This window comes from Sporosarcina sp. ACRSL (genome assembly GCF_022346605.1).
GTDB lineage: Bacteria > Bacillota > Bacilli > Bacillales_A > Planococcaceae > Sporosarcina.
The window spans coordinates 229,144-344,486 of the sequence record NZ_JAKRNT010000001.1; the positions used below are offsets into that span (position 1 = coordinate 229,144).

Annotated in this window: 117 protein-coding genes and 1 other annotated feature (2 of these 118 only partly in view); of the genes, 106 read left to right on the forward strand and 11 right to left on the reverse strand. The window is 43.7% G+C overall.

Annotated features, from left to right (window positions below; genetic code table 11):
- The 5 genes from MHZ92_RS01315 to MHZ92_RS01335 all read left to right on the forward strand — a co-directional run.
- Nucleotides 1–948 carry the 3' portion of a cbb3-type cytochrome c oxidase subunit I gene (locus tag MHZ92_RS01315; protein WP_239429686.1) on the forward strand. It extends 927 nt beyond the left edge of the window, so the window shows 948 of its 1,875 coding nt (coding positions 928–1,875); the start codon falls outside the window, past its left edge; the stop codon is at nucleotides 946–948.
- The gene (locus MHZ92_RS01320) at nucleotides 948–1,574 is read left to right on the forward strand and encodes a cytochrome (ubi)quinol oxidase subunit III (RefSeq protein ID WP_239429687.1); all 627 of its coding nucleotides are present in this window, start codon (nucleotides 948–950) and stop codon (nucleotides 1,572–1,574) included. The genes MHZ92_RS01315 and MHZ92_RS01320 overlap by 1 nt, the downstream gene beginning before the upstream one ends.
- A 1-nt stretch (nucleotide 1,575) precedes the next feature.
- Nucleotides 1,576–1,923, forward strand: coding sequence for a cytochrome C oxidase subunit IV family protein (locus tag MHZ92_RS01325; RefSeq protein ID WP_239429688.1), 348 nt, complete (start codon nucleotides 1,576–1,578; stop codon nucleotides 1,921–1,923).
- Nucleotides 1,924–2,056: 133 nt separating this feature from the next.
- Nucleotides 2,057–2,974, forward strand: coding sequence for a cytochrome c oxidase assembly factor CtaG (gene ctaG / locus MHZ92_RS01330; RefSeq protein WP_370644549.1), 918 nt, complete (start codon nucleotides 2,057–2,059; stop codon nucleotides 2,972–2,974).
- Between the two features lie 31 nt (nucleotides 2,975–3,005).
- Entirely contained in the window at nucleotides 3,006–3,467 is a 462-nt protein-coding gene (locus MHZ92_RS01335) for a DUF420 domain-containing protein (RefSeq protein ID WP_239429689.1), read from the forward strand.
- A gap of 448 nt (nucleotides 3,468–3,915) precedes the next feature.
- Here the strand turns inward: MHZ92_RS01335 and ytvI are convergent, their stop codons facing one another.
- Both ytvI and MHZ92_RS01345 read right to left on the reverse strand, forming a co-directional pair.
- The gene (ytvI, locus tag MHZ92_RS01340) at nucleotides 3,916–4,974 is read right to left on the reverse strand and encodes a sporulation integral membrane protein YtvI (RefSeq protein ID WP_239429690.1); all 1,059 of its coding nucleotides are present in this window, start codon (nucleotides 4,972–4,974) and stop codon (nucleotides 3,916–3,918) included.
- Between the two features lie 109 nt (nucleotides 4,975–5,083).
- A complete protein-coding gene (locus MHZ92_RS01345; protein ID WP_239429691.1) occupies nucleotides 5,084–5,449 on the reverse strand; it encodes a YugN family protein in 366 nt (121 codons plus the stop codon).
- Nucleotides 5,450–5,721: 272 nt separating this feature from the next.
- Here MHZ92_RS01345 and MHZ92_RS01350 point away from each other — a divergent pair, with 272 nt between their 5' ends.
- Nucleotides 5,722–6,807 (forward strand): CAP domain-containing protein, encoded by a 1,086-nt coding sequence (locus MHZ92_RS01350; RefSeq protein ID WP_239429692.1) that lies wholly within the window; start codon nucleotides 5,722–5,724, stop codon nucleotides 6,805–6,807.
- Here the strand turns inward: MHZ92_RS01350 and MHZ92_RS01355 are convergent, their stop codons facing one another.
- Entirely contained in the window at nucleotides 6,808–7,539 is a 732-nt protein-coding gene (locus MHZ92_RS01355; protein ID WP_239429693.1) for an amino acid kinase family protein, read from the reverse strand.
- 208 nt (nucleotides 7,540–7,747) lie between these two features.
- Here MHZ92_RS01355 and MHZ92_RS01360 point away from each other — a divergent pair, with 208 nt between their 5' ends.
- Complete coding sequence (locus MHZ92_RS01360) at nucleotides 7,748–9,073, forward strand: Mur ligase family protein (protein WP_239429694.1); 1,326 nt, start codon at nucleotides 7,748–7,750, stop codon at nucleotides 9,071–9,073.
- A gap of 64 nt (nucleotides 9,074–9,137) precedes the next feature.
- Entirely contained in the window at nucleotides 9,138–9,581 is a 444-nt protein-coding gene (locus tag MHZ92_RS01365) for a YlbF family regulator (RefSeq protein ID WP_239429695.1), read from the forward strand.
- A gap of 79 nt (nucleotides 9,582–9,660) precedes the next feature.
- Here MHZ92_RS01365 and MHZ92_RS01370 read toward each other — a convergent pair whose 3' ends face one another.
- Nucleotides 9,661–10,566: a glycerophosphodiester phosphodiesterase gene (locus MHZ92_RS01370; RefSeq protein ID WP_239429696.1), complete on the reverse strand. Its 906-nt coding sequence runs from the start codon at nucleotides 10,564–10,566 to the stop codon at nucleotides 9,661–9,663.
- Nucleotides 10,567–10,716: 150 nt separating this feature from the next.
- On the opposite strand from MHZ92_RS01370, the gene MHZ92_RS01375 reads away from it, so the two are divergent.
- Nucleotides 10,717–10,989, forward strand: coding sequence for a YlbG family protein (locus MHZ92_RS01375; RefSeq protein WP_239429697.1), 273 nt, complete (start codon nucleotides 10,717–10,719; stop codon nucleotides 10,987–10,989).
- Between the two features lie 11 nt (nucleotides 10,990–11,000).
- On the opposite strand, the gene MHZ92_RS01380 is transcribed toward MHZ92_RS01375, so the two are convergent.
- Nucleotides 11,001–11,393 (reverse strand): DUF7147 family protein, encoded by a 393-nt coding sequence (locus tag MHZ92_RS01380; RefSeq protein ID WP_239429698.1) that lies wholly within the window; start codon nucleotides 11,391–11,393, stop codon nucleotides 11,001–11,003.
- Between the two features lie 72 nt (nucleotides 11,394–11,465).
- On the opposite strand from MHZ92_RS01380, the gene MHZ92_RS01385 reads away from it, so the two are divergent.
- Genes MHZ92_RS01385 through coaD form a run of 3 tightly spaced genes read left to right on the forward strand, consistent with a single transcriptional unit; the run spans nucleotide 11,466 to nucleotide 13,922 of the window.
- Nucleotides 11,466–12,884: a hypothetical protein gene (locus tag MHZ92_RS01385; protein WP_239429699.1), complete on the forward strand. Its 1,419-nt coding sequence runs from the start codon at nucleotides 11,466–11,468 to the stop codon at nucleotides 12,882–12,884.
- Nucleotides 12,881–13,426 carry a 16S rRNA (guanine(966)-N(2))-methyltransferase RsmD gene (gene rsmD, locus MHZ92_RS01390; protein WP_239429700.1) on the forward strand — a complete coding sequence of 182 codons (546 nt, stop codon included), beginning with the start codon at nucleotides 12,881–12,883 and terminating at the stop codon, nucleotides 13,424–13,426. The genes MHZ92_RS01385 and rsmD overlap by 4 nt, the downstream gene beginning before the upstream one ends.
- Nucleotides 13,427–13,436: 10 nt before the next feature.
- Complete coding sequence (gene coaD / locus MHZ92_RS01395) at nucleotides 13,437–13,922, forward strand: pantetheine-phosphate adenylyltransferase (RefSeq protein ID WP_239429701.1); 486 nt, start codon at nucleotides 13,437–13,439, stop codon at nucleotides 13,920–13,922.
- Between the two features lie 246 nt (nucleotides 13,923–14,168).
- Here coaD and MHZ92_RS01400 read toward each other — a convergent pair whose 3' ends face one another.
- Nucleotides 14,169–15,059, reverse strand: coding sequence for a hypothetical protein (locus MHZ92_RS01400; RefSeq protein WP_239429702.1), 891 nt, complete (start codon nucleotides 15,057–15,059; stop codon nucleotides 14,169–14,171).
- Nucleotides 15,060–15,261: 202 nt separating this feature from the next.
- On the opposite strand from MHZ92_RS01400, the gene MHZ92_RS01405 reads away from it, so the two are divergent.
- The gene (locus tag MHZ92_RS01405; protein ID WP_239429703.1) at nucleotides 15,262–16,308 is read left to right on the forward strand and encodes a SepM family pheromone-processing serine protease; all 1,047 of its coding nucleotides are present in this window, start codon (nucleotides 15,262–15,264) and stop codon (nucleotides 16,306–16,308) included.
- On the opposite strand, the gene MHZ92_RS01410 is transcribed toward MHZ92_RS01405, so the two are convergent.
- Nucleotides 16,281–17,522 (reverse strand): nucleotidyltransferase, encoded by a 1,242-nt coding sequence (locus tag MHZ92_RS01410; RefSeq protein WP_239429704.1) that lies wholly within the window; start codon nucleotides 17,520–17,522, stop codon nucleotides 16,281–16,283. The two genes, MHZ92_RS01405 and MHZ92_RS01410, sit on opposite strands and share 28 nt — an antisense overlap.
- Before the next feature lie 128 nt (nucleotides 17,523–17,650).
- On the opposite strand from MHZ92_RS01410, the gene MHZ92_RS01415 reads away from it, so the two are divergent.
- The 45 genes from MHZ92_RS01415 to MHZ92_RS01635 all read left to right on the forward strand — a co-directional run bounded on the left by MHZ92_RS01415 (nucleotide 17,651) and on the right by MHZ92_RS01635 (nucleotide 64,013).
- Entirely contained in the window at nucleotides 17,651–18,184 is a 534-nt protein-coding gene (locus tag MHZ92_RS01415) for a YceD family protein (RefSeq protein ID WP_239429705.1), read from the forward strand.
- A 23-nt stretch (nucleotides 18,185–18,207) separates the two neighbouring features.
- Nucleotides 18,208–18,381, forward strand: a complete 174-nt coding sequence (gene rpmF, locus MHZ92_RS01420; RefSeq protein WP_239429706.1) for a 50S ribosomal protein L32 — start codon at nucleotides 18,208–18,210, stop codon at nucleotides 18,379–18,381.
- Nucleotides 18,382–18,826: 445 nt separating this feature from the next.
- Complete coding sequence (locus MHZ92_RS01425) at nucleotides 18,827–19,588, forward strand: enoyl-CoA hydratase/isomerase family protein (RefSeq protein ID WP_239429707.1); 762 nt, start codon at nucleotides 18,827–18,829, stop codon at nucleotides 19,586–19,588.
- Between the two features lie 107 nt (nucleotides 19,589–19,695).
- On the forward strand, nucleotides 19,696–21,057 hold the full coding sequence (locus MHZ92_RS01430) for an acetyl-CoA carboxylase biotin carboxylase subunit (RefSeq protein WP_239429708.1): 1,362 nt from the start codon (nucleotides 19,696–19,698) through the stop codon (nucleotides 21,055–21,057).
- On the forward strand, nucleotides 21,054–21,269 hold the full coding sequence (locus MHZ92_RS01435) for a biotin/lipoyl-binding carrier protein (protein WP_239429709.1): 216 nt from the start codon (nucleotides 21,054–21,056) through the stop codon (nucleotides 21,267–21,269). Before MHZ92_RS01430 ends, MHZ92_RS01435 begins: the two co-directional genes overlap by 4 nt.
- Before the next feature lie 69 nt (nucleotides 21,270–21,338).
- A complete protein-coding gene (locus MHZ92_RS01440) occupies nucleotides 21,339–22,880 on the forward strand; it encodes an acyl-CoA carboxylase subunit beta (protein WP_239430061.1) in 1,542 nt (513 codons plus the stop codon).
- 68 nt (nucleotides 22,881–22,948) lie between these two features.
- Complete coding sequence (locus MHZ92_RS01445; protein ID WP_239429710.1) at nucleotides 22,949–23,839, forward strand: ketopantoate reductase family protein; 891 nt, start codon at nucleotides 22,949–22,951, stop codon at nucleotides 23,837–23,839.
- Between the two features lie 7 nt (nucleotides 23,840–23,846).
- Complete coding sequence (locus MHZ92_RS01450) at nucleotides 23,847–24,239, forward strand: DUF3397 family protein (RefSeq protein ID WP_239429711.1); 393 nt, start codon at nucleotides 23,847–23,849, stop codon at nucleotides 24,237–24,239.
- 95 nt (nucleotides 24,240–24,334) lie between these two features.
- Complete coding sequence (gene bshC / locus MHZ92_RS01455) at nucleotides 24,335–25,942, forward strand: bacillithiol biosynthesis cysteine-adding enzyme BshC (RefSeq protein WP_239429712.1); 1,608 nt, start codon at nucleotides 24,335–24,337, stop codon at nucleotides 25,940–25,942.
- A gap of 209 nt (nucleotides 25,943–26,151) precedes the next feature.
- Complete coding sequence (mraZ, locus tag MHZ92_RS01460) at nucleotides 26,152–26,583, forward strand: division/cell wall cluster transcriptional repressor MraZ (RefSeq protein ID WP_239429713.1); 432 nt, start codon at nucleotides 26,152–26,154, stop codon at nucleotides 26,581–26,583.
- A gap of 291 nt (nucleotides 26,584–26,874) precedes the next feature.
- A complete protein-coding gene (gene rsmH / locus MHZ92_RS01465; protein WP_239429714.1) occupies nucleotides 26,875–27,807 on the forward strand; it encodes a 16S rRNA (cytosine(1402)-N(4))-methyltransferase RsmH in 933 nt (310 codons plus the stop codon).
- Nucleotides 27,808–27,822: 15 nt separating this feature from the next.
- On the forward strand, nucleotides 27,823–28,203 hold the full coding sequence (gene ftsL / locus MHZ92_RS01470; protein WP_239429715.1) for a cell division protein FtsL: 381 nt from the start codon (nucleotides 27,823–27,825) through the stop codon (nucleotides 28,201–28,203).
- Nucleotides 28,204–28,238: 35 nt separating this feature from the next.
- Nucleotides 28,239–30,431 (forward strand): penicillin-binding protein, encoded by a 2,193-nt coding sequence (locus tag MHZ92_RS01475; protein ID WP_239429716.1) that lies wholly within the window; start codon nucleotides 28,239–28,241, stop codon nucleotides 30,429–30,431.
- 74 nt (nucleotides 30,432–30,505) lie between these two features.
- Nucleotides 30,506–32,407, forward strand: a complete 1,902-nt coding sequence (locus tag MHZ92_RS01480) for a penicillin-binding transpeptidase domain-containing protein (protein ID WP_370644554.1) — start codon at nucleotides 30,506–30,508, stop codon at nucleotides 32,405–32,407.
- An 81-nt stretch (nucleotides 32,408–32,488) separates the two neighbouring features.
- Nucleotides 32,489–33,463: a phospho-N-acetylmuramoyl-pentapeptide-transferase gene (gene mraY, locus MHZ92_RS01485; RefSeq protein ID WP_239429717.1), complete on the forward strand. Its 975-nt coding sequence runs from the start codon at nucleotides 32,489–32,491 to the stop codon at nucleotides 33,461–33,463.
- Nucleotides 33,464–34,813: a UDP-N-acetylmuramoyl-L-alanine--D-glutamate ligase gene (murD, locus tag MHZ92_RS01490; RefSeq protein WP_239429718.1), complete on the forward strand. Its 1,350-nt coding sequence runs from the start codon at nucleotides 33,464–33,466 to the stop codon at nucleotides 34,811–34,813.
- 36 nt (nucleotides 34,814–34,849) lie between these two features.
- Nucleotides 34,850–35,941 carry a putative lipid II flippase FtsW gene (gene ftsW, locus MHZ92_RS01495; protein ID WP_239429719.1) on the forward strand — a complete coding sequence of 364 codons (1,092 nt, stop codon included), beginning with the start codon at nucleotides 34,850–34,852 and terminating at the stop codon, nucleotides 35,939–35,941.
- 14 nt (nucleotides 35,942–35,955) lie between these two features.
- Nucleotides 35,956–36,750 carry a cell division protein FtsQ/DivIB gene (locus tag MHZ92_RS01500; protein ID WP_239429720.1) on the forward strand — a complete coding sequence of 265 codons (795 nt, stop codon included), beginning with the start codon at nucleotides 35,956–35,958 and terminating at the stop codon, nucleotides 36,748–36,750.
- Nucleotides 36,731–37,450, forward strand: coding sequence for a DUF881 domain-containing protein (locus tag MHZ92_RS01505; RefSeq protein WP_239429721.1), 720 nt, complete (start codon nucleotides 36,731–36,733; stop codon nucleotides 37,448–37,450). The genes MHZ92_RS01500 and MHZ92_RS01505 overlap by 20 nt, the downstream gene beginning before the upstream one ends.
- A gap of 26 nt (nucleotides 37,451–37,476) precedes the next feature.
- Nucleotides 37,477–38,196 carry a DUF881 domain-containing protein gene (locus tag MHZ92_RS01510; protein WP_239429722.1) on the forward strand — a complete coding sequence of 240 codons (720 nt, stop codon included), beginning with the start codon at nucleotides 37,477–37,479 and terminating at the stop codon, nucleotides 38,194–38,196.
- Between the two features lie 2 nt (nucleotides 38,197–38,198).
- A complete protein-coding gene (locus tag MHZ92_RS01515) occupies nucleotides 38,199–38,570 on the forward strand; it encodes a small basic family protein (RefSeq protein WP_239429723.1) in 372 nt (123 codons plus the stop codon).
- A 97-nt stretch (nucleotides 38,571–38,667) separates the two neighbouring features.
- Nucleotides 38,668–39,951: a cell division protein FtsA gene (gene ftsA, locus MHZ92_RS01520; RefSeq protein ID WP_239429724.1), complete on the forward strand. Its 1,284-nt coding sequence runs from the start codon at nucleotides 38,668–38,670 to the stop codon at nucleotides 39,949–39,951.
- A 40-nt stretch (nucleotides 39,952–39,991) separates the two neighbouring features.
- On the forward strand, nucleotides 39,992–41,152 hold the full coding sequence (gene ftsZ / locus MHZ92_RS01525; protein WP_239429725.1) for a cell division protein FtsZ: 1,161 nt from the start codon (nucleotides 39,992–39,994) through the stop codon (nucleotides 41,150–41,152).
- A gap of 165 nt (nucleotides 41,153–41,317) precedes the next feature.
- Nucleotides 41,318–42,178, forward strand: a complete 861-nt coding sequence (locus tag MHZ92_RS01530; RefSeq protein ID WP_239429726.1) for a sigma-E processing peptidase SpoIIGA — start codon at nucleotides 41,318–41,320, stop codon at nucleotides 42,176–42,178.
- Complete coding sequence (sigE, locus tag MHZ92_RS01535; protein WP_239429727.1) at nucleotides 42,162–42,875, forward strand: RNA polymerase sporulation sigma factor SigE; 714 nt, start codon at nucleotides 42,162–42,164, stop codon at nucleotides 42,873–42,875. Before MHZ92_RS01530 ends, sigE begins: the two co-directional genes overlap by 17 nt.
- Before the next feature lie 93 nt (nucleotides 42,876–42,968).
- Nucleotides 42,969–43,751, forward strand: a complete 783-nt coding sequence (gene sigG / locus MHZ92_RS01540; RefSeq protein ID WP_239429728.1) for an RNA polymerase sporulation sigma factor SigG — start codon at nucleotides 42,969–42,971, stop codon at nucleotides 43,749–43,751.
- A 908-nt stretch (nucleotides 43,752–44,659) separates the two neighbouring features.
- Nucleotides 44,660–44,902 (forward strand): PRC-barrel domain-containing protein, encoded by a 243-nt coding sequence (locus MHZ92_RS01545; RefSeq protein ID WP_239429729.1) that lies wholly within the window; start codon nucleotides 44,660–44,662, stop codon nucleotides 44,900–44,902.
- 71 nt (nucleotides 44,903–44,973) lie between these two features.
- On the forward strand, nucleotides 44,974–45,669 hold the full coding sequence (locus tag MHZ92_RS01550) for a YggS family pyridoxal phosphate-dependent enzyme (protein WP_239430063.1): 696 nt from the start codon (nucleotides 44,974–44,976) through the stop codon (nucleotides 45,667–45,669).
- Entirely contained in the window at nucleotides 45,666–46,112 is a 447-nt protein-coding gene (locus tag MHZ92_RS01555) for a cell division protein SepF (protein WP_239429730.1), read from the forward strand. The genes MHZ92_RS01550 and MHZ92_RS01555 overlap by 4 nt, the downstream gene beginning before the upstream one ends.
- 19 nt (nucleotides 46,113–46,131) lie before the next feature.
- Nucleotides 46,132–46,428 (forward strand): YggT family protein, encoded by a 297-nt coding sequence (locus MHZ92_RS01560; protein ID WP_239429731.1) that lies wholly within the window; start codon nucleotides 46,132–46,134, stop codon nucleotides 46,426–46,428.
- Between the two features lie 54 nt (nucleotides 46,429–46,482).
- Entirely contained in the window at nucleotides 46,483–47,259 is a 777-nt protein-coding gene (locus tag MHZ92_RS01565; protein WP_239429732.1) for a YlmH family RNA-binding protein, read from the forward strand.
- A gap of 94 nt (nucleotides 47,260–47,353) precedes the next feature.
- Nucleotides 47,354–47,860 (forward strand): DivIVA domain-containing protein, encoded by a 507-nt coding sequence (locus MHZ92_RS01570; protein WP_239429733.1) that lies wholly within the window; start codon nucleotides 47,354–47,356, stop codon nucleotides 47,858–47,860.
- Between the two features lie 55 nt (nucleotides 47,861–47,915).
- Nucleotides 47,916–48,129, forward strand: a binding site (T-box leader).
- A 40-nt stretch (nucleotides 48,130–48,169) separates the two neighbouring features.
- Nucleotides 48,170–50,932, forward strand: coding sequence for an isoleucine--tRNA ligase (ileS, locus tag MHZ92_RS01575; RefSeq protein WP_239429734.1), 2,763 nt, complete (start codon nucleotides 48,170–48,172; stop codon nucleotides 50,930–50,932).
- 144 nt (nucleotides 50,933–51,076) lie between these two features.
- Nucleotides 51,077–51,553 (forward strand): signal peptidase II, encoded by a 477-nt coding sequence (gene lspA, locus MHZ92_RS01580; RefSeq protein WP_304649546.1) that lies wholly within the window; start codon nucleotides 51,077–51,079, stop codon nucleotides 51,551–51,553.
- Entirely contained in the window at nucleotides 51,553–52,467 is a 915-nt protein-coding gene (locus tag MHZ92_RS01585) for an RluA family pseudouridine synthase (RefSeq protein ID WP_239429736.1), read from the forward strand. The genes lspA and MHZ92_RS01585 overlap by 1 nt, the downstream gene beginning before the upstream one ends.
- Before the next feature lie 199 nt (nucleotides 52,468–52,666).
- Complete coding sequence (gene pyrR, locus MHZ92_RS01590; RefSeq protein WP_239429737.1) at nucleotides 52,667–53,209, forward strand: bifunctional pyr operon transcriptional regulator/uracil phosphoribosyltransferase PyrR; 543 nt, start codon at nucleotides 52,667–52,669, stop codon at nucleotides 53,207–53,209.
- A gap of 26 nt (nucleotides 53,210–53,235) precedes the next feature.
- Nucleotides 53,236–54,531 carry a uracil-xanthine permease family protein gene (locus tag MHZ92_RS01595; RefSeq protein WP_239429738.1) on the forward strand — a complete coding sequence of 432 codons (1,296 nt, stop codon included), beginning with the start codon at nucleotides 53,236–53,238 and terminating at the stop codon, nucleotides 54,529–54,531.
- 150 nt (nucleotides 54,532–54,681) lie between these two features.
- Nucleotides 54,682–55,596, forward strand: coding sequence for an aspartate carbamoyltransferase catalytic subunit (locus tag MHZ92_RS01600; RefSeq protein ID WP_239430064.1), 915 nt, complete (start codon nucleotides 54,682–54,684; stop codon nucleotides 55,594–55,596).
- Nucleotides 55,563–56,858, forward strand: coding sequence for a dihydroorotase (locus tag MHZ92_RS01605; protein ID WP_239429739.1), 1,296 nt, complete (start codon nucleotides 55,563–55,565; stop codon nucleotides 56,856–56,858). The genes MHZ92_RS01600 and MHZ92_RS01605 overlap by 34 nt, the downstream gene beginning before the upstream one ends.
- Before the next feature lie 43 nt (nucleotides 56,859–56,901).
- Nucleotides 56,902–60,099, forward strand: a complete 3,198-nt coding sequence (carB, locus tag MHZ92_RS01610) for a carbamoyl-phosphate synthase large subunit (RefSeq protein WP_239429740.1) — start codon at nucleotides 56,902–56,904, stop codon at nucleotides 60,097–60,099.
- Entirely contained in the window at nucleotides 60,096–60,872 is a 777-nt protein-coding gene (locus MHZ92_RS01615; protein WP_239429741.1) for a dihydroorotate dehydrogenase electron transfer subunit, read from the forward strand. The genes carB and MHZ92_RS01615 overlap by 4 nt, the downstream gene beginning before the upstream one ends.
- A complete protein-coding gene (locus MHZ92_RS01620) occupies nucleotides 60,869–61,783 on the forward strand; it encodes a dihydroorotate dehydrogenase (RefSeq protein ID WP_239429742.1) in 915 nt (304 codons plus the stop codon). The genes MHZ92_RS01615 and MHZ92_RS01620 overlap by 4 nt, the downstream gene beginning before the upstream one ends.
- Complete coding sequence (gene pyrF, locus MHZ92_RS01625; protein WP_239429743.1) at nucleotides 61,780–62,499, forward strand: orotidine-5'-phosphate decarboxylase; 720 nt, start codon at nucleotides 61,780–61,782, stop codon at nucleotides 62,497–62,499. Before MHZ92_RS01620 ends, pyrF begins: the two co-directional genes overlap by 4 nt.
- The gene (pyrE, locus tag MHZ92_RS01630) at nucleotides 62,492–63,124 is read left to right on the forward strand and encodes an orotate phosphoribosyltransferase (protein WP_239429744.1); all 633 of its coding nucleotides are present in this window, start codon (nucleotides 62,492–62,494) and stop codon (nucleotides 63,122–63,124) included. The genes pyrF and pyrE overlap by 8 nt, the downstream gene beginning before the upstream one ends.
- A 502-nt stretch (nucleotides 63,125–63,626) precedes the next feature.
- On the forward strand, nucleotides 63,627–64,013 hold the full coding sequence (locus tag MHZ92_RS01635; RefSeq protein WP_239429745.1) for a DUF192 domain-containing protein: 387 nt from the start codon (nucleotides 63,627–63,629) through the stop codon (nucleotides 64,011–64,013).
- A 123-nt stretch (nucleotides 64,014–64,136) separates the two neighbouring features.
- Here MHZ92_RS01635 and MHZ92_RS01640 read toward each other — a convergent pair whose 3' ends face one another.
- Nucleotides 64,137–65,828: an Rqc2 family fibronectin-binding protein gene (locus MHZ92_RS01640; RefSeq protein ID WP_239429746.1), complete on the reverse strand. Its 1,692-nt coding sequence runs from the start codon at nucleotides 65,826–65,828 to the stop codon at nucleotides 64,137–64,139.
- A 131-nt stretch (nucleotides 65,829–65,959) separates the two neighbouring features.
- On the opposite strand from MHZ92_RS01640, the gene gmk reads away from it, so the two are divergent.
- From gmk to spoVM, 13 genes are all read left to right on the forward strand, one after another.
- Nucleotides 65,960–66,577, forward strand: coding sequence for a guanylate kinase (gmk, locus tag MHZ92_RS01645; RefSeq protein WP_239429747.1), 618 nt, complete (start codon nucleotides 65,960–65,962; stop codon nucleotides 66,575–66,577).
- 3 nt (nucleotides 66,578–66,580) lie between these two features.
- Nucleotides 66,581–66,805: a DNA-directed RNA polymerase subunit omega gene (gene rpoZ, locus MHZ92_RS01650; protein WP_239429748.1), complete on the forward strand. Its 225-nt coding sequence runs from the start codon at nucleotides 66,581–66,583 to the stop codon at nucleotides 66,803–66,805.
- Nucleotides 66,806–66,961: 156 nt separating this feature from the next.
- A complete protein-coding gene (gene coaBC, locus MHZ92_RS01655) occupies nucleotides 66,962–68,182 on the forward strand; it encodes a bifunctional phosphopantothenoylcysteine decarboxylase/phosphopantothenate--cysteine ligase CoaBC (RefSeq protein WP_239430065.1) in 1,221 nt (406 codons plus the stop codon).
- Nucleotides 68,172–70,583: a primosomal protein N' gene (gene priA, locus MHZ92_RS01660; protein WP_239430066.1), complete on the forward strand. Its 2,412-nt coding sequence runs from the start codon at nucleotides 68,172–68,174 to the stop codon at nucleotides 70,581–70,583. The genes coaBC and priA overlap by 11 nt, the downstream gene beginning before the upstream one ends.
- 33 nt (nucleotides 70,584–70,616) lie before the next feature.
- Nucleotides 70,617–71,114 (forward strand): peptide deformylase, encoded by a 498-nt coding sequence (gene def / locus MHZ92_RS01665; RefSeq protein ID WP_239429749.1) that lies wholly within the window; start codon nucleotides 70,617–70,619, stop codon nucleotides 71,112–71,114.
- The gene (fmt, locus tag MHZ92_RS01670) at nucleotides 71,111–72,052 is read left to right on the forward strand and encodes a methionyl-tRNA formyltransferase (RefSeq protein WP_239429750.1); all 942 of its coding nucleotides are present in this window, start codon (nucleotides 71,111–71,113) and stop codon (nucleotides 72,050–72,052) included. The genes def and fmt overlap by 4 nt, the downstream gene beginning before the upstream one ends.
- Complete coding sequence (rsmB, locus tag MHZ92_RS01675; protein ID WP_239429751.1) at nucleotides 72,049–73,404, forward strand: 16S rRNA (cytosine(967)-C(5))-methyltransferase RsmB; 1,356 nt, start codon at nucleotides 72,049–72,051, stop codon at nucleotides 73,402–73,404. The genes fmt and rsmB overlap by 4 nt, the downstream gene beginning before the upstream one ends.
- A gap of 71 nt (nucleotides 73,405–73,475) precedes the next feature.
- Entirely contained in the window at nucleotides 73,476–74,237 is a 762-nt protein-coding gene (locus MHZ92_RS01680; protein ID WP_239429752.1) for a Stp1/IreP family PP2C-type Ser/Thr phosphatase, read from the forward strand.
- Nucleotides 74,234–76,207 carry a Stk1 family PASTA domain-containing Ser/Thr kinase gene (gene pknB, locus MHZ92_RS01685; protein ID WP_370644563.1) on the forward strand — a complete coding sequence of 658 codons (1,974 nt, stop codon included), beginning with the start codon at nucleotides 74,234–74,236 and terminating at the stop codon, nucleotides 76,205–76,207. The genes MHZ92_RS01680 and pknB overlap by 4 nt, the downstream gene beginning before the upstream one ends.
- 14 nt (nucleotides 76,208–76,221) lie before the next feature.
- A complete protein-coding gene (gene rsgA, locus MHZ92_RS01690) occupies nucleotides 76,222–77,106 on the forward strand; it encodes a ribosome small subunit-dependent GTPase A (protein WP_239429753.1) in 885 nt (294 codons plus the stop codon).
- Between the two features lie 2 nt (nucleotides 77,107–77,108).
- Nucleotides 77,109–77,774 (forward strand): ribulose-phosphate 3-epimerase, encoded by a 666-nt coding sequence (rpe, locus tag MHZ92_RS01695; protein ID WP_239429754.1) that lies wholly within the window; start codon nucleotides 77,109–77,111, stop codon nucleotides 77,772–77,774.
- Nucleotides 77,774–78,427 (forward strand): thiamine diphosphokinase, encoded by a 654-nt coding sequence (locus MHZ92_RS01700; protein WP_239429755.1) that lies wholly within the window; start codon nucleotides 77,774–77,776, stop codon nucleotides 78,425–78,427. Before rpe ends, MHZ92_RS01700 begins: the two co-directional genes overlap by 1 nt.
- 13 nt (nucleotides 78,428–78,440) lie before the next feature.
- A complete protein-coding gene (gene spoVM, locus MHZ92_RS01705) occupies nucleotides 78,441–78,590 on the forward strand; it encodes a stage V sporulation protein SpoVM (protein ID WP_255723311.1) in 150 nt (49 codons plus the stop codon).
- 36 nt (nucleotides 78,591–78,626) lie between these two features.
- Here the strand turns inward: spoVM and rpmB are convergent, their stop codons facing one another.
- Nucleotides 78,627–78,815, reverse strand: a complete 189-nt coding sequence (gene rpmB, locus MHZ92_RS01710) for a 50S ribosomal protein L28 (protein WP_239429756.1) — start codon at nucleotides 78,813–78,815, stop codon at nucleotides 78,627–78,629.
- Nucleotides 78,816–79,021: 206 nt separating this feature from the next.
- On the opposite strand from rpmB, the gene MHZ92_RS01715 reads away from it, so the two are divergent.
- From MHZ92_RS01715 to recG, 5 genes are all read left to right on the forward strand, one after another.
- The gene (locus tag MHZ92_RS01715; RefSeq protein ID WP_239429757.1) at nucleotides 79,022–79,381 is read left to right on the forward strand and encodes an Asp23/Gls24 family envelope stress response protein; all 360 of its coding nucleotides are present in this window, start codon (nucleotides 79,022–79,024) and stop codon (nucleotides 79,379–79,381) included.
- A 20-nt stretch (nucleotides 79,382–79,401) separates the two neighbouring features.
- Entirely contained in the window at nucleotides 79,402–81,060 is a 1,659-nt protein-coding gene (locus tag MHZ92_RS01720; protein ID WP_239429758.1) for a DAK2 domain-containing protein, read from the forward strand.
- 125 nt (nucleotides 81,061–81,185) lie between these two features.
- Nucleotides 81,186–81,848, forward strand: a complete 663-nt coding sequence (gene sdaAB / locus MHZ92_RS01725) for an L-serine ammonia-lyase, iron-sulfur-dependent subunit beta (protein ID WP_239429759.1) — start codon at nucleotides 81,186–81,188, stop codon at nucleotides 81,846–81,848.
- Nucleotides 81,849–81,861: 13 nt separating this feature from the next.
- Nucleotides 81,862–82,770 (forward strand): L-serine ammonia-lyase, iron-sulfur-dependent, subunit alpha, encoded by a 909-nt coding sequence (gene sdaAA / locus MHZ92_RS01730; RefSeq protein ID WP_239429760.1) that lies wholly within the window; start codon nucleotides 81,862–81,864, stop codon nucleotides 82,768–82,770.
- Nucleotides 82,751–84,799: an ATP-dependent DNA helicase RecG gene (gene recG, locus MHZ92_RS01735; protein ID WP_239429761.1), complete on the forward strand. Its 2,049-nt coding sequence runs from the start codon at nucleotides 82,751–82,753 to the stop codon at nucleotides 84,797–84,799. Before sdaAA ends, recG begins: the two co-directional genes overlap by 20 nt.
- A 4-nt stretch (nucleotides 84,800–84,803) precedes the next feature.
- Here the strand turns inward: recG and MHZ92_RS01740 are convergent, their stop codons facing one another.
- Nucleotides 84,804–85,082 carry a hypothetical protein gene (locus MHZ92_RS01740; protein ID WP_239429762.1) on the reverse strand — a complete coding sequence of 93 codons (279 nt, stop codon included), beginning with the start codon at nucleotides 85,080–85,082 and terminating at the stop codon, nucleotides 84,804–84,806.
- Between the two features lie 376 nt (nucleotides 85,083–85,458).
- Entirely contained in the window at nucleotides 85,459–85,875 is a 417-nt protein-coding gene (gene arr, locus MHZ92_RS01745; RefSeq protein WP_239429763.1) for an NAD(+)--rifampin ADP-ribosyltransferase, read from the reverse strand.
- A 456-nt stretch (nucleotides 85,876–86,331) separates the two neighbouring features.
- Here arr and fapR point away from each other — a divergent pair, with 456 nt between their 5' ends.
- The 30 genes from fapR to flgC form a co-directional block, all read left to right on the forward strand.
- Nucleotides 86,332–86,913, forward strand: coding sequence for a transcription factor FapR (gene fapR / locus MHZ92_RS01750; RefSeq protein ID WP_239429764.1), 582 nt, complete (start codon nucleotides 86,332–86,334; stop codon nucleotides 86,911–86,913).
- Nucleotides 86,913–87,905 carry a phosphate acyltransferase PlsX gene (plsX, locus tag MHZ92_RS01755; RefSeq protein WP_239429765.1) on the forward strand — a complete coding sequence of 331 codons (993 nt, stop codon included), beginning with the start codon at nucleotides 86,913–86,915 and terminating at the stop codon, nucleotides 87,903–87,905. Before fapR ends, plsX begins: the two co-directional genes overlap by 1 nt.
- Nucleotides 87,902–88,837, forward strand: coding sequence for an ACP S-malonyltransferase (fabD, locus tag MHZ92_RS01760; protein WP_239429766.1), 936 nt, complete (start codon nucleotides 87,902–87,904; stop codon nucleotides 88,835–88,837). The genes plsX and fabD overlap by 4 nt, the downstream gene beginning before the upstream one ends.
- Nucleotides 88,837–89,583, forward strand: a complete 747-nt coding sequence (gene fabG / locus MHZ92_RS01765; RefSeq protein WP_239429767.1) for a 3-oxoacyl-[acyl-carrier-protein] reductase — start codon at nucleotides 88,837–88,839, stop codon at nucleotides 89,581–89,583. The genes fabD and fabG overlap by 1 nt, the downstream gene beginning before the upstream one ends.
- 195 nt (nucleotides 89,584–89,778) lie before the next feature.
- A complete protein-coding gene (locus tag MHZ92_RS01770; protein ID WP_239429768.1) occupies nucleotides 89,779–90,015 on the forward strand; it encodes an acyl carrier protein in 237 nt (78 codons plus the stop codon).
- Nucleotides 90,016–90,185: 170 nt separating this feature from the next.
- Nucleotides 90,186–90,953, forward strand: a complete 768-nt coding sequence (gene rnc / locus MHZ92_RS01775) for a ribonuclease III (RefSeq protein WP_239430069.1) — start codon at nucleotides 90,186–90,188, stop codon at nucleotides 90,951–90,953.
- A 2-nt stretch (nucleotides 90,954–90,955) separates the two neighbouring features.
- A complete protein-coding gene (smc, locus tag MHZ92_RS01780) occupies nucleotides 90,956–94,513 on the forward strand; it encodes a chromosome segregation protein SMC (protein ID WP_239429769.1) in 3,558 nt (1,185 codons plus the stop codon).
- Between the two features lie 34 nt (nucleotides 94,514–94,547).
- The gene (gene ftsY, locus MHZ92_RS01785; protein WP_239429770.1) at nucleotides 94,548–95,537 is read left to right on the forward strand and encodes a signal recognition particle-docking protein FtsY; all 990 of its coding nucleotides are present in this window, start codon (nucleotides 94,548–94,550) and stop codon (nucleotides 95,535–95,537) included.
- Nucleotides 95,538–95,628: 91 nt separating this feature from the next.
- The gene (locus MHZ92_RS01790) at nucleotides 95,629–95,961 is read left to right on the forward strand and encodes a putative DNA-binding protein (protein WP_239429771.1); all 333 of its coding nucleotides are present in this window, start codon (nucleotides 95,629–95,631) and stop codon (nucleotides 95,959–95,961) included.
- Between the two features lie 12 nt (nucleotides 95,962–95,973).
- Nucleotides 95,974–97,329: a signal recognition particle protein gene (ffh, locus tag MHZ92_RS01795; RefSeq protein ID WP_239429772.1), complete on the forward strand. Its 1,356-nt coding sequence runs from the start codon at nucleotides 95,974–95,976 to the stop codon at nucleotides 97,327–97,329.
- Nucleotides 97,330–97,621: 292 nt separating this feature from the next.
- Nucleotides 97,622–97,894, forward strand: coding sequence for a 30S ribosomal protein S16 (gene rpsP, locus MHZ92_RS01800; RefSeq protein WP_239429773.1), 273 nt, complete (start codon nucleotides 97,622–97,624; stop codon nucleotides 97,892–97,894).
- Between the two features lie 15 nt (nucleotides 97,895–97,909).
- Entirely contained in the window at nucleotides 97,910–98,143 is a 234-nt protein-coding gene (locus MHZ92_RS01805; RefSeq protein WP_239429774.1) for a KH domain-containing protein, read from the forward strand.
- Between the two features lie 154 nt (nucleotides 98,144–98,297).
- Nucleotides 98,298–98,813: a ribosome maturation factor RimM gene (rimM, locus tag MHZ92_RS01810; protein WP_239430070.1), complete on the forward strand. Its 516-nt coding sequence runs from the start codon at nucleotides 98,298–98,300 to the stop codon at nucleotides 98,811–98,813.
- Entirely contained in the window at nucleotides 98,813–99,553 is a 741-nt protein-coding gene (trmD, locus tag MHZ92_RS01815; RefSeq protein WP_239430071.1) for a tRNA (guanosine(37)-N1)-methyltransferase TrmD, read from the forward strand. The genes rimM and trmD overlap by 1 nt, the downstream gene beginning before the upstream one ends.
- Nucleotides 99,554–99,862: 309 nt before the next feature.
- The gene (rplS, locus tag MHZ92_RS01820) at nucleotides 99,863–100,207 is read left to right on the forward strand and encodes a 50S ribosomal protein L19 (RefSeq protein WP_239429775.1); all 345 of its coding nucleotides are present in this window, start codon (nucleotides 99,863–99,865) and stop codon (nucleotides 100,205–100,207) included.
- Nucleotides 100,208–100,349: 142 nt separating this feature from the next.
- Nucleotides 100,350–100,907: a signal peptidase I gene (gene lepB / locus MHZ92_RS01825; protein WP_239429776.1), complete on the forward strand. Its 558-nt coding sequence runs from the start codon at nucleotides 100,350–100,352 to the stop codon at nucleotides 100,905–100,907.
- Nucleotides 100,908–100,925: 18 nt separating this feature from the next.
- Nucleotides 100,926–101,804, forward strand: a complete 879-nt coding sequence (gene ylqF, locus MHZ92_RS01830; RefSeq protein ID WP_239429777.1) for a ribosome biogenesis GTPase YlqF — start codon at nucleotides 100,926–100,928, stop codon at nucleotides 101,802–101,804.
- A 111-nt stretch (nucleotides 101,805–101,915) separates the two neighbouring features.
- Nucleotides 101,916–102,686, forward strand: coding sequence for a ribonuclease HII (locus MHZ92_RS01835; RefSeq protein WP_239429778.1), 771 nt, complete (start codon nucleotides 101,916–101,918; stop codon nucleotides 102,684–102,686).
- A 30-nt stretch (nucleotides 102,687–102,716) separates the two neighbouring features.
- A complete protein-coding gene (locus MHZ92_RS01840; protein ID WP_239429779.1) occupies nucleotides 102,717–104,483 on the forward strand; it encodes a hypothetical protein in 1,767 nt (588 codons plus the stop codon).
- Nucleotides 104,480–104,779 carry an EscU/YscU/HrcU family type III secretion system export apparatus switch protein gene (locus MHZ92_RS01845; protein WP_239429780.1) on the forward strand — a complete coding sequence of 100 codons (300 nt, stop codon included), beginning with the start codon at nucleotides 104,480–104,482 and terminating at the stop codon, nucleotides 104,777–104,779. Before MHZ92_RS01840 ends, MHZ92_RS01845 begins: the two co-directional genes overlap by 4 nt.
- Before the next feature lie 116 nt (nucleotides 104,780–104,895).
- Nucleotides 104,896–106,056 carry an ADP-forming succinate--CoA ligase subunit beta gene (gene sucC / locus MHZ92_RS01850; RefSeq protein ID WP_239429781.1) on the forward strand — a complete coding sequence of 387 codons (1,161 nt, stop codon included), beginning with the start codon at nucleotides 104,896–104,898 and terminating at the stop codon, nucleotides 106,054–106,056.
- Nucleotides 106,057–106,074: 18 nt separating this feature from the next.
- A complete protein-coding gene (gene sucD / locus MHZ92_RS01855; protein ID WP_239429782.1) occupies nucleotides 106,075–106,977 on the forward strand; it encodes a succinate--CoA ligase subunit alpha in 903 nt (300 codons plus the stop codon).
- Between the two features lie 71 nt (nucleotides 106,978–107,048).
- A complete protein-coding gene (dprA, locus tag MHZ92_RS01860) occupies nucleotides 107,049–107,924 on the forward strand; it encodes a DNA-processing protein DprA (protein WP_239429783.1) in 876 nt (291 codons plus the stop codon).
- Between the two features lie 180 nt (nucleotides 107,925–108,104).
- Nucleotides 108,105–110,180 (forward strand): type I DNA topoisomerase, encoded by a 2,076-nt coding sequence (gene topA / locus MHZ92_RS01865; protein ID WP_239429784.1) that lies wholly within the window; start codon nucleotides 108,105–108,107, stop codon nucleotides 110,178–110,180.
- Between the two features lie 367 nt (nucleotides 110,181–110,547).
- Nucleotides 110,548–111,465 (forward strand): tyrosine recombinase XerC, encoded by a 918-nt coding sequence (gene xerC, locus MHZ92_RS01870; protein WP_370644570.1) that lies wholly within the window; start codon nucleotides 110,548–110,550, stop codon nucleotides 111,463–111,465.
- A gap of 9 nt (nucleotides 111,466–111,474) precedes the next feature.
- Nucleotides 111,475–112,020, forward strand: a complete 546-nt coding sequence (gene hslV, locus MHZ92_RS01875; protein ID WP_304649548.1) for an ATP-dependent protease subunit HslV — start codon at nucleotides 111,475–111,477, stop codon at nucleotides 112,018–112,020.
- Complete coding sequence (gene hslU / locus MHZ92_RS01880) at nucleotides 112,017–113,417, forward strand: ATP-dependent protease ATPase subunit HslU (protein WP_239429786.1); 1,401 nt, start codon at nucleotides 112,017–112,019, stop codon at nucleotides 113,415–113,417. Before hslV ends, hslU begins: the two co-directional genes overlap by 4 nt.
- A gap of 83 nt (nucleotides 113,418–113,500) precedes the next feature.
- Entirely contained in the window at nucleotides 113,501–114,277 is a 777-nt protein-coding gene (gene codY / locus MHZ92_RS01885) for a GTP-sensing pleiotropic transcriptional regulator CodY (RefSeq protein WP_239429787.1), read from the forward strand.
- A gap of 297 nt (nucleotides 114,278–114,574) precedes the next feature.
- The gene (gene flgB / locus MHZ92_RS01890) at nucleotides 114,575–114,967 is read left to right on the forward strand and encodes a flagellar basal body rod protein FlgB (RefSeq protein WP_239429788.1); all 393 of its coding nucleotides are present in this window, start codon (nucleotides 114,575–114,577) and stop codon (nucleotides 114,965–114,967) included.
- A 2-nt stretch (nucleotides 114,968–114,969) separates the two neighbouring features.
- Nucleotides 114,970–115,343 carry the 5' portion of a flagellar basal body rod protein FlgC gene (gene flgC, locus MHZ92_RS01895; RefSeq protein ID WP_239429789.1) on the forward strand. It continues 88 nt past the right edge of the window, so the window shows 374 of its 462 coding nt (coding positions 1–374); its start codon is at nucleotides 114,970–114,972; the stop codon falls past the right edge of the window.

A 115,343-nucleotide genomic window follows, 5' to 3' on the forward strand; every position in this document is an offset into this window, starting at 1 on the left:
GCAATCTTTGCCGTTGCTACAATGGCGATTGCCGTTCCGACAGGAGTTAAGATCTTCAACTGGCTATTGACCATGTGGGGCGGAAGCATCAAAGTCACGACTCCGATGCTTTATGCACTTGGTTTCATTCCATCCTTTACAATGGGTGGGGTAACGGGTGTCATGCAAGGTGCGGCTCCGCTTGACTATCAATTGCACGACTCTTATTTCATCGTAGCTCACTTCCACTACGTTATTGTCGGTGGTGTTGTATTCGCAATCTTGGCCGCAACTCATTACTGGTGGCCAAAAATGTTCGGTACAATGTTAAATGAAACACTTGGTAAAGTAACGTTTTGGTTCTTCTTCCTAGGTTTCCATATGACATTCCTTATTCAGCACTGGCTTGGATTCTGGGGAATGCCACGCCGTGTTTGGACGTTCATGGACGGTCAAGGATGGAACTTGGCAAACTTAATTAGTACAATCGGTGCGTTTATGATGGCGATCGGTGTTATTGTACTCGTGATCAACGTCATTATTACTTCCGTCAAGAATGTTAGAGTTGGAAACGACCCATGGGGTGATGGACGTACGCTTGAATGGGCCATCGAGTCTCCGCCGGTTTACTACAACTTTGCTGCAACTCCACTCGTACGTGGACTAGATACAGTCTACATCGAGAAGATGGAAGGCAATGAATCAGGGATTACACCAGCTGAACCGATCAAAGATATTCATATGCCGAACGGATCTTTCATTCCGTTCCTTATGACACTTGGACTTTTCATTGCAGGGTTTGGTGCGATGTATCGTACTGAAACTGAATGGGGTCTACCTGTTCTGATCTTCGGTCTATTCTTTACATTTGTTTGCATGGCAGCACGTTCATTGAAAGATGACACTGGATACTATGTTAAAAAAGAAGAGATTCTCCGTGATATGAAACGTAAAGGGGGTCAAAACTAATGGATTTGAACAAAAAATTCACCCCTGAAACTTGGCCCGACCATCCGGAAAGGGCGACGCTTGAAGCGAAAAACAAGTTTGTTGGTTTCTGGTTGTTCCTTGGTGGAGAGACAATTCTTTTCGCTACGTTGTTCGCAACATATGTTGCGTTGAAAAACTCAGGTCCTAGCGGTTTTGGATTCTCGACACAAGAACTTTATGAATTGCCGCTCGTATTTGTTATGACGATGTTGCTTTTGACATCCTCGTTAACGAGTGTGTTCGCTATGTATCATCTGCGTAACTATAACTTTAAGAAAATGCAGTTATGGCTTGCCGTTACAGCATTTTTAGGACTTGGCTTCCTGATCCTTGAAGTGTATGAGTTCTCGCATTATGCACAACTTGGCTTCACATTTAACAACAGTGCCTTCAGTTCCGCGTTCTATACGCTTGTCGGAACACATGGTTTCCACGTTGCTGTAGGTCTAGTGTGGATTACATTGTTGATTTTCCGTAATGCAAAACGCGGTCTGAACCTTTACAATGCAACGAAGTACTATACATTCTCATTGTACTGGCACTTTATCGACGTTGTTTGGGTATTCATCTTCACTGTAGTCTACTTGATGGGAGTGATAGGTTAAGATGGCAGACATCCAAGTTTACAAACGGACACCGGCCGAGCAAAAACTCGCACAAAGACGTGCGAAGCAATCGATGCGAAGTCAGGTCATGATGTTTTCGCTAATGATCTTCCTGACACTTGTTTCATTTTCGATGGTTGTCGCTTATCAAGCCGGAGTTGCAGGGTTCTCCAAGTATTTCATCATTCCGATGGTAATGCTTTTCGCGGCTGTTCAAGTCGCTTTGCAACTGTATTATTTCATGCATATGAATGAAAAAGGACATGGCGTTCCTCAAATGTTCATGTTCACAGGAGCTCTTTTAGGCTTCCTGATCCCGTTAACATTCGTTACCATCGTTTGGTGGTAATCAATTACGAAAAGCCTGTGGATTTTTCCACAGGCTTTTTCTTCTAAATTTGAGGAATGTCATTGTTCGTTCATTGTGTTCGCGCTATGTTCGTTTTATAATAGGTGAAGATACACATAAAGGAGCGATGGCAATGATGCCTTTCAGCATATTTGGGTTTCGAGCATTATGGAGTCCCTACTTTTTCATAACGGTCGTACTGCTCGTCGTATTATATTTTCTGTTGACCAAAAAATGGCGACACTGGTTTGAAGGGACGGAGCCTGTAACCAAAAGAGAAATAAGTTATTTCATAGCTTCTATGGTGCTTCTTTACATCGTCAAAGGTTCTCCGATGGACTTGATTGGACATATACTATTTTCCGTACATATGTCGCAAATGGCGCTTCTGCTATTAGCGGTTGCCCCGTTAATGATTATCGGGATTCCAAATTTTATCTGGAAAAAGGTATTCAGTGTAAAAATCATTGATAAAACTGTTAGACTTCTAACTAAGCCGATTATTAGCTTGCTGATTTTCACACTTGCATTTTCCATGTACCACTATCCAACGATTTTGGATACTATTAAATTGAGCGTATTTTTACATTCAATCTTTACTATTACTGTGTTTTTAGCTGCCTTAGTGTTATGGTGGCCGATTGTGAATACATTGGAAAGTCATCCTCAATTACATGGATTGAAGAAAATCGGATACGTCATTTTAAGTGCACTTCTCGTGACGCCTGCCTGTGCCTTAATCATTTTTGTTGATGTACCGGTATATGAAACATATAGCAGTGGGGAAGCATGGCTAAAGGCAATGGCGCTCTGTGTGCCTGCGGGAACTTTGGCTGGCTTATCGATTTCTGGACCTGAATTGTTTACGAATATGCCGACTGTATACGATCAGCAATTAGGCGGTATCGTGATGAAAATCATACAGGAATTGATTTACGTTGTAGTCCTCGGGAAACTTTTTATTAATTGGTATCGTGAGGAACAATCGAATGCTGATGAAATTACAGAAAGAGCTCTTCTGGAAAGACAAAAATTTGAAATGAATAGATGATGTCATTCATTGATTGAGGGAGTATCATTTTATGAACGTTCCTTTTTTACCAACCTTGAGTACTTTTTTCATCGTCTTATCGGCTGTCCTTGTAGCAGTCGGTTGGAGTCTGATTAAAAAGAAGAACATTGCGGCGCATAAGAAGACGATGATTGCTGCCGCTGTCTCAGCAGTCCTGTTCTTTATCATCTATGTGTCCCGTACAATTTTTATTGGCAATACGGCGTTTGGCGGACCTGAACATTTGAAGGTGTATTACACAGTCTTCCTGATTTTTCATATAATCCTTTCAACGACAGGCGCTGTCTTAGGGATTATGACAATCAATTGGGGATTGAAAAATAAGCTTGAAAAACACCGCGAAATTGGACCTGTCACAAGCATCGTATGGTTTTTCACTGCCATTACGGGTGTTGCAGTCTACTTACTGCTCTATGTCTTTTACAAAGGCGGCGAAACAACCTCCGTGTTCAAAGCCATTTTGGGCTATTAATTCGTGATAGAATAACTGAAGCTCTAGGTAGTGGACTTGTATATTATCTGAAGCACCGTTGATTGAAGTGGAAGGCGGCGACTCCTGCGAAAGCCGTCACGAAGAACGGCTTTTGCGAGCAAAAGCGAAGCGTTGCGAGCACATCTTGGCCCTACCGTCACGAAGAACGGCTTTTGCGAGCAAAAGCGAAGCGTTGCGAGCACATCTTGGCCCTACTGTCACGAAGAACGGCTTTTGCGAGCACATTTTGGCCCTAGCGTCGCTAAGAACGGCTTTTGCGAGCAATAGTTTTCTGCGACTCTAAGAGAGCAGAATATGGCTGCCTTAATTTCTGCAAAAGGCGCAGAAATACGGCAAATCGAACCCTTCGCTGTTCGATTGGAAAGCGTCCGCCTGAAACGGAAATCAACAGTATTAGAGAACGCGTTCCCTATATGGGAGCGCGTTTTCAAATTTTAAAATTGAGTTTGATGATGCCTGCTTCGCGGGCTGTAATAAACAGTATGACAATCATCGGACCGATGAATAACCCTAAAACGCCGAACAATTTTAACCCTACGAACATCGCGATCAGTGTTGGAAGAGGGGCTAAGCCGATCTGATTGCCCATCATTTTCGGTTCGATTGTCCTTCGGATAATCATTAGAACTGCTGCCAACACAGCCAATTTTGTCCCCATGCCGAAATCTCCACTGACATAATGGTATAACGACCAAGGCACAAGAATGATGATACCTCCTAAAATTGGGAGGATATCAATCACCCATATAATTATCGACATAACAAGAGCATACTTAGGAGCGATGGTGAGTAAACCTACGAAGGTCACTGCGAGAATAATTAAACTGACAAGCAATTGAGCTTTTATGAAACCGATAACGACAGAGTTCAACTTCACTGTCATATACCGTACTTTTTTCGCAGTCTCATCCGTGAAATGTCTGAACACCATCTTCTTCAATTCAGGCAATTCAAGCATGAAAAGGAAAAGGGCAATCATGTAAAAGATTAAGCTAACGAGGAAATTCGGAATTTCAGAAGCAAGTGCAACAATTTTGTCCGAATTGAATACTTCTAGAAGCGAGTTTTTGAATGACTCTAAAATATCATTAAAGCTGCCTTGTGCCGATTTCACAACATCGTTAGGCAATGCGGACGTATAGACGAGCAGTTTATTTTGAAAATCGATCCAGACACCTGAGAGCTTGTTTACATAGTCGGGAGCTGCTTTCGTAAATTTAATAAGTCTACCTATTAATGAAGTGACGGTATAATAGATGGCTGCCGCCAGAATAGCCATAATGAAAATATATACGGAAATAACCGCCACATTGCGTTTCCATTTAAACTTCACTTGGGTCAACTTAACAAGCGGCTCGAATAGAAGAGCGGTGAAGAGGGCTAATATGATTGGAACAGAGACCGGTAGTATAAATATAAAAATTAAAATGACTATTATAAGCAAAGTGAAAAGCACTATATTCCTTTTTGTAAGCCATCGAGCCAATGTCATTCCTCCAGATTGATAATTACTCACAGTATAACCAAAAATCTGAAGAATAAATGGAAAAAAAAGCCGAAGAACAAAAAGTTCCTCGGCTTTCATGATCTACTGCTTATTTTGTTAAAACGAACGGTTTCAAATCTTCCATGACAGCTTTAAGTGTAGCTTCACAATCTTTCACAAGACCTGCAGGGAAGTGCTCGTCCTCTCCATATTCAACGCCGTGCGGATAATAGTGCTTACCGATGACCGGTTTTTTAAGGTGCATAGTTGCTTCTCCAGAACCAACGTCTCCGTCGGGAGTGAAACCGAATACGCGCAAGTAGTAAGTTCCTTCTTTAATTACGTATTTCTTATCATATGACACACGTTCGTAGTCCCATTGTTCAGCACGTACGAGATCGTGTTTCAGCATGATTTCGTCAAGTACTGTCAAATCGGCAACAATGCCTTCAATACCTGTATTTTCGATATACATAGTTCAAAGTCCTCCTTCATATTCATCCAGTCAAATGCCTATACTTAATTATCATAGAACAAATTAGAGTTAGTTGCAATGACAACATTGTGTCATGAGAACTCCTACATAGTAGATTGAGAGTCTTTCAGAGTAAGGCACGTAAATATTGTGTGAAGAACGTCTTTTCTTACTTGAAATTCACACTCGTTGACTTATACTCAAATTAATACGATTTAATACGTTTGGCGACTTCATAGTTTTACAACATATTTAGAAGGTAGGCGAGAAGTGTGAAAGTATTATGGAAAATAGCATTATTGCTCATTGTCCTTCTCGCATTGATTTATTTCATGGGAAGCCGGATTACGGAAAATGAACCGCTCCAATCTCCAGTTAAGCATGGAACAGCAATACCTGCTGCGGATAAGGAAATTGTTGAATTGACGACGGGGCCTAAAAGGCCTGAAAAGGGGCTGTCCACTTTTGTCGGGGAATCATCCGAAAAACTGATCGAAGCTATGGGTGAGCCTGACAGGATTGAACCATCCGCTTATGGTTATGAATGGTGGGTGTATACGAAAGATATACAAATGATGGCAGGGGTAGAAGAGGGCATTGTCAATCAAGTTTTCAGTGCTGATGAAAATTCTGACTTGTCGCCAATATCGATCGGTCAAAATATTAATGAGGTATTCCGTTTTTCCATTATCGAATCCGAAGTGAATGTGATATTGGATAAAAATATTTATACATTTACGTTGAACAGTCAAGATTTGAAAGATCGAATCCTGCTTAAATATGAAAATCTGTTTGCGCAAGTGTATGTTGATTCCGTAGATGAAATGATTGAAGGCGTTCGATTCATCGATCCGAAAACGCTCGTCATCCATCAACCGTACGACATGGAATTTATGGGGGAATTAGTACCAGTCCGTCAACCTTCGTCAACCGCGCAAAAGGAAGTCGACCGTTCAATGGAAAGGCAAATTATTGAGTTGACGAATATGTATCGGCAGCATCACGGCGTACATCAGCTTGAAAATGATTATTGGTTATCATTGCTCGCTCAAAATCATAGTAAGGACATGGCAATTGAAAATTATTTTTCTCATGAGTCCCCCTCAGCCGGGAACTTGTCGGAGCGCTTGAAAAGCTTAGGAATCGAACATAAAAAAGCGGGAGAGAATATCGCCGCCAATTATGTGGATGCAATTGAAGCAGTCCATGGCTGGCTGAATTCTCCCGCGCACCGTAGTGTTTTGCTGGATTCGGATGTGACCGAAATTGGTACAGGGGCATACGGAAAGTATTATACACAAGTACTAATCAAATCTGACAAGAAAGACAAAACGAACTCGAATTTTTTACAAAAATGATCATGGAAGTATCCAAGTCCCTTTTTCATCAGAAGTGATGCCTCTCACATAGAGAGGTATCGCTTTTTTCATTGCGTAAATTGCTGCGCGCCGTTGAATGACAGGGCGCTCTGTTTCCAGGAGGGGCAACAGCTGTTGAATGTTCATTACATCCATTTTCTTGGCATCTCCACCATTGCGGGGGTCGCTAGTCATAACACCTGGAACGTCTTTGAAAAACTCTACATGTGAGGCACGTAGAGCCCCGCCGAGTGCGATAGCTGTCAAATCACTGCCACCTCTACCGATTGTCATCACTTGGCCCATTTCATTAATTCCTTGGAACCCAGGAACAATCACACAACCGGTCTCACGCAGACTGTCAACAATCATTGTCGGATCGATATCACTAATCGTTCCATCCCCGAAATCACCTGATGTCCAAATGCCTGCTTGTATGCCGTGCAGTATTCTGTTCGGGACGCCTGCCTCTTCCAGCTCGGCTGATAGGATGGCTGATGCAATAAGTTCTCCACAAGATGCGGCAAGATCACTGGCAGCTTTAGAGTGGATGAATGCATCCGTGAGTCGAAGCAATGAATCAGTGGAGTATGGTTCATCTCCTCTTCCAATTGCCGAAACGACTACGACGACATTTTGATGCACTTCCAATCCTGACTTAATGTGATCGATGCATACTTTTCGTGTTTGTTTGTCTTTCATTGCCACTCCGCCAAATTTTTGAACTATCATACAAGCTCCCAACTTTCTTCGTGTCGTTCGTTCACTTTCCTTCATACGATAAAGTATGGTTCGCTCTCAATATATTCGCTATTCATGAAATTTGTTCGGGAAGGGGTGGGGGCAACTGATACTATCTGAGATTTTAAAAGATTGGCCCTGCACGGTTTTGGGAAGTGTTGGTGTTCCAATTTACGGCATTACGGAGAGGTCTGGAAATGTGAAGGAGGGATATATTTTCGTCGCGAGGAAAGGAGCGCGCGATGATGGTATTTTGCATGTCCAAGAAGCAATTGAACGAGGAGCAATTGCAATTGTCATCGATCGTAATATGGATGTGAATTTCGATTCGACAAATGAAATAACGCTAATCATTGTTCCGGATGGAAGAAGATTCATTTCACATGCGAGTGCGAAGTTAGCAGGGAATCCATCTGAATCAGTGACGATTATTGCAGTGACGGGCACGAACGGAAAAACGACTGTTACTCATTTCATCGGTCAATTATTAGGGATGCTCGGTAAACAGGCAGCTGTCATCGGAACGACTGGTCTGTTCATGAATGGCGAGAAAATCTATCTCGATCTTCCGGATATGACGACACTGCCAGCAGAGTATCTTCATCCACTCCTAAAGAAATGTGTAGATGATGGCATGGAGTATGTTGTCATGGAGGCCTCCTCTCTAGGGCTCTCCACTTCTAGATTGGACCATTGTAAAATCGATATCGGTGTATTCTTGAATATTGGAGTCGATCATTATGAAGAGCATGGCAGCAAGGAAGCTTATGTTGCTGCTAAAAAGAGACTGACGACGATGGCGAGAAACCTAATTGTCAATGCGGATGATCGACAATGTGTAGAGCTTGTGAATGGAACGGATAGACCGGTCCACTTTTTTAATGAGTGGATGGTGGCGGGAGAGCCGGTGCCTTACAGTTTATACCGAATCCCATTACCGGGGAGACACAATCGGTTAAACGCACTTGCAGCTGTCACTGTCTTGCATTTACTCGGTTATGACCAGTTTGATATTTTGCCGCTTTGCAGTTTGCTTACCTTGCCGGAAGGCAGGTTACAACGGATCGATGGTGGTGATGTGACGGTCTTTATCGACTATGCCCATACTCCCGATGCACTTCAAACGGTTTTGGCTTCTCTGACAGAAGAATCTACCGGGGAGCTGATTACTGTATTTGGTTGCGGGGGTAATCGAGACCGTGGAAAACGGCCTCAAATGGGAAAGATAGCCTCGACGTATTCAACAAAAGTATTTATCACCTCGGATAACCCAAGGGATGAAGAGCCAGCTTCTATTATTGAAGAAATTTTGGCCGGAATTTGCTCTGAAGATGATAAGGTCATTGTGGAGCTGGATCGAAGAAGGGCAATCGAACATGCAGTCCGTTATGCAAAAGAAGGGGATATCGTTTTAATTGCAGGGAAGGGGCATGAGAAAACACAGCAGATCGGTCATGAACTTTTTACATTTTCGGATTATGATGTGGCGGAAATTGCATTGCGCAATAAGCATAAAATAAAATAGGGCGAAATAAATGCACATCGCGCACTTTTTTTGGTATGATTAGTTGGAATGGAGGGAAAGCACTATGATGATGACAGATGAATGGATGTCAATCATTGAGCAATCAGAAATACTCTCCGACATGTTGCTCTCTTCCGAAATCATACAAGAGTATAGAAGAGCGAATCATGCCGTTTATTCCGACAAATCGTTGGCTAAAGCGATCTATGATTTTACCAATATGAAGGAGCGTTACGAAGAAGTGCAACGTTTCGGCAGATACCATCCTGACTATAAGACAGTCATGAAAGATATACGTATACAAAAAAGGGAATTGGATATGAATGAGCAGGTCGCCGCTTTGCGTATTGCGGAGAACGATGTGCAAAACCTTTTGAATGAAATTAGCACAATCATTGCAAGGGCGGTGTCCGATTCAGTCAAAGTCCCGACAGGTGATGGATTCTTTTCGGATTCATCTTGTGGGGGAAGTTGCGGTACGGGTGGAGGCTGCTCTTGTTCCGCGTAATGAAGCTAATCATATGGGAAATAATAAACGGTTGCTCGTTTTCAAAGAGCAACCGTTTTCTTATAATCGAAGCCTCGTCTTATGAATGTTGTTGGATGACTTCCATTGCATGTCCCGGCTCGTCAGTGATAAATCCAGCAGCCCCGGCATTCAAAAGCTTTTCAAACGTATCCCTATCATTGACTTGAGTGTAGTAAACAGGGACGTTTAAATTAGAAAGGAAAGTAATAAAACTTTCTGTGTTCATTGGAAACAGACCCAACTTTTCAGGTATGCAAAACAAATCGGCACGTGGATTGTATAAATGTCCGAATTTGCTTGAATAAGCCGCATACGCTTTTTTCACTTCATCGTTCCCTGCTGCCGTAGCTACTTTATGTTGAGCGTAAAGATTAAAACGGTCTGTCTGCTCATCAAATGCGCTCGTGACGATTACACGTTCCTCCGCTCCGGTTTCTTCCAAGAGGCGCCATAGCTTCGAAGGCATAAGACTGCCTTCATATGTATCCGGCGAGTCCTTCAGATTGATAACAATCAACATATGCGGATAAGCGACCAATAGTTCGCGTAAACTGATGATGGTCTCTCCTTTATTACGAAAAGGGAAGTTCCCTTCCTCATCCTCGAACATATATCCTGCATCTGCTCTTTTTAATTCATGTAACGTATAATCCGAAATCCTACCGGAAAAATCGGTCGTCCGATCTGCAGTTTCGTCGTGGAAGAGGACGATTTCTTCATCTTTCGTCAGACGGATGTCAACTGCAAATCCATGGACTCCTAGCTCCGCAGATTTTGAAAAAGCTGCCATCGTATGTTCAGGAGCGTTTTTCATTCCACCGCGATGCGAAAGAACGACCGGGTCTTTGAATTCAAGTGCTTCTTTCTGAGGGCGAGGTTGTGGTTTTGCCACTACTTTCGTTGCTGCCCAGGCGGCTACACCGGCTGCTCCGACAGTAAGAGCCACTTTCGTTTTTCTTCCCATTTTCGTATCCTCCTTTTCGATAATTGATTTACAAAAGTTACTATGTTCTTTCCCCATTATAGGGGAAAGAACGGAAGATGTCAGCAATGTTCGGTTGCAGCTCAATTCCCGATTATGGTATTGTATGGGATAGGAAAAGAGGGGAAAATCATGATTGATCGACAAGGGATAATTGTATATCTCCATCATTTGAAACAGGCCAAATCATTAAGAAAGTATGGCCATGTTCACTATATCTCTAGAAAAATGAAATATGTCGTCCTTTATTGTGATCAAGTGGACGTTGACGATACCATCCGGAAACTTGAACGTCTTCCATCCGTTAAAAAGGTATTGCCATCCTATCGGCCGTTCGTTAAGACGGAATATGAAAACGCTAAACCTGACAAAGCGAAGGAATACGATTATAAAATCGGTCTTTAATAATCATAACTTCATTTCAATGGCGGAACGAGATGATTAAGTCGTAGGATTCCCGTTATATACTGGTAGAACAGTTTGGTGTCGGCAAATTCGGAAGAATGCTTAAGGTTAATGTAAACCGGTTCCTGGCCATTTTGAATGGAAGCTTCTTCGAAAAGGAGTCTTCTCTTCGATTTGGATTCACCGGTTTGTTTAATGCCTTCCCTGCATATGTAAATCGGCATGAAATTGCTCTCTCCAGCAGGATGGAAGGCAGCTGCCAAGGAGATCGCTTGTCCGCCCTGAGTGTTTGAAGAAAAGATGAAGGTTCTATGCAGACGATGCTCGTTTGTTCCCAATAGCTCTATGAGCTCATAGACGTCGCCATATCCTTCACCTAATTCAATGAAATACTGTTGTAACATTCATGACACTACCTTTCTCCATCGGAATATAGTTCATCATATCATAATAACGCTTGCAATGAGGTGCAGCAATTGAAGATCATACTCCGCATTGTCGGACTATTAATCATTTTAAATTCCGTTTTGCTCTATATGCATTATAGTCAAATGGCAGATGCAAGCGGAACGTCTCATAAGGAATCCCGATATGTCCAAGAGATTGAGGTCATCAATCGAGAAGACGCTCTATTTGTTAAACATCATTTTCGTAATTTGGATCATGGCCGCCATGAACTCGTTTTTCCTATAGAAAGCCGTAATCGTGCCTGCTTACTGGAAACTGAATCTTCCTGCTCGCGGTTCAATGAAAATGTTACAGCAATCTTGGAAGGAGAGGAGAACGAGCAATCCATCTCCTATGAAATTCCGAAATCCGGACATTTCGAAAGCAGAAAGCTTTTTAAGGAACCGTTTGCTGTATTACGAAATGCAAAACCTGATTCTACTATTTTACATATGACGGATGAAAGTGGAATTGGTGGAATGTGGGTAAGTGGACTCGAGATGGTCGGATTTAAAAAGATGGACATGGTTGACTATACAATGTTCAAAGGGAATGGCAAAGTTACGGATCTTTACTGGCAACGAAATTCCTTGCCCCAGGTCTATAAAGGAGATCGACTGTCGATATTCGGGAATTCAATCGACAACGAAGTTGCGGAAGAATTGCACGATCGTTTAGTGGAACTGGGCGCTCAACATATTGCCATCGTTCTAGATCCACAAGGAAAACCGCTACAATCCAGCCGATTCTTAATTAGCGAAAGGCCCGTGACAGAACTAACCGATGCAGTGTTGGAAAGTGGTGTCCGCTCACTATACGCAATTCCAGGAAATGAACAGCTCGTAGCCGGTCTCATAGCCTCAATTTACATTGATGCACCGATTGGTACAGAGCGCGCAAAAGCCGTATTTGAATCGTTAAAACATTCTTTGACTACAACTCAATACGAAATGGTGAGATCCCGATTGGCCGAGCAGAAAGGTGAACGCCTCAATGCAGCTGCTTTGGATGAAGTAATTGGAGAGGTTTCCGGATGGAAGACTTCCTTCGTTCAAAAGAACGTCGAAGGGAACTATCCTTTCTTATTGGAGGACAGTAGAACAGTCCATATGAACGGGGAAGCCCAAGAAGACATTCAAGTTGTGATTAAGGACAAGCAAACACTGTATCCTGCCAATAAATTGTTAACAAGAAATGGTTATTCAATGTCGTCAAATGAAAGTTCAATCTATATTGAAAACGAAAACGAGAAATTCAGATTTTCGTTGCGCGATCCTTTCTATGTATTGAATGAAAAGCGTTATGAATTGCGTGAAAGACCTTATGTACTCATTGGCAATGAATACTATTTTGAGGAGGACGCATTAAGACGTCTTTTCCAATTATCCATTCAAAAAAATGAAGAGACGATTGTCGTAACATCTTTAGCGGGAGGGGAATCATCATGAGGGTCGTATCCGGATCTAGAAAAGGAACTCCATTAAAATCTTTACCAGGAAATTTGACGAGACCTACTTCCGATAAGGTGAAGGAATCGATTTTCAATATGATCGGTCCTTATTTTGACGGTGGCGTTGCCGTGGAGCTGTTCGGTGGCAGCGGCTCACTGTCTATCGAATCATTGTCAAGAGGGACGGATGAGGCGTACATTTTCGAAAAAAATCCGAAAGCATGCTCAATCATTCGTGAAAATGTGGAGAAATGCCGTTTTACTGATAACGTACATATTATTAGAAATGACGCAAGAAACGCTGTCCGAGCATTGCCATCCGGCATTAAGATAGATCTTCTTTTCATTGATCCGCCGTATGCCGAAACGAAATTCTATGATTTAGCGGAGACGATCGCGCAAGCGGGACTGTTGTCTGAGGAAGCAATCATCATATGTGAACATGACAAGCATTTGACGTTGCCGGATGCCTATGGTGATTATGAAAAGACGAAAAACCCGATCTACGGAAACAGTGCAATCTCCATTTATATGAAATGAGGTATCATCTATGACGAAAATAGCAGTTGTACCTGGAAGCTTTGATCCGATTACGAATGGTCATCTTGATATAATTGAACGGGCTGCCAAAGTGTTTCCGGAAGTACGGGTGGCTGTCATGAATAATTCATCCAAAAATCCGTTATTTACAGTGGAAGAACGAATGGCACTGATCAGCGCCGTTACATCTAAATTTCCGAATGTCATTATCGATTCTTCATCCGGCCTTTTAATTGATTACGCGCGCAGCGTAAAAGCTTCTGTCATCGTTCGCGGATTGCGTGCAATTTCCGATTTTGAATATGAAATGCAGATCACGTCCATGAACCGGATGCTTGACGAAAGTATTGAAACCTTTTTCGTCATGACGAAAAATCAGTATTCATTTCTAAGTTCAAGTATTGTGAAAGAAGTTGCACGGTACGGAGGCGATATATCCCTCCTCGTCCCTCCCGAAGTAGAAAAAGCTTTGCAAGAAAAATATGAAGGAAAATAAAATAATATAAACAGGGATATTTTTTCAGCCTGATTGAAAACGCTTGTCAAGGAAGGCAACCTAAGAGCGCCACGTCCTGTGGCGACGGTTGCATGACTCGCCTCCTGCGAGCCCGCGCGAAGTGGAGCGAAGACGCGAATAGAACTAAAGTTCATGAGCGAACGAGCGACACGAGCAACAACGGATGCGAGCGTTTGTCAACAGGCTGAAATGGTTATGACAAACTGCTTGTCATAACCATTTTTTTTATAATAAAAAATATAAAATGATCGGCACCGTGATGACGCTCCATAGCCTGCTTAAAAAGTATGGGAATAATGGTATATTTACCGTTTTCGCAATAACGAATACTTGCATATGAATGCTTAAGCCATTCAATGAAATGATTGCCGCAATTAAAAAAGGGAATACTGGACTCGAGAAAAAGTGGTCAGTTGCCGATTGGACGCCAGACGTCATTTCAAATAATGCGAGCAAGACTGTTTTCGTAATTCCTAAATCAATCGTAAATGCTTTGGATATTGCGGTCGTCAGTACATTTCCGAGTGAGGAAAAGAAAATAACGGTAGTTGCGACGAGAATGATCACTGTAGAACTTTCTTTAATTGACTCCAAAAAGGGAGAACTTGATTGTTTTTTATTTATTTGCAGGGGAGTAGTTTCAATCCCTGATAGGTTCCTTTTTAAAGCGAACATCGAACATAGCAAGAAGAGGATATTGGCCATATGGATGGCCCCTAACAGCTTCCACCCAGACATGCTGTCGCCGAAAAGCTCTGTGCCGACAAATCCTAATATAAACATAGGACCCGGAGCATGACAGGCTGCAAGCAAAAAGCCGCTTTCTCGCTTGGACAACTCCCCGTTTTTGACCATTTCCGTGACTGTCACCGCTCCGACCGGAAATCCACCGAATGAACCGAGAACGTAAGCTTTCATATAACGTTTGAAGGCGCTCTTTGACTGTTGTTCGACTGGCACTTTCAAAAGCCATTGCGTCAAAATAATATAAGGGAGCAAATAAGGGAGTAAGGCGTGTACAAATAACTTCGCCCCGGCTTCAGCTCCGTCGTGAGCAATCCCTGGCTGTAAGATGAAAAGGGCGATCAGTCCCCAAATGACGGCAATGCTTATCATAATTTAGTCTGTTGCATAGATTCTAAGAGGTCGTTCATTCACGTGCCTCCTTTCTGGGAATGTTGTTGCAAATCATTGTTGATATTGCTTTATTATGGATATTTTCGGTGGTACACTATTTAACAGTTGTTCACTTTGGAATAATGCACCATTGTATTATATATGTTTCGTCTGTACAGGCTATTAATGGAGGTGTCTGGCTATGAATATGAAAAAAATTGGTCTGTATGCTGTTATTTTAATTGTTGCAGTGTTTTTATTCGTATATCCTCTTGATGCATACATATCAAAACCGGGTGGGGCTTATGATTTGGCTCCAATCGTGGAAGTTGAAAATGGCGATAGAGATGATGTCGGGACCTTCAATCTAATGACAATTGCCATAGGAAAAGCCACTCCGTATTCCTATGCCGTCTCAAAATTTTCCGACCGAATGAAACTGCTCCCAATCAACAAAGTAAGAAGGGAAGGAGAAAATGATAAGGAATATAATATCCGTCAAAAAAAGCTTATGTCGGATTCCCAGTTCAATGCGATTACCGTCGCATTCAGCAAAGTCGGCATTCCAGTCGACATTACGTATGACGGGGTCTTTATCGTTTCAGTCTTAAAAGGCGGCGCGTCCGATGGAAAGCTTGAAGTAGGAGATAAAATCCGTTCCGTCAATGGGGTTCCCTTGGAAGAGATCGGGCAGTTCGCGACAATGATCTCCGGGAAGACGGAAGGCGAAAAAGTGACGGTTACCGTTGAAAGGGATGCGAAGTTTCAAGAAGTAGACATCACGTTAACTGAAATTCCGAATTCCGGCGGGCGAGTGGGCTTGGGCGTTCAATTCCAAGAAGATCGGGAACTTAGAACTAACCCGAAAGTCGATATTCATACCGCTGAAATTGGAGGACCTTCCGCGGGGCTTATGTTCACATTAGAAATAATGAATCAATTGATGGAAGAAGATTTGACGAAAGGATATAACATTGCCGGAACCGGGGAAATGCTTGCTGATGGAACGGTCGGCCGGATAGGTGGAGCTGACTTCAAAATAATGGCGGCAGATCGAGAAGGAGTTGAAATCTTTTTCGCGCCTGACGATTACTTGTCTGAAGAAATGAGGAAAAAGAATCCGGGGATCATGACGAACTATGAAGAAGCAGTCCGGACGGCAAAAAAAATAGGCACGAAAATGAAAATCGTACCTGTAAGGACAATCGATGATGCGTTAGATTATTTAAGGGACTTGGAGGAAAAATGACCTTCCATGATCGGTGAAATTTGAAAATCCAAGCCGATCTTTGTATCGCTTGTTCCGTTACCGAGGGCAAGCGCATAAATATCAGATGCTGCAATATCCATTCGTAGCGAAGGATCTTGAAATGTTGCGACTTTACTGACGAGCGGCAAGGGTAAAACCTTTTTCTGGCCATTCAAATATTGCCGACCAACGTTCGTCATTCCGAGCAGACGCAAATAAGTCGGCTTCTCCATTTCTTCACGGGCTTCTTTCGTGAAACCAGTCAATAAATGTGTAAGCATTCGTTGAAGCCGTGTCCACGTATAACGCTTGGATTTTACTGCATCCATGAATGCTTGGAATGAGCTTTGTGATTGAGCCGCACGGAAAAACAAATTTTCAAGTCCTTCCGAAACATCAGCGATGGAGCGGAGACGAGCAGGACCATCACGTAAAATGATGTAGCGCAAGAATGGATAGAAGCTGTCCCAATTGCCGAATCTTTTTCTGTCCAATTGCCATTCTAAAAGTAAATTTGTTGTCGTTTGTGGAAGAAATTCGAAAACATCGTCAAGCGTTTCTGAGCTGAAAAATGATTTTCGGATACCTGTTGCACTAGCAATTTTGGGGTGTTCCAATGTTTCATCGTGGTAGCCTGCACCCATTCGTTTGATCGTCACGGCTTCCATTGAAGACCCAATCGAACGAGCAGCTTCCATATAATGAAACCCTAAAATATTATTTGGCAATGACAAGTCGGCTACAGGAACGTCTGTCTGTACGTCTTGAATCGTTTTGTATGCTTCATTCAATGCCATCGGATAACTCATTCCTTTTGAAACGGCATCCTTGACGGCGGTCTGGTATTTCTCGGTATGTCGATCGATGAGATGTAAGCTATTTTGAAATGGTGCTATATTCCCATCTTCGCTTCCGAAGCAGAAAGCGCTGCATCCCGCCGAATGGAGCAACTCGATTGCCCCATGTGCAAAATCAGGAGCATTTGCCGTCGCGAAGCGATAAGGCAGCTCGAAGACAATATCGACGCCAGAAGCGAGCGCCATCTTGGTCCTCGTCCATTTATCGACAAATGCGGGTTCTCCCCTTTGAAGGAAATTGCCACTCATGACTGCGATAATAACATCCGCATTCGTAGCCAATCTTGCCTGGTGTGCATGGTAGACATGACCATTATGTAACGGATTATATTCAACGACGATTCCTGTTGCTTTCATTGTGTCCACCCCTTCGGTATAATCTAATTGATATTATACGTTGCTGCGATTTAGGTGACAAGAAAATATCTTGACATCCCTTTTTATCCATTATATAATCAACAGTGTTGTCTTGAGGTGATATAGACATGAAATGGTCCATTCATCAACTACAGAAATACAGGCAAGGAGCATTGCCGCTTGACGAAGCGGTCAACCTTGACTCCGTCAAAAAACGGAATCCGGAAATCCGGGATATTAAGCCTGTCCACGTAACGGGAAGCTGTATTATCGGTTCGAAAAAACTGACATGCCATTTTCACCTTGAAGGCGTAATGACATTACCTTGTTCAAGAACTTGGGAAGACGTCGAATACCCATTTTCGGTGGAAACGGACGAGCAGTTCAGTTGGGATGAAGCCACGCTTGCTACGGATGATATGATTCACCCGGTTGTCGGGGAAATCATCGATCCGACCTCTATTTTTGAAGAGTTGGTTCTTCTAGAAGTGCCTTTGCAGGTTTTTAGCGAAAAAGCTGAAAAGATGAAAAGTGCCGAGGGGAAAGGCTGGTCTTATACAACCGACGAAGAATACGAAGAGCAGCTACGTAAAGAAAAGGAAAACAAGGTAGATCCACGATTAGCGGGATTGGCTGACTTTTTCAAAACAGACAAGGAATAGGCGATTATAAGGAGGTGCCTCAAATGGCAGTACCAAAAAGAAGAACTTCAAAAACAGCTAAAAGACTTCGTCGTACGCATTTCAAATTACAAGTTCCAGGTATGACAACTTGTGACAATTGCGGCGAAGTGAAACTTGCGCACCGCGTTTGCAAATCTTGCGGTCATTACAAAGGAAAAGACGTAGTAGGGGAATAATTCCTTTACTTAAAGACCACCGTGAGGCCATGGCTCCGGTGGTCTTTTTATATACAAAAGCGGAGGCGGCCTGCCTAGATGCGACAGGCATAAGGCGTCCATGCGAAACGGCGCTTTTTGCCGTACAGCATGGACGACTTATGACCCCGAGCATCTGGCCGCCGGAGCTAGATGAAACAAAAGCGGAGGGCGGCGTATTGCTGCGACAGGTAATGCAAAGATGTGCTCGTAACGCTTCGCTTTTACTCGCAAACGCCGTTCTTCGTAACGGCGTTCGCTGGAGGTTTTGAACATAAAGGCGCTTTTTGCCTTTATTTCAAAACCGAAGCGTCCCGAGCAGCTGCCACCCGGAGCTGGATTGTACAAAAGCGGAGGCGACCTCCAAAAATGACGAAATATCTCGGGATCGATATCTTTTATTCAACTACCAAAAGGAGGGATTTGCTTGTCTTATAAAATTGAAATCAATGATGGAATCGCTACATTCATGATCAACAGGCCTGAAATGAGAAATGCGATCAACTTCGCAGTAATGGATGGCCTTGAACAATTTTTGTCGAAAGTCGAGTCAGACGCCAACATATCATATGCAGTTGTAACAGGTTCAGGGGACCGTGCTTTTTGTTCCGGGGGCGACCTTTCTGAATTTCATGGATACCGCACAGCCGACGAAGCCTATCCCATGCTTAGCAAAATGGCTGGCTTACTGTATAGACTATCAACTTTGCCGGTGCCAGTCATTGGCCACGTAAATGGAGCAGCAGTTGGCGGAGGATGTGAAATTGCTAGTGCATGTGATTACAGGCTTATGTCTGCAAAAGCTAAAGCAGGATTCATCCAAGGCACGCTCGCTATTACGAGTGGTTGGGGTGGAGCTTCACAACTGTTTCTCAAGATGAAGAAACACGATGAAGTATTAAAACTATTATCGGAAGCAAAAGTACATACAGCGCATCAATTGCAAACAATTGGCTGGGCGACGGAGGTTTATGAAGGAACCCCACAAGATGGTTTTGTGAACTTCATTTCCGAACTGAAAAAAATTCATCCATCCGTACACCGGGCTTATAAAAAGCTAGCAATCATGAGCTGGAAGCAATCAGGCCTCAAGGAACGGATGCTCGAAGAAGCCGCACAATGCGCAAAACTATGGGAAAGCGAAGCCCACCACGAAGCTGTGGAAAAATTCTTGACAAAAAAGCGATAAGGTCAGATTATGATAGGAATTCAGACAAATAGTTGAAAACGGTTTCATTCATCGTATAAACTATAAATGGGGAGACGTTCAAATAATGCAGTTTAGGGGGGTTCTATATGAACAAGATCCTTATTGCGAATCGTGGGGAAATCGCATTGAGAATCATGAAGACTTGCAAACGGCTCGGGATTCAGACTGTCGCCGTATACTCGGAAGCCGATGCGCATATGCCGTTTGTAAAATACGCGGATGAAGCGTATGAAATCGGACCGGGTCCTGTTGTGCAGTCCTATTTGAAAGCGGATACCATTATTGAGCTAGCTTTAAAAGTGGGTGCCGACGCAATTCACCCCGGTTATGGTCTATTATCTGAGAACGCAGCGTTTGCCCGCAAAGTGCGGGATGCCGGTATCACTTTTATCGGTCCCGACGCGGAAACAATCGAATTGATGGGCGATAAGATCGCTTCTAGAATGAAAATGAAAGAGGCTGGAGTACCAGTTGTTCCTGGTACTGACGAAGGGATCTCCTCAATAGAAGAAGCGATAGAGGCAGCCGGAACGATCGGATATCCAGTCATGCTGAAAGCAAGTGCTGGGGGCGGCGGCATTGGAATGGTACGGTGTGAGGGTGAGCAAGCGCTCAGTCAACACTTTCAGTCTGTCAAAAGCCGTGCAAAAGCATATTTTGGAGATGACGTTGTATTTCTTGAGAAATTCATTGAAAATGCCCGTCATATTGAAGTACAAATTTTCGGAGACAAGAAGGGGAATATCGTCCATCTGTTTGAGCGGAACTGTTCCGTACAAAGGCGTAATCAGAAAGTGATTGAAGAATCACCATCTCCTTCCTTGAAGAAAGAAGTAGCCGAGCGTTTATACGGGGCGGCGGTTGCTGCGGGGAAGGCCGTCAATTACCGAAATGCGGGGACTGTAGAATTCATCTTATCCGACAACGATGACTTTTATTTCCTTGAAATGAATACCCGTCTTCAAGTGGAACATCCCGTAACCGAGGAAGTGACCGGCTTTGATCTCGTAGAATGGCAGATTGAAGTTGCACGAGGCAATGAACTACCATTCAAAGATCAACAACTTATTAAAAGCATGGGGCATGCAATCGAATTCAGAATTTATGCAGAAGATCCTGTCACTTTCATGCCTTCGCCAGGTTTAATCCGTAAAATGGAGTGGGAAGATTTGCATGATGCTCGCATTGACTCGGGTTATAAAGAAGGCGGGAATGTCACGCCATTCTATGATCCGATGATAGCGAAAGTGATCATTCACACAAATGATCGTCAAGAAGCAATAAGCAAAGCGGTACAGTTTTTTAAGTCCTTTACAATAGAAGGAGTTAAATCGAATATTCCACTCTTTGAAAAGTTCATAGAATCGCAGGTATTTACTGATGGAAATTATAATACGAATGTATTGGCTGAATGGCTGAAAGTAGAAAAGGAGGAAATGAAAAAATGACACAAGTTAAAGCTGCCATGGCAGGAACGGTTTTTACAGTAAATGTAGCTGTAGGTGATGAAGTGCGAGTGGGTCAAACGATTATCGTCTTGGAATCTATGAAAATGGAAATTCCAGTTGAGACGGAAGTATCCGGTAATGTGGCATCCATCAATGTGCAAGTCGGCGATTTTGTGAATGAAGAAGATGTACTCGCGGTAATCGAGGGATAAGGGGGACTGCTTTAGTATCCGGCAGTTTGATGGGCGAATGGATTCGGAAGGGGTAGAACGATGACAAATATGACAGAACAGACGACTTACAATGAAAAACTGCAAGAAAGAATTGACAAGGTGTTCGCCGGAGGCCATCCGAAGTATCACGAAAAATTGAAGGAACAAAATAAACTGTTTGTACGCGATCGCCTGAAGCTTCTATTTGACGATGGAAAATATATGGAGGATGGGCGCTTTGCGAATTGTGAAGCTGATGATTTGCCTGCGGACGGTGTCGTAACCGCTATCGGGGAAGTGAATGGGCAAACCGTTTGTGTAATGGCAAATGATTCAACAGTGAAGGCCGGTTCATGGGGATCAAGAACAGTAGAGAAGATTATTCGCATCCAGGAAATTGCCGAGAAGAACAGAGTGCCGATGTTATACCTCGTCGATTCTGCCGGTGCGCGCATTACTGATCAACTTGATATGTTTCCGAACCGTCGGGGGGCTGGAAGAATTTTTCATAATCAAGTAAGGTTGTCCGGCTTTATTCCACAAATATGTATTCTATTCGGACCTTCTGCTGCGGGAGGGGCTTACATCCCTGCATTTTGCGATATTGTCATTATGGTAGAGGGTAATGCTTCCATGTATTTAGGATCCCCGCGGATGGCGGAAAAAGTAATCGGTGAAAAAGTGACATTGGAAGAGATGGGCGGCGCTAGAATGCACTGTACGGTGAGCGGGTGCGGGGATGTACTCGTCGACAGTGAGGAGAAAGCGATTAGTGAAGCTCGTCGCTATCTCACCTATTTCCCGGCAAATTTCACTGAAAAGCCTTCTATGAAGGAAGCAGTAGCAGCTAAGGCAGGAAGGACTTTGGAAGAAATCATTCCGGAAAATCAGAATGCGCCCTTTGATATGTGTGAAGCGATTGATGCGCTCATCGATGAAGGTAGTTTCTTTGATATAAAGAAATTATTCGCGCCTGAACTCATTACCGGACTCGCTCGCATCGAAGGGCAGCCTGTAGGAATCATCGCCAACCAGCCGAAAGTGAAAGGTGGCGTTCTGTTCGTCGATTCTGCTGATAAGGCTGCAAAATTCATTAACTTATGCGATGCATTTTCGATTCCACTGCTATTTTTGGCAGATGTTCCAGGCTTCATGATTGGAACAAAAGTTGAACGTGACGGTATTATCCGACATGGTGCAAAATTGATCATGGCAATGAGTTCCGCCACGGTTCCTAAAATTTCTGTTGTCGTCCGGAAAGCTTATGGAGCAGGCCTATATGCGATGGCAGGCCCGGCGTTCGAGCCGGATGTATGCATCGCATTGCCAACAGCGCAAATTGCAGTGATGGGACCAGAGGCTGCGGTCAACGCTGTCTATTCGAATAAAATCGAAGCGATTGAGGATCCGAAAGAGAAAATCGCTTTTGTACAGGCGAAACATAAGGAATATAAAGAGGAAATCGATATTTACAAAATGGCTTCAGAGCTGATTATCGATGAAATCATTGCGCCTTCGAGCTTACGGGAAGTACTAGCGGCTCGTTTCCGATTCTATTCGACAAAAGAAGTTCCGTTACCACCTAAAAAACATCCCGTATATCCTGTATAATTGAATAATAGGAAGAAGATAGGGCGCCTTTTCGGAAGGCGCCCTTTTAAAAAAAGGGAGGGGATTCCATGGAGGTTGTCGTTGCCGGAGCAGGTTCTATCGGCTTGCTCATTGGCTCCTATTTGGCAGAAGCAGGGATGCGGGTCGTGTTTCTCGTAAGAAGGGAAGAGCAAGCGTCTATAATCCGGAAAGACGGAATCCGACGCGTCAATGGCGACGGTTCGGAAACGGTTGTCGAAGCAGGCGCACAAACGAATATCGACAAACTGCCGGAGAATGCACCTTGGATCGTCGCGACAAAGTATGGAGGCGTAGCGCCAATTGTGGAAGACATTGTTGGTAGAAATTTGAAAAATCCGGTCATGTTCATTCAAAATGGTTATGGGCATTTCGAATTTGTAAGCAAAACGGCAATTCCGAATGTCTTCTTTGCAACAGTCGAGCACGGTGCGGGCAGATTGGACGATCGGTCTATTTCCCATAATGGTATCGGTACGATTAAAATCGCTCCTTACCGAGGGGATACGACAAGTTTTGATTTCATGAAGAATGTCGATTCATCTTCGTTTCCAGTAACGTATGCAAATGACGCCCACAAAACTGTCTTACGGAAAGTGTTGATCAATTGCATGATTAATCCGTTGACAGCGATTCTGCAAGTGAGAAATGGAGAATTAGTCGAAAATAGATACGCCAAATCACTTTTTGATCAGTTGTTTAATGAGATCATGGAAGCTTTTCCCGAAATGCAAAATGATCTGTCGAAAACTGCAGTTGAAGAGATTTGTATGAGAACCGCTAAAAACAGATCTTCCATGTTAACGGATCGGTTAAACGGGAATCCAATGGAAATTGATACGGTCGTGTCGTCAGTCATTCGAATGGGAGAAAGACGGGGTTCACAATTAGCGTTCTTACAAACACTCGAAAAAATGTTGCTTGCGATAGATAGGGGTTGATGAGTAAATGGTGAATGGACTCCTGTCAATACTTTTAGGAATCATTGTATTATTTCCATTTATCATTACGATTGCGTTCCTCGTAGGGATGAGAAAACTGGGGAAAGCGCCGGCTGCAGTCGTTGGGAAAGCTGCGGATTTTACAACTCCATTTTTATTTTTTTCCGTTTACATCACTTCAATGACGATTTTTGGCAAAGGAACCGGATTTTATATTACTGCAATCGCCTTATTACTAGCAATCTTCATTGCGGTTATCGAAAGGATAAAACAGAAGGAATTTAAAATCACGCGTGTCGTCCAAAAAACATGGAGATTGTATTTTCTATTACTGTCTCTATCCTACATCGTTCTACTTATTATAGGCGTTAGTTTTAAAATAACTGAATATGTAAAATGACGACGAAAGAAATCAATTTAGTAAGCGTATATTTTTCATTCTGTCGAAGTGGAATGCTATACTCTTTTCATAATTAGTAAAAAGGGGCATCAATGATGGAAATCGAATCAAAGGCATTGCACAATAGAAATAAAGTGCTAGAAGCCTATAATAATGATGAACAATTTATACATACTTTTTTTGATTATCGAAATGAACAACGCGCGTACCCGGAAAGATTGGCGGAATTATCGGGACGTCCGTTTCAAAGGAAAGAACTTGCTTCTGTCATCCGATCCTTCATGGAACCATTTGGCATTTCTCAAAAAGCATCAGAGCATCTTGAAGAACTTTCGGAAGATGGGGTTGTTGTCATTGGCGGACAACAAGCCGGCATTATGACTGGACCTCTATATTCGGTCCATAAGGCGATTACGGTCATTCTACTAGCGGAAGAAAAACGAAAAGAGCTCGGCGTTCCTGTGATTCCAGTATTTTGGGTTGCGGGTGAAGATCATGATCTGAATGAAATTAATCATGTTTATACGGAATCTTCAGCTGGAACGACGAAACATAAATATCCGGAGAAATTTGTCCTGAAATTGATGGCTTCTGATGCAACGTATTCCCATAAGGAAATGACAGCATTTGTAGAAGACGTTTTCCGCCAGTTCGGTGAAACGGAACATACGAAATTGTTATTGGAAGATGTGGTTGCTGCTGTTGAAGCGGAAGCGACATTCACCGGATTTTTCGTTCGACTTATGAATGGACTTTTTCAAGAGCAAGGTCTTCTTTTCATCGATTCGGCGTACAAGCCATTGCGTGAAATCGAAAAGAGCCATTTCGTTGAATTCATTACGGAATCAGAAAAGCTCGCAACATTAGTTTTCGAGAAAGAAACGCATTATTCGAGTTTAGGATTCGGACGTCCGATTGAAGTGGAACAGGAAGCAGCCCATTTGTTTTACATACATGAAACGGGAAGAGTCCTTCTATCAAGAAAGGACGGAGTTTTTGTAAATGAAAGTACAGGGATCCGGTTTACTTCTGAAGAAATGTTGGAAATTGCGAATGAAAGGCCTTGGTTGTTAAGCAACAATGTTGCAACACGTCCGATTATGCAAGATTTAGTGTTCCCGGTGCTCGCATTCGTTGGGGGACCTGGTGAAATTGCATACTGGGCTTTATTGAAAGAAGCTTTCCACCTTTTCGGAATCCGTATGCCGATTCTCGTTCCACGGGTATCGATGACGTTTATTTCCAAGCGGGCGAAACAAGCAATGGAGCAAACTTCATTAACACTTGACGATGTACTTTCGGGGAAAGTCGAAGAAGTTAGGGAAGAATTTATCGCTATGTTGCAAAATAAACGATTTGAAAATGTACTCGCGGAAACGGAAATGCAATTAAAACGGCAATATGAAGAGCTTGCCGAAGGGGCAAGTACTGCAATGCGCCAGTTACTCGAGAAAAACTTGAAGTTCCATGAAAAACAATTGGATTATTTAAGGAAGAAGGCAGAAGAGGAGTTGTTGATTCGGCATGAGACAGCTCTGCGGAAATATAGCATCCTTCAAAATGAGATACTGCCGGAAGGATCGTTGCAGGAGCGGATTTTCACTCCTTATCATTTCATGAATGAGTATGGACCAAGCTTAGTGCAAGATCTATTACGTCAGGCGATTAAAATGGATGGGACTCATCAAATTGTATATTTGTAAATAGGAAAACTACGTCGATGCAGAGATTGGATGACTGCATCGACTTTTTTTGTGCAAATTTACGCTTAAACGTTTGGAATCTATGTTTCTTTTCTAGATATATCTCAATGAAACAAGTACTATATACACATTTTCCTAAGAAAATAGAATTTAAGTGGAGGAATGTGGGGGGATGTGGTACATTAAAAACATATAGTGGGGTGAAGAGTATGTTCATGGGCGAATATCAGCACACTGTAGATACAAAAGGCCGTTTGATAGTCCCTTCAAAGTTCAGGGAATATCTAATGGATGGTTTTGTGCTGACTCGTGGATTGGATAATTGCCTCTTCGGTTACCCTATGGAGGAATGGAAACGACTTGAGGAAAAATTGAAGGCGCTGCCGGTTACGAAAAAAGATGCCCGTGCATTTGCCCGATTCTTCTTTTCAGGTGCGACTGAAGTTGAAATTGACAAGCAAGGTCGTGTCAATATTCCATCCTCATTACTGGATTACGCAAAAGTTGAAAAAGATTGTATCGTCATCGGCGTTTCGAGCCGTATAGAAATTTGGTCGAAAGAGTTGTGGGAACCTTATTATGACGAGTCAGAGCAATCCTTCAACGAAATCGCGGAAAACATTATCGACTTTGATTTTTAAATGCAAAAGCGGAAGCGCCTTGGTCAGGGGCGACAGGCAAAGCCGTCACGCAGAACGGCTTTTGCGAGCATTTTTTTCTGCGACCTTAAGGGAGCAAAAGCGAAGCGTTGGGAGCAATGGTCTTTGCCACACAGCAGCTTTGCCACACAGCCGAGCCGGCTTATGACCCCGAGCCAATCGAACTGCGAAGGGTTCGATTTGCCGTATTTCTGCGTTTTTTGCAGAAATTAAGGCAGCTGTCCAACGCTGAAGCTGGGTAATATTCACAAAAAAAGAAAGTAGGCGGTTTCAATGTTCGATCACACAACTGTATTACTTCACGAAGCCGTCGATGGGCTCAACATTAAACCTGAAGGCGTTTATGTCGATTGTACGCTTGGTGGGGCAGGACATAGTTTGGAAATTGTAAAAAGACTTACTGCGGGCGGCAGATTGATTTGCTTCGATCAGGATACGACTGCGATTGAAGCAGCCAAAGTGAAATTGAACGATTATTTAGAGCAAGTTACATTCATCCATTCGAACTTTAGGAACTTAAAAAACGAACTCGCGAAAATTGACGTGCATACAGTGGATGGCATCCTTTATGACCTTGGCGTATCCTCGCCGCAACTTGATACACCGGAACGTGGATTTAGTTATAACCATGACGCCTTACTCGATATGCGAATGAACACGGAAGAAGCGTTAACTGCATACGAAGTAGTCAATGACTGGTCATATGAAGACTTAGTACGTATCTTTTTCAGATATGGCGAAGAGAAATTTTCCAAAAGCATCGCCCGGAAAATTGAAGAAGCGCGAAAACATGCTCCAATTAAAACGACAGGCGAACTTGTCGAATTGATCAAAGAAGGTATCCCTGCAGCAGCACGCAGAACAGGTGGACATCCAGCTAAGCGAGTGTTTCAGGCGATACGAATAGCCGTAAATGATGAACTTGGAGCAGCGGAAGATTCATTGGTCGATGCTTTGACAATCATGAATGCGGGTGGCCGCATTTGTGTCATAACGTTCCATTCCTTGGAGGATAGGCTATGTAAGACGATCTTCAAAGAAGCGTCTTCTATGCCAGAGCTGCCGCCGAATTTGCCGGTCGTTCCTGAAGGTATGGAACCGGAGTTCAAATTGATAACTCGAAAACCGATACTTCCAAGCACGGAAGAAATCGAAGTGAATAAACGATCCAGATCAGCAAAACTGAGGATTGTAGAGAAAAAATAAAGGGGGACTTGTTAGATGGCATTGGAACAGAGAAGCTTTCATATGAATACGCTACATGAAGTGCATGCACCACAGACACCGAAAACAAATGAAACAAATCGGCCGGCGCCGCGTCCGAAAAAACTTTTCTCCGCAGGGGAAAAGTTCCTGTTCGTGCTGTTCGGAGCAGTTCTCGTCGTTTTTTGTACAATGATTTTGCATACACAAGCCCAAATCAATGATACGAACAAGGAAGTGCAAAAAATCAACAATGAAATAGTAGAGATTTCAAAACAGAATACAGAATTGTCCATACAAGTGAGCGAAAAATCTACATATGAAGTAATTTGGAATAAAGCGAAGGAGCTCGGCTTGAATCTTAACGAGAAAAACGTAAAGGTCGTGCCTGGACGATGAAAAAGAAGTTTCGATTTCAATGGGGAGCCTTTCTGATGTTCGTAGTTTTCGGAGGGCTCTTTTTTCTGTTGTTTGGGCGGTTGCTGAGCATTCAAATAACAGGGCAGGCGGAAGGACGACAAATGGCTGCCATGGCAGAGGCGAAATATGCAAGGGAAGCCGTTCTCCAAGCGGAGAGAGGTAAAATTGTCGACCGTAACGGAGAAGTGATTGCTTCTGATACGTTGAGTTATCGATTAATCGCGGTGTTAAATGAAAAAGCGACTGAAAAAGGTGCGAAAAAGCCGAGGCATGTCACCGATTTTGATAAAGCTGCAGATGTACTGAGCAGGTTTATCCCGATGGAGAAAGAGCAAATTATTCAAATTAGGGATTCAGCTATAAGAAACAACCCGAATGTGTACCAAATTGAGTTTGGAAAAGCCGGACGTGATATAAGCCATGAGACGATGCTAGCGATTAAAGAAGCTGCGGAAAAAGAAGGCGTCACAGGCTTACAATTCATTGAAGATAAGAAACGGTTTTATCCAAATGGGAAATTCGCCTCCTACTTGATCGGATTTGCGATGCGCGAAGAGGACGAAAATAAAAAAGTTTCGACCGTCGGCAAAATGGGTCTTGAAAAAACATATAATGAGGCACTAACCGGCAAGAATGGAAAAGTAGATTATCAGACTGATATTTGGGGATATTTATTACCGAAATCTGAGAAGCAAGTCGTTGCAGCGCAAGATGGCATGACGATTCAATTGACAATTGATAAAACAATCCAGAATTTTGTCGAAGATGCGTTGAATCAAGTCGAGGAGAAATATTCACCGAAAAAAGCGCTTGTCATTGTAACGAATCCGAAAACTGGTGAAATTTACGCAATGAGTCAGCGCCCTGCTTTTCATCCTTCCACACGTGAAGGCCTGACGGAAAACTGGTTGAATGACGCGATCCAGAACACAATTGAGCCCGGTTCAACAATGAAGATGTTTACATTGGCGGCGGCAATCGAGGAGAATCAATGGGATCCAACAGCGGAGTTCCAGTCAGGACGATATACAATTTACGATAGAACTATCCATGACGTCAATCGGACTGGTTGGGGAAAAATCTCCTTCTTAGAAGGTTTCCAACGATCATCGAACGTATCGATGGCGTATTTGTTAGAAAGGATGGGCGACCGGACGTTCATCGAATATTTACGTGGATTCGGCTTTGGTGAGAAGGTCGGAATCGACTTGCCTGGTGAAGTTCCGGGTGTTATTTTGGACATCAATCCGAGTGAGAGGCTAACGACCTCATACGGACAAGGATCGACTGTCACACCGATCCAAATGATCCAGGCTGCCACTGCGATTGCCAATGATGGCAAATTGATGAAACCGTATGTTATTGACAAGATTATTAATCCGAATAACGGGGAAATCGTTGAGGATCATAAACCGGAAGAACGGAAATCCCCTATATCAGCGGAAACGGCGAAGGAAGCCCGAAAGGTATTGGCTTCGACAGTCACTTCCGATAAAGGGACAGCCCGTAAATTCGCATTGTCAGGATATTCTGTCGGCGGGAAGACAGGAACCGCCGAAATTCCGAATCCAGACGGAAAAGGTTATTTGTACGGGGACGGAAATTATCTTTATTCCTTCCTTGGAATGGCTCCGATCGACGACCCGCAATTACTGACGTATGTGATCGTACAACAGCCAAACCTTGAAATCGGGCAATACGGATCCGACCCGGTTGCTGAGTTGTTTACTTCCATTATGGAAAGTAGCTTGAAATATATGAATATAGTTCCAGAGGATAGTGAAACATCGTCGACGAAGTCTTTATCGAACCATATTGGAGAAAACGCTGAAACGTCGATTGCTGCACTTGAACAACAAGGTTTTTCCCCGATACTGATCGGGGAAGGGGGTAAGGTGAAAAACCAATATCCTGAAGAAGGCACAAAATTGAGTGAAGGCTCTCTCGTTCTCCTTGAAACTGACGGAGACACGACTCTTCCAAATTTCTCCGGGTGGTCGAAAAAAATGGCGTTATCATTTAAAATGTTATCTGGGCTAGATATTCGGTTGAATGGTGATGGATATGTAACCGAGCAAAGTTTGTCCACGGGAGCTGTCATTAGTAAAGACGATCCTGTTGTGCTTCAGCTAAAGTCGCCGGAAGATCAGCATACACAGGTTGAGCAAAATGATGAGGAAGAAGTGGAAGAGATAATTGGTGGATGATGTATAGCATCTCCAGTCCATTCATAGGTTGATAGAAAAACGAAAGGTGTGGAGCTCTGCGTAAATATGCCGATTTGCAATCAAAGAAACGGTTGCGGGCAGTATTCATCATATTTCTCATTTCCATATCCATGGTTATCGGAAAACTTTTCCACGTGCAAATTATTAAGCATGAATGGTTGAAAGCGCGGGCGGAGGAGAACTGGGATCGGGAAATTCCTTTCGGAGCGATCCGAGGGGAAATCCAAGATCGTAATGGGGAGTTGATCGTTGGAAATCGACTTGCTCCGACGCTTTACTTCATGCCATCCCAAAACAAGGAACCCGAAAAGGCTGCTGCGTTATTGGCAGATATTTTGAAAGCTGATCAAGAAAAACTACTTGAAAAAATGACGAAAAAGGCATATATGGTCAAGCTGGCACCTGAAGGGAAGAATATCACCCAAGAGCAGGCAGCAGAAATTTCAAAACTGCAAATCGATGGATTGTATACAGGTGTTGACTTTGTCAGAAATTATCCATATGGCGAACTGCTTTCAAGGTTGATCGGCTTCACGGGTTATGACAGCCAAGGCCTTGCAGGCATTGAATATGCATATGATGAAATTTTACAAGGAACTGGAGACAAAATACGACTTTATACAGATGCGAAAGCGATACCGCTGCCGCATGTCGATGATGGGTTTCAAACCGGGGAAAATGGGGCTACAATTGAACTGACGATTGATATCGAAATGCAAAAGATCATGGAGCGGGAACTGAGCCAAGCGATGGAAAAACTCGATGCAGCCCAAGCAATTGGAATTGCTATGAATCCGAAGACCGGTGAGATTCTATCTTTGGTTTCAATGCCGACCTTCCATCCGGCCCAATACCAGGACACGGATCAGACAATCTATAATCGGAATTTGCCAGTATGGATGACATTTGAGCCTGGGTCGACATTCAAGATCGTCACCCTCGCAGCAGGGCTTGAGGAAAAGGTAATCGACCTTCATCATGATCATTTTTATGATCCAGGATACACGAAGGTTGCAAATGCGACGCTTCGATGCTGGAAACGGTCAGGGCACGGCCAACAGTCCTTTTTGGAAGTCGTTGAGAATTCTTGTAACCCAGGCTTCATTGAAATCGGCCAACGTTTGGGAGCAGAGAAACTTGACAGCTATATTAGGGCTTTCGGATTCGGCGAAACGACAGGCTCGGGCATTGCAGGCGAAGCAAAGGGAATCCTTTTCTCAAAAGAGGCATTCGGTCCAGTTGAACAAGCTACGACCGCTTTCGGTCAAGGAATTTCAGTGACACCGATCCAGCAAGCCCAAGCGGTGGCAGCTGCTATCAATGGCGGTTATCTATATCGTCCGTATATTGTAAAGGAAATAAAGAATGATAAGGGAGAGACGTTGCAGACGTTTGAACCCGAAATGAAGCGACGTGTTATCAGTGAAGAAACTTCCGCCCAAGTGAGGGAGGCGCTGGAATCAGTTGTTGCGAATGGCTCGGGTCGCAATGCATACGTTGATGGTCTACGGGTTGGTGGAAAGACAGGCACAGCGCAAAAGGTTGTTAACGGCGCTTATAGCGATGGTGATTATATCGTTTCGTTCATTGGTTTTGCACCAGCAGATGATCCTGAATTACTTGTCTATGTAGCTGTAGATAGTCCGAAAAACTCGATACAATTTGGCGGTGTCATTGCGGCTCCGATCGTCGGTAGGATCATTGAAGAAATCGCACCGCTTGCGGGTATTGAAAAAAGGGAAGGGCAGCTTGAAAAAGAATATCGGTGGGGGGATCCGATTACGCACCGTGTTCCGGATTTAACGGGTATGACAAAAGGAATGGTCGCCCGCCAACTTCACACGTATCGTATAGTGTGGCATGGTGAAGGCGACGTCATCAAATACCAGCTGCCGGTCCCGGATTCGTTAATGACAGTGGACGATATCATCCACGTATATACCGAAGAGGAATAAAAAAGCTACAGGTGCTAAGCGCCTGTAGCTAGACAATAAAGATTACAATTACAGTTTCAATACAAGTAAGGAGAACTTATTATGACACTCGTCACGACAGTAACGGTTATTACCGTAGCATTTATACTAACAGCAATTATCGGGGCCGCTATCTTACCTCTTCTCAGAAGGCTGAAATTCGGTCAAAGTATCAGGGAGGAGGGTCCAGCATCCCATAAAAAGAAAGAGGGCACGCCTACAATGGGCGGCCTTATTTTCCTGAGCTCCATTATCATTACGATGATTGTCCTATCATACATATATGAAGACGTACTGACTACACAGTCTATTGTACTGATGATTGTGCTTGCCGGTTTCGGTCTAATCGGATTTTTTGATGATTTCATTATCGTCGTCATGAAGCGGAACTTAGGGTTGACTTCTATCCAGAAGCTTATCGGTCAGATTATTATTGCAATCATTGCATATTTCCTATTAAAAATGGGACCATTTGAGACGACGGTACTCATACCTTTTACGAACTTCACTGTGGATCTCGGTATTTTCTATGTTGCCTTTCTGATTTTTTGGCTCGTCGGATTTTCGAACGCAGTCAACTTAACGGATGGGCTTGATGGTCTCGTTGCAGGTACTTCAACAATTGCATTCGCTGCATTCGGCGTACTTGGACTTGTGTATGAACAATATGATATCGCCACGTTCGCATTCGTCGTTGCTGGTGCAATGCTCGGCTTTTTATTGTTCAACATGAAACCTGCCAAAGTGTTTATGGGAGATACGGGATCATTGGCGCTAGGTGGAACAATTGCGATGCTTTCGATTTTAGTTAAACAGGAACTTCTGCTCCTCGTCATAGGGATTGTATATGTAATCGAAACATTATCAGTAATGATTCAAGTGACAAGCTTTAAGCTAACTGGTAAACGGGTATTTAAAATGAGTCCGATTCATCATCATTTTGAAGAGTCCGGATGGTCCGAATGGAAGATTGTTATCGTATTTTGGGGAGTAGCATTATTGGCTGCGGTGATACCTGTACTATGGGAGGTGATGTAAATGGGAGAGCGAAATGAGTTCAAGGGCAAGAAGTTTCTTGTACTCGGTCTTGCTAAAAGCGGCTATGCCGCAGCAGATCTTTTACATTCACTCGGGGCATTCGTAGTTGTCAACGATTCTTCTCCAGAGACTGGTAACGAAGAAGTGAAAGCGTTGCGGTCAAAAGGGATTGTAGTTATCTGTGGTGGTCATCCGGAAGATATATTGGATCATGACTTTGATACGATTGTCAAAAATCCTGGTATCCCATATCACAACCCGGTTCTTCAACAAGCAAAACAAAAAGGGATCCCCATTTGGACTGAAATCGAGCTCGCCTATATGGTCAGTGAAGCACCGATCATCGCCATAACAGGTTCCAATGGGAAAACAACGACGACCACGCTTCTTTACCATATTTTAAACATTGGCGGTAAAAAGCCGTTAATTGCAGGGAATATAGGCACGGTGGCGTGCACGGTTGCACAAAATGCAAATCCAGATGAAGTGATCGTCATGGAAGTTTCCTCTTTCCAATTGGCGGGAACAGCTCAGTTCCAACCGAAAATTGCGGTATGGACAAATCTATATGATGCACATCTCGATTACCACGGAACTAGAGAGGAATATGCGCTAGCAAAGTCGAAAGTGACAGAAAATCAGACCGAAGAGGATTTCTTTATCTATAATGCTGATCAACCCGAGATGCGTCCCTATGTCGAGCGGTCAACTGCTAGTAAAATTCCGTTTTCATTACAAGGGAAACAAGCGGAAGGGATTTCTGCAGATGATGAGTTCATTTACTGGCAAGGTGAACCGTTTGTAAAAAGATCGATCATTAAATTGCTCGGTCAACATAATCTAGAAAATATTTTAGCTGCAACCGCTTCTGCTATACTTATGAATTGCGATAAAGTAACGATAGAAGATGTATTAAGTTCCTTTACGGGCGTCCGTCATCGTATGCAGTTCGTTAAGGAGTTGAAGGGCAGGACATTCTACAATGATTCAAAAGCCACAAATACATTGGCGACGAAAAGTGCTCTCTCCTCTTTCCAATCACCGGTTGTCTTACTCGCCGGCGGGTTGGATCGAGGGCATTCTTTCGAGGAGCTAAGACCGTATATGAGTAGGGTGAAGGCTGTTCTTGCCCTTGGAGAGACAGCTGACAGGCTCGTCGATTTTGCAACATCATGTGGAGTACCCAAAGCTGTAAAAGTAGGGTCGATGGAGGAAGCGGTACAAGTTGCCTTTTCAATTTCTCAGGAAGGTGATCAAATCCTATTGTCGCCAGCAAGCGCAAGTTGGGATCAATACCCGAATTTTGAAGCTCGTGGAGATGCATTTATCGAAGCTGTCATGAAACTTTGAATCATCTGTACAGTACTTGACCAATAAGACGGAAGGATGCGTTCACTGGATCAGAAATTAAAAGCTGCCTTTGTCATTTCGGCAGTGTCATTGTCATTAATCGGATTAGTATTTGTCCATTCGGCAGGCTCGTATTGGGGGCAAATCCATTACGCGGATTCACCCCCATTTATCATCAAGCAAGGGATTTACATGGCTGTTTCAATATTTGTCGCATTTCTGTTGATGAAAGGGCCATTGACATCCAACCAATCATTTTGGACCGCTTTTTATTACATAACGATCCTTTTGTTGGTTGCTGTCATGATTCCTGGCATCGGTGCGGTACGAAACGGATCTCAAAGCTGGATTGCACTTGGCCCGTTCAGCATCCAGCCTGCTGAGTTCGTCAAAGTGGCACTGATCGGAAAGCTGGCATGTAATATAAAGCATTCGGCTGGGAAAAGCCCATTCAGATTGAGTCATTTTGTGCTTATTTTATTACCAGGGGCTTTAATCATGCTCCAACCGGATTTAGGCTCTGCCGTCATCATGATTGTTTCTGCATTTGTTATTCTGTTTTTAGCGGGCTATCCGCTATCATTCTTTGGTATACTCGGTTTCGTTGGGATCGGGGCGTTCGTTGCACTTATCGCTGCCGCGCCTTATCGTCTTGACCGAATCAAGTCATATATCGATCCGTGGAATGATCCGCTCGGAGCGGGGTTTCAAGGGATTCAGTCATTGTTTGCGATTGCTCCTGGCGGATTGTTCGGCCATGGCTACGGAAACAGTAGACAAAAGTACTTGTATTTACCGGAACCGCAAAATGACTTCATCTTTTCAATTATTGCCGAAGAGACAGGTTTTATCGGAGCGACGTTCATTCTAATTCTCTTTTCTGTTCTGCTCTTGTCTGCATTCGGAATTGCTATTCGTACACATGATTACAAATCATTTTTAATGACTGCCGGAATGGCGTCGATGATTATTTTTCAAACGTTCCTGAATGTCGGAGTCGTCTCGGGCTTATTGCCTGTTACTGGGGTGACATTGCCATTTATAAGCTATGGAGGATCATCATTGCTCACGACGTGGATGGCGGCGGGCACTATATTGCATTTCGCATTTCATAGACAACGAAGTTGAAGGGAGGGCCGCACATGGATAAAGTAATAGACATCGAAGAACGGATACCATCCATGAGGGAAAAACGGAGAAGAAAAACGAATAAGAAATTCTTATTCATCATCGCCGTATTTTGCATAGCCCTCCTCGTACTTTTATACTTCCAATCTCCTCTTAGTAAGATAGGTGAAGTAAAAGTTGTCGGGGCAATGCTTAACGATGACCGATACTATTATGAGAAAAGTGGTATTTTAGAAGGCTCCTCTTTTTGGGGATTTGAAACGAAAGAAGTAGAAAAAGAACTTTCAAAGCTTGAGGGCGTCAATACTGTTGCCGTTACGAGAAAATGGATGAGAGATATCGAAATTTCGATTGATGAATGGAACACCGTCGCCTACATGGAGAGCGGGGGAGAGTACGAGTTATTGCTCGAAAACGGTGATCTTTTTCCAAGTGGTGGCAATTATCCGAACGTCCCGATTTTGAATCATGTGGACAACCCTAAACTAAGGAGTAAGCTTACATCCCAATTGTTGAAAATGGATAAAAATGTTCTCCAATTGATTTCCGAAATCATCTATACTGGGACAGAGGAGAATCCGGATACCATTGTCGCCTATATGGATGATGGATATGAAGTTCACGCGATCCTCCAGACTTTCGCGGAAAAGATGGATTATTATCCGGATATCATTTCCCAATTAGGCGGCCTTGAAAAAGGGGTTGTCAACATGGAAGTGGGCATTTTTTTCACTCCTTATAGCGAAGTTTACGGAAAAGGTGATGTAGAGGAAGGGGAAGTTGATGAAGATGGCGAAGAAAATGAGTAATGACAACAAAACTAGAGGGAGATATATATTATATTCGTTTGTCTTTCTCATACTCGGTTTTATCTTCGCTTTCTCTTATCGTACTTTAGGAAAGGACAGTATCGAATCCGGCCAATCCCCTACATTCCAACAGGAAGAACAATATCGGGAAGAACTGATCCTTCAAAAGGAAAGGAATAAGGAACTTGCCGATGAACTGCATGCAAAGCAAGTTGAAATTCGGGAATTTGAAAAATCCTTTTCGGAAAATGAAGAAAATCATACTGCGCTCGTCGAAGAGGCAAAAGATCTAAGGCTGCTATTAGGCATTGTTCCATCTTCCGGTCCAGGAGTACGTGTCACATTGAAGGACGGAGATTATGACCCCATCGAACAGAATCCGAACGAATATATCGTTCATGAAAGCCATGTGCTTCGAGTTGTCAATGAATTGAAGATTTCAGGAGCACAGGGAATAGCCATTAACGGACAACGCATTTCATCCAATTCATATATAAAATGTACAGGCCCTGTTATAACGATTGACGGCAGAACACTGCCTGCTCCATTCGTTATCGAGGCAGTCGGCGATTCTGATGTACTGTCAACTTCATTAAATTTAGGCGGAGGCGTCATTGATGAGTTGGTGCATGACAATATCGTCGTCACATTGGAGGAGATGAAAGAAATTAAACTTCCTGCATTAAGGGACGAGGCATGAATAATGACTAAGAAGGAGGGTGTTCGTTGAAGAAATCAATCAACTGGAAATTTACAATTGTCCTCCTGTTAATTGGATTTATGATTGCTGTCCAATACAATACATTGGAAAATCCTAAGGAACGTGATACGAGGGATATATGGGCAATACGCCAAGAGTTGGCAGAAGAGAAAAAACTCCATTCAGAGCTTCTCACTGAAATCCGTGACTTGGATAACACGATCGCATCTTATAAAACATTGAGCGAATCGAGCACGGGACAAGCACTGAAGGAAACTGTGGACAAACTACATAAAAGAGCGGGAACGACAAATATTACAGGACCCGGCGTTACGATCGAAATTCGTCCTTCCATTGAAAGCGTAGCGTATGGAATACCAATCACGAGTATTTCATCCGATTTATTAACTCGTTTCGTCAACGAAGTGAATCGATTTAAAGGAATTCAAATGGAGATTGACGGAAAACGGTATACGATGATGAGCTCGATCCGGGTTATCAATGGCACGACAGCGGTAAATGGACTTAATGTCTCGACTCCCCCTTTTACGATTAAAATCGTTTCTCCTACAATGGCTGATAGCGAGAAGCTATATAATTATCTGTTGGCATCGTCCATTCATGATGATTTTTATCTTGATAATCTCGTGCTTGACATCCAACAGCCGGAAAAGGAAGTAACGATTCGGGGATATCCCGACAAATTTGAAAATCTGTATTTAAATGAACTTCCGAAAGGGGAATGACAATGTGGTTGCCACTGCTCGGTTTAATACTTGGCGTTTCACTTGGGCTGTTGTCGGACATACAAATCCCGCATATTTACAGCAACTATTTATCTATCGCCGTGCTAGCTGCATTGGATACGCTTTTCGGAGGAATACGGGCACATCTTCAGCAAATATATGATGATAAGGTGTTCATTTCCGGCTTCTTTTTCAATATTGCACTAGCAGCAGGGTTGGCGTTCCTCGGAGTGCATCTTGGAGTAGATTTATATTTAGCTGCCGTATTCGCATTCGGTGTAAGGCTATTCCAGAATATCGCCGTCATAAGAAGGATTTTGTTGACGAAATGGTCAGAACGAAGTAGGGTTTCTGAAACGAATGTTCAGGAATGAAAGGAATTGATCGACGGATGGAGAAAATATTTAGACAATATGACCGTAATACAATAGAATGTAAGATAAGGACTGTAGTTATGGGAGGTGCCGGAATTTGAGTCAATCTACAATATATGTATCACTTGATATAGGATCTTCGTCAGTCAAAGTGCTGATCGGCGAAGTGGACGGCGGATCCCTCCACGTAATCGGAGTCGGTAACGTCCAATCTGCAGGCATTCGTAAAGGGACGATTATCGACATCGATGCGACTGTCCAATCCATCCGGAAAGCGGTGGAACAAGCTGAACGGATGACAGGCATGCAAATCAGAGAAGTCATTTTAGGCATCCCTGCAAATGGGGTTCTCCTACAAGATGTTAAAGGTGTTGTAGCTGTTAATTCGGAGAACCGTGAAATTACCGATGATGACTTAGATCGAGTTATGAAATCGGCACAAGTCATGTCGGTTCCACCTGAACGAGAAATCGTCAACATCATACCGAAACAATTCATCGTGGACGACTATGATGAAATTAAAGACCCACGCGGAATGATCGGCGTCCGTCTGGAAATGGACGGTACACTCATTACGACTTCTAAAACATTAGTTCATAATATTTTACGCTGTGTCGAACGGGCGGGCTTGGTCATCCGTGAAATATATTTACAACCTTTGGCAGCTGGGACATTTGCATTGACAGATGATGAAATGAACCATGGAACTGCATTCATCGATATAGGTGGAGGCTCAACGACGATTGCCATTTTTGGGGATAATCGGTTCGTCTCAACTGCCGTCATACCGGTTGGCGGTGATCATATTACAAAGGACTTGTCTATCATTCTGAAGACACCTACAGAGCACGCTAGAAAGATCAAACACCAATATGGACATGCTTTTTACGATGACGCATCGGATGATGAACTGTTTGAAGTCCCGGTCATCGGTGCCGATTCGAAAGATCAATATAGTCAAAGATACATATCGGAAATTATTGGTGTCCGATTGGAAGAACTGTTCGACTTGGTTTTAGAAGAGCTGTATCGTATGGGAATCCATGACTTACCAGGAGGCGTCGTATTGACAGGCGGCACGACGAAACTCGATGGAATCTTGCAACTTGCAAGACATGTTTTGAAAACGAGAGTACGCATCCATACGCCGGAATATATCGGAGTTCGTGAACCGATGTATTCGACTGCAGTCGGTCTAATCCGTTATGCTAGTATGGAAGATAGCTATTTTGGTATAACTGCAGAATCTCAAACTGCTGTTGCACACAGTGAGATGGACTATCCATCTCCTGCTAAAAAGAAGGTCGCCGCAAAACCAAAAGAAAAAAAGACAAGCTTCATGAGCAAAACAAAGAAATTTTTCGACGGATTTTTTGAGTGACTGTCTAAAGATGGTCATATAGGGATTAGGAGGAGAGAGCATGCTAGATTTTGATACGAATATTGATGCACTCGCGGTCATTAAAGTGATCGGAGTTGGTGGTGGAGGAAACAACGCGGTTAACCGCATGATCGAACATGGAGTACAAGGCGTAGAATTCATCGCTGTGAATACAGACGCGCAAGCGCTTAATTTATCTCAAGCTGAAGTGAAATTGCAGATTGGAGCCAAATTGACTCGTGGCCTTGGGGCAGGAGCAAACCCTGACGTTGGGAAAAAAGCAGCGGAGGAAAGCCGGGAGCAAATCGAAGAGGCGCTTCGCGGTGCTGATATGGTGTTCGTAACCGCAGGTATGGGCGGAGGAACTGGAACAGGTGCAGCGCCTGTCATCGCACAAGTCGCAAAAGATCTCGGTGCATTGACTGTTGGCGTCGTTACACGTCCATTCACTTTTGAAGGCCGGAAACGTCAAACGCAAGCGATAGGCGGAATTGCAGCAATGAAAGAATCGGTCGACACGCTTATCGTCATTCCGAACGATAAATTATTAGAAATTGTCGATAAGAACACACCGATGCTCGAAGCTTTCCGGGAAGCTGACAATGTACTGCGCCAAGGGGTTCAAGGCATTTCAGATTTGATTGCTGTCCCTGGGCTTATCAACTTGGACTTTGCAGACGTGAAAACCATTATGTCCAATAAAGGTTCAGCACTCATGGGTATCGGTATGTCGACAGGTGAAAACCGCGCTGCCGAAGCCGCGAAAAAAGCTATTTCAAGCCCACTTCTAGAAACGTCAATTGACGGAGCCAAAGGGGTTTTAATGAATATTACGGGCGGTTCCAATTTGAGCTTATTCGAGGTTCAAGAAGCTGCAGATATCGTAGCTTCCGCATCTGATGAAGATGTCAATATGATCTTCGGTTCAGTCATCAATGATAATTTGAAAGATGAAATTGTCGTCACGGTCATCGCAACTGGTTTCAACGAAGAGCAGTTGAATCAACCGAAGCCATCAAGAAATCCAGGGTTCGGTGCTACGCGTCAACGTGAACCTCAGACTGTGCAACAACCGTCGCATACTCGACGGGAAGAAACGCAGCAACAGTTCCAGCAGCCTGAGCCGACGAGACACCAGCAAAGTCATCAGCAAGAAGATGCATTGGATATTCCGACATTCTTGCGCAATCGTAGAAGATAAAAACAAAACTAAATAGAGAAGCTCTCCGGTAGTCCGATCTGGACAAGCCGGAGAGTTTTTTTATTTTTGCGCTATTCATGTCGAATATTTACTATAATTTTTCCTTTGTTCCGACAAACATTGCAGTCACATAATGATATCCTTACGTACAAGGAGGGCGGGCTGATGTATGGGGAGCTCATTGTTGGGATTAACATGGTTTTTAATTATGTCATTTTGTCTTTTGCTAACCGAATGGTCAAGGCACAAGCTACAAGGCTTCGTCTCCTACTAGCTTCGCTTGCTGGGGCATTGCCTGTTGCGATTTTTCCCGATTCCCGTATAGCCATTTTCATCGCCTTCGGTTTAATGATCATCTGTGCATTTGGAATGTCCATGAGTTCTATCGGCAACCCTGCGGTTATTGTATTGATCGGCGCACTATTTGCAGGTGGAGCGTTAACTGTCTTCACGGAAAAGTTCATGTCCTCGGATTCCAAAGCTACCGTCTTCATCAGTGCACTTTTAGCTTATCTTTTTCTTTATTTATTCAAAACGAAGTGGATGGATGTTAGAGTGGCCCGCAGACTGTCTTCCTTTTCGGTGGCGTCAGAATTGTCCATTTGGAATGAAACGATTTCCATACCGTGCTTCATCGATACAGGAAATCGTTGTATCGAGCCAATGTCCGGCGACCCTGTACATTTCGTCTCCTTAAAATTTGTGGAACGCTCAATTCCCGAAGACTTGAAGGGACCGTTGCTTTCATGCAATACGAAAGAAATGCCCCAACTTTCAGTTTTCCCTACCCGTTTTCAAAAAAGTTTACGGCTGATCAGGCTGCAGACCGTCCAAGGTGCTTCTTGGGCAGTCGGTTTCAAATTCGACCGATGGATCATCGCGGAAGGGAGTGAATTGCCACCGGGCTATATCGTCTTGACGAAGCAGGATAACCGTTATCCGGAAGGAGCGGGTGCCATTATGCACGCCTCTGCATTGGAATCCATTTCGAACGAAAGGGGAACTAGTCATGTTGCAGGAATTTAAAAAATGGATATCGATCATCAAGAGCTTCCTAACTAGAAAAAAGAGCGGCACTTTTTACATCGGCGGACACGAATCGTTACCAAAGCCTTTGTCGAGGGAAGATGAGGCAAAAACAATCAGAGCCTTCATGGAAGGTGATATGGATGCCAGGGATACACTTATTGAAAAGAATCTCCGGCTCGTCGTTTATATAGCCCGCCGTTTCGACAATACAAATACGCATATTGAAGATTTAATCAGCATCGGGACAATCGGACTTATAAAGGCGATCGAAACGTTTAAAAGCGATCGCAATATTAAATTGGCGACATATGCTTCAAGATGTATAGAAAATGAAATTCTTATGCATTTAAGAAAAACGAATCGAATCCGTTCGGAAATTTCCTTCGACGAACCTTTAAATTCTGATGCGGATGGAAATGAGCTATTATTGTCCGATATTTTAGGAACGGACGAACATATTATCATTGACGACGTTGAAAGAAAACTGGAACGACAACATATGATTGAAGCAATCAGCACGTTGGACGAACGGGAGAAATATATAATGGAATGCAGATTCGGGCTCACAGGACATCTCGAAATGACACAAAAGGAAGTTGCAGAACTACTGGGTATTTCGCAATCTTATATTTCAAGACTTGAAAAGAAAATCATCTCCGAACTGCGTGACAGATTGAATCACCCAATTGCTTGATGGTTGAAATTGGTGAATTGGATTTCGCATATTCCGTAAGTGTGAGGACAGACTATTTTGTACAGTCATCTACAGAATGCGGAGGAAAAGCGAATGATGCGTACAAGAGTTGAAATCTGTGGTATCGATACGTCCAATTTGCCATTACTGACGAATGAAGTGATGAAAGAAACGTTTATCCGGCTTCAAAATGGTGACGAATCGGCAAGGGAAGAACTCGTAATTGGAAACTTGCGGTTAGTTTTAAGTCTAGTTCAAAGGTTTGCTTATAGGGGGGAGCAAGCAGACGATCTTTTTCAAGTTGGCTGCATAGGATTATTAAAGTCCATTGACAATTTTGATTTGAAACATAATGTTCGATTTTCAACATATGCCGTGCCGATGATCATTGGGGAGATCAAAAGACATTTGAGAGACCATCATGCCATTAGAGTATCCCGATCTCTCAGGGATATAGCTTATAAGGCAATTAGGGCAAAAGAACAGTTTGTGAATGAACATCAGAAGGAGCCTCGGATTTCCGATTTGGCAGAAGTTACGGGCATTCCGGAAGAAGATATCTTATTTGCACTCGATGCAATTCAAGACCCGATGTCCCTTCATGAACCGATGAACGGCGACGGCGGCGATCCTGTATTTATTATGGATCAGTTACAGGATAAAAAAGTATCAGAAGAGCGTTGGCTCACTTATGTATCTGTAAAAGAAACGGTTGCTGGCATGACGGAAAGACAGCAACTCATCCTTTCTAAACGTTTTTATTTAGGACAGACACAAACCGAAATCGCAAAAGAACTCGGTATCTCCCAAGCCCAAATATCAAGACTCGAAAAAAATGCGATTCAAATTATTCGAGAAGGAATGGAAAATAAATAGTCAATTAAAACAAGGGGCTGTCTAGAAATCAGTGAAAACTGACTACTATGGCAGCTCCTTTTACTGTTGATTTCCGCTTCAGGCGGACGCTTTCCAATCGAACAGCGAAGGGTTCGATTTGCCTTAATTTCTGCGCCTTTTGCAGAAATTAAGGCAGCCTATGTGCTCGTAACGCTGAGCTTTTACTCGCAAACGCTGTTCTTCGTAACAGCGTTCGCTGGAGTCGCCACCTTACTCTCCAATCAACGGAGCTACTTGAAAATAAAAAAACTGACTTTACCCAATAATAAATCTCAAAATACAAAATGCCCTTACAATTAATATTAAAGCAGCAATACCCAGTAAAAAGGAAGTCTAAAAACCTGAGCCTTGCGTTTTTTGAAGTTGTCGCGCATAAGCTATATATACATCAAATTAATTACCGACATCCATTGTCCAAGGACTTTTAATAACTCTGCAGCTGGTGCTTGGAGTGCAGGCGCGAGACTCCTGCACTAGCCGTAACGAAGAACGGCTTTTGCGAGTAAAAGCGCAGCGTTACGAGCATATCTTTGCACTAGCCGTAACGAAGAACGGCTTTTGCGAGTAAAAGCGCAACGTTACGAGCATATCTTTGCACTAGCCGTAACGAAGAACGGCTTTTGCGAGTAAAAGCGCAACGTTACGAGCATATCTTTGCACTAGCCGTAACGAAGAACGGCTTTTGCGAGTGAAAGCGCAGTGTTACGAGCACATCTTTACTCACAGCGGAGGATGCCTTAATTTCTGCAAAAAACACGCAGAAATACGGCAAATCGAACCCTTCGCTGTTCGATTGGCTGAGGCAACGCCCGCGGAAAGCGAGTGCTGGAACGGAAAGCAACAGCCCGGTTATAGGCAATATTTTATTATTCACGGGAGGGATAGGAATGCGATTTTCAGACTTGCAGAAAAAAGAAGTGATTGAAGTGAAAAAGGGTTCTTTCTTAGGATTTGTTCAGGATGCGACCATTGACATGAAAAACGGCAAAATTGACGTTCTTCAAATTGGGGGAGCAGAAAGATCATTATTCTTGGACTCGAAAATGAAGGACTTGAAGCAAATCAAATACGATGACGTCCTGACAATCGGAAAAGATATCGTATTAGTAGGCAAAAAGACTGATAAATGAACAGTTATCATTGATATGTGTCCGTCCAATTGGTACAATAAAGCAAAGTAAGCAGAAAAGTAGTGATTTCATTGGACGCACTTCAACAACGTATTCAAAAAATAGAAGAAGAAATTCAAACAGTTTGCAATCGTTCTGGAAGGAATCGTCAAGACGTAACGATTGTGGCGGTGACAAAGCAAGTCTCCGCTAAGAGGACAAAGGAAGTCATTGAACTTGGCATTACAGACCTTGGGGAAAATCGACCCGAAGGACTTCTTGGAAAAAAAGAAAGCATTCTATCTGAAGGGCTCACTTGGCATTTCATCGGAAATGTACAGAGCCGCAAAGTGAAGGACATCATCAACCAAGTTGATTTTCTCCACTCATTGGACCGTATGAGCTTAGCAAAAGAGATTCAAAAACGTGCAACGTCTCCAGTGGATTGCTTCGTGCAAGTGAATGTATCCGGGGAAGAGTCCAAATCAGGGTTACAACCTGAAGAGGTGGAGGAATTCATTATTCGATTAGCCGAATACGATAAAATTCGTGTGGTCGGTTTAATGACGATGGCTCCCTTCACACAGGACGAGGAATGGATTCGAACCATTTTTCGTTCATTGCGTGAACTTCGCGACCGAATGGCATCTAAAAAATTGGAACATGCGCCTTGCACACTACTATCCATGGGAATGTCAAACGATTATGTTATCGCAATCGAAGAAGGTGCAACTCACGTTAGAATTGGAACCGCATTAGTCGGGACCGAAAGCGAGGGAGACGAATGAGCATAAAAAGACGATTTGAAAAATGGTTCTACCTTGATGAAGAAGAGGAATTTCAGCAAGAACAGCCTGTCCGGGAACAACAACCCGTTCAAGAGCAGCAACCGAGAAGAGCGGTTTCACGTAAGCCGCAAATTGCCGAAACTCAACAATCCGGCAACGTAGTCAGCTTGCAGAGCATCCAGAAATCTTCAAAAGTCGTTCTGTTTGAACCGCGTGTCTATGCAGAAGCGCAGGATATTTCGGAGCATTTAAAGAATAAAAGAGCCGTTGTCGTCAATTTACAAAGGATTGAGCGCGATCAAGGTATCCGTATCGTCGATTTCCTTAGCGGAACCGTCTACGCTCTTGGAGGTGACATTCAGCGGATTGGCACTGACATTTTCCTTTGTGTGCCGGAGAATGTCGAAGTGGCTGGAAGCATTTCCGATTTTTTTGAACGATAGAAATGATTGAGGTGTACAAATGGGATTAATAGAAATAATAACAATGCTTTTTTCGCTCATATTAAGGGCGATCGATATTTACTTGATACTCCTCATTATATATATATTAATGTCGTGGGTACCTGCATCAAGGGAAACAAAGTTCGGCATTTTCTTAGGGAAAATTACTGAACCTTATTTAGGTTTTTTCCGTAAGTTTATTCCACCACTTGGAATGATCGATATTTCTCCGATCGTAGCTATCTTTGTATTGAATTATTTAATTTCTCGCGGTGTATTCGAAGTTTATCGATTGATCGTTACCTCACTCATGTGAGGTTTTTTCTATAAGGAACCTGCATAGGATAGGGTTCTTAAGGAGTCGTTAACAATGAATTCGATCATACAACATTTTAGAAAAGACGAGCAGCCTTTCATTGAAACAGTAATTGGGTGGACGCGTGAAGTGGAGGATACCTATTCTCCAAAGCTCACCGGCTTTCTTGACCCGAGGCAGATTTTCATTTTAGGATCCATCGTTAGAAGTTCAGGTTTGCAATTTGGAGTGAATGGCGCTTTCCTTGAGCCGGAACGTCAACGAGCATTAATTTACCCGGATTATTATGAACCTGAAGATGAGGATTACCAAGTGTCTGTTTTTACGGTAAGATATCCCGCGAAATTCATGACACTCGAGCATCGGGATATTTTAGGTTCCCTCATGGCGCTCGGCATCGACCGTTCGAAATTCGGTGATATCCGCTTGGAGGAAGATGTCGTTCAATTTGCTGCCGTAGAGGAAATGAAAGATTATCTCATCGCCAATTTGACGTCAATCGGCAAATCCAAAGTCCGGGTTGAAGAGCTCGGTTCCCAAGATGAACTGATTGTAAACAAGGAATCATGGAAGGAAGAGCTTCACACGATCAGCTCATTACGTCTGGACTCGCTAGTCGCTTCGTTATTGAATTGTCCACGTCAAAAAGCTGTTGCGCTTATTCAGAATGATAAAGTGAAAGTCAACCATGTGATCCGTGATCAGCAAGCGTTCGAAGTGAATGAATCTGATATCCTTTCGATTAGAGGTTCGGGCCGCTTCAAAATCATCTCGATTGAAGGACGGACCCGAAAAGACAAAATTCGATTGCTCGTTGGTAGGTTAGAATGATTTTTCAGACAATCGGTCGAAAAACTGCTTTCTTATATGTGTAAGGCATGTATAATAGGGAGTAGAAGATTTATTCGAAAGGGAGGAACAGTAGATGGCATTGTCACCACTCGATATACATAACAAAGAGTTCAGCCGCGGCTTCCGTGGTTACGATGAAGATGAAGTGAACGAATTTCTAGAACAGATCATGAAAGATTACGAAAACGTGCTCGAAGAAAATAAAGAGTTGAAAAACAGTTTAAAGGAAACAAAAGAAAAGGTTTCCCATTTCAATTCAATTGAAGAGACATTGCAGAAATCGATTTTAATTGCCCAGGAAGCTGCTGAAGATGTAAGACGCAACTCGATTCAGGAATCAAAGCTCATCGTTAAGGAAGCCGAGAAAAATGCAGATCGTATTGTAAATGAGGCACTGTCCCGTGCCCGCAAGATCGCTATGGAGATCGAGGATTTGAAAAAACAATCGAAAGTGTTTAGAAATCGTTTCCGTATGTTGATCGAAGCCCAGCTTGAAATGATCAAGACAGACGATTGGGAGAAACTGCTTGAATATGAGCCGGATACAGAGCATCTTGAATCAGCCGCAGATGTAGAATGAAGGGATGCTTGACATTCCATCTCGTTCTTACATATAATAATGACCATATAAGCAGGAACAGGCGTTGAAAGAGAGAGTACTTTCCGAAATTCATGCAAAGCGAACCGGGGATGGTGTGAGCCCGGTCTGAAACGGAAACGAAAATCACTCCAGAGCCGGATTGACGAAAAGCAATCCCGGATACACCCCGTTATGGTGTTCTGAGAGGCAGTATGATGATTCATGCTGCAACTAGGGTGGTAACGCGAGAACAATTCCTCGTCCCTTTATTAGGGACGGGGATTTTTTATTTCCAAAGGAGGAAACAGTATGGATTACAAAGACACATTGCTTATGCCGAAAACCGAATTTCCAATGCGCGGCAACTTGCCAAACAAAGAACCCGAAATGCAAGCAAAATGGGATGAAATGAACATTTACGAAAAAGTACTAGATCGTACGGAAGGAAGACCTTTCTTCGTCCTTCATGACGGACCACCTTATGCGAACGGTGACCTTCATATGGGTCACGCCCTTAACAAAGTTCTAAAAGATATGATCGTTCGACATAAATCGATGACCGGGTTCCACGCTCCGTACGTACCGGGCTGGGATACACACGGACTTCCAATCGAGCAAGCTCTCGTCAACAAAGGCGTTGACCGTAAAAAGCACTCCGTCGCAGAATTCAGAAAGATGTGTGAGGAATACGCATACAGCCAGATCGACAGCCAACGATCACAATTCAAACGAATCGGTGTACGAGGCAACTGGGAAAACCCATATATCACTTTGAAGCCAGAATTTGAAGCAAGACAAATTCAAGTATTCGGCGAAATGGCCAAAAAAGGCTATATTTACAAAGGACTGAAGCCAGTATACTGGTCTCCGTCAAGTGAATCGGCACTAGCTGAAGCGGAAATCGAATACAAGGATAAAAAATCTCCTTCCATCTACGTTGCATTTCCAATTAAAGATGGCCTAGGTGCAGTCGATGAGGATGTCCGCATCGTCATCTGGACGACGACTCCTTGGACAATTCCTGCAAACCTAGGAATTTCAGTTCATCCTGAATTCACATATGCGATTGTGAATGTAGAAGGTAGCAAGTTCTTGTTGGCAAAAGATCTCGTCGAGTTTGTTGCGAAAGAGATCGGTTGGGAATCATATGAAATTGTAAATGAACTAAAAGGATCCGAGTTGGATAAGGTCGTTGCCAAACATCCATTTTATGATCGCGACTCCCTCGTCATGTTGGGCGAGCACGTCACTGCAGAAGCAGGTACTGGCTGTGTCCATACTGCTCCAGGACACGGTGAAGACGACTTTTACGTATCGAAACAATACGGAATCGATGCGTTGTCACCAATCAATGACCGAGGCGTCATGACAGAAGAGGCTCCAGGTTTTGAAGGACTATTTTATGAAGATGCAAATAAAGAAGTGACGAAAAAGTTGGATGAAGTAGGGGCTCTATTGAAACTTTCCTTCATCACACACTCGTATCCACATGATTGGCGTACAAAAAAACCTGTCATTTTCCGTGCGACAGCTCAATGGTTCGCGTCCATCGAATCATTCCGTAATGAATTGCTGGAAGCTATCCGCAATACGAAATTCACACCTACTTGGGGTGAAACCCGTTTGTACAATATGGTGCGCGACCGTGGTGACTGGTGTATTTCACGTCAACGTGTATGGGGAGTTCCGATTCCGGTGTTTTATGCGGAAAATGGTGACGCGATCCTTACTGATGAAACGATTGCACATGTAGCAAGTCTGTTCAGAGAACACGGTTCGAATGTCTGGTTTGAATGGGAAGCGAAAGATCTGCTTCCAAAAGGTTTCAAGCATGAAGGCAGCCCGAATGGCCAATTTACAAAAGAGACGGATATTATGGACGTCTGGTTTGATTCCGGTTCAACGCACCAAGGTGTGTTAGAGGAAAGAGACGATCTCGTCTATCCGGCTGATTTGTATTTGGAAGGCTCCGACCAATACCGTGGTTGGTTCAACTCTTCCTTGACGACAAGTGTCGCCATCAATGGAATCGCTCCTTACAAAGGGCTATTAAGCCACGGATTCACGTTGGACGCCGAAGGACGTAAAATGAGTAAGTCGCTCGGCAACGTCATCGTGCCTGCAAAAGTGATGAACCAGCTTGGTGCGGATATCCTTCGTCTCTGGGTATCATCTGTTGACTACACAGCGGATGTCAGGGTATCCGATTCCAACTTTAAGCAAGTGTCGGAAGTATACCGGAAAATCCGGAACACACTCCGTTTCTTGCATGGTAACGTGGCAGATTTCAATCCGGCAACAGACCGTGTCGCATTCGAAAATATGCGTCCAATTGACCAATATGTCTATGTGAAGTTGCAAGATTTAATTAAAGAAGTCCTCGAAGCCTATGAGAAATATGAATTCGCAGGTGTTTACCATGCAGTTAATAATTTCTGTACAGGTGAACTAAGCTCATTCTATCTTGACATTGCAAAAGACGTCGTTTATATCGAAGGAGTCGATCATTCACACCGTCGTGCAATGCAAACAGTCATGTACGATTCGCTTCTCGCATTGTTGAAACTATTGACGCCAATCATTCCGCATACGACGGATGAACTATGGGCGTACCTTGAGCATGTCGAAGAGGAAAGCGTTCAACTTACCGACATGCCGCAAGCAGAAGACCTTGGAGAACGTGCGGACACTCTACGCAAGCGTTTCGGCCAATTAATGCTTGTGCGTGACGATGTATTGAAGGCTCTTGAAGAAGCACGGAATGCAAAAGTGATCGGTAAATCGCTTGAAGCGAAAGTGACAGTCGCATTGCCTGATAAGATGGCTGGCATTTTTGAAGCGAATGATATCGATTTTGCCCAATTCTTCATCGTCTCCAAATTCCAAGAAGGTGAAGAAGGACAATTGGCAACGGATGCACTTCAGCTTGATTACGCAACTGTTCTTGTGGAGAAAGCGGACGGCGAAAAATGTGACCGTTGCTGGACAATTTCTGAATCTGTCGGCACAGACGCAGATCACCCATCCCTCTGCTCACGTTGCGCTGATGTCGTGAAAAAATACTATCAATAATCGATTTGGTGAAGGCTGTTTGTAACTGTGGCTGCGTCCCGGTTGCAACAGCCTTTTTCTTTTACTATAAATGCACACCAATTTCATGATTGCGATTGTTTTATGGTAAAATGGAGCAGAAACTGTCGGACGGGGGTTTTTGGATTGGTATTATATTATGGATTGGCGTTATTCTTAATTTTGCTCGATCAACTGACAAAATGGCTCGTTGTGCAAAACATGAACCTCGGGGAGAGAATTCCGATAGCGGACCCTTATTTGGCATTACTGTCACATCGTAATAAAGGAGCCGCATGGGGAATGCTAGAAGGACAAATGTGGTTATTTTATATTGTCACAATATTAGTCGTCGTCGGCATCATTTATTTTTTCCACAAGGAAGCGAAAGGCAGCAAATTGCTAAGTGTCAGCCTCATGTTTTTATTGGGCGGAGCGATTGGAAATTTCATTGATCGATTAATACGTAAGGAAGTAGTTGACTTCGTCGATGTTCTCATCCCAGTTATCAATTACGACTTTCCAATCTTCAACGTAGCGGACGCTGCATTGACGGTAGGTGTCGTCCTTCTGATCCTTCACGTTTTTATCGATGAAAAAAAGAACAAGAAAAAGGTGGCATAATGGAACCGTTCGAAATTGAAATAACAGATGAGCATGCAAATGACAGGATCGACAAAGTGCTTTCAACTATCAATCCTGATTGGTCCCGCACTCAAATCCAGCAATGGGTGAAAGATGGGGCGGTTCTCGTGAACGATGGAACTGTCAAACAGAATTATAAAGTGAAAAGCGGAGATGTTATCCAAGTGACAGAGCCTGAACTTGAGGAGCTCGATATCGTTGCTGAAGATCTCGACTTGGAGATCGTCTATGAGGACCCGGACGTACTTGTAGTGAACAAGCCGCGAGGAATGGTTGTCCATCCTGCACCAGGACATACTACAGGCACGCTTGTCAATGGGTTGATGCATCAAGTAAAGGACCTTTCGGGAATAAACGGCGTCATGCGTCCTGGAATCGTCCATCGGATTGACAAAGACACATCCGGTTTGCTCATGGTCGCTAAAAATGACCAAGCACACGTATCACTTGTTGATCAACTTGTCGAGAAATCTGTGACGCGCATTTATACGGCGCTTGTTCATGGTCATATCCCTCATGATCAAGGGACGATTGACGCACCGATCGGAAGGGATCCGAAAGATCGGCAAAGTATGACCGTTATCGATAAAGGCAAACATGCTGTTACACATTTTAAAGTGTTGGATCGTTTTGGTGATTTTACGTTAGTGGAATGCCGTCTGGAAACCGGAAGAACACACCAAATACGTGTGCATATGAAATATATCGGTTATCCGCTAGCTGGGGATCCGAAATATGGACCAAGGAAAACAATCGATTTCAACGGACAAGCGTTGCATGCCGGTACAATCGGCTTTAAGCACCCGCGTTCCGGTGAATATCTTGAGTTCACACAACCATTGCCGGAAGACTTTAAAGCATTGCTTGAAAAATTACGTACCGATAATCGTTGACAAAGTGAAATTGGCCAACTATACTAAACAATGAAATGAATAGCGATACCTTTAAAGTCAGTCCAGAGAGGCTGGGAAGGTTGCACGGAAGTACAGTTGGATAGCTGCGGCTATTCTTCGGTACGCTTCTTTCTGCACACCTGTACCCTCCCGCCATCTTGGCGGGAGGGTTATTTATTTTCCAAGAGGAGGAGTTTGTATGACGGAAAAAGCAATCATTCTTGACGAACAGGCAATATCGCGGGCGGTGACAAGAATCGCCTACGAGATCATCGAGAAGAATAAAGGAATTGATGGATGCATCCTTGTCGGCATTAAAACAAGAGGTGCGGTTCTAGCAAAACGCCTTTCGGAAAGAATCAAGCAAATTGAAGGGAAACCGATTTTGACTGGTGAGTTGGATATTACGCTGTACAGAGACGACCTCCAATTGAAACATGAAAATAAGGAACCTCTCGTCCACCAAGTGGATATCCAACATGATGTAACAGAAAAGAAAGTGATTCTTGTCGATGATGTCCTTTATACAGGTAGAACGGTGAGAGCCGCAATGGATGCAGTCATTGATCTCGGAAGACCGGCAGCGATCCAACTGGCAGTCCTCGTTGACCGTGGCCACCGCGAATTGCCCATCCGCCCCGATTTTGTCGGGAAAAACATTCCGACCTCAAGTGAAGAGCGGATAGTCGTCAATGTCATTGAAGAGGATGGCAATGATGGCGTGACAATCCATACAAAATAACATAGAGAATAGGGATTGAGAGAGAAATGACGAATGACAACAAAGTGTTAGACGTACTCGATAAACCGGCTCCGGGGAGATGGCTTGCCCTCAGTTTGCAGCATATGTTTGCAATGTTCGGAGCAACGATCCTCGTACCGCAATTGGTTGGCTTGAGCCCAGCAATCGCTTTACTCACAAGTGGACTTGCGACGATCATCTTCGTTCTTGTCACAAGATTCAAAGTGCCCGCCTACTTAGGGTCATCGTTCGCTTTTATTGCACCGATTCAAGTGGCGACGAGCACAGGTGGCATCGGAAGCGCGATGATCGGAAGCATGTTTGTCGCCCTCGTGTATGCGCTTGTATCATTGCTGATTTGGACGACGGGCTCAGGTTGGATTATGAAATTCCTTCCCCCAGTCGTAGTCGGACCGGTCATTATGGTTATCGGATTAGCGTTGGCACCAACGGCGGTGAGCATGGCGAGCACGATTGAAGTGAACGGGGTATCGGAATATAATTTACTGCATTTCTCGGCCGCAATTGTCACATTGGCTTCAGCAATTATCTGTCTCATGTTCTTCCGAGGAGTAGTAAGTCTCATGCCTGTCCTGATTGGGATAATAGTAGGCTATGTATACTCTGCGGCAATTGGAATTCTGGACTTCACAAAAGTGCATGAAGCTGCGTGGTTTGAAATTCCAGAATTCTTGCTTCCCGGAATAGATTATGAGTTTGTCATCACTCCGACTTTGCTTGCAATCATGGTTCCGATTTCAATCGTGACAATTTCAGAACATATCGGACACCAACTCGTACTCGGCCGCGTTGTGAATAAAGATTTCATTAAAGATCCTGGTTTGAACAGGTCGCTATTGGGAGACGGACTCGGAACACTCATCAGTGGATTCCTCGGAGGCCCTCCGAAAACGACATACGGTGAAAACATTGGAGTCATGGCAATCACACGTGTCTATAGCGTCTATGTCATCATTGGCGCAGCTGTATTTGCGATATTGTTCTCCTTCATTGGCAAGCTGATGGCAATTATCGCGACGATTCCGCAAGCGGTTCTTGGGGGCATATCCATATTGCTGTTCGGTATCATCGCTGCCTCCGGACTGAGAATGCTCGTCGATCACAAAGTCGATTTTGGGCAGCAACGAAACCTCGTCATCGCCTCGGTTATTCTCGTAATCGGAATCGGTGGCGCCTCAATCCATATTAGTGAAACATTCCAAGTAGGGGGAATGGCGCTTGCTGCAATTGTAGGCGTACTTCTGAACTTGATTTTGCCAGGTAGGACAAATGATAGCTTGGCAGGAAGTGAAATAGAATAGGAAGACCTTTTAACATTGTACTGAGAGACAAGGAAAGGTTCGGTTGACAGACAGTCATTCAAAATGGATGACGGTTGTTTCGTCATGCCCAACTGGCCTTTCCATGAAGTGGAAAGGCTATTTTTTATCCAAACGGAAGGGGATTTTCACATGAAAAACCTATTATCAATGAAGGATCTAACAATCGAAGAAATTTCAGCTATTTTGGATCGCGCCGCAATGTTAAAAAGATATGGAATCCGGGCATTACCCCAAAAATATATGGTTAGCAATCTATTCTTTGAGCCTAGTACACGAACAAAAATGAGTTTTGAAGTGGCGGAGCGGAAATTGGGCCTTGAAACGATTCCCTTTGAAGCGGGTGCTTCAAGTGCAGTAAAGGGAGAGACGTTGTACGACACGCTCCGCACTCTTGAAGAAATCGGGTTGGATGCAGTTGTTATCAGACATCCCGAAGAGCGCTATTATGAGGACCTAATAGGAAAACTGAAAATGGCAATCATCAACGGCGGAGACGGCTCGGGTCAACATCCAACACAATCCTTACTTGACTTGTTTACGATAAAAGAAACACTCGGAGGTTTCAAAGGGCTCAATGTGCTCATCGCCGGTGACATTGCCCATAGTAGAGTTGCAAAGTCCAATGCAGATGCTCTTATAAAGCTTGGTGCAAATGTGAAATTCCTATGCCCTCCAGAGTGGGCAGGTGATTTTCCATACGTGAGTGACTGGGATGAAGTGATCTACACAAGCGATGTTGTCATGCTTCTCAGAGTTCAGCACGAAAGACATGATGGCAAAATGAGATTCACAAAGGAAGAATATCACTTGAAATACGGACTGACAGTTGAGCGGGAAAGGGACATGAAGCCCGGATCGATCATCATGCATCCTGCACCGGTTAACCGTGATGTAGAAATAGCTGGGAGCCTTGTTGAATGCAATCGGTCAATGATTTACAAACAAGTTGAAAATGGTGTCTATATACGTGCGGCTATCTTAGAAACGATTTTACAAAAGGAGGAATTGGCATGGGAAAGATCATCAAGAGTGCATATGTTTTGAACGACGAAGGTGAAAAGGTTTTAGTTGATGTCCGAATTGATGGGGACCTGATAACCGAAATTGGCGCCGATTTGAAAGTAGGAGATTCCGAAGTAATTGACGGCAATGGCCTGCTACTTGCACCAGGATTTATCGACGTCCATGTTCATTTGCGCGAACCTGGCGGCGAGCATAAAGAGACGATTGAAACAGGGACGCTTGCGGCAGCTAAAGGCGGATACACGACAATTTGCGCAATGCCGAATACGAGACCTGTACCTGACACGAAGGAAAATTTAACGTACGTCAATGAATTGATTGCCGAAAAAGCGCATATACGCGTTCTTCCTTACGCATCAATCACAATCAGGGAAGCCGGAAAAGAGCGGACGAATTTGAAAGAATTGAAAGAGCACGGGGCTTTCGCATTTACCGATGATGGCGTCGGCGTCCAACAAGCTGGGATGATGTATGAAGCAATGCAAGATGCAGCAGAGATCGGCATGCCAATAGTAGCGCATTGTGAAGACAATACATTAATATACGGTGGTGCAATGCATGAAGGAAAGCGTAATAAGGAGCTTGGACTTCCGGGAATCCCTTCAATAGCGGAATCGGTTCATATCTCCCGTGATATCCTTCTAGCAGAAGCGGCTAGCGCCCACTACCATGTGTGCCACGTAAGTACAAAAGAGTCTGTGAGAGTCATCCGAGATGCGAAGAGAGCCGGGATTCATGTAACGGCTGAAGTAAGTCCACATCACCTAATTTTATCTGAAGAGGATATCCCTGGGGACGATGCAGATTGGAAGATGAATCCTCCTTTGCGTGGTATCGAGGATTTACATGCGCTGCAAGAAGGTCTTTTAGACGGAACTTTGGATTTCATCGCAACCGATCACGCACCTCATACAGCAGAAGAGAAAAATGCCGGGTTTGCAAAAGCACCTTTCGGGATTACAGGATTTGAAACAGCATTCCCACTTCTATACACGCACTTCGTGAAAGAAGGTAAATGGACATTAAAGCAATTGATTGATTGGATGACTGTAAAACCCGCAGATGTTTTCGGTCTACCATACGGAAAAATCGAAGTCGGAGCACAAGCAGATTTAGTCCTTCTTGATTTGAATAAAGAACAGACAATTGACCGGAAGACATTTTTGTCTAAGGGGAAAAATACACCTTTCGACGGCTGGATTTGTTCCGGATGGCCTGTGAAGACGATCTACAATGGAAACATCGTATGGCAAGAAAGTGAAGTACTTCAAGAACAGAATTAATTTCTAAGATTCTATGATGCCGATAAAAGAAAGGGGAAGTACAATGCCAAAACGCCAAGATATTGAAACGATTCTAGTGATCGGATCCGGACCAATCATCATCGGTCAGGCGGCCGAATTTGACTATGCAGGAACACAAGCATGCCTTTCATTAAAGGAAGAAGGATACCGGGTAATCCTCATTAATTCGAATCCGGCAACAATCATGACGGATACCGAAATTGCAGATAAAGTTTACATCGAACCATTGACACTCGATTTTGTAAGCCGCATTATCCGCAAAGAACGACCAGATGCCCTTCTTCCGACTTTGGGTGGTCAAACGGCATTAAATATGGCGATTGAACTTCAAGAATCAGGAATTTTAGATGAATATGAAATTGAAATTATCGGAACGAATCTCGAAGCGATTCAAAAAGCAGAAGATCGAGATCTCTTCCGCACTTTAATGAAAGAACTCGGCGAGCCTGTTCCGGAAAGCGATATTATCCACAATGTAGAGGAAGCTTATGCGTTCGTTGAAAAGATTGGATATCCGGTAATTGTCCGACCTGCTTTCACACTTGGTGGAACTGGCGGAGGAATTTGTACGAACGATCAGGAACTTCTAGAAACTGTATCAAGCGGCCTGAAGTATAGCCCAGTCACCCAGTGCCTCCTTGAAAAATCGATTGCAGGTCTGAAAGAGATCGAATACGAAGTAATGAGAGATTCCGCAGATAACGCAATTGTCATTTGTAATATGGAAAACGTTGATGCGGTCGGTATTCACACGGGCGATTCCATCGTTACTGCCCCATGCCAAACACTGACAGACTATGAAAATGATATGCTTCGGAATGTTTCATTGAAAATCGTCCGGGCATTGAAGATCGAAGGCGGCTGTAATGTCCAACTGGCGCTTAATTCGGAAAACTTGGCCTACTATATCATTGAAGTGAATCCTCGGGTGAGCCGTTCATCTGCTTTAGCTTCAAAAGCTACGGGGTATCCGATTGCCAAAATGGCTGCCAAAATTGCAGTCGGCCTAACATTTGCTGAAATGGTGAATCCGATAACCGGAAAAGGAGATGCGTTGTTTGAACCGGCTATCAATTATATCGTAACTAAAATCCCGAGATGGCCATTCGATAAATTCGAATCGGCAAAGCGTAATCTAGGGACGCAAATGAAAGCCACCGGCGAAGTGATGGCAATCGGCGCCACATTCGAAGAGTCGATCTTGAAAGCCGTCCGTTCCCTTGAAACTGGACAATTCGGTTTGGCTTTGAAAAATGCATATAAGTTGTCGGATGAAATGATTGAAAAGCGAATCCGGTCAGCTGGAGATGAAAGACTTTTCTTCATCGGGGAGGCTTTGCGAAGAGGTGTTACGGTAGAAACTCTAAAGAAATGGAGTCAAATCGACCTGTACTTCCTTCACAAATTTGAAAGGATCGTTCAATTTGAGCGTGAACTAGCGTCGCACCCTTATGACTTGGAAAAACTCATTGAAGCAAAACGGATGGGCTTTTCGGATGTGACGATCTCAAAACTTTGGAATGAAGATGAGTTTTCCATCTATAAATTTAGGAAGGAAAATGGAATCGTTCCAGTTTATAAAAAAGTGGATACAAGCACGGATGAATATGAATCAAATGCTCCTTACTTTTATGGAACATATGAAAAAGAAAATGATTCCGTAAGATCCAAAAAGAAAAGTGTCATTGTCCTTGGTTCAGGACCGATTCGGATCGGTCAAGGCGTGGAGTTTGACTATGCAACGGTCCATTCGATTTGGGCCATTCAGGAAGCGGGTTATGAAGCGATTGTCATCAATAACAATCCTGAAACGGTTTCAACCGACTCTTCTGTCTCAGATAAATTGTATTTCGAGCCGCTTACAATTGAAGACGTCATGCACATCATCGATTTGGAACAGCCTGAAGGGGTCATCGTGCAATTCGGAGGACAGACGGCAATCAATTTAGCTGCCGGACTGGAAGAGCGCGGAGTAAAAATCTTGGGGACGTCACTTCAAGATATCGACAGGGCGGAAAACAGGGATAAATTCGAGCGGGCACTAAATGAACTCGATATTCCACAGCCGCTCGGAAAAACAGCGGTATCCATTGATGAAGCTGTGCAAATCGCCAGTGAAATCGGCTATCCGGTTCTCGTCAGACCTTCGTATGTATTAGGCGGGCGGGCGATGGAAATCGTCTATCAGGAAAAAGAGCTTCTTCATTATATGGAACACGCCGTAGAAGCAAGTCCTGAGCATCCTGTATTGATCGACCGCTACTTAACGGGGACGGAAATTGAAGTCGATGCAATTTGTGACGGTGAAAATGTAGTAATACCGGGGATTATGGAGCATATCGAACGAGCGGGAGTCCACTCCGGCGATTCGATTGCGGTATTTCCTCCACAGAGCTTGTCGGGTGTAATGGTTGAGACGATTGTAGATTATACGGAACGGTTGGCGCTTGGGCTGAATATTAAAGGGCTTCTCAATATCCAATTCGTAATCTCCGAAGGCCAAGTGTATGTCATTGAGGTGAATCCGCGGTCGAGCAGGACGGTTCCCTTCCTAAGTAAGATTACGAACATACCGATGGCAAACATTGCGACAAAAGCGATTTTAGGCCAATCAATCATTGAGCAAGGGTATGAAACAGGCCTTGCACAGGCTCCTAAAGGAGTGTACGTGAAAGTTCCAGTGTTTTCATTCGCCAAGCTCCGCCGTGTCGATACTACGCTAGGACCTGAGATGAAATCGACTGGTGAAGTCATGGGGAAAGATTTGACATTGGAAAAAGCATTATATAAAGGGCTTGTAGCGGCAGGAATGGAAATAAAAGAATACGGTTCAGTGCTTCTGACGGTTGCCGATAAAGACAAGGGTGAGATTGTAGATCTTGCAAAAAGGTTTACGAATATCGGCTATCAAATTCTTGCAACAGAAGGAACAGCTAAAGTATTAGAGAAGGCTGGTATTAAAGCAAGTATTGTTAGGAAAATCGGTTCGGAAGGGCCGAGTCTGATCGATGTCATTCAAAAGGGGGATGTCCAGCTCGTCGTTAACACTTTAACGAAAGGGAAAATGCCCGAACGTGATGGTTTCCGGATCCGCCGTGAATCAGTTGAAAACGGCATCCCATGCTTGACGTCGATCGATACAGCCAATGCAATGCTACGCGTCATCGAATCCATTACATTTCAAATGGAAAATATGCCAAAACAGCAGGTGATCATATGATAATTCAAGACCGGATGAAAGTGACGGGACAAAAGAAAATCGCGGAAAATATATTTGAACTGAAACTGACAGGGAAGCTGGTGGGGGAAATAAACTCCCCTGGCCAGTTTGTCCATATTCGTGTAACGGACTCATTTGAGCCTTTATTGAGAAGGCCGATTTCCATCGCGTCCATTAATGAAGACAAGAGCGAAATGACAATTATTTATCGAGCTGAGGGACGCGGAACAACTTTGCTATCCTTGAAAAGGGAAGGTGAAGAAGTCGATGTACTCGGTCCGTTAGGGAATGGGTTTCCGGTTCACGAAACTTTGCCTGGTGAGACGGCTGTGCTGATTGGTGGAGGAATCGGAGTGCCTCCTTTATACGAATTATCCAAGCAGCTGACCGCGAAGGGTGTGAAATGCATCCATGTATTAGGCTTTCAATCAGCAGAAGTGTCATTCTATGAAGAAGCATTCAAGCAATTAGGTGACACATATATCGCAACAGTCGATGGAACGAAAGGGACAAAAGGCTTCGTAACGAATGTAATGGAAACGATAGGAGACGACTTCTCGACTTATTATAGCTGCGGTCCTATGCCGATGTTGAATGCGGTTCAATCAGCCTACACTGGAAAGAAAGGCTTTCTATCATTCGAACAGCGGATGGGTTGCGGAATTGGAGCCTGTTTTGCATGTGTTTGTGAAACGACAGAGAAGACAGACAAGGAATACGTAAAAGTTTGTTCGGATGGACCAGTATTTCCTGCGGGGGTGGTGTCGATATGAATAGATTAGCAGTTGAATTGCCCGGGTTGCAATTGAAAAATCCAATTATGCCGGCTTCCGGTTGTTTTGGATTTGGCAAGGAATACGGGGCTCTATATGATTTATCTCAATTAGGTGCAATTATGATAAAAGCGACCACTTTGGAAACGCGTTTTGGCAATCCGACTCCCCGCGTTGCGGAAACAGCTTCAGGGATGTTGAATGCGATCGGCTTACAAAATCCCGGCTTAGAAGGCGTCATGGAAAATGAACTGCCTTGGCTAGAGCAGTTCGATGTGCCGATTATTGCTAATGTCGCCGGAACGGAAACAGCCGATTATGTTGAAGTGGCGAAAACAATCTCAACTGCACCGAATGTGAAAGCGTTAGAATTGAACATATCATGTCCTAATGTCAAATGCGGAGGTATCACGTTCGGTACAGATCCACAGCAAGCGCATGATCTGACGGCTGCCGTAAAAGCAGTGTCCGAAGTACCAGTGTACGTAAAGCTTTCTCCGAACGTTACAGATATAAAAGAAATTGCAAAAGCCGTTGAAGCTGGCGGAGCAGATGGCATTACGATGATTAATACGCTTGTTGGCATGCGGCTCGATCAAAAAACAGGTAGGCCGATCATTGCGAATATAACAGGCGGATTATCCGGTCCGGCCGTCAAACCGGTCGCGATTAAAATGGTCTACGAAGTGAGCCAAGTTGTACATATCCCGATCATCGGTATGGGTGGAGTTGCAGAAACAGCCGATGTCATCGATTTCCTATCGGCAGGTGCGAGTGCGGTAGCTGTCGGGACAGCAAATTTTGTAGATCCGTTCATTTGCCCCAAAATCATTGAAGAACTTCCGGCAAAATTGGATGAGCTTTGCGTTGAACATATTTCTGAACTTGTTGGAAGGAGCCATCGGATATGAAGACATCCCCGATTATTGCGTTAGACTTTGATTCATCACAAAAGGTTATCGATTTTCTCGAACCATTCGAAAGTGACGTTAATGTGAAGGTCGGCATGCAGCTTTATTACAAAGAAGGCCCAGCCATCATTTCCAAATTGAAAGAGCGTGGGTTCGATATATTTCTAGACTTGAAGTTGCATGATATTCCGAATACGGTCATGTTTGCCATGGAAGTGCTAGCTAGTTTAGGAGTGAGCTTGGTGAATGTACATGCTGCAGGCGGAAAGACAATGATGGAAGCGGCACTCGAGGGGCTGGATAAAGGGACACCTGCAGGAACAAAGCGTCCTTCGATCATCGGTGTCACTCAATTGACGTCTACAGACGAACGGCAAGTGAGGGAAGAACAGCTCATCGAGGCATCACTTCAGGAGTCCGTCCTACATTATGCGAAACTCACGAAGGAGGCGGGATTGGATGGGGTCGTTTGTTCTGTCCACGAAGCAGCAATCATTACAGAAATTTGCGGACCTGAATTCATGAAGGTGACGCCTGGAATTCGCCTTCCAGAGAGCGGGACACACGACCAGAAAAGAATTGCAACACCAGAAGAAGCTAGGGAAGAAGGGTCCACACATATCGTAGTCGGCAGAGCGATTACAGGTGCTAAAGATCCTCGCGCTGCTTATGAACAAATTAATGCACGTTGGAAAGGGATGGAGTGGAATGAGTAAAAAGGAAATCGCACATATTTTGTTAAAGGTTGGAGCAGTAGAATTAAGTCCGGACGATCCCTTCACATGGGCATCGGGCATCCAATCACCGATCTATTGCGATAATCGACTAACGATGTCAGACCCAGCAGGACGTAAGCAAATTGCTGAAGGACTTGCAAATTTAATAAGCAAACACTATCCGGAAACGACACTTATTGCTGGAACGGCAACGGCAGGAATTCCGCACGCTGCTTGGGTGGCGGACATTCTTGGATTACCAATGGTATATATCCGTTCAAAGGCAAAAGGGCACGGGCGTAGCAAGCAAATTGAAGGGAAAGTAAAGCCCGAGGATAAAGCGATCATCATTGAAGATTTGATTTCCACAGGTGGCAGCAGCTTAAATGCTGTCGAAGCCCTTAGATCTGAAGGGATCAAAGTAGAAGGTGTCGTCTCTATTTTTACATATGAGCTAGCTAGTGCAGATGTTGCTTTTGCGGAAGCAAATCTGTCCTACAAGAGCTTAACAGATTTCGGAGCACTAACAGAAGCTGCTATTGAAAGCGGTGCAATAACAAATGAATCAATTATCGGTTTATTGGAATGGCATTCGAAATTGAAAGCAGGATTATTACACAGTTAATAATAATAGTATTGATTTCCGTTCCAGGTGGACGCTTTCCGCGGACGAACGCTGAGCCAATCGAACAACGAACATTTCGATTTGACTTATTTCTGCGTCCTGAATTGGTACCACAATTGGCACAGGAAATAGCAGCAGTGTATAAATTTATGTTAACTCCAGATAACATATTGATCCACTTATGATATAAGTGATCCACTCGTAGTAAAAAATACAAACAGCAATTGGAATCTTGAAGACTCCAATTGCTGTTGTTTTATTTTTATCTACTAATGGGTGCGATTCTTTAAGTAAGAAGGACCGACCTTTTTTATTGAACAAACAGAGTTTAGTTGATTAAATCTATTTTTATGTTGTTGCTCTGATTATTGATAGTATTAAATATAAAACCATAGAATAAGTTTAAAAGTAAAAAGGAGTTGCCTAGTTATTTTTTCTTCTTATTTTCGTTTTATCTCCAAATTTCTTTCCTGCTTATAATACTACTTGAAGGTGTGTGAAGATGAAAAATAGAATAAAAACAAAAATGATAAAAATACTCAGTGGAGACAGGGAAACAAAATTAATCGTTCAAGTTGCAGATACTCAAAGCGAAATAGCATTTGGCTTAATGTTTGTTGAAATATTACCCGAAAATGAAGGGATGTTATTTGTGTTTCCAAGTAAAATATATGGTGGATTTTGGATGAAAAATACATTAATTCCTCTAAGTATTGCTTTTATTGATTCAGATGGTGAAATTTTGAAAATACTGGATATGGAGCCTTGTATAGGAGATAATTGTCCTATCTATGATCCATTACTTTCTTATCATTATGCAATTGAAGTGAATCGTGGCTGGTTTGAAAAGAATCAAATCAAAGAAGGGGATTATATAAAATTTAATTGAATTCATCTATCCTCTAAGCTTAAGGTGATGTGATTTTTTAGCGGAAAGCGTCCGCCCGAAGCGGAAACGTTTTATCCGATTATAAAAAGGATTGCCATCCTGTTGTATGATGGCAATCCTTTTTCACTTCCTCAATTTCCTAACAACATCTTCGTCCGGCGTGACAAATAACGTCTTCTGCTCGAAATAAATGACAAAACCAGGTTTTGCACCATTCGGCTTCTTCACATGACGTATTTCCGTAAAGTCGACAGGGACAGATGACGAACCTCTCGCCTTACTGAAATAGGCCGAAAGAATCGCCGCTTCCTCAATCGTTTGCTCGTCGGGGTTTGCATCATGGATGACAACATGCGATCCCGGAATATCCTTCGTATGCAGCCAAACATGATCTCTTGCCGCTATTTTAAACGTCAAATAATCATTCTGCTTATTATTCTTTCCGACCGAAATCGGAATGCCGGATGAGGAGACATAAGCTTCAGGAGAAGGTTTTTTCGGCTTCTGTTTCTTCTTCCCTCTTCTCGCCCGCATCAGTCCTGACTCCGCCAATTCCTCTCTGATTTCATCAATATCCTCAGGAGACGCTTGCATCACTTGCTGCTTGATCATTTCAAAATACTCGATATCCTCTTTCGCTTTCGTCAACTGATCTGCAATCATGATCAATGCATTTTTCGCCTTCGTATAACGGGAATAATAGCGCTGTGCATTTTCAATCGGTGTTTTCCTTGGGTCAAGTGGAATCGTCACAGTCTTTCCTTCCTCATAATAATTGTCAACGACCGCTTCCTTATCCCCTTTATTGATTGCATAGATATTTGCCGTCAGCAGTTCGCCGTATAATTGAAACGTATCCAGTTTTTCCGCAGCTTTCTGCTCCTTGCTTAACTTCTCCATCTTCAATTTCAATTTTGCAATTTCGTTATCTAGCCACCGTTCCAAGTCAGCGGCTTGGGATTTCACTCTTTCCCGTTCAGCTCTTGCAAAATAGACTTTGTCAAGCAGTTCTCCGAGCGACTCGAATGTCGCAATCACTTTGTCGGCATACGTTAACGTCGTTGCCGAAAAGATTGTTTTATTTCCTACTTCAGCAATTGTTGGGGTATGTGTCCCACCTTTGAATGAAGACAGGAAATCTTTGTAAATCGCAAATGCATTTGCTTCTGTTACGTCGCGTAATCGATGCAATAGCTCCATTCCATGAATCGGCGAAAAACCTGAAAGTTGGCTAACGACCTGTTTGGCATTCTCCCATTCTGGTAAGAATGCTAGTAAATCATGCTCCTCCAATTCAAAAGGATCGATTTTCTCTTGAGGAGGGGCGGGAACATATGGCTGGCCAGGTAAAACAGTACGATAACTGTTTACGGATGGCGGCAAATGCTTTATGCTGTCGATAATCATATTTCGTTCCGGATCGATCAGCAGCAAATTGCTATGACGGCCCATAACTTCTACAATCAATCTGCGGTGGATATCGTCACCGATTTCATTTTTTGCACGAATATCGAACGCAATGATCCGGTCGTTTCCCGATTGATCAATCGATTCGATCATGCCGCCCTCGAGATGTTTTCGTAACACCATGCAAAACATCGGTGGTTCCGCGGGATTTGTAATTGTCTCGTCTGTTAATTGTACTCGTGAATACGATGAATGTGTCGATATGAGCAGTTTGAAATTGTTTTTTCCTGCCCTAACTAAAAGGACGACTTCCTGTGCATTCGGCTGATGTATTTTTGAAATGCGTCCGTCTTTTATTTGTTGCAGCTCTTCTACCATTGCTGCGGTGAATAAACCGTCAAATGCCATGATGATTCCTCTTTCAAACGTTTTGTTCCATTTTAGCACTCTCGTGAGAAGATATGTTACAATATGAGTAGATTATTTGCTATTATGAATGGAACAAGTGAAGCATGAGAATACATAAGAAGAGGGATTGCATGTACAAACAACGTGGACTGTTGATCGTCCTGTCCGGCCCATCCGGTGTCGGAAAAGGGACGGTCAGAAAAGAACTATTTCAACAACCTGACACGAACTATGAATATTCGATATCAATGACGACGAGAAGCCCTCGAGAAGGTGAACAGGATGGTGTCGATTATTTTTTCAAGTCTCGAAGTGAGTTCGAGCAATTGATCAAAGAAGGTAAATTATTGGAGTATGCCGAGTACGTAGGCAATTATTACGGCACCCCTCTCGATTATGTGAACGAGACGTTGGACGCAGGAAGAGACGTTTTCCTCGAAATCGAAGTTGTCGGTGCGGCACAAGTCCGAAAATTAGTTCCTGATGGGTTATTCATTTTCCTTGCGCCACCGAGTCTGTCTGAACTCGAAGACCGATTAATCGGCAGAGGTACAGAGGAGGCCGATGTCATCGCGAGCCGCGTATTGAAAGCGCGTGAAGAGCTGGAAATGATGAATTTGTACGACTACGTTGTCGAAAACGATGAAGTGTCAAAAGCATGCGATCGCATCAATGCTATCGTGACGGCGGAACATTGCCGCCGGGAACGTGTTGAAAAAAGATATTTACTTATGTTGGAAGGGGAATAAATTATGCTATATCCATCTGTAGACTCTTTAAAGAGCAAAATCGATTCGAAATACACACTTGTCACGCTTGCTGCAAAGCGGGCTCGTGAAATGCAGGAGACTAAGACTGAATTGCTTCAATCCTATATTTCACATAAGAATGTCGGGAAAGCTTTGGAAGAAGTCGCTGCTGGCGCATTAACGAAACAAGTGCAAGATGCTTCGATCGTTTATGAAGACGAAATTTGATCCTAATTTTGAATTGAAGCATTTGAATACGTTTGTATACTCCCTTAGAAACAGATTTTCTTTGGGAGTTTGTCATTTTTATAAGCTTTTTTGAAAATACAAGGTCTACGATGTGGACAAACAGTACATATGCGTTTTCTATGAGAAAGGGTGGGACTGTTGTTGAATAAAAAAATACTTGTTTGTGTAACTGGCGGCATTGCCGTTTATAAGGCTGTTGCCCTTGTAAGTAAACTTGCTCAAGCTGGGGCAGAAGTGAAAGTGATGATGACAGAATCGGCAATGGAATTTGTGACGCCGCTCTCTTTTCAGGTGATGTCACGGAATGACGTCTATGTTGATACGTTCGATGAAAAGGATTCACGGGTCATTGCGCATATCGACCTAGCCGACTGGGCAGATTTAGTGGTTGTCGCACCGGCAACTGCAAATGTCATCGGTAAGCTTGCGAACGGCATCGCAGATAATATGGTGACGACAACTCTTCTCGCAACGACTGCGGAAGTGTGGATTGCCCCTGCAATGAATGTACATATGTACGAAAATAAATCAGTCATTCGAAATATCAATCGGCTCCATGAGGATGGGTACCGTTTCATCGAGCCTGCAGAAGGATTTTTAGCATGCGGCTACGTCGGTAAAGGAAGACTCGAAGAGCCCGAAAAAATTGTCGAGCTAATTAAAGACAGATTTTCGCAACCGGTAAACCTTCCCCTTACAGGAAAAAAAGTCGTCGTCACGGCTGGTCCTACTCGGGAGCGGATTGACCCGGTCCGCTATATTTCCAATTTTTCGAGCGGCAAGATGGGGTATTCACTTGCGGCAGCGGCAGCAGCATTAGGTGCTGAAACGATACTAGTTTCAGGTCCGGTTGAATTGCCGAAACCAGAAGGCGTCCAACTTATTAAAGTGGAAAGTGCTGCAGAAATGCTTGAAGCAGTGTTGAGCAATTTCGATGACGCCGATGTAGTGATCAAATCGGCAGCTGTAGCGGATTACCGCCCGAAAGAGCAGCATTCGCAAAAGATGAAGAAACAAGAAGGCGATTCTTTCATTGCGCTCGAACGAACGACCGATATCCTAAAAACGCTCGGTGAAAGGAAAAGGAATCAAATTCTCGTTGGGTTCGCAGCAGAAACAAATGACGCAATCGAATATGGCAAGAAAAAGTTGTCCAATAAAAACCTAGATTATATTATCGTGAACGACGTCACCGATCCGGATGGCGGCTTCGGCAATGATACAAATGTCGTTACGTTATTATCGAGAAAGGTGCCCGGTACATATCCATTTGAAGCGATGCAGAAAAAGGAATTGGCTAAAGTGCTCCTACAAACGATTTTAAAATTGGAGAGTGACGTTGACAATGATAGCTGAAGTTATCGTCGATGTGTCAGCGTATCCAATCGACCGTCCTTTCGACTACGCGGTGCCTGGGCATATGGAAACAGTTATCGAACGCGGAGCTCGCGTTAAAGTCCCTTTCGGACCAAGAAAAGTGATCGGCTATGTCACTGGTCTGAAATCTGAAAGTGATATTGAAGAGGATAAATTGAAACTGATTGATGAATTGATCGATTTGGAGCCTGTTCTATCACCCGAACTCATGGACTTAGCGAAAAAAGTGGCGAGGGAGACATTATCTTATGAAATCGATGCATTACAAGTAATGCTCCCGGCAGCAATGCGAGCAAAATATGAGAAAGTTATTAAAATCGAGAAACCGGATGAAATAGACGATACCCGATTTTTATCGTTTCTGAATGGTCGAACACGCATTCCACTGAAGCAAATTTCTGATTCCGTCATTTTGAAATTGGTGAAAAACTACTCGGAAAAAGGGATTGTTACAGTCGACACGGCAATTAGCCAGCAGACAAAAGTGATGAAAGTCAGAATGGTTCATATCGGAGATTCAGACAAGTTAGCCGAAATACTGAGCACGATCCACCCAAATGCAAAAAAACAAGCAGAACTAATCAACTGGATGACGGCCCATGCAGGGGAGACAATGGAGGCAGCAAAGCTGCTAAATGAATCTGGCGTTCAAAATCCAGTATTGAAAGCAATCATTGAAAAAGGCGGAGCAACGGAAGCGTATGTCGAAACGTACCGTGAACCCGATGTCCCGCAGCTACTCGACACACCAATCCCGATTCAGCTGACAGAAGAACAGCAAGTCGCCCTTGATCATGTGAAAGCAGCGGCTGATTCCGGCCAAGCTGAAACGTTCTTGCTCCATGGGATTACAGGAAGCGGGAAGACCGAAGTCTATCTCCAGGCGATCAAGCATGTACTAAATGAGGGGAAGGAAGCGATTGTTCTCGTGCCAGAGATTTCATTGACCCCTCAAATGACAGCCCGTTTCCAAGAACGGTTTGGCAATCTTGTTGCCGTCATGCATAGCGGATTGTCGTCAGGTGAAAAATATGATGAATGGCGAAAAATTCATCGTCGGGAAGTTAAAGTCGTCGTAGGCGCAAGATCCGCCATTTTTGCCCCATTTGAAAATGTTGGGATCATCATTCTCGATGAAGAGCATGAATCGACGTATAAACAGGAGGATACACCTCGCTATCATGCAAGGGATGTAGCCATCTGGCGTTCTGAGCATTACGGTTGCCCTGTCATCCTTGGAAGCGCAACCCCGTCACTTGAGTCGTACGCCAGGGCTTCGAAAGGTGTCTATACTTTATTGGAACTGTCAAAAAGGGCGAAGAACCAACCACTACCTTCTGTCACTGTCGTTGATATGAGGGAGGAATTAAAGGAAGGCAATCGTTCTATGTTTTCAGTGGAGTTGGCGGAAGCCATCCGTCTCCGGTTGGAAATGAAAGAGCAGACCGTCCTCTTTCTCAATAAAAGAGGCTTTTCTTCATTCGTCCTCTGCAGGGATTGCGGTACAGTCGTCCAATGCCCGAACTGTGATATATCATTGACATATCATCGGGCGAATGAAAGCTTAAAATGTCATTATTGCGGCCATGAAGAGGCTGTACCTCTTGTATGTCCGGAATGTGAAAGTGAGCATATCCGATTTTTTGGCACCGGTACACAAAAGGCAGAAGAAGAAATTTCAAGAATCTTTCCAGAAGCACGCGTGCTGCGGATGGATGTGGATACGACACGGCAAAAAGGTGCACATGAACGGATTCTCCGTCAATTTAGCGAAGGGAAAGCGGATATACTTCTAGGCACACAGATGATTGCTAAAGGGCTTGATTTCCCGAATATTACATTAGTTGGAGTTCTGGCTGCGGATACAACATTGCATTTGGCGGACTTCCGAGCCGCGGAAAAAACATTTCAACTCATGACGCAAGTGAGTGGACGAGCGGGCAGGCATGAGTTAGCCGGGGAAGTATTCATCCAGACATATTCACCAGATCATTACGCGATCGAGTTGGCAAAGACTCAGCATTACGGGTCGTTCTACCATTTGGAAATGTCATCTCGAAAGCAATATGGGTATCCACCCTTCTACTTCATCACGCTCGTACAGTTTTCGCATGAGGATTTGTTGAAAGTCGCTGATTTTGCAGAAAAAGGGACACGTTTTTTGAAAACTTCTTTATCCCCGGAAACCGTCATTATAGGACCAGCAGCGGCTGCAATCAGCCGTGTGAACAATAGATATCGTTACCAATGTTTGATAAAATACAAAAAAGAACCGAAGCTGATTGAAACGCTTCAGCAATTGATCAGAATGTACCGAACGAACTGGATGAAGGAAGGTCTGCTCATGACAGTAGATATGGAACCGACTTCTATATTTTAACCAGTGAAGATAAGTTGGAAATGAGGAATTGAATTGGCAATACTTGAAATCGTGAAAAGCCCTTCAACACTATTGACACAGCGTTGCAAGGAAGTGGAGAAATTTGATGAAAAATTGGCAAAGTTGCTAGATGACATGTATGAAACGATGGTCGCTGCAGATGGTGTAGGTCTTGCGGCACCTCAAGTCGGGGAACTCGTACGTGTCGCCATCGTCGATATGGGTGAAGGAAATGATGTCATTGAAATGGTCAACCCTGTCGTCACTGCCATTGGAGGTTCTGTCGTTGAAGTGGAAGGATGTTTAAGCTTTCCAGGACTTTACGGGGAAGTGGAACGCCCATTTTTCGTGCGTGTTGAAGCGCAGGAACGCGATGGTTCTCTATATGAACTGGAAGCGGAAGATTACGAAGCACGTGCTATCCTTCATGAAATCGATCATTTAGATGGGATTCTATTCGATTCGAAAATAACGCGGATTGTAGACCCGGAGGAATTTGAAGAGGTTGACGAGGAGGGAGAAGAGCAATGACGAAAATCGTATTCATGGGAACTCCCGACTTTTCAGTTCCTGTCTTGACAATGTTGCATGAAGAAGGGTTCGACGTTATAGCAGTCGTCACCCAACCTGATCGTCCAGTTGGAAGAAAACGCGTTTTGACTGCTCCGCCTGTGAAGGAAGAAGCAATCCGACTAGGCTTGCCAGTATTGCAACCGGAAAAGCTCAGAACGTCGGAGGAGCTTACGAAAATTATTGATATGAAGCCGGATTTAATTGTCACTGCTGCATACGGACAAATCTTGCCAAAAGAATTGCTTGAGACCCCTCGTCTCGGTTGTATTAATGTTCATGCCTCTTTATTGCCGAAATACAGGGGAGGCGCACCGATCCATCAAGCCATTATTGACGGAGAAACGGAAACAGGGGTCACAATTATGTATATGGTAGAAAAACTCGATGCTGGGGATATTATTTCACAGACGAGGGTGCCTATTACAGATGCAGATAATACCGGCATTCTTTTTGAAAAGTTGTCGGTTGCAGGCACTGAATTATTGAAAGAGACGCTTCCTTCAATCATTGCAGGCACAAATGAGCGAATTCCCCAAGACGAAAGATACGTTTCCTTTGCAGGCAATATAACGCGCGAACAGGAAAGAATCGATTGGACTACGAGCGGCAATTCTATTTTCAATCAAATTCGTGGATTATACCCTTGGCCGGGAGCGTATACGGTTTTCCAAGGCGAAAACGTGAAAGTTTGGAAAGCGGATAAATTCGAAAGCACGAGTGATGCCCTCCCAGGAACAATTATTCAGTTACTAAAGGACAGGCTCATTGTCAAAACTGGTAATGATTCTTCGATTGCCATCACTGAGTTGCAGCCTGCAGGGAAAAAGCGGATGTCTGCAGAGGAATTTTTAAATGGCGTTGGAGCCAAGTGGAATGAAGGAGACCGTTTTGAATGACAAACGCCAAAAAGAGGATTTGGAATGGAAATGTTCGCGACGCGGCATTATCGATATTGATGGAAATCAATCAAAATCAGGCCTATAGCAATCTATTGCTCAACCGGACGATCAAAAAGCACAATATCGATCCGAAAGACAGAGGGTTATTGACCGAATTGACGTACGGTACTTTGCAGCATCGTTTAACATTGGACTATTACTTAGAGCCTTTTGTGAAAGGGAAATTGGATCCTTGGGTAAGAGAATTGTTACGATTGTCCATTTATCAAATCGTCTATTTGACGAAAATTCCTTCCCACGCGGTTGTCCATGAAGCAGTGGAAATCGCAAAAAGAAGAGGGCATAAAGGGATTGCCTCAACCGTAAATGGCATTTTGCGTTCAATATTGCGTAAAGGCGTCCGTCCGATTGAGGAGATTGAAGACGAAATTGAAAGGATATCGATTGAAACAAGTCACCCTAAATGGTTAATCGAACGGTGGGTAAAGCAATTCGGTAAAGAAGAAGCTTTGGCAATGGCGCATGAAAACAATCATCCTGCCCGTATGACAGCGAGGGTGAATTCCTTGAAAGCGTCGATCGATGAAGCGATGAGTGCGCTTGCTAAGGAAGGCATCGAAGTCTCGAAGGGCGAAGTCGTTCCAGATAGCATCCAAGCAACAAGTGGAAGCTTGGCGAATTCAGAAGCGTTTGCAGAAGGACTGTTGACGATCCAAGATGAAAGCTCCATGTTGCCTGTCCTCGCACTAGATGTCATGCCCGATATGAAAGTATTGGACATGTGTGCAGCTCCGGGAGGAAAGACGACGTTTATCGCAGAGAAGATGAATGACAGAGGCGAAATTCATGCGCATGATCTACATGAACATAAACTTTCGCTGATTGAGTCAAATGCAAAACGGCTTGGCATACAATCGATCAAGACGAAAAGTGGAGACAGCCGTGAGTTGGATTCCATTTATGAGCCTGCTTCTTTTGACCGAATACTTGTCGATGCACCTTGCAGCGGGCTCGGCGTCATCCGGCGGAAACCTGAGATTAAATATAATAAAACGGAGCAGGATTTGGAAAGTCTAGCGGATATCCAAGAACAATTGCTTGATACAGCATATCGGTTACTAAAGGAAGATGGCATCCTCGTCTATAGCACATGCACCGTAGAGTATAACGAAAACGAGGGGATGGTCCGCAAATTCCTCGAAAAGCATCCTGATATGAAGATGGCCCCGTTGAATGGGCTTGCCGATCTAGAGAAGCTTGAAATCCAAGATAATATGCTGCAAGTTTTACCACAGCATTTTGGAAGCGATGGATTTTTTGTTGCGGCTTTCCGTAAAATGAAGGCGTAAAATAGACATAAAGAGAATAATAAGACTCCTAAGGGGAATTGACAGTAAGATTTTTTAAAGGGGGGACGAGTATGTTGCAATTTGAATTAGTGACCGATATAGGAAAGAAACGGACTGTGAATGAGGATAGTGCAGCGGTCTTTTCCATTAAAGGCGGACCGACACTTGCGGTAGTAGCTGATGGTATGGGTGGTCACCGGGGAGGGGACTATGCGAGTTCGACGGCGGTCCGTATACTTGGTGAACAGTTCATGAAAGTGGAGAATGCCGCAAGTATGGATGAGGAAGATTGGAAGGAATGGCTGCTCGAAACAGTTTTTCATGTAAACCGCACTATTTTTGAAATAGCGTTAAGTGACGATGAGTTTAAAGGGATGGGAACGACATTAGATGCAGTTCTCATGTTTGGGAATAAAGGTCTCGTAACGCATATCGGCGATAGCCGTGTATACACAATCAAGCAAGATGAAATCGTGCAAATCACGAAAGACCATTCTTTCGTCAATATATTACTCGATTCCGGAGAAATCACCGAAGAGGAAGCGGCAACACATCCCCAAAGGAACTGGATCATGCGTGCAGTGGGGTCTGAAAAATCAATTGTACCGGACTTTTACCAAATTCAATTGGATGATCAGACGTATTTGCTAATTTGTACAGATGGACTGAGTAATAAAGTCGACAATGACAAAATCCGTGAAATCGTTTCAGCGGATGGGGATTTACATGACAAGGCAGTTAAATTAGTAGAGTTGGCAAATGAACTGGGCGGAGACGATAATATTTCCGTCATTTTGGCGAGCCATTCCGCTTCGGAGGTGAGCCAACAGTGATCGGAAAACGAATCGGCGGCCGTTATGAAGTGCTTAGAGGTATAGGAGAAGGCGGCATGTCGAAAGTCTATTTGGCGCACGATATTATCTTGGACCGTGATGTTGCCATTAAAGTGCTCAACTACGACTTTGCAAATGAGCAAGATTTGAAGAAGCGATTCCAACGAGAAGCGTTGTCCGCTACGAGCTTATCTCACCCTCATATCGTCAACATTTTTGATGTCGGTGAGGAAGAGGAACTTCATTATTTAGTAATGGAGTATATCGAAGGGCAGACATTGAAAAAATTTATCCAGACGAATGGACCTTTGCATGTCCAGCAAGCTGTCAAAATCATGAGACAGCTCGTCTCTGCTATTTCAAATGCTCATCATAACGGAATCGTTCATCGTGATATTAAACCTCAAAATATTTTAATGGACTCGGAAGGCAACGTGAAAATAACCGATTTTGGAATTGCGATGGCATTAAATGCCACTGCACATACGAAGACGAATTCCGTTATTGGAACCGTCCATTATTTATCTCCTGAACAAGCTAGGGGCGGCATGGCAACTAAAAAATCGGATATCTATTCATTAGGAATCGTCTTTTATGAATTATTGACAGGTGAGTTGCCTTTCTCTGCAGAAACTGCGGTTGCCATCGCATTGAAACATTTACAGGAGGAAACACCTTCCGTTCGGCTTGTTTTCCCGAACATCCCACAAAGTGTGGAAAATGTCATTTTAAAATCAACAGCTAAGGACGCTTCGAACAGATACAGATCATCGGACGAGATGTATGATGATCTTCTTACCGTATTGTCGCCCGAAAGGCAGCATGAAGAAAAATTCACCATCCCGTTTGATGACGACCAAACACGAGTCATTCCTGCCATTACGGATACTTCGAATTTTGATAGGTTGGATGAGACAAAAATTGTAGAACCGGTCGTTCCCGAAGTGGTTCAAGAACAGAAAAAGAAAAGGAAAAAATGGCCGATCTTCGTTGGCTTATCGGCACTGTTGCTTGCAATTGCCGTCCTCCTCATCATTTTCTGGCCAACCTTATTCGGACCGAAAAGCGCTCTTGTTCCAAATGTGGTCGGCTTAGAGGAAGCGGAAGCGATTGCACTCTTAGAGGAAAACGGCTTCCTTGTAGAAGAAACAGTAGAAGACTATTCGGATGAATACGACGCTGGCCAAGTTTTTAGAACAAATCCCGAAGCGGATAAAAAACGTGATATCGGATCGTCCGTGACACTGTATGTGAGTATCGGAAAAGAAACAATGGAACTGACCGATTACACAGGCAGGGACTATGAAGAAATCGCCAATTTCCTGGAAGGTTTCGGATTCAAATCGATTGAACCGGATTGGACCCACTCCGATGCACCGAAAGGACAAATCTTGAAACAGTCACCGGAAGCAGGAGAAATGGTCGTGCCGGGTGAAACCGACCTCGTTTTCACAGTCAGTTTAGGGAAAGAAATGAAAACTCTTGCCAATTTGTCCAATTATACTAAGGAAGAATTGGATGATTATGCAGTTAGGTCAGGCTTTAAAATAGTGATTGTAAAAAGTGAAAAATCCGATACTGTCAAGGAAGGTCATGTCATTTCGCAAAACCCTCCTGCGGAATCGGAACTTGAAAAGGGTGCAACTGTGGAGGTTGTCATGTCAAAAGGCAAGGAAAAGTTGCCCATTAAACAATTTGAACATACGGTTAAAATTCCATACGAGCCATCGGAAGATGAAGGGGATGAATATTCAGACCCAGAACCGCAAACAATCAAAATTTATATTCAGGATAATAAACATTCGATGACAATTCCGGTTGCTGAATTTACCATCACAGAAGATGAGTATAGAAAGATTATAGTCGAATTGGAAGAAGGACAAAGTGGTGGATATCAGGTTCGTAGAGATGACACCATCATTGCAGAAGAAACGTTCAATTATGATGATGATAATGAGGATGTCGAATAAGCAGGAGGGATTGGATGGCGGAAGGACAAATCAGAAAAGCAATCAGCGGTTTTTATTATGTGAAAAATGAAGATGGTGATCTCATCCAGTGCAAAGGTCGGGGTGTTTTCAAAATTAGAGGGATAACGCCGCTCGTCGGTGATTTTGTCACGATTGTCCGAGATGGAGATAATGATGCGACAATCACCAAGGTACATGACAGGAAGAATGAGTTGGTCAGACCGCCAATCGCTAACGTCGACCAAGCGTTGCTTGTTTTTTCAATCGTTGAACCTGATTTCAGCCTCCATCTATTGGACCGATTCCTCGTCGTCATCGAATCGGTCGGCATTGAACCGGTCATCTGTCTGACAAAAAAAGATGTTGCAGGCGAAAAGGAACTTCGGCAAGCTGAATCTGCTACTGCCTACTTCCGTGGCATCGGTTACGATGTGATTGAAACTTATATTGGAGATCCAGGTCTTTTCCCGACGCTTGAACCTTATTTGAAAGGGAAGACAACCGTTCTAGCGGGCCAGTCCGGTGTCGGAAAATCAACACTACTGAATACGTTGATTCCAGAGCTTTCTTTGAAAACAGGTGAAATTTCGGAAGCGCTCGGCAGGGGTAGACATACGACCCGTCATGTAGAGCTTTTGGAAGTGGCAGAAGGACTCGTTGCCGATACACCGGGATTCAGCTCGCTTGATTTCGATCATATTGAGAAAGAGGAATTACGGGACTACTTCATTGAAATGGAACAGATCGCACATGAATGCAAATTTAGAGGGTGTTTGCATCTGAAAGAGCCCGGATGTGCGGTAAAAGAGAAAGTGGAGACTGGAGAAATACTGCAGTCCCGATACGATAACTATTTACAATTTCTACAAGAGATTACTGACCGAAAGCCGAGGTATTAACAATGATTAAAATTGCACCGTCCATTTTAGCGGCGGATTTTTCAAAGCTTGCTGATGAAGTGAAAGAAGTGGAGAAAGCGGGAGCGGAACTCATTCATATTGACGTAATGGATGGTCATTTCGTTCCGAACATTACGATGGGACCGATTGTTGTAGAGGCATTGCGACCTGTCACTGATCTTCCATTAGATGTCCATCTCATGATTGAGAACCCTGATGCATATATTGAACAGTTTGCGAAAGCCGGAGCGGATTATATTACCGTCCATGTGGAAGCGTGCAGACATTTACATCGCACGATTCAGCTGATCCGTTCATTCGGAGTAAAACCGGGCGTTGTGCTGAATCCTCATACTCCGGTTGAGAATGTCCTCCATATCCTTGAAGATATTGACATGGTTTTATTCATGACTGTCAATCCAGGGTTCGGAGGACAGAAGTTTATCCATTCGGTACTTCCGAAAGTGAAACAATTATCCGATCTCATTAAAGAAAGAGGGCTGTCAATCGATATCGAAATCGATGGCGGCATCAATGAAGAAACAATTATTCCTTGTGTGGAAGCGGGTGCTACCATTTTTGTTGCAGGATCCGCGATTTACAATGAGGAAAACCGGTCGGAGGCATTACAAAAGATTAAAGCTGCAGGAGAGAGCGTGCTGAATTGATGGAAAAAGTGATTATATGCGCGGGTGGACCTTTTGAAGAATTGCCAGACCTAGCTTCTTACAAGTCTGAAGAGGCGGCATTCATTGGTGTTGATCGCGGTGCCCTTCATTTATTGGAGAAAGGCATTGCTCCTGATGAGGCAGTCGGAGATTTTGACTCGGTGACGGAAGAAGAGTTTAGAAGAATCCAACAAAACGTAAAACGGGTTGATTCTTTCAGGGCCGAAAAAGATGAAACGGACACGGAATTGGCAGTAGCGCGTGCTATAACTTACCATCCGAAAGAAGTGGTGCTAACCGGAGTTACTGGTGGAAGGTTGGATCATTTCGAATCGGCATTGCATTTATTGTATCGGATGCAAACGGAACATAAAGACATTGCGTTTGTCATCCGCAACGCCAACAATGAAATCTCATTATTTCGTCCAGGGGTTCATCGGATAAAAAAAATTGCTCGCCTACCGTATATCTCTTTTTTCCCTTTCGCAAGCATCGTAGAAGGGCTTACATTGACAGGTTTCAAATATGAGACGGTTAACGCAAGGATGGAAATGGGAATGACGAAGTTTACAAGCAATGAACCAATTTCAGAAGTTTGTACTATCTCTTTCCGACAAGGCATATGCTTAATGGTAAGAAGTTCAGATTCCTGAAAGGAGAAGGGAATTGCGAGTTTATACATTTACGATGCCGAAGTTTCTCAGCAGCTTTGTTAGAAAATGCATGGTAGTCTTCCAAAAAGATGAGAAGGCGAAAAGCCAAGCCACTGCGAATCAACGCACCAAAAAACGTAAAAAAGAAAAAACGTCAGGCTGAACTAATTCGGCCTGGCGTTTTATTTCTGAGTATCGATTAAACTCTTTGTACTTTACCTGATTTTAACGCTCTCGCGGATACCCAAACACGTTTTGGTTTACCGTTTACAAGAATACGGACTTTTTGAAGGTTAGCTCCCCAAGTACGTCTGTTGGCATTCATTGCGTGTGAACGGGCATTACCCGAACGTGCTTTGCGGCCAGTAACTACACATTCTTTAGCCATTTTTATGACCTCCTCGCTAATATTGATTAAGCGATTCACTATCTAATTCGCATACCATAATACTTTATCACAGGAAATAAGGGCATGCAACCTTTTTTACTAATGCTTTCAAGTGAAAATCCTTTACATATGGATCCACTTTTCTATTGACTTAGTGTATAGTACAATAAGGTTAGTTATTTCAGGATGCAGGAGGGGAAGCTTTCATGTCAATTGAGTTAAGAAACGATTACGGAACAATAGATATTACGAATGACGTCATTGCCCAAGTAGTTGGTGAGGCGGCTATCGAATGCTACGGAATTGTCGGCATGGCTTCACGTCACCAGATCCGGGATGGACTTACGGATATCCTTGGAAAAGAGAACTATGCAAAAGGGGTCATTGTTAGGAATATCGGGGATGAGACACATATTGATATGTATGTCATCATCGGTTATGGAACGAAAATCTCCGAGGTCGCATACCAAGTGCAATCCAAAGTGATGTATACATTGAAAAAGACATTATCGTTAACAGTGGATTCAGTGAATATATTTGTTCAAGGAGTTCGGGTGACGAACTGAAGAAGGAGGAAAACATTTCAATGAATTTTATTGATGGTGTGAAATTTGCCGACATGGTAAGGATGGGTGCTCACCACCTTCATTCCAATGCAGACTATGTCGATTCCTTAAACGTGTTTCCAGTGCCTGATGGCGATACAGGGACAAATATGAATTTATCGATGACGTCCGGCGCGAAGGAAACCGAGACGCATAAGTCCGCACATTTGGGCAAGACCGCACAAGCACTTTCGAAAGGGTTATTAATGGGGGCTCGTGGAAACTCGGGCGTCATTCTTTCCCAGTTGTTCCGCGGTTTCGGCAAAGCTGTCGAGGAGGAAGAAAAGCTTGATAGTATCAAATTTGCTGGAGCATTGGAATATGGTGTGAAAACTGCGTACAAAGCAGTCATGAAGCCGGTTGAAGGAACCATTCTTACTGTCGCCAAAGATGCAGCGAACAAAGGTGTTGAAGTGGCGAAAGGGACGGATAATATTATTGAAGTGATGGAAGCAATCGTCCAAGAGTCGAAAGCGTCATTGAAAAGAACTCCGGACCTTCTTCCTGTGTTGAAGGAAGTCGGTGTTGTCGATAGTGGCGGACAAGGCCTTGTCTACGTATACGAAGGCTTTTTGGCATGTCTGAAAGGTGAAGAGCTTCCTGAACGGGAAAATATGGACTTGATGGAAGACCTGGTCAATGCCGAGCATCATCGTGGTGTTCAAGGTTTCATGAACACGGAGGATATCGTATACGGATATTGTACTGAGTTCATGGTGAAGTTTGAGGATGAAAAAGTGAAAAAGCATCCTTTCGATGAGGGTAGCTTTAGGCAAGACTTGAGCGAATTCGGGGATTCATTGCTCGTCATTTCAGATGATGAGATTGCAAAAGTACATATCCACACCGAAGAACCTGGAAACGCTCTGAATTATGCACAAGCATACGGTTCACTCATCAATATTAAAATTGAAAACATGCGCCAACAGCATATTGATATCGTCGGAGAGAGTCATTCCGTTAAGAAGGAAGCTACCGTTTCACATCCTTATGCAATTGTAACTGTGGCTATGGGCTCTGGTGTTGTTGACCTGCTGAAGAGCATCGGTGCTTCTGCTGTCATTGAAGGCGGACAGACGATGAACCCATCTACCGAAGATATTGTTAAGGCGATTGAAGATGTCGGTGCGGAGCGGGTCATCATTTTGCCTAACAATAAAAATATTGTCATGGCTGCCAAACAAGCGGCAGAAGTGATTGGCATCGAAGCTGCTGTCGTCGAAACAAAATCTGTTCCCGAAGGATTAGCTGCAATTCTTGCATTCAATCCTGATGCTCAAGTGGATCAAAATAAAGATAATATGACAAAAGCAGCGGCAGCCGTGAAAACTGGACAAGTGACTTATTCAATCCGGGATACGTCGATTGATGGCATTGACATTAAAAAAGATGATTTCATGGGACTTGCAGGCAGCAAAATCGTAATTTCCAATCCATCATTGGATGAAGTAATGAAAACGTTACTGGAATCACTTATTGATGAAGACGATGAAATTGTAACGATCATCTATGGAGAGGACGTTACTGAAGAAGACGCGACTAAGTTAGCAGATTATGTGGAGTCCACATTCGATCATACGGAAGTCGAACTATACAATGGGAAACAACCGCTTTATCCATATATCCTTTCTGTCGAATAATGCAAAACAACGACGGTACCCCTTTCACGACAGGGTGCCGTTTTTCTATTTTGTCTTTATGCGTAATTTACTGTAAAATGATAGTAAGCGAGAGCGTTCGCTTTTTAAAAAGGGGGTAGTTTGTATTGAAGTACAGATCGGTTTTTGAAATTATCGGTCCCGTTATGATTGGACCCTCATCATCCCATACAGCGGGAGCTGCCCGTATTGGACGAGTAGCTAGGGATTTATTTGGACGTCAACCGGAATGGGCAAGAATCCATCTCTATGGTTCTTTTGCAGAAACATATAAAGGCCATGGGACGGACGTTGCGATTATCGGGGGATTATTAGATTACGATACATTTGATGAAAGAATTAAAACGGCTTTCGAAGATGCTGCTGCACTTGGCATGACATTCGAATTTTTTCCCGAAGAGGAAGAAGCCGATCATCCAAATACAGCAAAAATTGTCATAGGCGACAGTCAAGGGGAAATGGAACTCGTCGGGATTTCAATCGGTGGTGGAACTATGGAAGTCACTGAGTTGAACGGGTTTCCGCTACGTTTATCAGGCCACTATCCTGCGCTCCTCGTCGTGCATGACGACCGTGCAGGCGTTATCGCGAATGTTTCCAATGCAATTGCTTCTCAAGGCATGAATATTGCCCATATGGAAGTCGGCAGGAAAGAAAAAGGAAAAATGGCGCTTATGGTCATTGAAGTTGACCAAATGTTTGATGAAACGCTTATCAATGAATTGAAATCATTGCCGAATGTTACGCAAGTATCGACTTTGGCGAGTTGAGGAGGGAATAAGAATGGAAGTTCTATTTGGTACAGTGAAAGAACTTGTCGCATTAGCGGAGGAACAGAACAAACCGATTTCGGAAATTATGATCGAACAGGAAATGCTCATTACGAAACGGTCCCGAGAAGAGATCATTGCTCAAATGGATAATAACTTAACTGTTATGGAAAACGCAGTCGAGCAAGGGCTGCAAGGCGTAAAATCCACGTCAGGTTTGACAGGCGGAGATGCTGTACTTATCCAAAATTATATTAAATCTGGGAAGTCTTTGTCCGGAGATCTCATTTTGGATGCTGTCAGTAAAGCAGTCGCTACAAATGAAGTGAATGCGGCGATGGGAATGATTTGTGCAACTCCTACTGCGGGCGCTGCCGGAATTGTACCTGGAACACTTTTCGCTGTAAAGGACAAATTGAACCCTACGAGAGAACAAATGGTGAATTACTTGTTTACTTCCGGTGCATTCGGTTTTGTTGTGGCGAATAATGCCTCTATTTCAGGCGCTGCGGGCGGATGTCAGGCGGAAACAGGTTCGGCAGCTTCCATGGCTGCTGCCGCTATCGTTGAAATGGCAGGCGGAACACCACAGCAAAGTGCCGAGGCTTTTTCAATCGTTATGAAAAACATGCTCGGTCTCGTCTGCGACCCAGTTGCTGGCCTCGTTGAAGTGCCGTGTGTGAAGCGAAACGCAATGGGGGCCGCAAAAGCTCTAGTCGGAGCGGATATGGCTCTTGCCGGAGTCGTCAGCAGGATTCCGACAGACGAAGTCATTGAAGCGATGCATCGAATCGGACAAAGGATGCCTTCCTCACTAAGGGAAACAGCAAAAGGTGGCTTAGCCGCAACTCCTACAGGAAAGGCACTTGAAGCCGAGATTTTCGGAAAGGACAAAACGGTTCTTGACTCCGTCAATTCATGATTCTGTTTCAACACTAAAAGGTGTAGGGAAGGCATCTGCTGAACAACTTCAAAAGCTGGGAATTGAAACGATTGAAGAGCTCATCAATACATTCCCTTATCGTCATGAAGATTTTAGACTGAAAAACTTGGCCGAAACGCCGCATAATGAACGAGTTACGATTGAAGGAAGGGTCGAAAGTGAGCCTTCCGTTCTTTTTTTAGGGAGAAACAAGTCACGCCTTCAAATTCGATTGCTCGCTGGTAATCATCTTGTCAAAGCAGTATTCTTCAATCAGCATTATTTGAAAGAGCGTCTCACTATCGGGATGACAGTTACTGTAACAGGTAAATGGGACCGAGGCAGGCAAGTGATCAATGTGAGCAATTTCAGCGAAGGACCAAAAACGGATCAAGCGGATTTCGAGCCTGTCTATAGTTTGAAAAACGTGATGTACCAAAAGACCTTTCGAAAATATATGAGGCAGGCGCTCGATCTTTGCAAAGGTGAAATAGCAGAATCCCTTCCTATTTCATTGCGGGAAGCTTATATGTTGCCATCGATCGACGAAGCGTTGGAAATGGTCCATTTTCCGAAGTCGCCAAATGATGTGAAACAAGCACGAAGAAGATTTGTGTATGAGGAATTGTTGAAGTTTCAACTGAAAATGGTTGGTATGAAAAAAATCCGGAAAGAAACAGAAAAGGGAACTCCGATTCATTATGATCTGGAACGGTTAAAGCAGTTCATCGCATCGCTCCCTTTCGAATTGACGAATGCCCAGAAAAAAGTCGTGAACGAGCTATGTGCCGAATTGAAAAGTCCGATGAGGATGAACCGGCTGCTTCAAGGGGATGTAGGTTCAGGAAAGACAGTTGTCGCAGCGATTGCACTTTTTGCAGCGATAACGGGAGGATTTCAAGGAGCTCTTATGGCGCCTACGGAAATTCTTGCAGAGCAGCATGCCAGTTCCCTATCTGGATGGCTCGGGCCATTTGGAGTGGAAGTCGCTTTTCTATCTGGATCGACAAAAGGCAAGGCAAGAAGGATCATCATTGAAAAATTACAGAGCGGAAATATCGATTTGCTCATTGGGACGCATGCGTTAATACAACCGGATGTCAGCTTTGCAAATTTGGGACTCGTCATTACGGATGAACAACATCGGTTCGGTGTGGAACAACGTCGGGTGTTAAGGGAAAAAGGCTTGAATCCAGATGTTCTTTTCATGACAGCGACACCCATCCCCCGAACTTTAGCAATCACCGCCTTCGGGGAAATGGACGTTTCCATCCTAGATGAAATGCCGGCGGGACGAAAAAAAGTTGAAACTTATTGGCTGAAAGAAGATTCCTTGTTGCCTGTCTTACGAAAAATGGAGAAAGAGCTGCAGGCTGGAAGACAATCATATGTCATTTGTCCGCTGATCGAAGAGTCGGACAAGTTAGATGTGCAAAATGCGGTCGATGTTCATGCCCAGCTCACTCACTATTTTGCTGGGCGGTACACGGTCGGTCTCATGCACGGAAGACTTCATGCCGAGGAGAAAGATGCGATCATGAGGGACTTCAGCGAAGGAAAAATCAATTGCCTTGTTTCGACTACCGTCGTTGAAGTCGGAGTGAATGTTCCGAATGCCACATTCATGCTCATTTATGATGCAACCCGTTTCGGACTCGCTCAACTTCACCAATTACGGGGTAGAGTCGGTCGGGGAGCGGACCAATCGTATTGCGTACTTCTCGCGGACCCGAAAAATGAAGAAGGGAAAGAACGGATGCAGTCGATGACAGAGACGAATGACGGATTCCTCCTAGCTGAAAAGGACCTTGAGCTAAGAGGCGCTGGCGACTTCTTCGGCAAGAAGCAAAGCGGAATGCCTGAATTCAAGATGGCCGATCTCGTGCATGACTACCGCGCATTGGAAACTGCGCGTCAAGATGCCGAAAGAATGCTGTCCTCCGACAGTTTCTGGACCGACCCTGAATACCGGTATTTAAGAGAGGACCTAGAGCAATCAGGAGCTCTTTCACAAGAACGTATGGATTAAGAATTTAACCTTTATAATAGGCAGTTGCTTTCCGCTTCAGGCGGACGCTTTCCGCGGGCACCTTATGCTCGTAACGCTGCGCTTTTACTCGCAAAAGCCGTTCTTCGTTACGGTAGGGCCAAGATGTGCTCGCAACGCTTCGCTTTTGCTCGCAAAAGCCGTTCTTCGTGACGGCTTTCGCAGGAGTTGCCGCCTTCCACTCCAAGCAACTGTAACGACATAACGAGTAATTATTTGACCATTCATTCAACTGACAGCCAGATTGGTATATACCATCTTTCAAAATGATTAAGTCGGAATGATAGCAACAAAGCATAGGAGTACTTGAATGGATAATATGAATTTAATGGCAACGGGAAGTTGGATCGGGCTATTTTCTACTGCTTTACTCATAATCTGTTTTTATTTTACCTTAACTTTTTTCCAACACTTAAAATCAGACGACGAACGTCTTATTAAACAGTCAAAAATAGCAGCGGTCTTTTGTCTTGCTCTCGGCTTGTCGATACCCGCGTTATACAGTTTTTATATTTATCATCAGATGATGAAGTGAAAATGCTGTATAAATTATTAAGCAAAACGGGCGCAATTGCTAAGTAAGCAGTTGCGCCCGGTTCTTTACTTTAAAACTCATGTCATTGTAATGGTTCATTTACGGATTAATCGTAAATTATAGCTTTTCCTTGTTCACGTAACTTATTTAAAGATGTACGCATATGATTGATTTCATCCTCGGAATGTCTTTCCCATGAACCTAATTCAGCTATTATTTTCAAAGGTGATTTAGATCTATAAGACCGTGTTGGATTTCCTGGAAATCTTTTGTCGGTCAAGTTCGGGTCGTTTTCAAAATCACCTAATGGCTCTACAATATAAATTCTTTCCTTTGAATCGGTTGTTGCTAATTCAGCGCCCCATTTAGCGGCATCTAATGTTGCGGTAAAATAGATGTAGTTGGATTTTTTGTCTTGGTAATTTGATAAATGTTGAGGTTCTAATAAGTCCCCAATTTTTAGTTCTGCTTTTGTACCGTGAAAAAAGGGACCTTGATCTAAGACATCTTTTTTGTTGTTCATATTGAAACACCCCTATATTATTTTTGTGTATTACATTATAGTATGAGATATAAAAAAGAGTAGCCTATAAAAAAATAATAAATACTAGTATAATTAGGTAGAGAGCGTAATATTTTTTCCTTTTTGAATGTCAGGTCCATAATGTGGATTTTTAATCCTCTTTATTCTGCTGCTTCAGATAATAAAATTCAAATTCAGTCTATTGGCATCTTTTTGCTGATAGGCATTTTAATTATTATGGATTTATTGAACTTATTACTCAACTGAACAAGCATTTCGGAACATAATTAGAAGCTGATATGGTAAAAAGGAAAACTCACTTTATTCTATATACTTCTAAACATGCTTCAACATGGTCAGCTTTTCTAGACGTGCCCATTTTTTGTAGAAATCAATCATGAACTATGATAATATACTGGTATTAGTACCAAGTGCTAATCCGGAAGGGTGAAATGATTGAGAGTGCCTAAAAGGGAGAGGCAGCGCCAGCTTGAAATTAGCCTCCAACAAAATCCTTTTCTTACAGACGAAGAATTATCCAAGCAATTTAACGTTAGCGTCCAGACAATACGGTTAGATCGGTTGGAATGTGGAATTCCGGAATTGCGAGAACGTTTAAAAACAGTCGCTGAACGAACATTGGATGCAGAGGTGAAATCTCTTCAGTCGGATGAAGTAATCGGTGAAATCGTTGACATCGAACTGGACAAGAGGGCAATCTCCATATTCGATGTAACGGACGATCATGTTTTCCGAAGGAGCGGAATCGCTCGTGGCCATCATTTATTTGCACAAGCGAACTCTTTAGCTGTTGCTGTTCTCGATGATGACCTCGCTTTGACGGTCACATCGTCACTCCATTTCTTGAAGCCTGTCAAATCGGGTGATCGGGTCATTGCTCGTGCTATTGTAGATAAAGGGCGTTCAACAGACAAACGGACATTTGTCGATGTCACTTCTACAGTCGAAAATGAAACGGTTTTCACTGGTGAATTCCAAATGTATCACACTACGGACGATAGTAGGAGGAAATTATGATGATCATTGCATTGGATGGAATGGGCGGGGATCATGCACCGGGTGAAATTATTGAAGGTGCACTATTGAGTCTATCCGAATTTGAAGATATACATATACATATTTATGGAAATGAAGAAGTGATGGCGCCTTATTTAAAAGGGCATGCCAGGTTAAAAGTTGTTCATTGCACAGAAAAGATTGAGCCGGACGACGAGCCGGTCCGTGCAATCAGAAGGAAGAAAGATGCCTCTATGGTAAGGATGGCACAAGCTGTGAAAGACGGCAAAGCTGATGCCTGTGTGTCCGCGGGAAATACAGGTGCATTGATGGCGGCAGGACTTTTCATCGTTGGCCGGATTGAGGGCATTGATCGACCAGCCTTATCACCTACCTTGCCGACAATCGACGGACAAGGTTTCGTATTTTTAGATGTCGGTGCAAACTCAGATGCCAAGCCAATCCATTTGCAACAATATGCAATCATGGGAAGCATCTATGCTGAAAAAGTACGTGGCATTCAAAAACCCCGAATCGGTTTATTGAATATCGGAACCGAGGAAGGCAAAGGGAATGAACTGACAAAGGCGGCATATGATCTCCTTTCAGAAGCACCCGTTCATTTTGTCGGTAATGTCGAATCGAGAGAACTTTTAAACGGAGCGGCAGATGTTATTGTAACGGACGGCTTTACTGGAAATATGGTTTTGAAAACAATTGAAGGGACGGCCCTCGGGTTTTTCTCAATGTTGAAAGACGTGTATGGAGCCTCTTTGAAATCCAAACTTTCCGCAGCAATGGTAAAAGACGACCTCCGGGGATTGAAAAAGAAAATGGATTACACAGAATACGGGGGGGCGGGATTATTCGGTTTAAACTCTCCCGTAATTAAAGCTCACGGCTCTTCGAATGCCAATGCAATTTTAAATGCAATTAGACAAGCAAGGACGATGGTTGAATTCGATGTGTGCGGAACGATTAGAACGACAGTTGGAAAGGTGGAGGCGGAATGACGAAAATTGCGTTTATTTTTCCGGGGCAAGGCTCACAATCCGTAGGAATGGGAGAAGAGCTTTTTAACAAAGGCGGAAATTTCCTCGAGCGGGCTGATGAAGTTTTACAATTCGGTTTAAGCCAATTAATTACGGAGGGACCTCAAGAGGAGCTGACATTGACATACAATGCGCAGCCGGCTTTATTGACTGTCGGCGCGATGATCGCATCAAAACTTGTGGAAGAAGGGGTCACACCTGACTATACAGCTGGTCATAGCCTTGGTGAATATACTGCACTCGTTGCTTCAGGAGTACTTTCATTCGAAGATGGCGTATCAGTTGTCCATAAGCGAGGCCTTTTTATGAATGATGCGGTTCCTGCAGGTGAAGGCGCGATGGCGGCTATCCTTGGATTAGACGGTGAAAAACTGCAAGAAGTGACAGATGCCATAACGGCAAACGGGGATTCGGTCCAACCGGCAAACTTGAATTGCCCTGGCCAAATTGTCATCTCGGGTACGAAAGCAGGCGTTGAAAAAGCTTGTGTAGAGCTTAAAGAAGCTGGAGCGAAAAGAGCAATTCCTCTGGATGTGAGTGGACCGTTCCATTCATCTCTTATGAAACCAGCTGCGGAACGTTTGAAAAATGCATTGGACGAAGTGGAAATGAAAGACGCAACAATCCCAGTCATCGCAAATGTCAATGCAAAGTCAGTTACCGATCGGGAGGAAATCAAGACGCTGCTAGTGGAACAATTGTATTCTCCAGTGCGTTGGGAAGACTCCGTTCGTGAATTGATTGGGCTTGGAGTTACGCATTTCATTGAATGCGGTCCTGGAAAAGTCCTCAGTGGCCTCGTCAAAAAAATCGATAGATCTGTCACAGTGCTTCCTGTTTATGACGAGGAGACATTACAAGCAGTTATCGATGCAGCGAAAGGGTGGGAATAATGGGTAGATTTGAAGGGAAAACGGCGATTGTTACAGGTGCCTCAAGAGGAATCGGGCGCGAGATTGCAATCTTGTTAGGCAAAGAAGGTGCCCGTGTAGCAGTCAATTACAGTGGCAGCAAGGAAAAAGCGGAAGAAGTCGTTGAATTGATTAAACAATCCGGCAGCGACGCTTTTGCCATTCAAGCAAATGTTTCAGATGCAGAACAAGTAAAAGAAATGGTCGATTCGACGTTGAAAACGTTCGGTTCAATTGATATGCTCGTAAATAATGCAGGAATTACGCGTGATAATTTATTGATGAGAATGAAGGAAGATGAATGGGATGATGTCATGAACATCAACCTGAAAGGTGTCTTCCTCTGCACGAAAGCTGTAACTCGTCAAATGATGAAACAGCGTGCCGGTAAAATCGTCAACCTTGCATCGATCGTAGGCGTCATAGGTAATCCTGGTCAAGCAAATTATGTCGCTGCAAAAGCTGGCGTCATTGGCTTGACAAAAACGACAGCAAGAGAGCTTGCTTCAAGGAATATTACCGTGAACGCGGTAGCCCCAGGGTTCATTACAACAGATATGACAGATGCGCTTCCTGAAGATGTCAAAGAGCAAATGTTGGGGTCTATCCCTTTGGGTAAGCTAGGCTCAGCAGAAGACGTAGCCGGCGCAGTGGCGTTCCTACTGTCTGACGATGCAAACTACATTACTGGCCAGACAATTCATGTCGATGGCGGAATGGTGATGTAAAAATTATTTACCTTAATATGTTGAAATGAAATCTTGCTATATTGGCAGGAGCGGAAGGCGGCGACTCCTGCGGGAAAAGCGTCAGCAGAAGACCCCGCAACGAAGCGAAGCGTAGTGAGGAGGCTGAGGCGACGCCCGCGGAAAGCGTCCGCCTGGAGCGTGCTCCCTATAAAGTATTATTGAAGGGAGGTGACTATGTTGTCAGTACTTGAACGTGTAACGAAAGTAGTTGTCGACCGTCTTGGTGTCGATGAAAGCGAAGTGAAACCTGAAGCTTCTTTCCGTGATGATCTTGGCGCAGACTCTTTGGATGTCGTTGAGCTAGTTATGGAACTAGAAGATGAATTCGATATGGAAATTTCCGATGACGATGCTGAAAAGATCGGAACTGTCGGTGATGCAGTGAAATATATCGAAGAAAAAGTAAAATAATTTTAGTAGTATTCCGAAAATCGGGCGCGTAATTATATACGTATTTCCCTTGAGATGCTTTCAACCTTTCTCGCAAAACGAAAGGCGTGAAAGTATCTCTTTTCGGTTTTGCATGTATCGCTATAACCATGTAAAATTAAATGGACTATGATGTGAAAGGCAGATTCTTGATGACAAATAAACGGAATGTAAAAAGTAAATACCCAACAGTCCCTCTTCCTAGTGAAGTTCGGAAAAAGTTCGAAGACCTCCAAAAACGTCTCGACATCCATTTTAACGATGTATCGCTTCTTTATAATGCATTCACTCATTCGTCCTATGTCAATGAACACCGCCGTAAGAATTTTACGGATAACGAACGACTCGAATTCCTTGGAGATGCCGTTTTGGAGCTTGGTGTATCACGCTACCTTTATGCGACTGAACCCAATATGAGTGAAGGAGAGTTGACGAAATTACGGGCTGCTATCGTTTGTGAGCCGTCACTCGTTAAATTTTCGAACGAACTTCAATTCGGTGAATTCATTTTGCTTGGTAAAGGTGAAGAACAGACTGGCGGCAGATTGCGCCCGGCATTGCTTGCGGACGTTTTTGAGGCGTATATTGGAGCTCTATTTTTGGATCAAGGTATGGAACCGGTTACCCGATTCCTTGAAAAAATTGTATTCCCTAAAATTGGGGACGGTGCTTTTTCGCATGTGATGGATTATAAGAGCCGCTTACAGGAAATTGTGCAGCAATCGAACAGCGGCAACCTGAATTATGAAATCGTCGAAGAAAAAGGTCCTGCGCATGCGAAAAAGTTTGTCACCGTCGTTAGGTTGGAAAATCGTGAATTAGGGACCGGAATCGGTAGGTCGAAAAAAGAAGCCGAGCAGGAAGCGGCCCGTCAAGCCATCCAAGTATTAAAAGGTAATGAGGCCGAAGGGGAGAACTGATTGTGTTTCTGAAAAGAGTAGAAATTATCGGGTTCAAATCATTTGCCGAACGGATCGGCATAGATTTCGTCCCCGGCGTGACAGCCATCGTAGGACCGAATGGCAGTGGAAAAAGTAATATTACCGATGCGATCCGTTGGGTGCTCGGTGAACAATCGGCTAAATCTCTTCGTGGTGCAAAGATGGAAGATGTCATTTTTGCAGGAAGTGATTCCCGCAAGCCGCTCAATTATGCGGAAGTGACATTGATTCTCGATAATACGAATGGGCTTTTTCCGTTAGATTACACAGAAATCAGCGTAAGCCGCCGTGTCTTCCGCTCTGGTGAAAGTAATTACTTATTGAACGGGCAACAATGCCGATTGAAGGATATCAATGATGTCTTCATGGATTCAGGATTAGGGAAGGAAGCCTTTTCAATCATTTCTCAAGGTCGTGTAGACGAAATCTTGAATAGCAGACCAGAGGATCGTAGAAGTATCTTTGATGAAGCCGCAGGAGTATTGAAATATAAAACGCGTAAGAGGAAAGCGGAGCATAAGCTTTTTGAAACCGAGGACAATTTAGATCGCGTCCTTGATATTTTGAAAGAACTGGACACGAGGATTGGACCACTCGAAAAAAACGCAGAAGCTGCGGAAAGACATCAGTTGTTATCGACAGAAATTCGTGAAGCAGATGTCCGACTCTTGAATTATGACGGTGCAAAGTTACGTGAAGAAATTATTGCGAAAACTAGACTGCTTGAGGAAAAACGGTTGAAACGAGAGCAGTTGGTCGCAGACATTACGAAAGCCGAACAACAATCGAACATGTATAAAACGCAATTGGCGGAAATCGACCGAAAGATTGAGATGCTTCAAAAGCAATTGGTGGAAATTAGTGCGGAAGCTGAAAAGTGGGAAGGTCGCCGCCTATTATCATTAGAGAAACAAAAGAATTCAGAGCAACAAATCAATCGCATCGAGCAAGAATTGGCTTTGTCTCATAAGGATAAAGAAGGTCTTACCGTCAAATTGGCTGCTGCAAAAGAGAAATTGGCCATAACAGAATCCTCCTTGGAAAAAATCACTTCAGAAATGAATGAAATTGCCCATATATTGAAGAGGTCGGCGAAAGAGACCGAAGCGGAGATTGATGAACTGAAGTCATCCTATATCGAAATGTTGAACGAAGAAGCGACTATTCGCAATGACTTAAAGCATATCGATGAGCGGATGCAAGGAGAAAAGACATCCACTGTCCGCATTTCAGAGCGAACTTCCTTCTTGAAAAACAAGCTTCAAGAGTTGAAAGGAACTAGGTCTGTCCATTCGACTGAACTCTCATCTATGCGAGAGAAAAAAGAAAAAGCAGAAGTGGCTTTCAAGCAGTCAGAAAAACTTTTTCGTGAAGCGGAAGAAGAACTGAGAATCCAGCAGCAATTCATGCAAAACGCAATGAACAAACAGTCAGAAATGCAAGGAAGACTGAGAGTGCTTCAAAGTTTGGAGGAGGACTTCTCTGGATTCTACTCAGGTGTCAGAGCCGTACTTATTGCAGCGAAAGAAGGAAGAGTACGTGGTGTCGATGGCGCAGTAGCAGAACTCATCACAGTTGAGGATCCTTATATAAAGGCAATTGAAACCGCTCTAGGTGGGGCGATGCAACATATCGTTACATCGACAGAAATGGAAGCGCGAAATGCAATCGGTTATTTAAAACAGAAAAATGCCGGTCGAGCGACGTTTTTACCTCGTGACGTCATAAAATCTAGGAAACTTCCAGTGGCGTCACTCCGCATCGTGGAACAACATCCGGAATTCATCGGAACCGCGGATCTACTTGTGAAGACAGATTCCGCCTTTTCGCACATTACGGAAAATCTACTTGGAATGACGGTCGTTGCTAAAACGTTAGCCGGAGCATCTACCATTGCCAAAATGTTAGGATATAAATTCCGAATCGTAACGCTCGATGGAGATGTCGTCAATGCTGGCGGTTCTCTTACTGGTGGAGGTGCGAAAGGCCAATCAACAGTATTTTCAAGAAAAGCAGAATTGGAGACGCTTAGCGCACAACTTTCCAAAATGTCAAACTCTATGGAAAAAGCATCCGGTAAAATTAGTGAATCAAAAATGTCAGTCGCTCAGCATATGCATGACACAGAAAAATATCGGCAGCTACGAGATAGCATTCAAGAGGAATTGATTAATGTCGACTCGGTCGTACGGGAACTGGACATTGAAATCAGAACGGTCGAATCGGAGATTTCTTTAGCCGAAAAAGGGATTGCCGGTTCTGAAAGTGTCGGTGCTGAACTGCAAAACAAGAAAGAGACATTGCTAAGTCGACATGAATCAATAAAATCTTCGTTGGAATCAACCCAAAAAGAAATTGAAACACTCGAACGGTTGGCTGCAGATCGGCGGAACGAAGAAGCAGCGTTAATGTCGAAAAATAGCGCGCTCAGAGAGCAGGCTGCGATACTTCGTGAACAAAAAGGACATCAACAGTCAACGATTGCGGAAATGGAGCTATCACTACGTCAACTCGAGGAGAAAATGGCTGCCTTACAATCTGATCGGGAATTATACGTCGAGCGTGAAATGGGCATCGAACTAACTCCGGAAGAAATTGCGGCCCAAATCGAACGCTCGGTGGCGGAAAAGTCGAAGATTGAACAATCATTATCTGAGGAACGAGGCAGTCGTATTCAAATTGCGGACGCGCTAGAGAAGCAGGAAGAGATCTTAAAATCTCTTCGCCTCGAAGAAGGGAAGGCCGTCTCTTCTTTAAATGAAATAAATGTAGCGGTTTCACGTCTTGAAGTGAAATACGAGTCCATTACAAATCGATTATTGGATGAATATGGCCTCTACCCTGATTTTGATTCGAACTATGATTTTGATGTAGATGCTACTAGAAATCGGGTCGAGCAATTGAAAAGCGATATCGAATCACTCGGTTCAGTCAATCCGAGCGCTATCGAGGAGTTCAAGGAAGTCGCAGAGCGCCATGCGTTTTTAACGGAACAGCGGAACGATTTACTCGAAGCGAAAAACACGCTGAACGAAGCGATGTCCGAAATGGATCGTGAAATGGAAATGCGTTTCGGAACTACATTCAATGCGGTTCGGAATCGGTTCCATTCCGTTTTCAAAGAAATGTTTGGTGGCGGGGATGCGGATCTGATCTTAACCGACCCTGACAACTTACTGGAAACAGGAGTTGAAATCGTTGCAAGGCCTCCTGGGAAAAAGCTGCAAAACTTGAGTCTACTCTCAGGTGGTGAAAGGGCACTGACAGCTATTACTTTGTTGTTTGCAATCATCGAAGTGCGTCCTGTCCCGTTTTGCATTTTGGACGAAGTCGAGGCGGCGCTCGACGAAGCGAACGTCATCCGGTACAGTAAGTACTTGAAGAAGTTCTCGGACAATACCCAATTTATCGTCATCACCCACCGAAAAGGGACGATGGAAGGGGCAGATGTCCTTTATGGAATTACAATGCAGGAATCTGGAGTGTCGAAGCTGATTTCGGTAAAGCTTTCTGAAGTTCCTGCTGAAGTGCTGAGCTAAGATAGACAGTAATAGAAAAAAGGAGAGAGTCGGATTGTCTTTTTTTAAGAAGCTGAAAGAGAAGATCACGGGAACAAATGAAGCGGTAACTGAGAAATTCAAGGATGGTCTTTCGAAGACCCGGAATTCATTCACGTCAAAAGTGAATGATCTAGTTGCTCGTTTCCGTGAAGTCGACGAGGAATTTTTTGAAGAACTTGAAGAATTGTTGTTGCAGGCAGACGTCGGCGTCGAAACGGTTATGGAACTTGTCGATCAATTGAAATGGGAAGTTCAAAGGAAAAACATTAAAAATACTGAAGGCATCCAATCGCTTATTTCAGAAAAGCTTGTGGAAATATATAAGGATGGCGAAGAGCTCGATATCGATTTAAACATGCAAGATGACTTAACTGTCATTTTGATGGTAGGAGTAAACGGTGTAGGTAAAACGACTACGATCGGTAAGCTTGCAGCCCGCCTGAAAGCGGAAGGGAAAACAGTCATGCTTGCAGCGGGGGATACGTTCCGTGCAGGAGCAATCGACCAGCTTGTCGTTTGGGGCGAACGGGTAGGTGTCGAAGTAATTAAGCAATCGGAAGGATCTGATCCGGCCGCTGTGATGTATGATGCAGTTCGCGCAGCGAAAAACCGAAAAGTCGATGTATTGATCTGCGATACAGCCGGCAGATTGCAAAACAAAGTTAACTTGATGAATGAGCTTGAGAAAGTACACCGTGTAATCGGTAAGGAAATTGAAGGAGCTCCGCATGAAGTATTACTTGCGCTCGATGCGACGACTGGTCAAAATGCATTAGTTCAGGCGCATACGTTCAAAGAGGCGACAAATGTGACTGGAATCGTTCTTACGAAGCTTGACGGAACGGCCAAAGGAGGCATTGTTTTAGCGATCCGCAACAAACTCAAAATCCCTGTGAAATTCGTCGGTCTCGGCGAGGGCATGGACGATCTTCAACCTTTTGATCCTGAGAAATATGTATACGGACTTTTTGCAGAAGGATTGGAGAAGGAAGCCGGGGAGTAAAAAAAATCAGCTCTATCCTTTTGAGCATTCAAGTATTTTTACTTGACAGATAGATCCGGGCGTACTAAACTGGCAGTGGGAGGCGGAGTGGATGCTTGAAAAAACGACACGCGTCAACTTCCTCTATGATTTCTATCAGACATTGTTGACCGACAAACAGCGGGTTTATATGCAGCTTTATTACCTTGACGACCTATCCCTTGGCGAAATTGCTGAAGAGTATGGAGTGTCTAGGCAAGCTGTCTATGACAATGTCCGAAGAACGGAAGCTATGCTGGAAGACTATGAAAACAAACTGAAGCTTTTCTCCAAATTCCGTAAACGGATGGAGATTATCGATCAGCTTGAACGTCTTGTGCTCGACAATGATGAAGCATCCGAAGAAGTACGGATGCTGTTGAACGCATTGAAAGATCATGAATAGGGGGTTCTATGCATGGCATTTGAAGGTTTGGCCCAGCGCCTGCAAGGGACGCTTCAGAAAATAAAGGGCAAAGGTAAAATTAGTGAGGCTGACGTCAAGGAGATGATGCGTGAAGTTCGATTTGCGCTTATCGAAGCCGACGTCAATTTGAAAGTCGTAAAAGAATTTGTCAAAACGGTCAGCGAGCGGGCTGTCGGCCAGGACGTCATGAAAAGCTTGACACCTGGGCAACAAGTCGTAAAAATCGTCAAGGACGAACTGACGAATTTGATGGGCGGAGAACAGAACCCAATTCAATTTGCAAGGAAATCACCAACTGTCATTATGATGGTCGGTTTGCAAGGGGCCGGGAAAACAACGACAACTGGAAAGCTCGCGACAGTTCTCAGAAAACGGCATAATAAAAAGCCACTGCTTGTGGCGGCGGATGTTTACCGTCCAGCAGCGATCCAACAATTAGAAACTCTCGGAAAACAATTGACGATGCCAGTCTTCTCAATGGGCACAGATGTCTCTCCGGTTGAAATTGCGCGACAAGCGCTAGCGGAAGCTGAGAAAGAACATCATGATGTCGTAATCATCGACACGGCGGGCCGTTTACATGTCGATGAAAATCTCATGCAGGAATTAAAGGATATCCGAGCATTGAGCAAACCTGACGAAGTATTCCTTGTTGTCGATGCGATGACGGGACAGGATGCCGTCAATGTGGCAAAGTCATTTGACGAAGCGATCGGCATAACTGGAGTCGTCCTGACAAAACTTGACGGCGACACGCGTGGTGGTGCGGCATTATCAATCCGCTCCGTTACACAGAAGCCGATTAAATTTGTCGGTATGGGAGAGAAGATGGATGCCTTGGAACCATTCCATCCTGAGCGGATGGCCTCCCGGATTTTAGGGATGGGCGACGTCATGTCGTTGATCGAAAAAGCTCAGGAAAGCGTCGACGAAGAGAAGGCGAAGGAGCTTGAACAGAAGTTCCGTACTCAAACATTCACCCTCGATGACTTTTTGGATCAGCTTCAGCAAGTGAAAAAGATGGGGCCGCTTGATGAAATATTGAAGATGATGCCGGGCTTCAATAAAATCAAAGGACTTGAAAATGCCCAAGTCGATGAAAGTCAGATGGGGCGCGTCGAAGCGGTCATTAAATCTATGACCACTGCGGAGCGTACTACGCCTGAGATCATTAATGCTAGCAGGCGTAAGCGGATTGCAAAAGGATCAGGAACCTCGATCCAGGAAGTGAACCGCCTCTTGAAACAATTCGAAGAGATGAAGAAAATGGTCAAGCAAATGACCAATATGCAACAAAAGGGCAAAAAGAAAATGAAAATGCCAGGTTTTGACTCTTTATTTAGGTAAGAGAATTCTGTTTTGTATCGATATTGATTTCTGGAAGCTACTTTGATTGTAGCGAAAGGCGGCGACTCCTGCGGGAAAAGCGTGTCCAGGTGAGACCCCGCAGACGCTTGCGTCGAGGAGGCTCACGGACCGCCCGCGGAAAGCGTCCGCCTGGAGCGAAAATCAATAATTCTAAAGCAAAAAAGTAAAAATCCCTTATAATTTTAAGGTGTTAAGAAAAAACACTTTACAAACATGAAAAACCTTGATAATATACTATCTTGTGTGAAACTATTCGGAGGTGCAAGAAAAAATGTCAGTAAAAATTCGTCTTAAACGTATGGGAGCAAAGAAAACTCCTTTCTATCGTATTGTAGTAGCAGATTCACGTTCACCACGTGATGGCCGTCAAATCGAAACAGTCGGTACGTACAACCCGCTTACAAAACCTGCGGAAGTAAAAATCGACGAAGAATTGGCTCTTAAATGGCTTCAAAACGGTGCGAAACCTTCTGATACAGTTCGTAACCTGTTCTCAGAACAAGGCATCATGGAGAAATTCCACAACGCTAAATTCGGTAAATAATCAGGAGGGGTGGACATGCAGCAGCTGATTGAAACGATTGTCAAACCTTTAGTCGATCATCCCGGAGATGTTCAGGTCGACAAAGATGAGCAACATCATCGAGTCACTTACAAACTTTCCGTTAATCCCGAAGATATGGGAAAAGTGATCGGAAAGCAAGGGCGTGTCGCAAAAGCGATACGAACTATTGTTTATTCAGCAGCAGGAAGTCGCCACGGTAAGAAAGTTTACCTAGATATCGTTGACTGATTAACATCAGTCATGGACTACAGGATTCTGGAGCAGGCGATGAGCTTGCCCGGAACAAAGTCAAAAAAGGAGGGAGCTCATGTTCCTTCCTTTTTTGTCTACTTATAGAAGTGCATCTATATCCATGTCCCTAATGAAAAGGAAGGTGTATTGTATGCAATGGTTCAACGTCGGAAAAATTGTCAACACACACGGAATACACGGTGAGGTGCGTGTTATCTCGCGTACCGATTTTCCGGATGAACGGTATGCTGTCGGCAGTGAACTTTCATTATTCATGCCGAATGAAAAAAAGCCGATCAAACTGATTGTCTCAAGTCATCGTCGCCACAAAAACTTCGACCTTCTTACGTTCGAAGGCCATATTAATATTAATGATGTGGAAAAATACAGGGATGGCATATTAAAAGTATCTGAAAAACAGCTTGGAGAATTGGATGAAGACGAATTCTACTACCATGAAATAATTGGTTGCACTGTCATTACAGATGGTGGCGAAGAAATCGGCGAAGTGACGGATATACTAGCGACAGGGGCCAATGATGTATGGACTGTGACCCCTAAAACGGGAAAACCTCATTATATCCCATATATCCACGATGTCGTCAAAGAAATCGATATTGACAAGAAACAAATTATTATCGAGCCGATGGAAGGGCTACTTTCATGATGAAGATAGATGTCCTCTCCCTGTTTCCCGAAATGTTTGAAGGTGTGCTGCACTCTTCCATCTTGAAAAAGGCACAAGAAAACGGCGCTGTTTCATTCAAAGTGACCGATTTTAGAGACTTCTCCGGCAACAAACATCATAAAGTGGACGACTATCCATACGGAGGGGGCGCAGGGATGGTGTTGAAGCCTGAACCGCTCTTTGCAGCAGTCGAATCGCTCGCCCTCGAGGAGTCGAAGAAGCCACGTGTCATCCTTATGTGCCCTCAAGGCGCAACATTCAATCAGCAAAAGGCCGAGGAACTTGCCAAAGAAGAACATCTTGTTTTCCTCTGCGGTCATTACGAAGGCTATGATGAACGAATCCGGGAGCATCTTGTAACGGATGAAATCTCACTCGGCGACTTCGTTTTGACAGGCGGAGAAATCGCGTCTATGGCGATCATCGATAGCGTCGTCAGGTTATTGCCGAATGTTTTAGGGAATACCGATTCTCCGGTCCATGACTCATACTCGACAGGTCTTCTCGAGCACCCTCAATATACAAGACCAGCGGATTTCAGGGGCATGAAAGTTCCCGATGTCCTGTTATCAGGAAACCATGCCGAAATCGAAAAATGGCGCCAAGAGCAATCACTAAAACGCACATTCAAGCGAAGAAGAGATCTATTGGACAACGCTCCATTAACCGACCATCAACGCAAAGTATTGAAACAGCTTATTGAAGAAGAGAATAAATAAATTGTGTTGATTGTTAAGTAATAATTGATTGTTAGGAAGTACTGTTGATTGAAGCGGAAGGCGGCGACTCCTGCGGGAAAGCGAGACAGCTGAGACCCTGCAGGAGTGAAGCGCAGCGTAACGACGAAGCGGCTCAGCGCTCGCCCGCGGAAAGCGTCCGCCTAAAGCGGAAATAAACTTTTCAGACTTGCACATGCCATGCATTTATGATACTATCTACTATGTGCTTCCATAGGAAGTGCATACTGACTGGTGTTCCGCTGCAAAGGCAAATAGTGCAAGAGCATCTGTGGATAAGGAGAGAAAAACATGCAAAACATTATTGCAGAAGTAACAAAAGACCAACTTCGTACAGATCATCCTGATTTCCGTCCTGGGGACACTGTCCGCTTGCACGTGAAAATCGTTGAGGGCACGCGTGAGCGTATCCAGTTGTTCGAAGGTGTTGTCATCAAGCGTCGTGGAGGCGGAATCAGTGAAACATTCACAGTCCGTAAAATCTCCAACGGTGTAGGTGTTGAACGTACATTCCCTGTACACACACCGAAAATCGCTAAACTTGAAGTTACTCGTCGCGGTAAAGTACGCCGTGCGAAATTGTACTACCTTCGCAGCCTGCGCGGAAAAGCTGCACGTATCAAAGAAATCCGATAAAATTCAAACAGTGGAGATTACCTTCTCCACTGTTTCCTATTCAAAAGAAAGGAGACCAGATAAGTTGGTCTCCTTTCTTTTTGCCTCGAAAATGAATAAACTGTACAATAAGGATAGTAGTGATTTGTCGGGAGGCTTTGTGATGACTGAAGAGAAGAAAAAAAATGAAACATGGGAATGGATCAAAGCGCTATTAATTGCGTTTGGATTGGCGGCCATAATCCGCATATTTTTATTCACGCCGATTGTCGTGGATGGTATCTCCATGATGCCTACCCTCGAACATGGTGACAAAATGATTGTCAATAAAATCGGCTACACAATTGGAAAGCCTGATCGATTCGACATCGTCGTCTTCCATGCACCTGAAAAGAAGGATTATATCAAAAGAGTCATCGGTCTTCCGGGCGATAAAGTGGAATACCGGGATGATATCTTATACATTAACGATCAACCATATGACGAACCATATCTTGATCAATATAAGGCCGAACTTACCGAAGGAACATTGACTGAGGATTTCACGCTTGAAGAGAAAATTCAGACGCAGACTGTCCCTGAGGGCCATGTCTTCGTTATGGGTGACAATCGTCGAAAAAGTAAAGATTCCAGACATATCGGAGCAGTGCCGATTGATGAAATCATAGGAAGTACAAAATTTGTTTTCTGGCCGATCAAAGATTTCGGTATGGTGGAATAAGGAAAGGGGATCACAGTAATGACCATTCAATGGTTTCCGGGCCATATGGCAAAAGCAAGACGTGAAGTGACGGAACAATTGAAGCTTGTCGATATTGTATTTGAATTGATTGACGCCCGGTTGCCCCTTTCTTCGCGAAATCCGATGATTGATGAAGTAATTCAGCAAAAACCGAGATTACTCATATTAAATAAAATGGATCTAGCGGATGAGAAAGAGACGGAGCGTTGGATCAAACATTTTGAATCGGAAGGGATTCGGGCTGTTGCCATAAATTCCTTTGAAGGGAAAGGGCTGCAGACCGTAACGAAGGCAGCGAAGGAAATATTGGCTCCGAAAATCGAACGCTTGAAAAAAAGAGGCATACGACCGGGGGCTATCCGCGCCATGATTGTTGGAATTCCGAATGTGGGGAAGTCGACATTAATCAACAGGTTGGCCAAAAAAAATATCGCAAAAACAGGCAATAAACCAGGCGTCACAAAAGCGCAGCAATGGATCAAATTCGAAAAGGAACTGGAATTACTCGATACACCGGGGATTCTTTGGCCGAAATTTGAAGACCAAGCAGTCGGGTATAAGCTTGCGTTGACAGGTGCAATTAAAGACACAATCGTTAACATGGAAAGCTTGGCGGTTTACGGACTCCGCTTTTTGGAGGAGCATTATCCGGACAGGCTTGAAAAGCGTTATGGCATAACGACTGTAGGCGAGGATATCCAAAAGGTATTTGATGTGATCGGTGAGTCCCGAAAGGCGTATACACAAGGCGGCGAAATCGATTATGACAAAGTGGCTGAATTGATTATTCAAGACATCCGCAACGAGCTGCTCGGCAAGCTGACATTCGATTTTACGTCCGATTTATCAAAACAGGTCGATACCGTTACGGAATAAATCCGTAGCGATCGGCCTTTTCTTATTGACGAACAATCATAATTTCGAAAAAACATCCGATATAAAAAGAAACCCATTATTCGGTGTTATACATACTAGTAGGTGAAAAAAATGAAGACAATCAAAGAAATTTCCAAACTGCTGCAACAAACTTCCGACCCCGAACCGTGGATGAAAACCCTCGAAGAGGATCATCGTTCCGGCGTCAAATCAGAACTGCAAAGATGGTATCGCAATTATGAAAAGAAGCTGCAATTGGAGCAAATGCTCCAAGATAAAATTAGTTTCGACGCCAGCTATAAACCATTCGCAGGCGCACTCGTCGCAGGCGTCGACGAAGCCGGCAGAGGACCTTTAGCTGGACCGGTCGTCTGTGCCGCCGTCATTTTACCCGATGAAGCGTCACAACTACTCGGACTCAATGACTCAAAGAAACTTTCGATACAAGAACGAGGCCGCTTGTCGACCATTATTAAAGAAATTGCAATAAGCTATTCAATACATATTCAGTCAGCAGAAAGAATTGATGAAATAAACATCTATGCGGCAACAAAGGAATCGATGGAAACAGCCGTTGGAAATCTAGAAATTCGTCCGAACATCGTCTTGGCGGATGCGATGAAGCTTCAAATCGAATGCAGGACGGAGTCCATTGTAAAGGGAGACGCACAAAGCCTTGCAATAGCTGCGGCTTCCATTCTTGCTAAAACGACGAGAGATCAATGGATGGAAGAACTACATGAAGAGTTCCCGATGTACAATTTTAAAAAGAACGCCGGTTACGGCACAGAAGAGCATGTGGAAGCCCTACATGTGCATGGACCTTGTGAACACCATAGACGGACGTTTGAGCCTGTCAAATCGATATTGGAAAGAAGGTGATCCTGTATGAACCATCCGTCCATCCCTCGGTTGAATAGCCAGTCAGTTTCTGCAACGAGTCAACCTTTGACATTGCGTGAAGGCCAGATGTTTCATGGGCAGATTAAACAGCTTTATCCCGGCCAAATGGCAGAAGTTCAAATTGGTGGGCAAAGGCTGATGGCTAAACTGGAAGTGCCTATGAAGGCGGGAGACGCCTACTATTTCCAAGTGAAATCGGTCACTCCTGAACTGCAAATAAGGGTCGTTTCAGGTCCTTTGCAAGCAACAGGGAGTCCGACCAAGCAACTGTTGAATTTGTTGGAGTCGTTGCAACTACCGAAATCCCAAGAAATGCAAAGTATCTTGAGTCATTTTTTGAAACAAAAACTACCGATTACGAGGGATATCCTACTGCAAGCTGAAGCGCTTATGAAAACAGTGCAACCATCTGTACAAAACGAAGCGATGAACGCCATTCAGAAATTGGTAGAAGTGAAACTACCATTGAATACAGTCAATTTCAATTCAGTGTTAGGTGTGGAGATAAAAGAAGGTCTACACAAATTATTAAGTACTTTTAAAACTGCGGTCGTCGAAGAGACAGGGATTCAAGCTCAGCGGAAGGAATCATTATTGGCAACGTTAGGAGAGGCGGGGAGGATAACATCTACTGCAGCGGAAAGAGCATTGGTAAGTGGTGCGATGCTAAAACTGCTTAACGATGACGCCCCCCGGGAGGAACGTTTTCAAGTATTGCAGCTGCTGAAGAATTCAGGGATCATGCCACCGAATGCCACACTTGCCAATTTACAGACTGTGATTGATTCACTTATGACAGAACGGGCGTCAGAGGCAGGCCAACTTAGAAATATGATTCAAAATGACCCTGTACTGCAACAGTCTCTTAAAGTGCAGCTGATCGGCTTATTTGAGGAAATGAAAACTAATCGACCATCTGAAATGAGTAGTGCTCCTGCAAGTGAACCGATAAGTAAAACGGTTATGCGAGCAGTAGCGGAACATATTCAATCCACGCCATTCCGTATGGAAGATTCCGCAAGTATTACAAGGCTATTGATTCCGGAGAGTGTCCAAACAAAAATGCCCGAATTGTACCGCACGATGGAGCAATCGCCTTTGCCGCTCGCAAAAGAATTGATTCAAGGTGCTCAATCCGCAGTTGAGCTCGCCGTTGACGGCAAGGTTATAAAAGATGCAATGCAAGCCCTCTTCAAATCGCTTGGATTCAATTATGAAGCAGGAATGTTAAATAGGAACGTGGACATTGGCAATACAATGGAAATGCTGAAACCACAATTGGTGGCCCTGTTGCAGGACAGCACCATTTCACCTGCATTGCGTGAGGCGACGGAGGCAGTAATTGCCCGAATGAACGGCACATTCATACAGTCGGGCGAATCAGGATTGAACCAGCAGATCGTCATGCAGTTACCGCTTGAATTTCTCGGGAAAAAGATCGATGCAACAATTCACTGGAACGGAAGGAAGAAAGATGACGGCAAAATTGACGCCGATTTTGCCAGGATCTTATTCTATTTGGAATTGGAATCGATTCAAAAAACCGTAATTGATATGCAAGTCCAAAATCGAGTTGTCACTGTTACAATTTTTAATGATCAAATCGAATTAAGGACAATAGGGAATAAATTGCAAGAGAAGTTAAGAACAGGTCTTGAATCGGTGAATTATAGACTATCTGGAGTCACATTTAAACAGTTTGAAGAAGAAAAAAATGAATCGAAAAGGCGGAATGAGCTATTGACGGATCATCGGGGAGTTGACTTTCGGATATGACAGAACAGAAGCATAAACGGAAGGAAGCGATTGCGCTATCATATGACCCGACTGCCGGGGATGCACCAAAAGTAGTTGCAAAAGGAAAAGGGAAGATTGCGGAAAATATTTTAGACAAGGCGAAAGAGCATGATGTGCCGATTCAGGAAGATTCGACTCTAGTCGAATTGCTAGGTCAACTTGACGTCGATGAGACCATCCCGGAACCGCTCTATCAAGCAGTCGCTGAGGTATTTGCATACATTTATCATGTGGATCGGGAACATGGATCGAAGAAGATTAATAGCAATAAATGATGAATTGTGTCAAAAATATCTCAATAGCAATAACAATTGTGGACAATAATTGACATCTTTACTACAATGGATACGGCACTAAATTATGAGCTACAAGTTTGATTGGAGGATGTAAGATGAATATCCATGAATATCAAGGGAAGCAGCTGCTCAGAGATTATGGCGTTGCTGTTTCAAACGGTCGGGTAGCTTTCTCACCTGACGAAGCTGTAAAAGTGGCAAAAGAACTCGGAACAGACGTTATCGTCGTCAAGGCGCAAATCCATGCAGGCGGGCGTGGAAAAGCGGGCGGTGTTAAAATCGCTAAAAATATTGACGAGGTGCGCGAGTATGCAAAAGAACTTCTTGGCAAAACTCTTGTAACCCATCAAACTGGTCCTGAAGGAAAAGAAGTGAAACGACTTCTGATCGAAGAAGGATCCGACATTAAAAAAGAATATTACATCGGACTTGTCGTCGACCGCGCTACGGACCGTGTAACGCTTATGGGATCTGAAGAAGGTGGAATGGACATCGAGGAAGTCGCTGAAGAGACACCTGAAAAGATTTTCAAAGAAGTGATCGATCCGGTCGTTGGACTGACAGGCTTCCAAGCTCGCCGTATGGCTTTTAATATGAACATTCCTACTCATCTAGTGAACAAAGCTGCAAAATTCATGTTAGGACTCTATCAAGTTTTTGTAGAAAAAGATGCATCAATCGTTGAAATCAACCCACTCGTCGTAACAGGAGACGACAATGTTATGGCATTGGATGCGAAATTCAACTTTGATGACAACGCTTTGTATCGTCATAAAGACATCGTGGAATTACGTGATTTCGATGAGGAAGATCCGAAAGAAATCGAAGCTTCCAAGTATGACCTTAGCTACATATCTCTTGATGGCAACATTGGTTGCATGGTAAACGGTGCAGGTCTTGCAATGGCTACGATGGATACAATCAATTACTACGGCGGATCACCTGCAAACTTCCTTGACGTTGGTGGCGGCGCGACTGCTGAAAAAGTTACTGAAGCTTTCAAAATCATCCTCTCCGACAAAGCAGTCAAAGGTATTTTCGTCAATATCTTTGGAGGCATCATGAAATGCGACGTTATCGCGGAAGGTGTTATCGCTGCTGCGAAAGAAGTCGGGCTTGAAGTTCCACTTGTTGTACGACTAGAAGGTACAAATGTCGACAAAGGGAAAGCTTTATTGAACGAATCAGGTTTGAATATCATCGCTGCAGATACAATGGCAGACGGTGCACAAAAGATTGTTGAACTCGTAGGCTAAGAAAGGCAGGGACAAACGATGGCTATTTATATTAATAAAGATACAAAAGTAATTGTTCAAGGTATCACAGGTTCTACAGCTCTTTTCCATACGAAACAAATGCTTGAGTATGGGACTAAAATCGTAGGCGGAGTAACTCCAGGAAAAGGCGGAACGGAAGTTGAAGGCGTTCCGGTTTTCAACACGGTTGAAGAAGCAGTGAAAGCGACTGGCGCTAACGTATCTGTCATCTATGTACCGGCTCCTTTTGCAGCAGATGCGATTCTTGAAGCGGTTGACGCTGAATTGGATATGACAATCTGCATCACTGAACATATTCCGGTCATTGATATGATCAAAGTAAAACGTTATATGGAAGGCAAAAAGACTCGCCTAGTCGGTCCAAACTGCCCAGGCGTCATTACGGCAGATGAGTGTAAAATCGGTATCATGCCGGGTTACATCCATACGAAAGGCCATGTCGGCGTTGTCTCTCGCTCTGGCACATTGACGTACGAAGCAACTCACCAACTGAGCCAAGCAGGCATCGGACAAACGACTGCTGTTGGCATCGGCGGAGACCCTGTCAATGGAACAAACTTCATCGATGTACTTAAAGAATTCAATGAAGACCCTGAAACATATGCGGTCGTCATGATCGGCGAAATTGGCGGTACAGCTGAAGAGGAAGCTGCTGAATGGGTGAAAGCGAATATGACGAAACCTGTTGTCGGCTTCATCGGTGGTCAAACTGCACCTCCAGGAAAACGCATGGGCCACGCTGGCGCTATCATTTCCGGCGGTAAAGGAACTGCGGCAGAAAAGATCAAAGCAATGAACGCTGCAGGTATCGAAGTGGCGGACACGCCGTCTGTCATCGGTGAAACACTGATTAAAGTCCTTAAAGAAAAAGGTCTTTACGAAAAATGTAAAACACATTAACTGAACTGTACGGCATGCGGGTAAAACTGCATGCTGTACTTTTACATATACCAAAATGAAGGAGGAATGACGTGGAACTGACAGAAGTAGATCGAAGGCTGCTTGCCTTGCACTATTGTTATCCCGCTCCATTCAACAAAATTGCTGAAGTATTGAAGATCGACCCCAATCTTCAAGAATTATTCGATTATCGTACCGATGACCTTGTGAATGCGTTGCAAATCCCCAAGTTAAAGGCAGTCCAGCTCAATGAACAGTTGAAACGGCATGAGCTGACCCCTTTTCCCCATCTTTATCATCAAGAGAAAATCATTCCTATTCCAATCACACACCCGGCCTACCCGACATCATTGAAATGGCTAATTGACCCTCCAACAGTTCTCTACGTAAAAGGTGATCGAGCAATATTAGATGCGCAAATGAAAGTGGCAATCATCGGCTCGCGGAAAGCGACTGACTACTCGCGGAAAACGCTTTCATTCATTGTCCCACCACTTGTCGATAATGGTGCCGTAATTGTTTCCGGACTTGCAAAAGGGGCAGATACGATGGCGCATGAATCAGCCATTCGTTTTGGCGGTAAAACGATTGCTGTCCTTGGACATGGGCTATTCCACTTATATCCGTCGGAAAATAAGGGCCTTGCGGGAAAAATTGCTGAGAAGCACTTGCTGCTAACAGAATATCCTCCCTATATGCGCCCTGCGAAATGGACATTTCCGATGCGTAACAGGATTATTAGCGGCTTGTCGGAATCTGTCATAATTACAGAATCAGAAGAGAAAAGTGGTACGATGAGTACTGTGGATCATGCGCTTGAGCATGGAAAGGCCATTTACGCGGTTCCCGGGCCGATTACATCGTCTTTATCACTTGGGCCTAATAAATTGATTGAACAAGGCGCAAAGCCTATCTGGAGTGGCTTTCAGGCGTTTGAAAACTACTAGTTTGCCTAATGTGAAAAACATGCTTTTAATTGAAATGGTTGATTTTAATTCAAATCTGTTATACATTTTGCAACAGATATTCCTTTACATCCGGATGTCCGGTAATTGGAATGGGCAACAATAAATGACGAAGCCTATCGGGTGTAGAAAAGGGAACCTCTATGAGGAGGAACATGAAAAATGGCAGATTACTTAGTAATTGTTGAGTCGCCAGCTAAGGCGAAAACAATTGAACGTTATTTAGGGAAGAAGTATAAAGTTCGGGCATCCATCGGGCATTTACGAGATTTACCTCGCAGTCAGATGGGTGTGGACACTGAAAATAATTATGAACCTAAATACATTACGATACGTGGAAAAGGACCTATACTTCAAGAATTGAAAAAAGATGCTAAAAAAGCGAAGAAAGTCTTCCTCGCGGCTGACCCCGATAGGGAAGGGGAGGCAATTGCATGGCATTTGGCACATCAATTGGGGATTGATATCGCTTCGGATTGTCGAGTCGTTTTCAATGAAATTACAAAGGATGCCATCAAGGAGTCTTTCAAAAGTCCGAGACCTATCGATATGAATCGGGTGGATGCTCAACAGGCTAGAAGGATATTGGATAGACTTGTAGGCTATAATATTAGCCCCATCCTTTGGAAAAAGGTGAAGAAGGGATTGTCAGCCGGACGGGTGCAATCCGTCGCTTTACGATTGATCATCGACCGCGAGAATGAGATCAAGGCATTCGTTCCTGAAGAATACTGGAGCATCGTCGGGCAGTTCAGTAAAAACGGAAAAACATTCGAGGCTTCCTTCTATGGCGATGGTTCGAAGAAAATAAAGCTTGAAAACAAACAGCAGGTTGATGAAATTCTTTCCAAAATGTCAGGCGATGAATTTGAAATTGTGAATCTCGTCAAAAAGGAAAGGAAACGGAATCCTGCGCTTCCTTTTACAACGTCTTCATTGCAACAGGAAGCGGCAAGAAAATTGAATTTCAGAGCACGAAAAACAATGATGCTTGCACAGCAGCTATACGAAGGAATCAACATCGGCAAAGAAGGTATCGTCGGTCTCATAACCTACATGAGAACGGACTCTACGCGTATTTCAGAAACTGCGAAAGGTGAAGCAGTATCCTTTATCGAAAAGATGTATGGTAAGGAGTTCGTCGCAACGACAAAGGCAAAGACAAAGGAATCCGCGAACACACAAGATGCGCATGAAGCAGTTAGACCGACATCTGTCATGAGGCCACCTGAAGCGATGAAAGCGTTCTTATCTCGTGACCAGCATAGGCTTTATAAATTGATATGGGAACGATTTGTAGCGAGTCAAATGGCTCCTGCGGTGTTGGACACAGTCACTGCAGATTTGATGAACGGTGAGGTTAAATTCAGGGCGACCGGCTCCGAAGTGAAATTTCCTGGTTTCATGAAAGTTTATATTGAAGGGGAAGATGATCAGGAAGAGGAGAAGGACCGTATTCTTCCTCCACTTGAAAAAGGAGAGAGAGTGAAAGGGAAAGAAATCGATCCGAAGCAACACTTCACGCAGCCGCCTCCGAGGTATTCGGAAGCTCGTCTTGTAAAGACGCTTGAGGAGCTTGGAATCGGCCGACCGTCGACGTATGCACCTACACTCGATACGATTCAAAAGCGGGGGTACGTCACTTTGGATGCCAAACGGTTCGTACCGACTGAGCTTGGGGAAATCGTCCATCAAGCAGTAACCCAATACTTCCCAGATATTATCAATATTGAGTTCACTGCTGAAATGGAGAAGAATCTTGATGGGGTTGAAGACGGAGAAATCGAATGGAAGCAAGTAATCGATGAATTTTATAAAGAATTCGAGAAACACGTCAAAGTTGCTGATGAAGAGATGGAAAAAATTGAAATAAAAGATGAGCCTGCTGGCGAAGATTGCGAAAAATGTGGTTCGCCGATGGTATTCAAAATGGGTCGTTACGGTAAATTCATGGCCTGTTCGAATTTCCCTGACTGCAGAAATACGAAAGCGATCATCAAACCGATCGGAGTCACATGTCCTTCATGTAAAGAAGGGCAAGTCGTTGAGAGGAAGAGCAAAACGAAGAGAATCTTCTACGGCTGCGACAGATATCCTGAATGTGAATATGTATCGTGGGATAAACCGATTGCAAGGCCGTGTCCGAAATGTCAAAGCACATTAGTTGAAAAAAGGTCGAAAAAAGGTGTACAAATACAATGTACCGAATGTGATTACAAAGAGGATGCACAGGAATAAAGATAGTCAAGGCCAACGTTGAGAGAGGCATGCTAAGCGTGCGATGCATGAGGTAAAGCAGTTTCAATCTGCAGTTCGTGTATAAAAAAACGCTGTACAAGGCGGACACCCATCCGTCTCGTGCAGCTTTTTATTGCTCGCGAAATAAAATTGAACAATATGTGTCCATTACGTGCAAAGAGGTCTGACATCTTAAGTCGTAACTGTTGCGGTAGAAAGATATTATAAGTTATAGTGAATCGTGGATGACTTTAGAATTTCCGAATTAGTCCTTTTATTCAATCAATCGCAAGTGGATGCAAAATAGAAAAAATAACCACTATTCAAACATGTTGTAATTTTGTTATAATTGATAGAGTGATTCATTATGGGGGTGAAGCACTTGAAACAAATTGATCCGGAGGCTGTGCTTGACGAATACATATCCTATATACGCCTGGAAAAGAACTATTCATCCCGGACAGTTACGGAGTATCGTAATGATCTTCAAGAATTCTTCTCCTTTTTAATTCAAGAAGGGATTACTCATTTGAATGACGTGGAATATCCTGAGGCAAGATTGTATATAACATCATTATATGACAAAGGCTTAGCGAGAAAGACAATCTCAAGGAAAATTTCATCCATTCGTTCACTTTATAAGTTTGGCAATGCTCGATTCGGGATAAATGATAATGCATTCCGATTATTGCATCATCCAAAGAAGGAACAGCGGCTTCCTGCTTTTTTTTATGAGGAAGAATTGAAGTCGCTCTTTGAGACGTGTTCAGGTGAAGATCCGAAATCATTACGTAATCATGCTCTTCTTGAACTGCTTTACGCTACCGGCATACGGGTGAGTGAGTTGACCTCCATTGAATTGGGCGATATCGATAATTTTCTAGGTATCGTTAAAGTAATGGGGAAAGGTAGAAAAGAGCGCTATGTACCGTTTGGCAGCTTTGCGCAGGAAGCCCTTGAATCTTATATGGAAAAAAGTCGTCCTATCTTAATGAAGAAAAAAAGTCACCAATCACTATTTGTCAATTTACGAGGTGATCCGATAACGGACAGGGGAGTCCGTCATGTTCTAAATGCGATGATGGAAGATGCGTCCATTCGAGGGAAGATCTATCCTCATATGATCCGCCACTCCTTCGCGACACATCTTCTCTCCAATGGCGCAGATATGAGAACGGTACAAGAATTACTTGGCCACAGTCATTTATCTACGACTCAAGTGTATACGCATATTACGAAAGAACATTTACGGAAAACGTATATGAACACACATCCGCGAGCTTAGGAGGATAAGTTGATGGGATTTCATTCTACAACGATTTTTGCCATCCGGCATAATGGTGTATGTGCAATGTCGGGTGACGGACAAGTGACAATGGGAGAATCCGTTGTCATGAAACATACCGCAAAAAAGGTCAGAAGACTGTTTGGCGGTAAAATCATAGCTGGGTTTGCAGGCTCAGTCGCCGACGCGTTTACCCTCTTTGAACTGTTTGAAGGAAAACTTGGTGAATTTAACGGCAATTTGGAGCGGGCTTCGGTAGAGCTTGCGAAAGAATGGCGGGGCGACCGCATATTGAGAAAGTTGGAGGCGATGCTCCTTGTCGCCGACAAGGAAAGGCTTCTACTCGTTTCGGGAACCGGGGAAGTGATTGAACCTGATGACGGCGTACTTGCAATCGGATCGGGCGGGAATTATGCACTCGCAGCAGGACGTGCTCTGAAAAAATATAGCGGTGATTCACTCACTGCGGAGCAAATTGCAAGGGCTGCCCTTGAAACAGCCGCTGAATTATGTGTCTACACAAACGACCGGATCATTGTGGAGGTACTCGGATGAATAAAAAACAGGAATTGACCCCGCGCGAATTGACCGCTTACTTGGATCGGTATATCGTAGGACAGAATGCCGCTAAAAGGGCGGTTTCTGTCGCCATCCGAAACAGGTATAGAAGAAGCCTTTTGACAGATGAGGAAAAAAGGGAAATTATCCCCAAAAACATTTTAATGATTGGACCGACAGGTGTTGGAAAGACTGAAATTGCGAGAAGGATTGCAAGGCTCGTCAACGCACCTTTCGTGAAAGTGGAAGCGACGAAGTTCACAGAAGTCGGATATGTCGGCAGAGATGTCGAATCGATGATCAGGGACTTGACAGAAGCGGCTGTCCGTATCGTTCGAGATGAAATGCGAGAGTCCGTGAAAGGTCAAGCGGAAAAGCTTGCCGAGGAGCGGCTCGTAGAACTTCTCGTTCCTGAAAAAAAACGAAAAGTCAACATGCAGAATCCATTTGAAATGCTGTTTGGACAAAAGGCTGAAGAGGCTGATAACAGTACCGAAGAGGCTGCTGAAATTAGTCGGAAACGTTCTGAAATCGCCCATCGACTCGCAGCGGGTGAATTGGAGGAACAAACGATTACAGTTGAAGTATCCTCTCAACAGCCATCCATGTTTGATGCATTGCAAGGTTCGGGGATGGAACAGATGGGGGCCAGCATGCAAGATGCCTTATCTTCATTAATGCCGAAAAAAATGACGAAACGGAAAATGAAGGTGAAGGATGCGAGGAAAGTCCTGCAAGCTGAAGAAGCGGATAAGCTGATTGATCATGATGAAATTGCAAGAAGATCAGTTGAACTAACCGAGCAATCCGGAATCATTTTCATCGATGAAATGGATAAAATCGCAAGTCGTGGCAACAGCGGATCATCAGCGGATGTCTCAAGAGAAGGGGTTCAAAGAGACATTTTGCCTATCGTGGAAGGCTCAACCGTTACGACGAAATATGGTCCAGTTAAAACGGATTTCATACTCTTTATCGCAGCGGGAGCATTTCACATGTCGAAGCCATCCGATATCATCCCGGAGCTCCAAGGACGTTTCCCGATCCGTGTGGAACTTGAAAAGCTCTCGAAAGAAGATTTCGTCAGGATCTTGAAAGAACCGGACTTCTCTTTAATCAAGCAATACGAAAAACTGTTGGCAACGGAAGATGTCGCAATTGAGTTTTCGGAAGAAGCAATCGAGAGGATTGCGGAAATTGCATTCGACGTGAACGACAACACCGAAAACATCGGAGCGAGAAGGTTGCATACGATTTTAGAAAAGCTGCTGGAAGAGTTATCGTATGAAGCAGCTGAAATTGGTCCTTCTACAATTAAGATAACGGTGCCTTATGTCGATGAAAAGTTGAAAAGTATCGTAAAAAACAAAGATTTGTCACATTTTATCTTATAATGAGACCGTATTAGTTTATTTAATGATTGAAAAGCTTTAGAATATTCTTAAATGCAAACATGATTCCATAGGAGGAAATAATTATGTCATTACTTACAAAAACAAGAAAAATCAACGCAATGTTACAAGAATCAGGTGGAAAACCTGTAAACTTCAAAGAAATGGCTGAGAAGTTAAGCTCAGTGATCGAATGTAATGCATTCATCGTAAGCAGAAAAGGGAAATTGCTTGGTCTTGAAATTCACCAACAAATCGAGAATGAGCGTATGAAAAAAATGTTCCAAGAACGTAAATTCCCTGAGGAGTACACAAATAAGCTTTTCGAAGTGAATGAAACATCTTCAAACATCGATGTATATAGCGATTACACTGTATTCCCGGAAGAGGAACGTGAACTGTTCAAAGACGGCTTGACAACTGTTGTTCCGATTATCGGTGGTGGAGAGCGTCTTGGAACATTATTGCTAGCGCGCCTGAAAGAAGAGTTCACTGAAGACGACCTTATCCTTGCGGAATATGGTGCTACAGTTGTCGGTATGGAAATCCTTCGTGAAAAAGCTGAAGAAATCGAAGTGGAAGCGCGAAGCAAAGCTGTAGTACAAATGGCGATCAATTCATTGTCTTACAGTGAACACGAAGCAATTGAACACATCTTCAAAGAGCTTGATGGCAATGAAGGACTGCTTGTCGCTTCCAAAATTGCTGACCGTGTAGGGATTACGCGTTCTGTCATCGTAAATGCATTGCGTAAGCTTGAAAGTGCGGGTGTTATCGAATCCCGTTCACTCGGTATGAAAGGTACGTATATCAAAGTATTGAACAGCAAATTCCTAGAAGAACTTGAAAATCAAAAGAACTAATGAATCATGACACTTCGGCTGAATAGCCGGAGTGTTATTTTTATGGGAAGGAATGAGTAGTGCTTCAGAAGATGCTTGCTACCTAATTAACAGGTTGAGAAAATAGTCCTAAGAACTATAGGTAATGGGTTTATAAGAAAACAAAAGGGTTGTTTTGTACTAATTCTATTTACATTAATATGATAGACAAAGTTCGCCAAAATCCGATACAATAAGATATGTGTTTAATTGAGAGTTTTATAGAATTGATTTTCTTTTAAATAGAAACTTATAACTAATTTGAGGTGAAATAGATTAATGAACATTTATGGATCAACCATTTCGCTGCTTGAAAGGGGATTGGACTTTTCTGCGGCAAAGGGAAAAGTCATTTCGCAAAATATAGCAAATGTCGACACGCCAAACTATAAGGCGAAACATGTCAGCTTTAAGCAAATGATGCATGAAGTTCAAAGCAATCCTATTAACGCCTATCGAACGAATGAACTGCATTTAAATTTTGCTTCTAAAGTTTCACAGCCAGGCATAGCCAAGTATGGTAATTTCCGATACAGGCAAGACGGGAATGGAGTCGATATGGATAAGGAACAAGCGGATCTCGCAGCAAACCAAATTTACTACAACGCATTAGTCGACCGCCTCAGCGGGAAATTCAACTCACTTCAAAATGTCATTAAAGGAGGACGTTAATCATGTCGATTTTCCATAGTCTTAATACTTCAGCCTCAGCTCTAACTGCCCAGCGACTAAGGATGGATGTGATTTCCTCCAATATGGCAAATATCGAAACGACACGTGGAAGGATGGTCGGCGGCGAGTGGCAACCGTACCGCCGGAAGACCGTCAGTTTGCAACCTATGGAAGGCCGATTCTCTTCAATGTTGCAAGCGGCGATGGGAAGCCGTGATAGAGGGACTGTTGGATATGGCGTAACTGTTTCTCGAATCCAGGAGGATGTCGAAACTCCATTTAAGCTTGTCTTTGACCCGAACCATCCAGATGCCAATGAAGAAGGATATGTTCAAATGCCAAATGTGGATCCGCTAAGAGAAATGATCGACCTGAT

Excerpts from the sequence above, each read along its gene's own strand:
- MHZ92_RS01320 (WP_239429687.1), top strand. The coding sequence starts at position 948 with ATGGATTTGAACAAAAAATTCACCCCTGAAACTTGGCCCGACCATCCG.
- MHZ92_RS01325 (WP_239429688.1), top strand. The coding sequence starts at position 1,576 with ATGGCAGACATCCAAGTTTACAAACGGACACCGGCCGAGCAAAAACTC.
- ctaG (WP_370644549.1), top strand. The coding sequence starts at position 2,057 with ATGATGCCTTTCAGCATATTTGGGTTTCGAGCATTATGGAGTCCCTAC.
- MHZ92_RS01335 (WP_239429689.1), top strand. The coding sequence starts at position 3,006 with ATGAACGTTCCTTTTTTACCAACCTTGAGTACTTTTTTCATCGTCTTA.
- MHZ92_RS01345 (WP_239429691.1), bottom strand. The coding sequence starts at position 5,449 with ATGTATATCGAAAATACAGGTATTGAAGGCATTGTTGCCGATTTGACA.
- MHZ92_RS01355 (WP_239429693.1), bottom strand. The coding sequence starts at position 7,539 with ATGATAGTTCAAAAATTTGGCGGAGTGGCAATGAAAGACAAACAAACA.
- MHZ92_RS01365 (WP_239429695.1), top strand. The coding sequence starts at position 9,138 with ATGATGATGACAGATGAATGGATGTCAATCATTGAGCAATCAGAAATA.
- MHZ92_RS01370 (WP_239429696.1), bottom strand. The coding sequence starts at position 10,566 with ATGGGAAGAAAAACGAAAGTGGCTCTTACTGTCGGAGCAGCCGGTGTA.
- MHZ92_RS01375 (WP_239429697.1), top strand. The coding sequence starts at position 10,717 with ATGATTGATCGACAAGGGATAATTGTATATCTCCATCATTTGAAACAG.
- MHZ92_RS01380 (WP_239429698.1), bottom strand. The coding sequence starts at position 11,393 with ATGTTACAACAGTATTTCATTGAATTAGGTGAAGGATATGGCGACGTC.
- rsmD (WP_239429700.1), top strand. The coding sequence starts at position 12,881 with ATGAGGGTCGTATCCGGATCTAGAAAAGGAACTCCATTAAAATCTTTA.
- coaD (WP_239429701.1), top strand. The coding sequence starts at position 13,437 with ATGACGAAAATAGCAGTTGTACCTGGAAGCTTTGATCCGATTACGAAT.
- MHZ92_RS01400 (WP_239429702.1), bottom strand. The coding sequence starts at position 15,059 with ATGATAAGCATTGCCGTCATTTGGGGACTGATCGCCCTTTTCATCTTA.
- MHZ92_RS01405 (WP_239429703.1), top strand. The coding sequence starts at position 15,262 with ATGAATATGAAAAAAATTGGTCTGTATGCTGTTATTTTAATTGTTGCA.
- MHZ92_RS01410 (WP_239429704.1), bottom strand. The coding sequence starts at position 17,522 with ATGAAAGCAACAGGAATCGTCGTTGAATATAATCCGTTACATAATGGT.
- MHZ92_RS01415 (WP_239429705.1), top strand. The coding sequence starts at position 17,651 with ATGAAATGGTCCATTCATCAACTACAGAAATACAGGCAAGGAGCATTG.
- rpmF (WP_239429706.1), top strand. The coding sequence starts at position 18,208 with ATGGCAGTACCAAAAAGAAGAACTTCAAAAACAGCTAAAAGACTTCGT.
- MHZ92_RS01430 (WP_239429708.1), top strand. The coding sequence starts at position 19,696 with ATGAACAAGATCCTTATTGCGAATCGTGGGGAAATCGCATTGAGAATC.
- MHZ92_RS01435 (WP_239429709.1), top strand. The coding sequence starts at position 21,054 with ATGACACAAGTTAAAGCTGCCATGGCAGGAACGGTTTTTACAGTAAAT.
- MHZ92_RS01440 (WP_239430061.1), top strand. The coding sequence starts at position 21,339 with ATGACAGAACAGACGACTTACAATGAAAAACTGCAAGAAAGAATTGAC.
- MHZ92_RS01445 (WP_239429710.1), top strand. The coding sequence starts at position 22,949 with ATGGAGGTTGTCGTTGCCGGAGCAGGTTCTATCGGCTTGCTCATTGGC.
- MHZ92_RS01450 (WP_239429711.1), top strand. The coding sequence starts at position 23,847 with ATGGTGAATGGACTCCTGTCAATACTTTTAGGAATCATTGTATTATTT.
- bshC (WP_239429712.1), top strand. The coding sequence starts at position 24,335 with ATGGAAATCGAATCAAAGGCATTGCACAATAGAAATAAAGTGCTAGAA.
- mraZ (WP_239429713.1), top strand. The coding sequence starts at position 26,152 with ATGTTCATGGGCGAATATCAGCACACTGTAGATACAAAAGGCCGTTTG.
- rsmH (WP_239429714.1), top strand. The coding sequence starts at position 26,875 with ATGTTCGATCACACAACTGTATTACTTCACGAAGCCGTCGATGGGCTC.
- ftsL (WP_239429715.1), top strand. The coding sequence starts at position 27,823 with ATGGCATTGGAACAGAGAAGCTTTCATATGAATACGCTACATGAAGTG.
- MHZ92_RS01475 (WP_239429716.1), top strand. The coding sequence starts at position 28,239 with ATGTTCGTAGTTTTCGGAGGGCTCTTTTTTCTGTTGTTTGGGCGGTTG.
- mraY (WP_239429717.1), top strand. The coding sequence starts at position 32,489 with ATGACACTCGTCACGACAGTAACGGTTATTACCGTAGCATTTATACTA.
- murD (WP_239429718.1), top strand. The coding sequence starts at position 33,464 with ATGGGAGAGCGAAATGAGTTCAAGGGCAAGAAGTTTCTTGTACTCGGT.
- ftsW (WP_239429719.1), top strand. The coding sequence starts at position 34,850 with ATGCGTTCACTGGATCAGAAATTAAAAGCTGCCTTTGTCATTTCGGCA.
- MHZ92_RS01500 (WP_239429720.1), top strand. The coding sequence starts at position 35,956 with ATGGATAAAGTAATAGACATCGAAGAACGGATACCATCCATGAGGGAA.
- MHZ92_RS01505 (WP_239429721.1), top strand. The coding sequence starts at position 36,731 with ATGGCGAAGAAAATGAGTAATGACAACAAAACTAGAGGGAGATATATA.
- MHZ92_RS01515 (WP_239429723.1), top strand. The coding sequence starts at position 38,199 with ATGTGGTTGCCACTGCTCGGTTTAATACTTGGCGTTTCACTTGGGCTG.
- ftsZ (WP_239429725.1), top strand. The coding sequence starts at position 39,992 with ATGCTAGATTTTGATACGAATATTGATGCACTCGCGGTCATTAAAGTG.
- MHZ92_RS01530 (WP_239429726.1), top strand. The coding sequence starts at position 41,318 with ATGTATGGGGAGCTCATTGTTGGGATTAACATGGTTTTTAATTATGTC.
- sigE (WP_239429727.1), top strand. The coding sequence starts at position 42,162 with ATGTTGCAGGAATTTAAAAAATGGATATCGATCATCAAGAGCTTCCTA.
- sigG (WP_239429728.1), top strand. The coding sequence starts at position 42,969 with ATGATGCGTACAAGAGTTGAAATCTGTGGTATCGATACGTCCAATTTG.
- MHZ92_RS01545 (WP_239429729.1), top strand. The coding sequence starts at position 44,660 with ATGCGATTTTCAGACTTGCAGAAAAAAGAAGTGATTGAAGTGAAAAAG.
- MHZ92_RS01555 (WP_239429730.1), top strand. The coding sequence starts at position 45,666 with ATGAGCATAAAAAGACGATTTGAAAAATGGTTCTACCTTGATGAAGAA.
- MHZ92_RS01560 (WP_239429731.1), top strand. The coding sequence starts at position 46,132 with ATGGGATTAATAGAAATAATAACAATGCTTTTTTCGCTCATATTAAGG.
- MHZ92_RS01565 (WP_239429732.1), top strand. The coding sequence starts at position 46,483 with ATGAATTCGATCATACAACATTTTAGAAAAGACGAGCAGCCTTTCATT.
- MHZ92_RS01570 (WP_239429733.1), top strand. The coding sequence starts at position 47,354 with ATGGCATTGTCACCACTCGATATACATAACAAAGAGTTCAGCCGCGGC.
- ileS (WP_239429734.1), top strand. The coding sequence starts at position 48,170 with ATGGATTACAAAGACACATTGCTTATGCCGAAAACCGAATTTCCAATG.
- MHZ92_RS01585 (WP_239429736.1), top strand. The coding sequence starts at position 51,553 with ATGGAACCGTTCGAAATTGAAATAACAGATGAGCATGCAAATGACAGG.
- pyrR (WP_239429737.1), top strand. The coding sequence starts at position 52,667 with ATGACGGAAAAAGCAATCATTCTTGACGAACAGGCAATATCGCGGGCG.
- MHZ92_RS01595 (WP_239429738.1), top strand. The coding sequence starts at position 53,236 with ATGACGAATGACAACAAAGTGTTAGACGTACTCGATAAACCGGCTCCG.
- MHZ92_RS01600 (WP_239430064.1), top strand. The coding sequence starts at position 54,682 with ATGAAAAACCTATTATCAATGAAGGATCTAACAATCGAAGAAATTTCA.
- MHZ92_RS01605 (WP_239429739.1), top strand. The coding sequence starts at position 55,563 with ATGGGAAAGATCATCAAGAGTGCATATGTTTTGAACGACGAAGGTGAA.
- carB (WP_239429740.1), top strand. The coding sequence starts at position 56,902 with ATGCCAAAACGCCAAGATATTGAAACGATTCTAGTGATCGGATCCGGA.
- MHZ92_RS01615 (WP_239429741.1), top strand. The coding sequence starts at position 60,096 with ATGATAATTCAAGACCGGATGAAAGTGACGGGACAAAAGAAAATCGCG.
- MHZ92_RS01620 (WP_239429742.1), top strand. The coding sequence starts at position 60,869 with ATGAATAGATTAGCAGTTGAATTGCCCGGGTTGCAATTGAAAAATCCA.
- pyrF (WP_239429743.1), top strand. The coding sequence starts at position 61,780 with ATGAAGACATCCCCGATTATTGCGTTAGACTTTGATTCATCACAAAAG.
- pyrE (WP_239429744.1), top strand. The coding sequence starts at position 62,492 with ATGAGTAAAAAGGAAATCGCACATATTTTGTTAAAGGTTGGAGCAGTA.
- MHZ92_RS01635 (WP_239429745.1), top strand. The coding sequence starts at position 63,627 with ATGAAAAATAGAATAAAAACAAAAATGATAAAAATACTCAGTGGAGAC.
- MHZ92_RS01640 (WP_239429746.1), bottom strand. The coding sequence starts at position 65,828 with ATGGCATTTGACGGTTTATTCACCGCAGCAATGGTAGAAGAGCTGCAA.
- gmk (WP_239429747.1), top strand. The coding sequence starts at position 65,960 with ATGTACAAACAACGTGGACTGTTGATCGTCCTGTCCGGCCCATCCGGT.
- rpoZ (WP_239429748.1), top strand. The coding sequence starts at position 66,581 with ATGCTATATCCATCTGTAGACTCTTTAAAGAGCAAAATCGATTCGAAA.
- priA (WP_239430066.1), top strand. The coding sequence starts at position 68,172 with ATGATAGCTGAAGTTATCGTCGATGTGTCAGCGTATCCAATCGACCGT.
- fmt (WP_239429750.1), top strand. The coding sequence starts at position 71,111 with ATGACGAAAATCGTATTCATGGGAACTCCCGACTTTTCAGTTCCTGTC.
- rsmB (WP_239429751.1), top strand. The coding sequence starts at position 72,049 with ATGACAAACGCCAAAAAGAGGATTTGGAATGGAAATGTTCGCGACGCG.
- MHZ92_RS01680 (WP_239429752.1), top strand. The coding sequence starts at position 73,476 with ATGTTGCAATTTGAATTAGTGACCGATATAGGAAAGAAACGGACTGTG.
- rsgA (WP_239429753.1), top strand. The coding sequence starts at position 76,222 with ATGGCGGAAGGACAAATCAGAAAAGCAATCAGCGGTTTTTATTATGTG.
- rpe (WP_239429754.1), top strand. The coding sequence starts at position 77,109 with ATGATTAAAATTGCACCGTCCATTTTAGCGGCGGATTTTTCAAAGCTT.
- MHZ92_RS01700 (WP_239429755.1), top strand. The coding sequence starts at position 77,774 with ATGGAAAAAGTGATTATATGCGCGGGTGGACCTTTTGAAGAATTGCCA.
- rpmB (WP_239429756.1), bottom strand. The coding sequence starts at position 78,815 with ATGGCTAAAGAATGTGTAGTTACTGGCCGCAAAGCACGTTCGGGTAAT.
- MHZ92_RS01715 (WP_239429757.1), top strand. The coding sequence starts at position 79,022 with ATGTCAATTGAGTTAAGAAACGATTACGGAACAATAGATATTACGAAT.
- MHZ92_RS01720 (WP_239429758.1), top strand. The coding sequence starts at position 79,402 with ATGAATTTTATTGATGGTGTGAAATTTGCCGACATGGTAAGGATGGGT.
- sdaAA (WP_239429760.1), top strand. The coding sequence starts at position 81,862 with ATGGAAGTTCTATTTGGTACAGTGAAAGAACTTGTCGCATTAGCGGAG.
- arr (WP_239429763.1), bottom strand. The coding sequence starts at position 85,875 with ATGAACAACAAAAAAGATGTCTTAGATCAAGGTCCCTTTTTTCACGGT.
- plsX (WP_239429765.1), top strand. The coding sequence starts at position 86,913 with ATGATCATTGCATTGGATGGAATGGGCGGGGATCATGCACCGGGTGAA.
- fabD (WP_239429766.1), top strand. The coding sequence starts at position 87,902 with ATGACGAAAATTGCGTTTATTTTTCCGGGGCAAGGCTCACAATCCGTA.
- fabG (WP_239429767.1), top strand. The coding sequence starts at position 88,837 with ATGGGTAGATTTGAAGGGAAAACGGCGATTGTTACAGGTGCCTCAAGA.
- MHZ92_RS01770 (WP_239429768.1), top strand. The coding sequence starts at position 89,779 with ATGTTGTCAGTACTTGAACGTGTAACGAAAGTAGTTGTCGACCGTCTT.
- rnc (WP_239430069.1), top strand. The coding sequence starts at position 90,186 with ATGACAAATAAACGGAATGTAAAAAGTAAATACCCAACAGTCCCTCTT.
- MHZ92_RS01790 (WP_239429771.1), top strand. The coding sequence starts at position 95,629 with ATGCTTGAAAAAACGACACGCGTCAACTTCCTCTATGATTTCTATCAG.
- ffh (WP_239429772.1), top strand. The coding sequence starts at position 95,974 with ATGGCATTTGAAGGTTTGGCCCAGCGCCTGCAAGGGACGCTTCAGAAA.
- rpsP (WP_239429773.1), top strand. The coding sequence starts at position 97,622 with ATGTCAGTAAAAATTCGTCTTAAACGTATGGGAGCAAAGAAAACTCCT.
- MHZ92_RS01805 (WP_239429774.1), top strand. The coding sequence starts at position 97,910 with ATGCAGCAGCTGATTGAAACGATTGTCAAACCTTTAGTCGATCATCCC.
- rimM (WP_239430070.1), top strand. The coding sequence starts at position 98,298 with ATGCAATGGTTCAACGTCGGAAAAATTGTCAACACACACGGAATACAC.
- trmD (WP_239430071.1), top strand. The coding sequence starts at position 98,813 with ATGAAGATAGATGTCCTCTCCCTGTTTCCCGAAATGTTTGAAGGTGTG.
- rplS (WP_239429775.1), top strand. The coding sequence starts at position 99,863 with ATGCAAAACATTATTGCAGAAGTAACAAAAGACCAACTTCGTACAGAT.
- lepB (WP_239429776.1), top strand. The coding sequence starts at position 100,350 with ATGACTGAAGAGAAGAAAAAAAATGAAACATGGGAATGGATCAAAGCG.
- ylqF (WP_239429777.1), top strand. The coding sequence starts at position 100,926 with ATGACCATTCAATGGTTTCCGGGCCATATGGCAAAAGCAAGACGTGAA.
- MHZ92_RS01835 (WP_239429778.1), top strand. The coding sequence starts at position 101,916 with ATGAAGACAATCAAAGAAATTTCCAAACTGCTGCAACAAACTTCCGAC.
- MHZ92_RS01845 (WP_239429780.1), top strand. The coding sequence starts at position 104,480 with ATGACAGAACAGAAGCATAAACGGAAGGAAGCGATTGCGCTATCATAT.
- sucC (WP_239429781.1), top strand. The coding sequence starts at position 104,896 with ATGAATATCCATGAATATCAAGGGAAGCAGCTGCTCAGAGATTATGGC.
- sucD (WP_239429782.1), top strand. The coding sequence starts at position 106,075 with ATGGCTATTTATATTAATAAAGATACAAAAGTAATTGTTCAAGGTATC.
- topA (WP_239429784.1), top strand. The coding sequence starts at position 108,105 with ATGGCAGATTACTTAGTAATTGTTGAGTCGCCAGCTAAGGCGAAAACA.
- xerC (WP_370644570.1), top strand. The coding sequence starts at position 110,548 with ATGGGGGTGAAGCACTTGAAACAAATTGATCCGGAGGCTGTGCTTGAC.
- hslU (WP_239429786.1), top strand. The coding sequence starts at position 112,017 with ATGAATAAAAAACAGGAATTGACCCCGCGCGAATTGACCGCTTACTTG.
- codY (WP_239429787.1), top strand. The coding sequence starts at position 113,501 with ATGTCATTACTTACAAAAACAAGAAAAATCAACGCAATGTTACAAGAA.
- flgB (WP_239429788.1), top strand. The coding sequence starts at position 114,575 with ATGAACATTTATGGATCAACCATTTCGCTGCTTGAAAGGGGATTGGAC.